108 protein-coding genes and 1 pseudogene are annotated in these 113,442 nt (G+C 72.5%); 62 read left to right on the top strand and 47 right to left on the bottom strand.

Annotated elements, in window-relative coordinates; translation table 11 throughout:
* Window positions 1–159: 159 nt before the first annotated feature.
* Window positions 160–2,769, bottom strand: coding sequence for a glycoside hydrolase family 9 protein (locus tag V5O40_RS08165; protein ID WP_332904905.1), 2,610 nt, complete (start codon window positions 2,767–2,769; stop codon window positions 160–162).
* Between the two features lie 220 nt (window positions 2,770–2,989).
* Here V5O40_RS08165 and V5O40_RS08160 point away from each other — a divergent pair, with 220 nt between their 5' ends.
* On the top strand, window positions 2,990–3,718 hold the full coding sequence (locus V5O40_RS08160) for a PP2C family protein-serine/threonine phosphatase (RefSeq protein WP_269738906.1): 729 nt from the start codon (window positions 2,990–2,992) through the stop codon (window positions 3,716–3,718).
* A 4-nt stretch (window positions 3,719–3,722) separates the two neighbouring features.
* On the opposite strand, the gene hrpB is transcribed toward V5O40_RS08160, so the two are convergent.
* From hrpB to V5O40_RS08145, 3 genes are all read right to left on the bottom strand, one after another.
* Window positions 3,723–6,248 (bottom strand): ATP-dependent helicase HrpB, encoded by a 2,526-nt coding sequence (hrpB, locus tag V5O40_RS08155; RefSeq protein ID WP_332904913.1) that lies wholly within the window; start codon window positions 6,246–6,248, stop codon window positions 3,723–3,725.
* 656 nt (window positions 6,249–6,904) lie between these two features.
* Complete coding sequence (locus V5O40_RS08150; protein WP_332904904.1) at window positions 6,905–7,096, bottom strand: DUF397 domain-containing protein; 192 nt, start codon at window positions 7,094–7,096, stop codon at window positions 6,905–6,907.
* A 43-nt stretch (window positions 7,097–7,139) separates the two neighbouring features.
* Window positions 7,140–7,982, bottom strand: a complete 843-nt coding sequence (locus V5O40_RS08145) for a helix-turn-helix domain-containing protein (RefSeq protein ID WP_332904903.1) — start codon at window positions 7,980–7,982, stop codon at window positions 7,140–7,142.
* 141 nt (window positions 7,983–8,123) lie between these two features.
* Here V5O40_RS08145 and V5O40_RS08140 point away from each other — a divergent pair, with 141 nt between their 5' ends.
* From V5O40_RS08140 to V5O40_RS08130, 3 genes are read left to right on the top strand one after another with little or no spacing between them, the layout of a single operon-like run.
* On the top strand, window positions 8,124–8,750 hold the full coding sequence (locus tag V5O40_RS08140) for a GOLPH3/VPS74 family protein (protein ID WP_269738903.1): 627 nt from the start codon (window positions 8,124–8,126) through the stop codon (window positions 8,748–8,750).
* Between the two features lie 37 nt (window positions 8,751–8,787).
* Window positions 8,788–10,311 (top strand): APC family permease, encoded by a 1,524-nt coding sequence (locus V5O40_RS08135; RefSeq protein WP_332904902.1) that lies wholly within the window; start codon window positions 8,788–8,790, stop codon window positions 10,309–10,311.
* Window positions 10,308–10,901, top strand: a complete 594-nt coding sequence (locus V5O40_RS08130; protein WP_332904901.1) for a GNAT family N-acetyltransferase — start codon at window positions 10,308–10,310, stop codon at window positions 10,899–10,901. The genes V5O40_RS08135 and V5O40_RS08130 overlap by 4 nt, the downstream gene beginning before the upstream one ends.
* Window positions 10,902–10,961: 60 nt before the next feature.
* Here V5O40_RS08130 and V5O40_RS08125 read toward each other — a convergent pair whose 3' ends face one another.
* Window positions 10,962–11,786, bottom strand: a complete 825-nt coding sequence (locus V5O40_RS08125; RefSeq protein ID WP_269738900.1) for a SigB/SigF/SigG family RNA polymerase sigma factor — start codon at window positions 11,784–11,786, stop codon at window positions 10,962–10,964.
* A 391-nt stretch (window positions 11,787–12,177) separates the two neighbouring features.
* Here V5O40_RS08125 and V5O40_RS08120 point away from each other — a divergent pair, with 391 nt between their 5' ends.
* Complete coding sequence (locus V5O40_RS08120; protein ID WP_332904900.1) at window positions 12,178–12,912, top strand: acetoacetate decarboxylase family protein; 735 nt, start codon at window positions 12,178–12,180, stop codon at window positions 12,910–12,912.
* Here V5O40_RS08120 and V5O40_RS08115 read toward each other — a convergent pair.
* Window positions 12,861–14,450 carry a phospholipase D family protein gene (locus tag V5O40_RS08115; RefSeq protein ID WP_332904912.1) on the bottom strand — a complete coding sequence of 530 codons (1,590 nt, stop codon included), beginning with the start codon at window positions 14,448–14,450 and terminating at the stop codon, window positions 12,861–12,863. The two genes, V5O40_RS08120 and V5O40_RS08115, sit on opposite strands and share 52 nt — an antisense overlap.
* A gap of 122 nt (window positions 14,451–14,572) precedes the next feature.
* Here V5O40_RS08115 and V5O40_RS08110 point away from each other — a divergent pair, with 122 nt between their 5' ends.
* On the top strand, window positions 14,573–14,701 hold the full coding sequence (locus V5O40_RS08110) for a hypothetical protein (RefSeq protein WP_275409349.1): 129 nt from the start codon (window positions 14,573–14,575) through the stop codon (window positions 14,699–14,701).
* A 49-nt stretch (window positions 14,702–14,750) separates the two neighbouring features.
* Here the strand turns inward: V5O40_RS08110 and V5O40_RS08105 are convergent, their stop codons facing one another.
* A complete protein-coding gene (locus V5O40_RS08105) occupies window positions 14,751–15,737 on the bottom strand; it encodes a pirin family protein (protein ID WP_332904899.1) in 987 nt (328 codons plus the stop codon).
* Between the two features lie 10 nt (window positions 15,738–15,747).
* Window positions 15,748–16,242 carry a MarR family winged helix-turn-helix transcriptional regulator gene (locus V5O40_RS08100; protein WP_332904898.1) on the bottom strand — a complete coding sequence of 165 codons (495 nt, stop codon included), beginning with the start codon at window positions 16,240–16,242 and terminating at the stop codon, window positions 15,748–15,750.
* Between the two features lie 172 nt (window positions 16,243–16,414).
* Between V5O40_RS08100 and V5O40_RS08095 the strand changes: the two genes are divergently transcribed.
* On the top strand, window positions 16,415–16,936 hold the full coding sequence (locus tag V5O40_RS08095) for a GNAT family N-acetyltransferase (protein ID WP_332904897.1): 522 nt from the start codon (window positions 16,415–16,417) through the stop codon (window positions 16,934–16,936).
* 51 nt (window positions 16,937–16,987) lie between these two features.
* Here V5O40_RS08095 and V5O40_RS08090 read toward each other — a convergent pair whose 3' ends face one another.
* Entirely contained in the window at window positions 16,988–17,575 is a 588-nt protein-coding gene (locus tag V5O40_RS08090; protein ID WP_332904896.1) for a general stress protein, read from the bottom strand.
* A gap of 168 nt (window positions 17,576–17,743) precedes the next feature.
* On the bottom strand, window positions 17,744–19,141 hold the full coding sequence (locus V5O40_RS08085; protein ID WP_332904895.1) for a glycoside hydrolase family 6 protein: 1,398 nt from the start codon (window positions 19,139–19,141) through the stop codon (window positions 17,744–17,746).
* A gap of 185 nt (window positions 19,142–19,326) precedes the next feature.
* Between V5O40_RS08085 and V5O40_RS08080 the strand changes: the two genes are divergently transcribed.
* Window positions 19,327–20,268 carry an NAD(P)/FAD-dependent oxidoreductase gene (locus V5O40_RS08080; protein WP_332904911.1) on the top strand — a complete coding sequence of 314 codons (942 nt, stop codon included), beginning with the start codon at window positions 19,327–19,329 and terminating at the stop codon, window positions 20,266–20,268.
* A 33-nt stretch (window positions 20,269–20,301) separates the two neighbouring features.
* Here the strand turns inward: V5O40_RS08080 and V5O40_RS08075 are convergent, their stop codons facing one another.
* A complete protein-coding gene (locus V5O40_RS08075) occupies window positions 20,302–21,582 on the bottom strand; it encodes a cation:proton antiporter (protein WP_332904894.1) in 1,281 nt (426 codons plus the stop codon).
* Between the two features lie 119 nt (window positions 21,583–21,701).
* Window positions 21,702–23,831, bottom strand: coding sequence for an ATP-binding SpoIIE family protein phosphatase (locus tag V5O40_RS08070; protein WP_332904893.1), 2,130 nt, complete (start codon window positions 23,829–23,831; stop codon window positions 21,702–21,704).
* Window positions 23,832–24,020: 189 nt separating this feature from the next.
* Between V5O40_RS08070 and V5O40_RS08065 the strand changes: the two genes are divergently transcribed.
* Window positions 24,021–24,881, top strand: coding sequence for a mechanosensitive ion channel family protein (locus V5O40_RS08065; RefSeq protein WP_281580555.1), 861 nt, complete (start codon window positions 24,021–24,023; stop codon window positions 24,879–24,881).
* Between the two features lie 70 nt (window positions 24,882–24,951).
* Here V5O40_RS08065 and V5O40_RS08060 read toward each other — a convergent pair whose 3' ends face one another.
* The 6 genes from V5O40_RS08060 to V5O40_RS08035 form a co-directional block, all read right to left on the bottom strand.
* Window positions 24,952–25,326: a DUF6401 family natural product biosynthesis protein gene (locus tag V5O40_RS08060; protein ID WP_332904892.1), complete on the bottom strand. Its 375-nt coding sequence runs from the start codon at window positions 25,324–25,326 to the stop codon at window positions 24,952–24,954.
* Window positions 25,327–25,482: 156 nt separating this feature from the next.
* Complete coding sequence (locus tag V5O40_RS08055; RefSeq protein WP_332904891.1) at window positions 25,483–25,770, bottom strand: hypothetical protein; 288 nt, start codon at window positions 25,768–25,770, stop codon at window positions 25,483–25,485.
* Window positions 25,771–25,867: 97 nt separating this feature from the next.
* Window positions 25,868–26,125 carry a hypothetical protein gene (locus tag V5O40_RS08050; RefSeq protein WP_099846597.1) on the bottom strand — a complete coding sequence of 86 codons (258 nt, stop codon included), beginning with the start codon at window positions 26,123–26,125 and terminating at the stop codon, window positions 25,868–25,870.
* Window positions 26,126–26,256: 131 nt separating this feature from the next.
* A complete protein-coding gene (locus V5O40_RS08045) occupies window positions 26,257–26,718 on the bottom strand; it encodes an SRPBCC family protein (RefSeq protein ID WP_332904890.1) in 462 nt (153 codons plus the stop codon).
* A gap of 48 nt (window positions 26,719–26,766) precedes the next feature.
* Complete coding sequence (locus tag V5O40_RS08040; RefSeq protein WP_332904889.1) at window positions 26,767–27,183, bottom strand: DUF2795 domain-containing protein; 417 nt, start codon at window positions 27,181–27,183, stop codon at window positions 26,767–26,769.
* Between the two features lie 45 nt (window positions 27,184–27,228).
* Entirely contained in the window at window positions 27,229–28,206 is a 978-nt protein-coding gene (locus tag V5O40_RS08035; protein WP_332904888.1) for a YihY/virulence factor BrkB family protein, read from the bottom strand.
* A gap of 139 nt (window positions 28,207–28,345) precedes the next feature.
* Here V5O40_RS08035 and V5O40_RS08030 point away from each other — a divergent pair, with 139 nt between their 5' ends.
* Window positions 28,346–28,747 carry a ChaB family protein gene (locus tag V5O40_RS08030; RefSeq protein ID WP_332904887.1) on the top strand — a complete coding sequence of 134 codons (402 nt, stop codon included), beginning with the start codon at window positions 28,346–28,348 and terminating at the stop codon, window positions 28,745–28,747.
* Between the two features lie 75 nt (window positions 28,748–28,822).
* Here V5O40_RS08030 and V5O40_RS08025 read toward each other — a convergent pair whose 3' ends face one another.
* A complete protein-coding gene (locus tag V5O40_RS08025) occupies window positions 28,823–30,256 on the bottom strand; it encodes an aldehyde dehydrogenase family protein (RefSeq protein WP_332904886.1) in 1,434 nt (477 codons plus the stop codon).
* 69 nt (window positions 30,257–30,325) lie between these two features.
* On the opposite strand from V5O40_RS08025, the gene V5O40_RS08020 reads away from it, so the two are divergent.
* Entirely contained in the window at window positions 30,326–31,939 is a 1,614-nt protein-coding gene (locus V5O40_RS08020; RefSeq protein ID WP_332904885.1) for a phytoene desaturase family protein, read from the top strand.
* Between the two features lie 9 nt (window positions 31,940–31,948).
* Here V5O40_RS08020 and V5O40_RS08015 read toward each other — a convergent pair whose 3' ends face one another.
* Both V5O40_RS08015 and V5O40_RS08010 read right to left on the bottom strand, forming a co-directional pair.
* Window positions 31,949–32,716, bottom strand: coding sequence for a polyprenol monophosphomannose synthase (locus tag V5O40_RS08015; protein ID WP_332904884.1), 768 nt, complete (start codon window positions 32,714–32,716; stop codon window positions 31,949–31,951).
* A 92-nt stretch (window positions 32,717–32,808) separates the two neighbouring features.
* Window positions 32,809–33,246, bottom strand: coding sequence for an SRPBCC family protein (locus V5O40_RS08010; RefSeq protein ID WP_332904883.1), 438 nt, complete (start codon window positions 33,244–33,246; stop codon window positions 32,809–32,811).
* A gap of 250 nt (window positions 33,247–33,496) precedes the next feature.
* On the opposite strand from V5O40_RS08010, the gene V5O40_RS08005 reads away from it, so the two are divergent.
* From V5O40_RS08005 to V5O40_RS07970, 8 genes are read left to right on the top strand one after another with little or no spacing between them, the layout of a single operon-like run.
* Window positions 33,497–35,200, top strand: a complete 1,704-nt coding sequence (locus V5O40_RS08005; protein WP_332904882.1) for an HAD-IIIA family hydrolase — start codon at window positions 33,497–33,499, stop codon at window positions 35,198–35,200.
* Window positions 35,197–36,168, top strand: coding sequence for a glycosyltransferase (locus tag V5O40_RS08000; protein WP_332904881.1), 972 nt, complete (start codon window positions 35,197–35,199; stop codon window positions 36,166–36,168). Before V5O40_RS08005 ends, V5O40_RS08000 begins: the two co-directional genes overlap by 4 nt.
* Window positions 36,159–37,376, top strand: a complete 1,218-nt coding sequence (locus V5O40_RS07995) for a glycosyltransferase (protein ID WP_332904880.1) — start codon at window positions 36,159–36,161, stop codon at window positions 37,374–37,376. The genes V5O40_RS08000 and V5O40_RS07995 overlap by 10 nt, the downstream gene beginning before the upstream one ends.
* Window positions 37,376–38,029 carry a D-sedoheptulose-7-phosphate isomerase gene (locus tag V5O40_RS07990; protein ID WP_332904879.1) on the top strand — a complete coding sequence of 218 codons (654 nt, stop codon included), beginning with the start codon at window positions 37,376–37,378 and terminating at the stop codon, window positions 38,027–38,029. Before V5O40_RS07995 ends, V5O40_RS07990 begins: the two co-directional genes overlap by 1 nt.
* Window positions 38,030–38,039: 10 nt before the next feature.
* Complete coding sequence (locus V5O40_RS07985; RefSeq protein WP_332904878.1) at window positions 38,040–39,470, top strand: PfkB family carbohydrate kinase; 1,431 nt, start codon at window positions 38,040–38,042, stop codon at window positions 39,468–39,470.
* A 55-nt stretch (window positions 39,471–39,525) separates the two neighbouring features.
* On the top strand, window positions 39,526–40,221 hold the full coding sequence (locus V5O40_RS07980; RefSeq protein WP_332904877.1) for an SDR family oxidoreductase: 696 nt from the start codon (window positions 39,526–39,528) through the stop codon (window positions 40,219–40,221).
* A complete protein-coding gene (locus V5O40_RS07975) occupies window positions 40,218–41,171 on the top strand; it encodes a glycosyltransferase family 9 protein (protein ID WP_332904876.1) in 954 nt (317 codons plus the stop codon). The genes V5O40_RS07980 and V5O40_RS07975 overlap by 4 nt, the downstream gene beginning before the upstream one ends.
* Complete coding sequence (locus V5O40_RS07970) at window positions 41,155–42,138, top strand: DNA topoisomerase IB (RefSeq protein ID WP_332904875.1); 984 nt, start codon at window positions 41,155–41,157, stop codon at window positions 42,136–42,138. Before V5O40_RS07975 ends, V5O40_RS07970 begins: the two co-directional genes overlap by 17 nt.
* A gap of 9 nt (window positions 42,139–42,147) precedes the next feature.
* Here V5O40_RS07970 and V5O40_RS07965 read toward each other — a convergent pair whose 3' ends face one another.
* Window positions 42,148–42,945 carry a TetR/AcrR family transcriptional regulator gene (locus V5O40_RS07965; RefSeq protein WP_332904874.1) on the bottom strand — a complete coding sequence of 266 codons (798 nt, stop codon included), beginning with the start codon at window positions 42,943–42,945 and terminating at the stop codon, window positions 42,148–42,150.
* Window positions 42,946–43,038: 93 nt separating this feature from the next.
* Between V5O40_RS07965 and V5O40_RS07960 the strand changes: the two genes are divergently transcribed.
* Together V5O40_RS07960 and V5O40_RS07955 are read left to right on the top strand one after the other, a co-directional pair.
* On the top strand, window positions 43,039–44,004 hold the full coding sequence (locus tag V5O40_RS07960) for an ATP-binding cassette domain-containing protein (protein ID WP_332904910.1): 966 nt from the start codon (window positions 43,039–43,041) through the stop codon (window positions 44,002–44,004).
* Window positions 43,997–44,761, top strand: coding sequence for an ABC transporter permease (locus tag V5O40_RS07955; protein ID WP_332904873.1), 765 nt, complete (start codon window positions 43,997–43,999; stop codon window positions 44,759–44,761). The genes V5O40_RS07960 and V5O40_RS07955 overlap by 8 nt, the downstream gene beginning before the upstream one ends.
* Before the next feature lie 128 nt (window positions 44,762–44,889).
* Here V5O40_RS07955 and V5O40_RS07950 read toward each other — a convergent pair whose 3' ends face one another.
* The 4 genes from V5O40_RS07950 to V5O40_RS07935 form a co-directional block, all read right to left on the bottom strand.
* On the bottom strand, window positions 44,890–45,393 hold the full coding sequence (locus tag V5O40_RS07950; protein WP_332904872.1) for a hypothetical protein: 504 nt from the start codon (window positions 45,391–45,393) through the stop codon (window positions 44,890–44,892).
* Between the two features lie 125 nt (window positions 45,394–45,518).
* Window positions 45,519–47,150, bottom strand: coding sequence for a RecQ family ATP-dependent DNA helicase (locus tag V5O40_RS07945; protein ID WP_332904871.1), 1,632 nt, complete (start codon window positions 47,148–47,150; stop codon window positions 45,519–45,521).
* Window positions 47,151–47,197: 47 nt separating this feature from the next.
* The gene (locus V5O40_RS07940) at window positions 47,198–48,148 is read right to left on the bottom strand and encodes a TIGR03557 family F420-dependent LLM class oxidoreductase (RefSeq protein ID WP_332904870.1); all 951 of its coding nucleotides are present in this window, start codon (window positions 48,146–48,148) and stop codon (window positions 47,198–47,200) included.
* Window positions 48,149–48,224: 76 nt separating this feature from the next.
* Complete coding sequence (locus tag V5O40_RS07935) at window positions 48,225–48,347, bottom strand: hypothetical protein (protein ID WP_269738869.1); 123 nt, start codon at window positions 48,345–48,347, stop codon at window positions 48,225–48,227.
* Between the two features lie 294 nt (window positions 48,348–48,641).
* Between V5O40_RS07935 and V5O40_RS07930 the strand changes: the two genes are divergently transcribed.
* A complete protein-coding gene (locus V5O40_RS07930) occupies window positions 48,642–50,156 on the top strand; it encodes a glycoside hydrolase family 3 protein (protein WP_332904869.1) in 1,515 nt (504 codons plus the stop codon).
* Here the strand turns inward: V5O40_RS07930 and V5O40_RS07925 are convergent.
* A complete protein-coding gene (locus V5O40_RS07925) occupies window positions 50,140–50,421 on the bottom strand; it encodes a GNAT family N-acetyltransferase (RefSeq protein ID WP_166457974.1) in 282 nt (93 codons plus the stop codon). The genes V5O40_RS07930 and V5O40_RS07925 overlap by 17 nt on opposite strands.
* A gap of 72 nt (window positions 50,422–50,493) precedes the next feature.
* Between V5O40_RS07925 and V5O40_RS07920 the strand changes: the two genes are divergently transcribed.
* The 7 genes from V5O40_RS07920 to V5O40_RS07890 all read left to right on the top strand — a co-directional run bounded on the left by V5O40_RS07920 (window position 50,494) and on the right by V5O40_RS07890 (window position 54,764).
* Window positions 50,494–50,859 carry a hypothetical protein gene (locus V5O40_RS07920; protein WP_332904868.1) on the top strand — a complete coding sequence of 122 codons (366 nt, stop codon included), beginning with the start codon at window positions 50,494–50,496 and terminating at the stop codon, window positions 50,857–50,859.
* Window positions 50,860–50,918: 59 nt separating this feature from the next.
* Window positions 50,919–51,740 carry a DUF1206 domain-containing protein gene (locus V5O40_RS07915; protein ID WP_332904867.1) on the top strand — a complete coding sequence of 274 codons (822 nt, stop codon included), beginning with the start codon at window positions 50,919–50,921 and terminating at the stop codon, window positions 51,738–51,740.
* Window positions 51,741–51,877: 137 nt separating this feature from the next.
* A complete protein-coding gene (locus V5O40_RS07910) occupies window positions 51,878–53,092 on the top strand; it encodes a mechanosensitive ion channel family protein (protein WP_332904866.1) in 1,215 nt (404 codons plus the stop codon).
* A 147-nt stretch (window positions 53,093–53,239) separates the two neighbouring features.
* Entirely contained in the window at window positions 53,240–53,692 is a 453-nt protein-coding gene (locus tag V5O40_RS07905; protein WP_332904865.1) for a phage holin family protein, read from the top strand.
* Window positions 53,689–54,003, top strand: a complete 315-nt coding sequence (locus V5O40_RS07900) for a DUF3618 domain-containing protein (RefSeq protein ID WP_332904864.1) — start codon at window positions 53,689–53,691, stop codon at window positions 54,001–54,003. The genes V5O40_RS07905 and V5O40_RS07900 overlap by 4 nt, the downstream gene beginning before the upstream one ends.
* Window positions 54,000–54,272 (top strand): DUF4235 domain-containing protein, encoded by a 273-nt coding sequence (locus tag V5O40_RS07895; RefSeq protein ID WP_164445246.1) that lies wholly within the window; start codon window positions 54,000–54,002, stop codon window positions 54,270–54,272. The genes V5O40_RS07900 and V5O40_RS07895 overlap by 4 nt, the downstream gene beginning before the upstream one ends.
* Before the next feature lie 288 nt (window positions 54,273–54,560).
* Window positions 54,561–54,764 carry a cold-shock protein gene (locus V5O40_RS07890; protein ID WP_011905669.1) on the top strand — a complete coding sequence of 68 codons (204 nt, stop codon included), beginning with the start codon at window positions 54,561–54,563 and terminating at the stop codon, window positions 54,762–54,764.
* A 106-nt stretch (window positions 54,765–54,870) separates the two neighbouring features.
* Here the strand turns inward: V5O40_RS07890 and V5O40_RS07885 are convergent, their stop codons facing one another.
* Window positions 54,871–55,065, bottom strand: a complete 195-nt coding sequence (locus V5O40_RS07885) for a hypothetical protein (protein WP_164445933.1) — start codon at window positions 55,063–55,065, stop codon at window positions 54,871–54,873.
* A 110-nt stretch (window positions 55,066–55,175) separates the two neighbouring features.
* Entirely contained in the window at window positions 55,176–56,159 is a 984-nt protein-coding gene (locus V5O40_RS07880) for an aldo/keto reductase (protein ID WP_332904863.1), read from the bottom strand.
* 92 nt (window positions 56,160–56,251) lie between these two features.
* Between V5O40_RS07880 and V5O40_RS07875 the strand changes: the two genes are divergently transcribed.
* On the top strand, window positions 56,252–57,043 hold the full coding sequence (locus tag V5O40_RS07875; RefSeq protein ID WP_332904909.1) for a trans-aconitate 2-methyltransferase: 792 nt from the start codon (window positions 56,252–56,254) through the stop codon (window positions 57,041–57,043).
* Entirely contained in the window at window positions 57,040–58,065 is a 1,026-nt protein-coding gene (locus V5O40_RS07870; RefSeq protein WP_332904862.1) for an adenosine deaminase, read from the top strand. The genes V5O40_RS07875 and V5O40_RS07870 overlap by 4 nt, the downstream gene beginning before the upstream one ends.
* Before the next feature lie 275 nt (window positions 58,066–58,340).
* Here V5O40_RS07870 and V5O40_RS07865 read toward each other — a convergent pair whose 3' ends face one another.
* Both V5O40_RS07865 and V5O40_RS07860 read right to left on the bottom strand, forming a co-directional pair.
* Window positions 58,341–59,756, bottom strand: coding sequence for a HAMP domain-containing sensor histidine kinase (locus V5O40_RS07865; protein ID WP_332904861.1), 1,416 nt, complete (start codon window positions 59,754–59,756; stop codon window positions 58,341–58,343).
* Window positions 59,757–59,773: 17 nt separating this feature from the next.
* The gene (locus tag V5O40_RS07860) at window positions 59,774–60,463 is read right to left on the bottom strand and encodes a response regulator transcription factor (RefSeq protein WP_210824668.1); all 690 of its coding nucleotides are present in this window, start codon (window positions 60,461–60,463) and stop codon (window positions 59,774–59,776) included.
* A 74-nt stretch (window positions 60,464–60,537) separates the two neighbouring features.
* Between V5O40_RS07860 and V5O40_RS07855 the strand changes: the two genes are divergently transcribed.
* Complete coding sequence (locus V5O40_RS07855) at window positions 60,538–61,458, top strand: ADP-ribosylglycohydrolase family protein (RefSeq protein WP_332904860.1); 921 nt, start codon at window positions 60,538–60,540, stop codon at window positions 61,456–61,458.
* A gap of 64 nt (window positions 61,459–61,522) precedes the next feature.
* Here the strand turns inward: V5O40_RS07855 and V5O40_RS07850 are convergent, their stop codons facing one another.
* A complete protein-coding gene (locus V5O40_RS07850; RefSeq protein ID WP_332904859.1) occupies window positions 61,523–62,509 on the bottom strand; it encodes a DUF1775 domain-containing protein in 987 nt (328 codons plus the stop codon).
* 196 nt (window positions 62,510–62,705) lie between these two features.
* Between V5O40_RS07850 and thrS the strand changes: the two genes are divergently transcribed.
* The 3 genes from thrS (at window position 62,706) to V5O40_RS07835 (ending at window position 66,651) form a co-directional block, all read left to right on the top strand.
* Window positions 62,706–64,712 carry a threonine--tRNA ligase gene (gene thrS / locus V5O40_RS07845; protein WP_332904858.1) on the top strand — a complete coding sequence of 669 codons (2,007 nt, stop codon included), beginning with the start codon at window positions 62,706–62,708 and terminating at the stop codon, window positions 64,710–64,712.
* Window positions 64,713–64,774: 62 nt separating this feature from the next.
* A complete protein-coding gene (locus V5O40_RS07840) occupies window positions 64,775–65,287 on the top strand; it encodes an HIT family protein (RefSeq protein WP_332904908.1) in 513 nt (170 codons plus the stop codon).
* Window positions 65,288–65,592: 305 nt separating this feature from the next.
* The gene (locus V5O40_RS07835) at window positions 65,593–66,651 is read left to right on the top strand and encodes an aldo/keto reductase (RefSeq protein ID WP_332904857.1); all 1,059 of its coding nucleotides are present in this window, start codon (window positions 65,593–65,595) and stop codon (window positions 66,649–66,651) included.
* Window positions 66,652–66,655: 4 nt separating this feature from the next.
* Here the strand turns inward: V5O40_RS07835 and V5O40_RS07830 are convergent, their stop codons facing one another.
* Window positions 66,656–68,809, bottom strand: coding sequence for an elongation factor G-like protein EF-G2 (locus tag V5O40_RS07830; RefSeq protein WP_332904856.1), 2,154 nt, complete (start codon window positions 68,807–68,809; stop codon window positions 66,656–66,658).
* Between the two features lie 278 nt (window positions 68,810–69,087).
* Here V5O40_RS07830 and pgsA point away from each other — a divergent pair, with 278 nt between their 5' ends.
* The 6 genes from pgsA to pdxT all read left to right on the top strand — a co-directional run bounded on the left by pgsA (window position 69,088) and on the right by pdxT (window position 73,980).
* Window positions 69,088–69,720: a phosphatidylinositol phosphate synthase gene (gene pgsA / locus V5O40_RS07825; RefSeq protein ID WP_269738853.1), complete on the top strand. Its 633-nt coding sequence runs from the start codon at window positions 69,088–69,090 to the stop codon at window positions 69,718–69,720.
* A gap of 25 nt (window positions 69,721–69,745) precedes the next feature.
* The gene (locus tag V5O40_RS07820; protein WP_332904855.1) at window positions 69,746–70,624 is read left to right on the top strand and encodes a phosphatidylinositol mannoside acyltransferase; all 879 of its coding nucleotides are present in this window, start codon (window positions 69,746–69,748) and stop codon (window positions 70,622–70,624) included.
* Window positions 70,625–70,637: 13 nt separating this feature from the next.
* Window positions 70,638–71,798 (top strand): glycosyltransferase family 4 protein, encoded by a 1,161-nt coding sequence (locus V5O40_RS07815; RefSeq protein WP_332904854.1) that lies wholly within the window; start codon window positions 70,638–70,640, stop codon window positions 71,796–71,798.
* A gap of 35 nt (window positions 71,799–71,833) precedes the next feature.
* Window positions 71,834–72,331, top strand: coding sequence for a hypothetical protein (locus V5O40_RS07810; protein WP_332904853.1), 498 nt, complete (start codon window positions 71,834–71,836; stop codon window positions 72,329–72,331).
* Window positions 72,332–72,458: 127 nt separating this feature from the next.
* On the top strand, window positions 72,459–73,373 hold the full coding sequence (gene pdxS / locus V5O40_RS07805; RefSeq protein WP_332904852.1) for a pyridoxal 5'-phosphate synthase lyase subunit PdxS: 915 nt from the start codon (window positions 72,459–72,461) through the stop codon (window positions 73,371–73,373).
* A 1-nt stretch (window position 73,374) separates the two neighbouring features.
* Entirely contained in the window at window positions 73,375–73,980 is a 606-nt protein-coding gene (gene pdxT / locus V5O40_RS07800) for a pyridoxal 5'-phosphate synthase glutaminase subunit PdxT (protein ID WP_332904851.1), read from the top strand.
* Window positions 73,981–74,193: 213 nt separating this feature from the next.
* On the opposite strand, the gene V5O40_RS07795 is transcribed toward pdxT, so the two are convergent.
* A complete protein-coding gene (locus V5O40_RS07795) occupies window positions 74,194–75,042 on the bottom strand; it encodes a helix-turn-helix transcriptional regulator (RefSeq protein WP_332904907.1) in 849 nt (282 codons plus the stop codon).
* Window positions 75,043–75,145: 103 nt separating this feature from the next.
* Between V5O40_RS07795 and V5O40_RS07790 the strand changes: the two genes are divergently transcribed.
* From V5O40_RS07790 to V5O40_RS07760, 7 genes and pseudogenes are all read left to right on the top strand, one after another.
* Window positions 75,146–75,787, top strand: coding sequence for an NADPH-dependent FMN reductase (locus V5O40_RS07790; protein WP_332904850.1), 642 nt, complete (start codon window positions 75,146–75,148; stop codon window positions 75,785–75,787).
* Between the two features lie 7 nt (window positions 75,788–75,794).
* On the top strand, window positions 75,795–76,091 hold the full coding sequence (locus V5O40_RS07785) for a hypothetical protein (protein WP_332904849.1): 297 nt from the start codon (window positions 75,795–75,797) through the stop codon (window positions 76,089–76,091).
* A gap of 218 nt (window positions 76,092–76,309) precedes the next feature.
* Window positions 76,310–77,059: a YebC/PmpR family DNA-binding transcriptional regulator gene (locus V5O40_RS07780; protein WP_332904848.1), complete on the top strand. Its 750-nt coding sequence runs from the start codon at window positions 76,310–76,312 to the stop codon at window positions 77,057–77,059.
* 574 nt (window positions 77,060–77,633) lie between these two features.
* Window positions 77,634–78,249, top strand: a pseudogene (locus tag V5O40_RS07775) (winged helix-turn-helix domain-containing protein); the annotation flags it as partial.
* On the top strand, window positions 78,245–79,516 hold the full coding sequence (locus V5O40_RS07770) for an MFS transporter (protein ID WP_332904846.1): 1,272 nt from the start codon (window positions 78,245–78,247) through the stop codon (window positions 79,514–79,516). The pseudogene V5O40_RS07775 and the gene V5O40_RS07770, both read left to right, overlap by 5 nt.
* A 142-nt stretch (window positions 79,517–79,658) precedes the next feature.
* A complete protein-coding gene (locus V5O40_RS07765) occupies window positions 79,659–80,228 on the top strand; it encodes a hypothetical protein (RefSeq protein ID WP_332904845.1) in 570 nt (189 codons plus the stop codon).
* Between the two features lie 16 nt (window positions 80,229–80,244).
* On the top strand, window positions 80,245–80,868 hold the full coding sequence (locus V5O40_RS07760; protein ID WP_332904844.1) for a DUF402 domain-containing protein: 624 nt from the start codon (window positions 80,245–80,247) through the stop codon (window positions 80,866–80,868).
* A gap of 150 nt (window positions 80,869–81,018) precedes the next feature.
* On the opposite strand, the gene V5O40_RS07755 is transcribed toward V5O40_RS07760, so the two are convergent.
* The 9 genes from V5O40_RS07755 to V5O40_RS07715 all read right to left on the bottom strand — a co-directional run bounded on the left by V5O40_RS07755 (window position 81,019) and on the right by V5O40_RS07715 (window position 90,147).
* The gene (locus tag V5O40_RS07755; RefSeq protein ID WP_332904843.1) at window positions 81,019–82,080 is read right to left on the bottom strand and encodes an ABC transporter permease; all 1,062 of its coding nucleotides are present in this window, start codon (window positions 82,078–82,080) and stop codon (window positions 81,019–81,021) included.
* Window positions 82,077–82,970, bottom strand: coding sequence for an ABC transporter ATP-binding protein (locus tag V5O40_RS07750; RefSeq protein ID WP_332904842.1), 894 nt, complete (start codon window positions 82,968–82,970; stop codon window positions 82,077–82,079). Before V5O40_RS07750 ends, V5O40_RS07755 begins: the two co-directional genes overlap by 4 nt.
* An 81-nt stretch (window positions 82,971–83,051) precedes the next feature.
* Window positions 83,052–83,729 carry a response regulator transcription factor gene (locus V5O40_RS07745; RefSeq protein ID WP_332904841.1) on the bottom strand — a complete coding sequence of 226 codons (678 nt, stop codon included), beginning with the start codon at window positions 83,727–83,729 and terminating at the stop codon, window positions 83,052–83,054.
* Window positions 83,726–85,036 (bottom strand): sensor histidine kinase, encoded by a 1,311-nt coding sequence (locus tag V5O40_RS07740; RefSeq protein ID WP_332904840.1) that lies wholly within the window; start codon window positions 85,034–85,036, stop codon window positions 83,726–83,728. Before V5O40_RS07740 ends, V5O40_RS07745 begins: the two co-directional genes overlap by 4 nt.
* A gap of 404 nt (window positions 85,037–85,440) precedes the next feature.
* Window positions 85,441–87,483: a M48 family metallopeptidase gene (locus tag V5O40_RS07735; protein WP_332904839.1), complete on the bottom strand. Its 2,043-nt coding sequence runs from the start codon at window positions 87,481–87,483 to the stop codon at window positions 85,441–85,443.
* Between the two features lie 10 nt (window positions 87,484–87,493).
* Window positions 87,494–88,090, bottom strand: a complete 597-nt coding sequence (locus V5O40_RS07730; RefSeq protein WP_216592533.1) for a LemA family protein — start codon at window positions 88,088–88,090, stop codon at window positions 87,494–87,496.
* Window positions 88,091–88,161: 71 nt separating this feature from the next.
* Window positions 88,162–89,106 (bottom strand): permease prefix domain 1-containing protein, encoded by a 945-nt coding sequence (locus V5O40_RS07725; protein ID WP_332904838.1) that lies wholly within the window; start codon window positions 89,104–89,106, stop codon window positions 88,162–88,164.
* Window positions 89,103–89,444: a PadR family transcriptional regulator gene (locus tag V5O40_RS07720; protein WP_332904837.1), complete on the bottom strand. Its 342-nt coding sequence runs from the start codon at window positions 89,442–89,444 to the stop codon at window positions 89,103–89,105. The genes V5O40_RS07725 and V5O40_RS07720 overlap by 4 nt, the downstream gene beginning before the upstream one ends.
* A gap of 130 nt (window positions 89,445–89,574) precedes the next feature.
* Window positions 89,575–90,147, bottom strand: coding sequence for a hypothetical protein (locus tag V5O40_RS07715; protein ID WP_332904836.1), 573 nt, complete (start codon window positions 90,145–90,147; stop codon window positions 89,575–89,577).
* A 116-nt stretch (window positions 90,148–90,263) separates the two neighbouring features.
* Here V5O40_RS07715 and V5O40_RS07710 point away from each other — a divergent pair, with 116 nt between their 5' ends.
* Entirely contained in the window at window positions 90,264–91,769 is a 1,506-nt protein-coding gene (locus V5O40_RS07710; protein WP_332904835.1) for a serine/threonine-protein kinase, read from the top strand.
* Here the strand turns inward: V5O40_RS07710 and V5O40_RS07705 are convergent.
* On the bottom strand, window positions 91,750–92,301 hold the full coding sequence (locus V5O40_RS07705) for a hypothetical protein (protein ID WP_332904834.1): 552 nt from the start codon (window positions 92,299–92,301) through the stop codon (window positions 91,750–91,752). The genes V5O40_RS07710 and V5O40_RS07705 overlap by 20 nt on opposite strands.
* A complete protein-coding gene (locus tag V5O40_RS07700; RefSeq protein ID WP_332904833.1) occupies window positions 92,291–92,833 on the bottom strand; it encodes an RNA polymerase sigma factor in 543 nt (180 codons plus the stop codon). The genes V5O40_RS07705 and V5O40_RS07700 overlap by 11 nt, the downstream gene beginning before the upstream one ends.
* Before the next feature lie 229 nt (window positions 92,834–93,062).
* Between V5O40_RS07700 and dnaE the strand changes: the two genes are divergently transcribed.
* From dnaE to V5O40_RS07675, 5 genes are all read left to right on the top strand, one after another.
* On the top strand, window positions 93,063–96,596 hold the full coding sequence (dnaE, locus tag V5O40_RS07695) for a DNA polymerase III subunit alpha (RefSeq protein WP_332904832.1): 3,534 nt from the start codon (window positions 93,063–93,065) through the stop codon (window positions 96,594–96,596).
* Window positions 96,597–96,674: 78 nt separating this feature from the next.
* Window positions 96,675–97,712 (top strand): aminotransferase class V-fold PLP-dependent enzyme, encoded by a 1,038-nt coding sequence (locus tag V5O40_RS07690; RefSeq protein WP_332904831.1) that lies wholly within the window; start codon window positions 96,675–96,677, stop codon window positions 97,710–97,712.
* A 204-nt stretch (window positions 97,713–97,916) separates the two neighbouring features.
* Window positions 97,917–98,528, top strand: a complete 612-nt coding sequence (locus tag V5O40_RS07685) for a transcriptional regulator (protein WP_332904830.1) — start codon at window positions 97,917–97,919, stop codon at window positions 98,526–98,528.
* Between the two features lie 135 nt (window positions 98,529–98,663).
* Window positions 98,664–100,241 carry an MFS transporter gene (locus V5O40_RS07680; RefSeq protein WP_332904829.1) on the top strand — a complete coding sequence of 526 codons (1,578 nt, stop codon included), beginning with the start codon at window positions 98,664–98,666 and terminating at the stop codon, window positions 100,239–100,241.
* 4 nt (window positions 100,242–100,245) lie between these two features.
* Window positions 100,246–100,845 carry a TetR/AcrR family transcriptional regulator gene (locus V5O40_RS07675; protein ID WP_332904828.1) on the top strand — a complete coding sequence of 200 codons (600 nt, stop codon included), beginning with the start codon at window positions 100,246–100,248 and terminating at the stop codon, window positions 100,843–100,845.
* Between the two features lie 63 nt (window positions 100,846–100,908).
* Here the strand turns inward: V5O40_RS07675 and V5O40_RS07670 are convergent, their stop codons facing one another.
* Window positions 100,909–102,828 carry a helix-turn-helix domain-containing protein gene (locus tag V5O40_RS07670; protein ID WP_332904827.1) on the bottom strand — a complete coding sequence of 640 codons (1,920 nt, stop codon included), beginning with the start codon at window positions 102,826–102,828 and terminating at the stop codon, window positions 100,909–100,911.
* A 17-nt stretch (window positions 102,829–102,845) separates the two neighbouring features.
* Entirely contained in the window at window positions 102,846–103,628 is a 783-nt protein-coding gene (locus tag V5O40_RS07665; protein WP_332904826.1) for a 3-hydroxybutyrate dehydrogenase, read from the bottom strand.
* Window positions 103,629–103,876: 248 nt separating this feature from the next.
* Between V5O40_RS07665 and ruvC the strand changes: the two genes are divergently transcribed.
* The 8 genes from ruvC to V5O40_RS07625 all read left to right on the top strand — a co-directional run bounded on the left by ruvC (window position 103,877) and on the right by V5O40_RS07625 (window position 113,202).
* Window positions 103,877–104,404: a crossover junction endodeoxyribonuclease RuvC gene (gene ruvC, locus V5O40_RS07660; RefSeq protein WP_269738820.1), complete on the top strand. Its 528-nt coding sequence runs from the start codon at window positions 103,877–103,879 to the stop codon at window positions 104,402–104,404.
* Entirely contained in the window at window positions 104,401–105,003 is a 603-nt protein-coding gene (gene ruvA / locus V5O40_RS07655) for a Holliday junction branch migration protein RuvA (protein ID WP_332904825.1), read from the top strand. Before ruvC ends, ruvA begins: the two co-directional genes overlap by 4 nt.
* Complete coding sequence (ruvB, locus tag V5O40_RS07650; RefSeq protein ID WP_332904824.1) at window positions 105,000–106,064, top strand: Holliday junction branch migration DNA helicase RuvB; 1,065 nt, start codon at window positions 105,000–105,002, stop codon at window positions 106,062–106,064. Before ruvA ends, ruvB begins: the two co-directional genes overlap by 4 nt.
* Before the next feature lie 138 nt (window positions 106,065–106,202).
* Window positions 106,203–106,541 carry a preprotein translocase subunit YajC gene (gene yajC / locus V5O40_RS07645; protein ID WP_269738817.1) on the top strand — a complete coding sequence of 113 codons (339 nt, stop codon included), beginning with the start codon at window positions 106,203–106,205 and terminating at the stop codon, window positions 106,539–106,541.
* A gap of 283 nt (window positions 106,542–106,824) precedes the next feature.
* Window positions 106,825–108,720: a protein translocase subunit SecD gene (gene secD / locus V5O40_RS07640; protein ID WP_332904823.1), complete on the top strand. Its 1,896-nt coding sequence runs from the start codon at window positions 106,825–106,827 to the stop codon at window positions 108,718–108,720.
* A gap of 1 nt (window position 108,721) precedes the next feature.
* The gene (gene secF, locus V5O40_RS07635) at window positions 108,722–109,909 is read left to right on the top strand and encodes a protein translocase subunit SecF (protein ID WP_332904822.1); all 1,188 of its coding nucleotides are present in this window, start codon (window positions 108,722–108,724) and stop codon (window positions 109,907–109,909) included.
* Window positions 109,910–110,013: 104 nt separating this feature from the next.
* Window positions 110,014–110,580, top strand: a complete 567-nt coding sequence (locus V5O40_RS07630) for an adenine phosphoribosyltransferase (RefSeq protein ID WP_332904821.1) — start codon at window positions 110,014–110,016, stop codon at window positions 110,578–110,580.
* Between the two features lie 195 nt (window positions 110,581–110,775).
* The gene (locus V5O40_RS07625; RefSeq protein WP_332904906.1) at window positions 110,776–113,202 is read left to right on the top strand and encodes a RelA/SpoT family protein; all 2,427 of its coding nucleotides are present in this window, start codon (window positions 110,776–110,778) and stop codon (window positions 113,200–113,202) included.
* Window positions 113,203–113,442 lie beyond the last annotated feature (240 nt).

Genomic DNA, 113,442 nt, shown 5'->3' with positions numbered 1-113,442 from the left:
CCCGAACCTGCCCCCCCACCCCGACCCCGCCCCCGGTGCCCGACGACCAAGATGTTCGGGGCCGGACTCGTCTGGAGCCCGCACCAGAACTTCTTGATCACTGCGGGCGGGACGGGGGCCGGGTGGGGCGCCGGTCGCCGACGGCACCCCACCCGGGGATCAGGACACGGTGCAGGGCGCGCCGTTGACCGTGACCAGGTTGGGCGACGGGTTCGCGCCGCCGCCGGTGGTGGCGTTGAATCCGAACATCACCGAGGCACCCGGGTTGATCCGCGAGTTGTACGACTCGCTCTTCGCGGTCACCGTGGCCCCGGACTGCGTCACCTTGGCCATCCACGCGTCGCGCACCTTGGCGTCGCCGGTGAAGGCGAACCGGGCGGTCCAGCCGTTCACCGCGGCGGTGCCGGTGTTACGGATGTTCACCTGGGCGGTGAAGCCGGTGCCGCCCTGCCACGAGCCGTAGTTGGTGTACGACACCGTGCAGGTGGGCGCCGGCACGGCGGCGGAATCGCCCTGGTCGGCCAGGAACGAGGAGATCCAGGCCAGCGCCGAGTTCCAGTTGATCGCCACCTCGTTGGTGGAGTACGAGGCGATGTCGTCGACGTAGCAGAACATCGGCGCGCAGCCCTCGAGCAGCTGCTCCACGAACGGGTCCTGGAGCGCGGCGTTCGGACCACCGGCGATGGAACCGGCCGGCGGCTTCGGCATGCTCGGGTCGAGCTGGAAGCCGAAGATCCGGCTGTGCTGGTTCTCCGCCGCGTGCTCGCCCCACCCGGTGACGTACGAGATGTTCAGCGCGTTGCGGCCGAGGATGTAGTCCATCGTCTGCACCGCGCCGTCGCGGTACTTCGCCGCTCCGGTCAGGTCGAACGCCGTGGCCAGCACGACCGCGTTGTTGATGATGGCGCCGTTGCCGCCCCAGAAGTAGCTGTTCGGGTCGCCCGGCATGGGCAGCCCGTACGCCTGCCGACGGATCTCGGCGAGGTAGTTGTCGGCGGCGGCGATGACCGACTCGCGGATCCGGGTCCGCTCGGCGGCCGGCAGCCCGTTCGGCACGGTGGCGAGGTCGAGGCGGCCCAGCGCGGCCACGCTCTGCCAGCCGAAGCCACGGGCGTCGAAGACGTCGCCGGTGTGGTGCGGCGAGGCGGTCAGGTCGGTCAGGTAGGTGCGCTCGCCGGTGGTCAGGTACAGCTCGGCGGCCGCCCAGTAGAACTCGTCGGTGACGTTGGTGTCGTCGTACGGGCCACCGCCGTTGCCGGTCGCCGGAGCGTACCGGGCCGGGTTGGCCTTGGCCGCCGCGTACGCGGTCTTCGCCGCGCTGCCGCAGCGCTGCGCGAACTCCTTGTCGTACGGGGCGAACAGCCGGGCGCACTGAGCGGCGACGGCGGCCAGGTTCAGCGTGGCAGCGGTGGACGGCGGGTGCAGCTCACGCGGCTCCGGGTCGTCCTCGGGCTGCATCGGCAGGCCGGTCCAGTTCCGGTCGTGGATCTTGTGGTGGGCCATCCCGGCCAGCGGCTTACCGGCCGGTACCTGCATCCGCAGCAGGAACTCCAGCTCCCAGCGGGCCTCGTCGAGGATGTCCGGCACCCCGTTGTCCCGCTCGGGCAGCCGCAGCGTCCCGTCGCCGAGGTCGGCGCCGAATCCGGCCGTGGCGGCGTTCTTGGTCCGCTCGAAGGCGCTCAGCAGCTGGTAGGTGGCGATACCGCCGTTGACCACGTACTTGCCGTGGTCGCCCGCGTCGTACCAGCCGCCGCGCACGTCGAGCCGGTAGTCGCAGGAGTTGGCGACGCAGGGCACGTCGGTGTCGCCCTGGTTCGGCGCGACGCCGAGGTGACCGGCGGGCCGGGCGTACTCCTCGCCGACCAGGTCACCGTCGATCTCGATACCGCTGCGCTGGATGTAGAAGAACTGCAGGGCGTCCGACCGCAACTGGTCGTAGAGCGTGCCGGAGATGTCGAACGGGTGGCTGACCTCGCCGTCCACCGCCAGCGTCAGCCCCTGACCCGGGGTGCGGTACGACGAGAAGTCCACCGAGTGCACGTTCTGCGCCGACGCCTCGTCGACCCCGCGCGGCGTGGTGGTGCCGCTGGCCAGCACGGCCCCGGACGCGGAGTGCAGCTCCCAGGGCAGCGCCTCGGTGGCGTCGGTCACCACCGTGGCGTTCTTCGGTCCGCCCGGCAGGTAACCGACCTGGTTCACCCGGACCCGGGGGCCGGTGTCCGGCACGTACGGCTCGGGCGGGTTGCCGCCGCGCAGCGAGACGTTGTCCAGGCAGACGGTCCGCGGCTCGGCACTGCCGCCGATCTGGAAGATCAGCTGCGCGCGGCTGTCGTCGTTCGGGGCGACGAAGGTGCGCTCGACCCGCTGCTGGGTCGGGGTCGCGGCGGCGGTGACCGAGTAGTAGCCGGTGTAGGGCTCGCTGCCGAGTTGCAGCACCGCGGCCACCGGGCCACCGGGGGTGGAGGTGACGTCGAAGCCGAGGGTGTACTCGGCGCCGGCGATCAGCGGCAGCGCGTCGTGGCCGATGCCGGCGTCCCAGGGGTTGGCCAGGCCACCGGCCACGGTGGCGCAGAGCTGGCCGTCGACCACCCCGAGCGTGTTGGTGCCGTAGGAGAACCAGGGCGACGAGCCGTCGCTGAAGTCGCCGTTGCGGATCTGTTCGGGTGCGTCAGCGGGTGGATCGGCGAAAGCGGTGCCGGCGCTAACGCCGACCAGCACCACGGCGGTCGCCGCGGCGAGTACCGCGAGACGACGTCGGGATGGCGTCACGGGGGAAGTCCTTCCGGCGAGCGGGACGGAACAGGCGAGGTGGGGGTGAGAGCTGGGAGCGCTCCCAGGTATCGGGCATGTTTCCAGGACAGGCAGGACATGTCAATCGATCGCATCCGATGAGAATTCACGTTCACCGTCAGTGAGATTCACCGCGCCACGCCGGGCGGTCCTGATCTCCTAGAGACAACCGAGCCCTACTCCTGGCAGGCTGCGTGCCATGACCCTGAAGCTGCGTTCCGCCGGGGCGAGCGACCGTGGGCTGATCCGCAGCGGAAACCAGGACGCGTTGCACTCCGGCACCTGGCTGGTCGCCGTCGCCGACGGCATGGGCGGCATGGCCGCCGGGGACCTGGCCAGCGCCATCGCCGTCGGGGCGATCGCCCCGCTGGACCTGGAGACGCCGGAGGACGTGCTGGTCGCCGCGTTGCAGAACGGCATCAAGCTGGCCACCGAGCGGATCCGTCAGGCGGTCGCCGAGGATCCCCAGCGGCAGGGCATGGGCACCACGCTGACCGCGCTGCTGTTCGCGCGTACCGGCAGCTGCCTGGCACTGGCCCACGTGGGCGACTCCCGGGCGTACCTGTTCCGCGACGGTGTGCTCAAGCAGATCACCCGGGACGACACCTTCGTGCAGATGCTCGTCGACCAGGGCCTGATCACCCCGGACCAGGCCGGCAGCCACCCTCGGCGCGCCGTGGTGACCCAGGCGTTGCAGGGCGACGAGGTCTCCCCGACGTACGCGACGATGGTGCCCCGGGCCGGCGACCGCTGGCTGCTGTGCAGCGACGGGCTGTCGAACGTGGTACGGGCCGACACCCTGGCCGAGGTGCTGGCCGGCCAGCGGGAGCGGGAGGCCTGCGCCCGCGGCCTCATCGACCTGGCGTTGCAGGCTGGTGGACCGGACAACATCACCGTCGTCATCGCCGACGTGGTCGACGAGCCGTGAGCACTCAGGAGCGCCGTCCGGCCCGCCGGGCCGGCGTGGCCGTGGTCGGATCCTCCGGCCAGGGGTGGCGCGGGTAGCGTCCGCGCAGCTCGGCGCGGACCTGGCGGTAGCCGGAGCGCCAGAAGGAGGCCAGGTCGGCGGTGACCGCCACCGGCCGGCCGGCGGGGGAGAGCAGGTGCAGCAGCACCGGCACCCGCCCGCCACCGACCCGGGGTGCCTCGGCCCAACCGAAGGTCTCCTGGAGCCGGACCGCGAGAACCGGCGCGGCCGGGTCGGCGTAGTCGACCCGGATCCGCGAACCGCTGGGCACCGCGATCCGCTCCGGCGCCAGGTCGTCCAGCCGTCCCGCCAACGACCAGGGCAGCAGCCGGCGTAGCGCACCGACCACGTCGACGCGGGCCAGATCGGCCCGCCGCCGGGCACCGGCCAGCTCCGGCCCGAGCCAGCGCGGCGCGCCGGCCAGCAGCGCCTCGTCGGAGACGTCGGGCCAGTCGTCGCCGAACGCGTACCGGCAGAACGCCAGCCGCTCACGTAGCGCCCTGGCCGCCGGGGTCCAGGTCAGCAGGTCGAGCCCGGTGTCGTGCAGGCCGGTCAGCAACGCGGCGGCGATCTCGTCCGGGTCGGGCCGGGCCAGGGGACGGTCGACCAGCCCGATGGCACCCAGCCTGAGCACCTCCCTGGCCACCACGTCCCCGTCCGACCAGGCGACCTCCCGCTCGCGACGCAGCAGCGAGCCGGCCGCCGCGCGGGCGGTCCCCTCGTCGAGGACGGCGGCCAGCCGGACCCGGGCGGACGCCGCGCCGGGAGCGCGGTCGGCCACCGCGACGGCCAACCAGTCGACGCCCGCCAGCCCCGACCCGGGCGCCAGTTCCGCCGCGGTCCCGCCACTCATCAGGTACGCCGAACCGCCCGGCCGCCGCACCCGGGCCAACCGTTCCGGGTACGCCAACCCGACCAGCAACCCGGCGGCCAGTTCGTCGGGCAACCACCCCGGCTGGTCTGGCCGCTGCGATCTGCCGGACGGGTTCGTTGGAAGGGCGGCGCGCAGCCGGCGTACCTCCGCACGCCAGCGGGCAGTGGCGGCCGGGTCGGTGCCGGCGCGCAACCGACGCCAGGCGGCGCCGAGATCGTCGCCGGGACCGGCCACGGTCGGCTCGCTGAGCAGGGCCACCACCTGCGCCGCACGATCGGCGCCGACCCGGTCGGCCCCGTCGAGCAGTGCCCGGGCCAGCCGGGGATGCGCGCCGACCGCGACGACGGCCCGGCCCCGCTCGGTGATCCGGCCGTTCGCGTCGATCGCACCGAGGGCGGTCAGGGTCTCGGACGCCACCGTCATCGCCGCCGACGGAGGCGGGTCGGGCAGCGCGAGCCCGGTCCCGCCGGGGGCGCCCCAGGCGGCGAGTTCGAGGGCGAACCCGGTCAGGTCGGCGGTGGCGATCTCCGGTTCCGGCTGTGCGGGCAACCGCTCGTGCGCCCCGGGCGACCAGCAGCGGTAGACCTGGCCGGGCGCCTCCCGACCGGCCCGGCCGGCGCGTTGGGTCGCCGCCGCGCGGGACACCGGCACGGTGACCAGGGCACCCAGCCTTCGGGCCAGGTCCAGCCGAGCCACCCGGGACAGTCCCGCGTCCACCACCGTCCGCACGCCCGGCACGGTGAGACTGCTCTCCGCGACCGCCGTGGCCAGCACCACCCGCCGCCGCTGTCCCGCCCGCAGGGCGGCGTCCTGCTCGGCGCCGCTCTGCCGACCGTGCAGGCGCAGCACGTCGACTCGGTCGCCGAGTTCGGCGAGCCGGCCGGCGACGGCGGCGATCTCACCCACGCCGGGCAGGAAGACCAGCAGGTCGCCCTCCTGCTCGCGCAGGGCCCGCCGGACGGTGGCGGCGACGTGGTCGAGCAGTGCCCGGTCCACCGGGCCGGCGCCGGACGGGGCCACGGGCCGTGGCGGTGGCGCCCAGACGCGGGCCACCGGATGCAGTGCCGACGAGGCCCGAACCACCGGTGCGGGCACCGGGCCACCGAGCAGGGCGGCGAAGCGGTCCGCCTCCGGGGTCGCCGACATGGCCAGCAGCCACAGCTCCGGCCGCAGGGTGGCCCGGGACTCGACGCTGAAGGCGAGCGCCAGGTCGGCGTCGAGCTGACGTTCGTGGATCTCGTCGAGCAGCACCGCGTCGACACCGGCCAACTCCGGGTCGTGGTGCAACCGGCGGACCAGCAGCCCGGTGGTGACCACCTCGATCCGGGTATGCGGTCCGGCCCGTCGCTCACCCCGGACCGCGTAGCCGACCCGACCACCGACCGGCTCGCCGAGCAGGGCCGCCATCCGCCGGGCGGCGGCACGAGCGGCCACCCGGCGGGGCTGGGCGACGATCACCCGCCCGGCCACCGCGTCGGCCACGGCGAGTGGGGCGAGGGTGGTCTTGCCGGTGCCCGGCGGGGCGACCAGGACCGCGCTGCCGGCCGAGCCCAGCGCCGCCACCAGCGCCGGCAACACCGGCCGGACCGGCAGGTCGATGGACACGTCGGAGAGCACGGCCCAGTCTCGCACCGCCGACGTCCGGGTCCTCGGGGGCTGCCCCGGCGTCTTCCTCGGGGCTGCCTCGGCGTCGTCCGTGTCGATACCTCGACTGCCCGGGGCGCTCGCGTATGCGTCCGTCGAGCCACGCGTGTCCGTCGAGCTACGCATGCCCGTCACATTCCGTGGCCGCGTTTCGGAGCCCGACCCAACCTCCTTCGCCCCTTTGCTCTGCTTCAACCCACGCAACGACTACTTTGCGTGAGTATTGTCTCGCTGTTTTGGTTGGCCAGCTCCCGGCATCGCGGCAGGTCGGTCGGGGGTTGCGTCGGTTGAAGCAGAGCAAAGGGCCCGAGGCGAGACATGGGTGGGTGAGTGGCGCGATTGCGGACGGTGACCCGGGGGATGCAGTGATCCGGTGACCAAGGGTGACGGCGGGTTGCTCCAGCTGTTTCGCCCAGGCACGCAGCCGCCTGCTGGTTCGCCCCGCCTCCCGCACGCGCCACCCCCGGATCTGGCGGTCGGCGCGGTGTGGTGCGGTGCGGCGGGGCTGCGCGCGGCGCGGGTTGGCGGGGCTGCGCGGGTTTGGCCGGGCGCTGGGCGGGTGGGCCGGGCGCCGGGCGGGTGGCGCGGGTTGGGTCGGCAGCTGGGCGGCCCGGCGGCGGTGGGTGGGGTCAGCGTGTGGGGGCGCCGACGACGAAGGCGCGCCAGGCCGACGGCGGAAAGGTCAGCACCGGGCCGTGCCGGTCCTTGCTGTCCCGGACCGCGACCGCACCGTCCACGGTGGCCACCTCGACACAGTTGCCGTTGCCCACACTGCGGGTGCTGGTGCGCCACTCCGCCCGGGACAGGTCGAGCGCGGTCATCGCGATCCCTCCGTCGATACCGACAGTGACCGCGATGCAGCGGTCACATAAAGTAACGAGAAGCTTCCTTCAGGCGGATCAAAGACGCCGCTGGATCGAGTGCCAGACTGCACAGCCTCTCGTGCACAAGGCTATACGAGCGCACCTGCGCGACCTCCTCCAGTGCCAGGCCCGTGGAGAGATTTTCCAGGTAGACAACGGCCGCGTCGGCCGCGTCGGCGAACGTGAGGAGCACGTACGGCGAGTTCATCGCCGGATGTCCGCCGGCGTCGAAGGGAAGTACCTGAAGGGTTACGTTGGGTAGTTGGGCGAGGGTTTCCAGGTGGGTCATCTGGCCGGCCATGACGGTGTGATCGCTGACAGGGCGTAGCAGTACCGCCTCGTTCAACACCACCGACAGCTCCACCGGATCGTCGCCGCGTAGCACGTCCTGCCGGCGTAGCCGGGCGGCCACCTTGCGATCGAGGTCCTCCTCGCCGGCGGTCAGCCGGTACACCTCGCGGGCGTACGCCTCGGTCTGCAACAAGCCGGGCACCGCCTCGGCCTCGTACGTGCGCAGGGTGGCGGCCTCGGCTTCCAGTCCGACGTAGAACTCGAACCATTCCGGGAGCACGTCGCTGTAGTGCTGCCACCAGCCGCGCTGCTGGGCACCCCGGGCGATCTCGATGAGCGCCTCGGCGTCGCTGCCGGTGACCTGGTACAGCGCGAGCGCGGCCCGGACATCGCGCGGCTTGATGCCGATCTGCGCGTTCTCGATGCGCGACAGGTTGCTCTTGGACATGTCCAGTTGCCGGGCGGCGACGTCCAGGGTCATGCCGGCGCGTTCCCGCAACTGGCGCAGTTCCCGGGCGATACGGCGGCGTCGAACGGTGGGGCTCGCGGTCACCCTCCGAGTCTGTCACGGGAAAAGGCGCAGGTCGCTTCACCACGGAGTGCAACTGGCGAAAACGGGAGTTGCGTTGCAGTTGCGCTCGGTGCATCCTTTCCCGGTTAGCGATCACTGTGGACGGCCGGCTCGGGAGGACGTGTGCTCACCGCCGACGAGTTCTTTCTGATCGCGCACAACGACACCCGGGGCAAGGCGAAGCTGCACCCGGCGGCGACCAGTCTCGGGCTGGCCGGGGGGCTTCTCGGCGAACTGACCCTCTATGGACACATCACCGTCTCCGGGGGGCAGGTCGCGGTGATCGACCGCCGGCCACCGGCCGACGCGTTGGCCCACACGGTGCTGGACCAGCTGGTCGGCGAGGCGCAGCACCAGTCGGTGCGCACCTGGCTCAGCTTTCTCGCCCAGACCTCGGTGACCGCGGTGGGGGAGCGGCTGTCCCGGGCCGGCGTGCTGCGCCGGCAGGAGAGTCGCCGACTGCTGCGGACCACCGTCACCTACCAGCCGATCGATCTCAACGTCGTGGCCTGGCCGGCCACCCGGCTGCGGGCGCTGCTGGAGCGGGCCGAGCCGCCCAGCGTTCCCGACGCGACGCTGCTCGGGCTGGTCGCCGCCGCCGGCCTGACCCGGGAGGTGCTGTGGAGCGCGGGTCCGCGCGCACACCACCGACTCAACCTGATCATCCCGGCCCTGCCGGACCCGCTGAAGGAACTCGTGGCGCACACCGAGGCAGCCGTTGGTGCGGCGGTGCTGCGCGGCGCCCCCTGACCCGGTACACCCCCTTCCCCTCAGACCGGAGCGGTACATGTCCTCGACAGCGACAACCGAACGACCGAGCAACGTCTCCGAGGCGCTGGCCCGTGGCCGGCTCGGCGTTCCCTCAGTGATCTTCTTCGTCCTCTCCGCGGCGGCGCCGCTGACCGTGGTCGCCGGCGTGGTCACCACCGGCTACGGGGTCATCGGCGTGCTCGGCATTCCGCTGGCCTTCCTGGCGGTGGCCGTGGTGCTCGCCGTCTTCTCCGTCGGCTACGTGGCGATGGCCCGGCGGATGGCCAACGCCGGCGCCTTCTACGCGTACGTGGCCCGGGGGCTCGGACGTCCGGCCGGTGTGGGCACCGCCTGGGTGGCGCTGATCGCCTACAACGCCCTCCAGGTCGGGCTCTACGGAACCATCGGCGCGGCGGCGGCACCGGTGCTGGACCGGCTGTTCGGGATCACGCCACAGTGGTGGATCGTGGCGCTGGTGGCGTGGGCGCTGGTGGCGATGCTCGGCCTGCTCCGGGTGGACATCAACGGCATGGTGCTGGCGGCGCTGCTCTGCGCCGAGATCGCCATCATCGTGGTGTTCGATCTCGGCCAGCTGGGCAACCCGGCCGGCGGCAGCGTGAGCTTCGCCGCGTTCTCGCCGGAGAACTTCTTCGTGCCCGGGCTCGGCGCGGTGCTGGTGCTGGCGATCCTCGGTTTCGTCGGCTTCGAGGCGGCGGTGGTCTTCAGCGAGGAGAGCAAGGACCCGAAGCGTACGGTGCCGATGGCCACCTACCTGTCCGTGGCGATCATCGCGGTGGTCTACGCGCTCTCCTCGTGGAGCATGACGGTGGCGGTCGGGCCGGACCGGATCGTCGAGGAGGCGGGCACCCAGAGCGTCGAGCTGATCTTCAACCTGGCCGGGGCGCACCTGGGCGACACCGTTCTGACCATCGGGCAGGCACTCTTCCTGACCTCGGTGCTGGCCGCCATGATCTCGTTCCACAACACCACCGCGCGCTACGCCTTCGCGTTGGGTCGGGAGCGGGTGCTGCCGGCGGTGTTCGGGCGGACCTCGCCGACCACCGGCGCACCCCGGGCCGCCTCGCTCGCGCAGAGCGTGCTGGGCCTGCTGGTGATCATCCTGTACGCGGTCAACGGATGGGACCCGGTCCTGCAGCTGTTCTTCTGGCTGGGCACCAGCGGCGGCTTCGGCGTGCTGCTGCTGATCGCGACCACCGCGGTCGCGATCATCGCGTACTTCGCCCGCAGTGGTGAGCAGGAGACGCTGTGGCGGCGGCTGGTCGCGCCCGGCCTCGCCGCGATCGCCCTCGTCGCGATCATCGTGCTGGCGGTGCAGAACTTCGCCAACCTGCTCGGCGTCGAGCCGGATTCCCCGCTGCGCTGGGCGATCCCGCTGGCCTACCCGGTGGCGGCGCTGCTGGGCGGACTGTGGGGCCTGTCGCTGCGGCGGCGGCGTCCCGACACGTACGCCCGGATCGGCCTGGGCGCGGAGAGCGCGGCGGCCGTGGTGGTTCCCCCGTCGGCCACCGAGCCGGTGCCCAGGGCGGAGCTGCGGCGATGAGCGGGCCGGAGATCGGGCGGCTCGGCGCGGACGACACCCGCTGGGTCGCGGCCCGGATAGCCGAGGCGTTCATGGTGCTGGACCAGCCCCGCTGGCTGGTGCCGGACGAGGCCAAGCGGGAGTCGGTGCTGGCCGGGAACTTCGAGATCATCGTCGAGCACGCCACCCGGCACGGACTGGTGTTCGGCACCGGGGACCGCGCCGGGGTGGCCGTCTGGTTGCCGTCGGTCGGCGAACCACTGCCGCCGCCGGAGGACTACGACGCCCGGCTGGCCCTGGCGTGCGGGGAGTGGACCCCGAACTTCGTGCACCTGGACGAGCTGTTCGCGGCGAACCATCCACACGCCGATCATCATCATCTGGCGCTGCTCGCGGTGCGTCCGGACCGCCAGGGCCAGGGCGTCGGCACGGCACTGCTGCGCCACCATCACACCTGGCTGGATGCCAACGGCATGCCGGCGTACCTGGAGGCCAGCAGCGAGACCAGCCGCGACCTGTACGCGCGGCACGGCTACCGGGTCGCCGAGCCGTTCCGGCTACCCGACGGCACGCCGTTCTGGCCGATGTGGCGGGAGCCCGTGGCCGGCTGAGGTGGCGCGAAGACGATGGTGGCCGGGTCCGACGGACCCGGCCACCATCGCCACCCCCTCCTAGTACGTGCCGTCGAGCTGCCCCCGCAGCTTCGTCAGGGCCCGGGCCAGCAGCCGGGACACGTGCATCTGCGACACGCCGATCTGCTCCGCGATCTGCGACTGCGTCAGGTTGCCGTAGAACCGCAGCGTCAGGATCTTCTGCTCGCGCTCGTCGAGCGTGGCCAGCGCCGGGCCCAGCGCCACCCGCAGCTCGGCCAGCTCGAACTCGCTGTCCTCACCGCCGAGCATGTCGCCCAGCTCGGTCGCGCGATCGCCGTCACCGGTCGGGGTGGACAGCGACACCGCGTTGTACGCGCGGGCGCCCTCCAGGCCCTCCAGCACCTCTTCCTCGGTGAGCTTGAGGTGGGCGGCGATGTCGGCCACGGTCGGGGAGCGGCCCAGGGACTGCAGCAGGGAGCTGTTGGCGTCCGAGATGGCCAGCCGCAGCTCCTGCAGCCGGCGGGGCACCCGGATGTCCCACGTCCGGTCGCGGAAGTGCCGCTTCAGCTCGCCGATGATGGTGGGGATCGCGTATCCGGCGAAGTCCACCCCGCGGGAGGGGTCGAACTTGTCGATGGCCTTGATGAGGCCGACGGCGGCGGTCTGCGCGAGATCGTCGGTGGGCTCGCCGCGCCCGCTGTAGCGGTGGGCGAGGTGGTTGGCCAGCGGCAACCAGGCCTCGATCGCCCGGTCGCGAAGCGCGGCTCGGGACGGGTGCCCGGCCGGCAGCGCGGCCATGGCGTTCAGCAGCTCGGCGGCGCTGTCGGTGAGCGCCCGCGGGTCGAGCTTCGGGGCCGGGGTCGCCGGGGTGGTCGCCGATTCGGTGATCGTTGACGCGGTCATGGTGGTCCTCCCTGCACCTCGTCCGCGGATATAGACGTGACGCTTTGGTTGGTTCTGCTAGTACGTTCGGGAGTCACCTTAGCCCGATCGTCTCCTGGAAATCTAGCCGAACGGACGATGTACTTAAGTGATTTCAAGGCATGAAAGCCGCGAAATCCCCCACACCGGTGCGTCGACGAGGGTTTAACGACCGTGATTCGGCGGCCAGATCGACCGATCGGGCCACTCGCGGATGCCCGGGCGACCCTCGTGGCCGGGCCGGACGAGGACGTCGGGGTGTCGAACGGACGATGCCGGCCGAGATCGCAAGCGGAGTGTCATCAATCCGTCGTTGTCCCGTGAACGGGACCGGGCTTAGCGTCGCGGGGTACATCCCTGATCCGGAGGTGCCGTGCTCGATCCTGCCGTTCCCCACCTCGTCGTGAACAGCCGGACGCTGTACTTCAGTTGGCTGCCGGCGGACCCGGACGCGGTGGCGGCGCTGGTCCCCGCGGGGCTGCGGCCCCACCCGGACCGTGAGGTCTTCATGAACCAGTACGTGGTGGACGACGAGAGCCAGACCTCGGGCTTCGGTTCCTACTCGCTCACCTATCTCGGCGTCACGCTCGTCGGGATGGACGCCCCGGACGGGGTGACCCCGGGTGGTTGGTGGACCCACTACGTCACCTCGAGCGAGCGGGTGCGCCACTACGCCCTGGCCCGGGGTGCCCCGGCCGTACCCGGTCGCACCACCATCACCGAGCAGGGCGACACGATCGCCACCGGGACGGACATCGAGGGCGTGCCGGTGATCCGAGCCCAGGTTCGCGTCGGTGACACCGGACACGCCATGCACAACGGCCACCACCGCTACCTGACCGAGTTGCACGGTCAACTGGTCAGCAGCATCTATCCGGTGATCGCCGAACCGTCCACCGCGTTCGAGATCGAATCGGTCGAGTTTCTCGATCCGGACCACCCGGTGTACGCGTTGCGCCCGGAGAACCCGCTCACCATCGCCTGGGGCTACTACTCGCCGCGCTCCTCGTTCGCGTACCCGGGTGGGCTCACGGTCCTCGGCGAGATGACGCCGGGCTACCAGGTGCCCGACCGGCGGGCCCGCAGCGGCCTGCCGTCGGGGTCGTAGACCAGGCGGTACGCGGGCAGCGCCCAGGCCCGGGTCCACCAGGGCAGGCGCCGAGCCCGGTGCGGTCGTAGCCGGCCGGGTGGGCGTGGTCCCACCTGGCCGCCGTCGTACCAGTGCTGCAACGCCTCGGCGGCGGCGGTGATCGCGGCGACCGCGTCGTCCGGGTCGAGCAGGTCGGCGTCGTCGCCGCCGGCCGGATCGCGGTCCAGGTGCTCGCGGAGCAGGCGTAGCCGCAACTCCCGGGCGAACAACCGGGCCCCGTCACCCTGACCCGCCGGATCGTGCGGGGAGCGCTCGTCCGCGGTGTCGTCCAGCACCGCGCAGGACAGTTCGCTGTCGTGCGTCCAGGACCGCCGGTTGAAGTTGTCGCTGCCGGCGCAGGCCCACACGTCGTCCACCACGCACACCTTGGCGTGCACGTAGACCGGGGTGCCGGCGTGGTTCTCCACGTCGAAGACGTGCACCCGTCCCGCCGCGGCCCGCTCGCACAGGGCCAGCGCCTGCTCTCGACCGACCGTGTTCGGTGGCAGGGCCAGCCGCCCGTCCACGTCGGGATGGCGTGGCACCACCGCGACCAGGTGCAGCTCGGGATTGTCGCGCAACGCCGCGGCGAAGAGCTCGGCCACCTCGGCGGACCAGAGGTACTGGTCCTCCAGGTAGATCAGCCGACGGGCGCGGCGTACCGCCTTGGTGTAGCCGCGAGCCACCGTGCGTTCGCCGTCCGGGGCGAACGCGTACCGGGGCCGGACCGCCGGATAGGTGCGCAGCACCTGGACGTGGTGCGGCCCGCAGGGCGGCGGATCGGCGGGTTGGTCCGGCAGCGGCCCCGCGGTGAGGTCCGCACCGCGGAGCCGGTCGCGCAGATAGGCGAGGGGATTCTCCGAGTCCAGCGGCATCGGGTCGGTCCACCGCTCGCGGAACGTGGTGTCCAGCGCGCCCACCACCGGTCCGCGCAGCGCCAGCTGCACGTCGTGCCAGGGCGGGCGGTCACCGTACGCGGCGGCCATCCGTACCGCCTGCGGGTCACCGTGGTGCGCGTCGTCGTCGCGTCGGCTGTGGCACAGGTCGATGCCACCGACGAAGGCGATGTCCTGCTCGGGGGCGGCCGGGCGGCGCAGCACCACCAGCTTCTGGTGGTGCGATCCACCGCGCCGGACCCGCTGGTCGAGCAGCACCTCGCCGCCGGCGGCCGATATCGCCTCGCTGAGATTGCGGTTCTCCTGGTGGCTGTAGGACAGCACGTCGAGGTGCGACCGCCAGATCAGTCCCTTGACCACCACGCCGCGCTGGGCGGCCCGGGCGAACAACTGGGAGATCGTCGGCCCGTCCGGGCGGAGCCGCTCGTCCGGATCACCCCGCCAGTCGGCGAAGAAGAGGTGGTCGCCGGCGCCCAGCCCGTCGACCTCGGTGACCAGCCGGTCGAAGTACGCGGCACCGTGAATCAGCGGCTCGGCGAGGTTTCCACTGGTCCAGACGGGTAACTCAGAGACCGGGTTGGCGCGTTCCGGTGCGGTGAGGAACCAGTCCTGTAGCGGCACGCTCCCGCCCTCAGAGAGGTCGTTCACGTCCTCACCATACGAACCCGTGGTCGGGCTCGCACGCTGGTGGGCTGCTGGCTGTTGGCGACCGACCCGCACCCCGAGCAGGGAGGAGCCGAAGCATGTCCGGCGAGCCGACGAACTCCGCGACCGAGCACCGCGAGCAGGCGGTGGAGGGCGAGCGGGGGGCGCTGTTGACCGTACTGGTGATGGTCCTGCTCGGCCTGGCCGGCATCTTCGCCGTCTCCTGAGCCGGCCGGGCGGCCCCGACACCGGAGCCGCCCTGCGTCCGACGGTCGCTCAGGGGCGCTCGCCCTGCCCCTCGGTGTGTGGCAGCCGCTTGGCCGGGACGACGCCGAGCCGACCGGCCTGGAAGTCCTCGAACGCCTGGATCAGCTCGTCGCGGGTGTTCATCACGAACGGCCCGTAGTGCGCCACCGGCTCCCGGATGGGCTGCCCGCCCATGATGTAGAGGTCGAAGGTCTGGTTGCGGCTGTCCTGGCGGGCGTTCGCCTTGAACCGCAACGCGTCACCCGGCCCGTGCACGGCCAGTTGTCCGGTGCGGACGCCACGTCCGTTGGCGCCGACCGTGCCGCGCCCGCCGAGCACGTAGACCAGGGCATTGAAGTCCGGCCGCCAGGGCAGATCCACCTGTGCCCCCGGCTCCACCGTCACGTGGGTGACGGTGATCGGGGTGTACGTGGAGCCGGGCCCCCGGTGGCCGGCGATCTCACCGGCGATCACCCGGATCAGCGCCCCGCCGTCGGGGGTGGTCAGCAACGCGGCCTGGTTGCCCCGGATGTCCTGGTACTTCGGTGGGCTCATCTTGGCCGCCCGGGGCAGGTTGACCCACAGCTGGGTGCCGTGGAACAGCCCACCGCTGACCACCAGGTGCTCCGGCGGGGCCTCGATGTGCAGCAGGCCGCTGCCGGCGGTCATCCACTGGGTGTCGCCGTTGGTGATCGTGCCGCCGCCACCGTGGCTGTCCTGGTGGTCGAAGATGCCGTCGATGATGTAGGTGACGGTCTCGAAGCCACGGTGCGGGTGCCAGGAGGTGCCCTTCGGCTCGCCGGGCGCGTAGTCCACCTCGCCCATCTGGTCGAGCATGATGAAGGGGTCCAGCTCGCTCATCGGCACCCCGGCGAAGGCCTTGCGCACCGGGAAACCCTCGCCCTCGAAGCCGCTGGGCGCGGTGGTGAGCCGGCGGACCGGCCGGAAGGCGGTGGACTCGTCGAGCCGGGGCAGCCGGGGCAGGACGAGGACGTTGTCGACGGTGATGGCGGGCATCGGGGCTCCTTCAGTTGTCGCCGGGGGTGGTGGCGAGGGTGGCGTCGCTGCCGTCGGCCGGGCGCAGTCGTCGGCCGAGTCGGGTGAAGATCCTGGTCAGGGCGGCGACCTCGGTGTCGTCGAGGTCGTCCATCAGGTGGGTACGCACGGAGCGCAGGTGGTGCGGCGCGGCCTCCCGCAGCGCCAGCAGCCCGGCGGCGGTCAGCACCGCCTCGCTGCCCCGCCCGTCCCGCGGACAGGGCTGGCGGGCCACCAGACCCCGTCGTTGCATGGAGGAGACCTGATAGGTCAGCCGGCTGGGTGAGAAGACCAGACGGTCGGCCAGCTCGCCCATCCGCAGTCGGTGGCCGGGAACCTCGGAGAGCAGCACCAGCACGTGGTAGTCGGCGAAGCTGAGCCCGCTGGCGGCACGCAGGTCGTCCTCAAGTCGGGTGAACAGCCGCTGGCTGGCCTCGATGTAGGTCCGCCAGGCGGTCAGGCGGTCGCGGTCCAGGCTCTCGGTCACGCCGCCAAGGTAGCACTTATTCAAAATTTGAACAAGGAGTCGCCCTCTTGGTAGCTGCGGTGCAGATCGGAGAGCTCAGAGGTGATGGTGAAGCTTTGAAGGAGTGTGCTGGGTGGGCCGCCGGGAGATATCCGGTGCGCGCTCGGCGCGGGTGGTGTGAGACTCTGCCGCCGTGGAACTGACCGCTCCCGGCCTGCTGCTGCGTCCCTGGCGGGATGCGGACGCACCCGCCGTTCTTGATGCCTGGCGAGATCCGGCGATCGCGCAGTGGAACCCGCAGGGCGACCCGCTCGATCTCGACGCCGCGCTGCGCTGGCTGCGGTGGCGGGCCGACTGGTCGGGCGGGGGTCACGTGTCGCTGGCGGCGGCCGATCCGGCAGACCCGGAAATCCTGCTCGGTTCGGTGTCGCTGCACCGCATCCACGCCGGCGACGCCTCGATCGGTTACTGGACGGTCGCGGCCGCCCGTGGTCGCGGGATTGCCACGGCGGCGGTCGTGCGGCTCAGCGGGTGGGCCTTCGCCGACCTCGGGCTGGAGCGGATCGAGCTGTGCCACGCGGTGGCCAACCCCGCGTCCTGCCGGGTCGCCGAGCGGGCCGGCTTCGCGGCGGAGGGCACCCTGCGGCAGTCGCACCGCTACGGCGACGGGCGCCGCTACGACGAGCACCTGCACGCTCGCCTCGCCACCGACTGACCGGGCGGCCCACCCACAGCGGGACCGCCCGGTCGGTGGTTTCGGACGGAGTCAGCCCGCCGTCTGCGGCGCGCGTCCACCCAGGTTCAGCCGGCCGAGCAGGTGTCGGGCCTGGTCGGCCACGTCGGCCTCCACGGTGACCGCGTACCGGTTGGCCCGCAGTGAACTGGCGGAGGTGAAGTCGCGCTGCCCACCCGTCATCGCGTGTGCGACGGCACCGAAGACGGCGCCCCAGATCGCACCGATGACGAGGCCGGCGAGGATCACCGCCACCCAGTTCCCGACCGTGAAGATGCCGAACAGCAGGCCGATGAACAGACCGAACCAGGCTCCCGTACCCGCGCCGACAAGTGCCGCGCGAGCGGTGGTGAGCCGACCCAGCACGGTCTCCACCAGGGTCAGGTCGGTGCCGACGATGGCGGTGCGTTCCACCGGGAACCGGTTGTCGGCGAGATGGTCCACCACCCGCTGGGCGCTCGGATAGTCCTCGAACGCGCCGATCGTCACGGTCGGTGGGCCGGTCGGTGGCCCGTGGCCGTCGCCACTGGGTGCGGCGGGACGGCCGCCGGGGCCCGACGGGAGGGTGCCGCCGCCGGTCACACCCGGCTGCCAGGCCGAGGGGTTCGACTGTGTGGTCATGGTCTCCTCCTTCGTCACCGGTCGCCTACCCCGCGTCGGCACAGCGGTAACACCCCGGTGGCGTCGGGCTCGCGGGCCCGCCGGACCTGCTGCCCGCAGGGCACAGGGTCGGCCCCCGGCCCCGCCGTACGGGCGGCGGGACCGGGGGCCACGGGACGGGTCGGGCTATCAGGCGCAGGCGGTGCCGTTCAGCGTGTAACCGTTCGGCGCGGCCAGGCTGCTGCCGGTGTAGGTGCCCTGGAGACCGACGCTGAGCGTGCCGCCGCTGGGCAGGCTGCCGTTCCACGGGGCGTTGCGGACCGTGATCTGGTTGCCGGACTGGCTCCACTCGCCGTTCCAGCCGTTGCTCAGCCGTACCCCGGAGGCGACGTTGAACGTCAGGTTCCAGCCGTTCAGCGCCGCGCCACGGTTGGTCACCCGGATCTCGGCGGTGAAGCCACCGGTCCACGTGTTCGGGGTGAACGTCACCGAGCAGCCACCGCCGGGCGGGTTGGTGGTCGGCGGGATCGTGGTCGGCGGGGTGAACGTCGGCGGGGTGGAGGTGGGCGGGGTGCTGGTGGGCGGGGTGGTGGTCGGCGGAGCCGTGGTCGGCACCGGACCGGCGGCGATGGCCAGGTCGTACGCCCGCTGCGGCACGAACTGACCCGCCGCCGCGATGCAGCCGTCCGCCTCGCCGGGCAACTTCACCCAGAGGAACGCGTCGATCGCGGAGTCGCCGGTGTTGGTGGTGCTCGGGGTGCCGATCGCCCGCCCCGGCGGGTCGCACCACTCGGAGCCGGCCGGACCGTTGCCGTTGCGGCTGGTGTCGACGACCGCCTTCAGCCGGGAGTTGCCGGTGGCCGCGATGATCTGCTTGGCGTACGACACCTCGTCGGACGTACGGCGGTAGTTCGACACGTTCACCGAGATGCCGTCGGCGCTGTTGGAGACGTCGGCGGCGTTCAGCCGGGCGGCGGCCTCACCGGCGGAGAGCCAGCCACCGTGGCCGATGTCGAAGTAGACCTTGGCCGCGGACGAGCCCCGCTTGAGCGCCTTGCCGGCGTACGCCATCGAGGCCCGCACCTCGGCCTGCTGGCTCTCGTTCATGCAGCTGCTCATGATGGGGAGCACGTCGGGCTCCAGGATGATGCTGGCCGGACGCCCGCCGAGGCCGGCGGCGACCTGGTCCACCCACTGCCGGTAGGCGCTGTGGTTGGGAGCCCCACCCGCGCTGTGGTTGCTGCAGTCGCGGTTGGGGATGTTGTAGACCACCAGGATCGGGATCTTGCCGGCGGCGGCCGCGGCGCCGACGAAGGAGTCCACCTCGGCGCGTACGGTCGAGGTGTTGGTGGTGGTGTACCAGCGGGGTTGCGGCACGCTGGCGATCCGGTCCCGGATCACGGCGGCTTTCGAGTCGTTCGGGTTGGCCGCCACCCAGCGGGCGGCGCTGGTCTGCGGGTCGACGTAGAAGGCGGAGTCGGCGGCCGCGGCGGGCGCGGGGCGCAGCGCGCCCACGCCGACGCTACCGGCCACGGTCAGTGCCGTCGCCACGACGCCGACCAGAGCGAACGTGCTACGGGTTCTCATGGTCTGCTCCTCGTACCCATCGAAGAAAGTGCGTGGAAGCGCTCCCACATGTCCGACAAGGTACGGGCTTATTGCCGGCCTGTGAAGAGTTTCCGGAACAAGTCGACCGACTACCGTCCCGGCGGGCGTCGAGCCACCACGGACGACCGTCCTACGATCACGGGATGCGTGGCGAACCGTCGGGAGTGGTGGTGATCGGTGCCGGCATCGCCGGTGTGGCCTGCGCCCGGGAACTGCGCGACGCCGGGGTACCGGTGCAGATCCGGGAACGGGGACGGGTGGCCGGCGGTCGGATGGCCAGCCGGCGCTTCGACGGCCGCCCCGCCGACCTCGGTGCCGCCTACTTCACCGTGAGCGACCCCGAGTTCGCCGAGGTGGTACGCGGCTGGCAGGCGGCCGGCCTGGCCCGCGAGTGGACCGACACCTTCGTGGCGTACGACGCCGGTGGCCGTCGCGCGGCGCCCGGACCGGTGCGCTGGTCGGCGCCGCGTGGGCTGCGCTCACTCGTGGAACATCTCGCCCGGGACCTGCCCGTGGTGGTGAACCGGCTGGTGCTGAGTGTCGAACCGGGACCGACGGTGGACGGCGAGGACTGCGCGGCGGTGGTGCTGGCGATGCCCGGGCCGCAGGCCGCGCTGCTGCTCGACCCGGCACTCGTCCCGGCCACCGACGCCGTGGGACGACAGCGGTGGTCGCCGACGCTGGCGGCGATGCTGCGTTTTCCGTGCCGGCGGTGGACCGACTTCGGTGGCGCCTTCGTCAACGACCATCCACTGCTCAGCCTGGTCTGCGACGACGGCGACCGGCGCGGTGACGGCGCCGCGGTCCTGGTCGCGCACACCACCGACGGGTTCGCCGCCGGACACCTGGCCCAGCCCACCGCGGCCGCGCCGCAGATCGAGGCGGCCGTACGCGACCTGCTCGCCCTGCCCGACCGGGCGGAGTTCGTGCACGTGCACCGGTGGACGTACGCCAAGCCGGCCGACGGCGGTGGCCCGGACACCGGCTTCCACCTCGACGACGACGGCGTCGGGCTGGCCGGGGACGCGTTCGGCAGACCCCGGGTGCAGACCGCCTGGCGCTCCGGCCGCGACCTCGGCCGCGCCCTGGCCCGCCGACTGGCCTGACGCCCCGGCTGCCCGCGTCGTCCGGCGGGCGGCTCAGGCGGCGACGGCGGGGGAACGCTCCGGCGGGGACGCCGTCGCGGTGCGCTCGCCCGACGCGTCGAGCATCCGCATGACCGGCGTCGCCGCGACCCCGTGCACCACCACCGAGACGATCACCACCAGGGCGACGGTGGCCCAGACCAGCTCCGCCTGAGGAAAGTCCGCCTTGGTGGTGGCGTACGCCAGGTAGTAGAACGAGCCGATGCCCCGGATGCCGAAGGCCGCGATCACCAGGTGCTCCGCGGGCCGACCGGGAGCGCCGCGCAGCGCCAGCCAACCGACGAGCGGTCGGACCACGAACACCAGGGCCAGACCGACAAGGGCGGCGGGCCAGGTCAGACCGGCCAGCAGCCCGCTGATCACCGCGCCGCCCAGCAGCAGCAGCATCAGCACCGTGAGCAGCCGTTCCACCTGCTCGGCGAAGTCGTGCAGCACCGCGTGGTACTTGTGGTTGCGCTCCGCCGCCCGGATCGCGCGGGCGGCCACGAAGACCGCCAGGAAGCCGTAGCCGCCGGCCACCTCCGCCAGCCCGTACGCCAGGAAGGTGGCGGCCAGCGCCAGGAACCCCTCCGCGTGCCGGGCCAGCCGCAGCTCGCTGGGTGCCCGGAAGAAGAGTTTGCCGAGCAGCCACCCGATCAGGAGCCCACCGGCCAGCCCGACCGCGAGCTTGTAGAGCACGTCGAGCGTGATCCAGCGGACCAGCCAGTCACCGGGGGCGAGACCGGCGCCCGCGATCGCGATCGCCGCGTAGACGAACGGGAAGGCCAGACCGTCGTTCAGCCCGGCCTCCGAGGTGAGCGCGAACCGAACCTCGTCCTCGGCATCCTCATCAGCGTTGGGCTCGCCGACCTGGACGTCACTGGCGAGCACCGGATCGGTGGGCGCCAGCGCCGCGGCGAGCAGCAACGCGCTGGCCGGCACCAGACCCGCCCACCACCAGCCGAGCAGGGCGACGGCGGCAATGCACAGCGGCATGGCCACGGCCAGCAGCCGCCACGTCGACGACCAACGCGCCCAGCTCAACGGTCGGTCGATCTTCAGACCGGCACCCATCAGCGCGACGATCACGCAGATCTCGGTGAGATGGGTGGCGATATCCCGATGCGTGAGCGGATCCGGCACGGGCAGACCGGTGGGCAGCAGGTAGATCAGCATCCCGAGGCCGAGGAACGCCAGCGGCATGGACAGCGGACGCCGCTCCAGCAGCCGTGGCAGGATGCCGGCGAGCAGGGCCGCCACACCGAGCACCGCGAACGCAACGTCGATCGTCTCCACCGGACCGCCTCTCGCCACGCCCGCGGCACGCGGACAGGTGGCGCACAACGTGCCCCGGCTGACGTTCCGGTAATCCGGAATTCCGCCCCGGGGCTGACGTCCTCCCTCGGTCCGGCGCCTCAGGCGGGTGGCAGCAGGATCTCGAACCAGACCGTCGAGCCGCGGACGGTCGGGTCGGTGCCCCAGGCGTCGCTCAGCTCCTCGATCAGGCCCAGCCCGCGCCCCCGGCTGCTCAGGGTCTCCGTGCGGGCCCGGGTCACCGTGCCCCGGGAGCCGGAGTCGGCCACCGAGACGAGCAGCCGCTCGGGGCTGAGGTCGACCTCGACCCGGGCTGCCGTGCCGGCGTGCAGCAGCGCGTTTGTGGTCAGCTCGCTGGTGCACAGCACCGCCGCGCCGATCACCGACTCCGCGACCTCCCACTCGGTCAGCTGGGCGGTCATCCAGTGCCGCACCCGGCTCGGTGCGGTCGGCTCGGCGGGCACCTCCATCCGCGCCGACCGGCTCGGCCGCACCGCGTACTCGACGGCGAGCACGGCCACGTCGTCCTCGGTCGTGCCGGGCACGGCCGCGGAGGCCACCGCGCACAACGCCCTCGGGTCGCCACTGGGCGCACCGGCCACCGACTCCGCCAGCCGGGTCAGGCCGTCCGACAGGCCGTGCCGGCGTCGCTCCACCACACCGTCGCTGAACAGCAGCAGCGTGTCACCGGGAACGAACGCGACGGTACGCGTCGCCGCCCGGTAACCGACCCCCAACGGCGCACCCGAGGGCACGTCGACGTACTCGGCCCGCGGCTCACCGGTCGGCGCACAGCGACGCACCAGTGGCGCGGGATGACCGGCGCTGGCCAGGGTCAGCTCCTTCCGGTCGACGTCGATGACGCCGAACGTCACGGTGACGAACAGCTCGTACGTGCCGGCCTCGGCACCCAGGCTGCCCACCAGCCGATCGAGCCCGGCGAGCACGTGGTCCGGGCGCGGATCGTTGAGGGCCAGCGCCCGCAGCGCGGCACGCACCTGCCCCATCCGGGCGGCGGCCTGCACGTCGTGGCCGGCGACGTCGCCGAGGACCACCCCCAGGTCGCCGGTGGGCAGCACGAACGCGTCGTAGAAGTCACCGCCGGCGGCGTTGCCGTCGACCCCCGGGTCGTAGCGCGCGGCGATCCGTAGCTGGGGCAGCACCGGCAGGTGCTCCGGCAGCATGCTCCGTTGCAGCAGTTGGGCGGTGCCGTGCTGGGTCTCGAAGCGGCGGGCCCGCTCGGTGGCCTGCCCGACCAGCTCGGCCGAGGCCGCCAGCAGCGCCCGCTCCGCGGCCGACCACGGATGCGGCGAGCGGTAGCCGACGGTCAGCGCTCCCCGAACCACCGACGCCCGCAGCGGCACGGCCGCCAGGGCGCGGATCTTCTGGTCGTGCCGGTCGGCCGCGATCTCGTGCAGCGGCTGGCCGTCGTCGACGAAGCTGGCCTGGCCGGTGCGGGCACTGACCACCACCGGTGCCGACCAGCCAGCGGGACCGCGTCGCCACAGTGGGGGCAACCGTTCGTCCGCCTCGTCCACCAACTCGCCCCGGACCCGCCGGACCATCCGCCACCCGGTGGCGCCGCCCCCGTCGTCCACCGCGAACGACACCCGGTCGGCGTCGAACGAGGTGATCGCGTAACGCAGCGCCACCCGGGCCACGTCGTCCAGGGTGAGCGTGCCGGACAGCGCCGCGGCGAAATCGCTGAGCCCCTGCAACTGCCGGGTCGCCGGGCTGGTCTCGGCGACCACGGCCAGCACGCCGACGACCCGGCCGTGGCTGTCCCGTACGGGCGAGCACGCGCGGGTGTAGACGGGCTGGTCGAGCGCCACGGAGGCGGACTGCAGCGGGAGCGGGATCTCCCGGTCCAGGACGGGCACCCCGGTGCGGTAGGTCTGCTCGACGACGTCACCGACACCGGGGCGCTGCCAGACCTCGGCGAAGACCTCGGCGGGGGGCCGCCCCACGGCGTCCGGATGTCGGTCGCCGATCAGGCCGGCGTACGCGTCGTTGTACAGCAGCAGCAGGTCCGCGCCGAGGTGCAGCGCCATCGGAGCCGGGGAGGCGAGCACCACCTCGACGGTCGCGCGGACGGCGGGATCCCACGACTCGTACGGACCGAGCGCGGTGTCACCCCAGCGGGGGTGGCGGGCGACGGCCGCCGTGCCCGGCACCGCCGTGCCCGGCAGAGGGCCTGATGGCGTGGGTACTCGCCCGACCGTTCCTGGCATGAGCGCAGCCTAGTCCGCCCGCTCGACCCACGTTCCCGATCATCGGCCGGGCGCGCCGGACCGGGACGTCAGAGCAGGTCAGAGCCGTTCCGGTGGGATCTGTCCAGAAAAAACGGGGTGACCGTGGCGGCGTGCCGACCGGGGGAAGGGGTAAGCGCGCCGGGCAAACCATGCGACAGGAGGGACATCATGCCGGAAACCCTCGCGGCCAGGCAGGTCGACATCGGTGACGCCGCGGCCGACATGTGGAGGTCGGTGCTGCTGTTCGTGCCCCGGGCCATCGCGTTCATCGCGATCCTCGTGGTCGGATGGCTCATCGCCAGAGCCGTGCTCAAAATCGTGGACACGGTACTGGAACGGGTGGGGTTCGACCGGTGGGTCGAACGGGGCGGTATCAAGCGTGCGCTGGAGCGGACGCGGTACGACGCCAGTGACATCCTGGCGCGGCTCGCGTACTACGCGGTGCTGCTGTTCACCCTTCAGTTCGCCTTCGGCGTCTGGGGGCCGAACGCGATCAGCGATCTGATCGCGGGCGTGGTGGCCTGGCTGCCCCGGGCGTTCGTCGCGATCGTCATCGTGGTGGTGGCCGCCGCGATCGCCAACGCGGTGCGGGACCTCGTCACCGGGGCGCTCGGCGGGCTGTCGTACGGCCGGTTCCTGGCCGACGTGACGGCGATCTTCATCCTCGCCCTGGGTGTCATCGCGGCGCTGAACCAGGTGGGTATCGCCACCACCGTGACCCAGCCCGTGCTGATCGCGGTGCTCGCCACGGTGGCCGGCATCCTGATCGTCGGCGTCGGTGGCGGTCTGGTGCGGCCGATGCAGAACCGGTGGGAAGGCTGGCTCACCCGAGCGGCCGAGGAATCACGGGCGATCCGTGAGCAGCGGCAGGGCGCCGAGGCCGGCCGCGGTGACATGCAGCGGCAGATGGCCGACCGGACCGGTGCCGCCCAGCCGGCCTCGCGGGGATCGGAGTCCTCGATGGCCGGCGGCCGGGGTACCTACCAGTCCGGCAACAGCGGCGACGAGACCCAGCAGTTCCGTCCGTGACGGTCGGGTGGTCGCGTCGCCGATCGCGCTGAGACGGGTGCCCGCCGCACGGCGGGCACCCGTCCGCACGTCACAGCGGTGGGGGCTGCGCGGCCGGCGTGTCCAGCGCGGCCGTCAGCGCGCAGACCGCGACCAGGCGCAGCGTGACCCAGTCCACCTCCGCCCAGTCGATCGGGGCGTCGGCCGGCTGCCAACCGTGCTCCTCGGCGGCGGCGCACATGCCGTCGGCGTACCCGGCGAGGGCGGCGGCGGTCAACGGCCGCCGGTCCCCGTGCAGGCTGTCACGCACCGCGGCGGCGTGCTGGTCCACGGCGGCGAGCAACCCCGGTCGGCCGGCGGCTGCGGCGAGTCCGTCGAGACCCACGGCGTTGGCGAGGGCGACCAGACTGGACCGCGCCCAGTCGACGGCGGTGGGGGAGACGACCCGGTTCGACGACACGCGCATGGGGAACGAATGTAGCCAACCGGCGGGGCCGTGACCTCGGCCGCTCGGACGGTCCCGGCGGCACCGGGCGGTGTCCGCAGGATGTCCGAGGGGATCGAGTCGGGCGCGGCGGACGGCGGGAACCGGACGCCACGCCACGACCGGCAGCAAACGGCCCTACTCGCCGGAAGGCGCGTCCGCCGGGCGGCGACGCGCGGCGTCGTCGGCGATGATCACGGTTGCCACCATCAGCGCGACGCAGAGGCTGAACAGCCACGAGCTGTCGTCGACCAGCCTGGCCGAGACGGGTGCCTGCACGGCGGCGAGGAGGAAGCCGAGCCATGCCAGGCGGCGCTGACGGGTGGAGAGGAAGCCGGAGCCCTGATGCATTCCGAAAGTCTTGCGCGCGGCACGGCCGTTGCCGTCAGCCGAACGGCCGATTCTGCCGGAGCTGTCCGAATTCACCGCCCGTTCGGCTGAGGCGGTCGGGCTGCCGGGCCTGGCCCCGCGGGTACGCACCGGAGCACCGCCGGCGCGCCCGGAACGTACCCCGTGGGTGGTGTCAGAGGGTGTCCGGGCCGGTGCGCCCGGTGGTGGACGGGCGGTAGGCGCGGTCCGGGTCGGTGGGCTCACGACCCGTGCCCGGCACCTCGCCGCCCCGGTCGGCCGCCTCGGGACCGTGTCCGAAGGCTGCTTCCTCCCCGGCGTCGTTACCGGTCACGTCGTCGGCCTGCCCGTCGAGGGTGGATCGGGCGACGGCCCGGTCCAGCTCCTCGAGGGGAAGTCGTTCCTCGTTGCGCCACGCCCTGTCGTCGGTCATGCCCATCGCGGTACCCCCGCCCCGTCGTCGCAAACGACACCGGGACCGCGCCTCGGTACGGCAGCGGACCCGGTCGACCAGCGACGGCCGCCGGGCGTACCCGGCGGCCGTCGTGGGTGTCATCGCGGGGATCAGGGCTGCGGACGGTCGACCTGCCCGCGCCACGCACCGGTCTCCTGACCGCGTCGCTCGATGAACGCCTTGAAGCGCTGCAGGTCGCCCTTGGCCCGACGGTCGACCACGCCGAGCTTGTCGCCGGCCTTCTCGATGACCCCGTGCGGGTCGAACTCCAGCTGGAGGGAGACCCGGCTGGTGTTCTCGTCCAGCCGGTGGAAGGTGACCACCCCGGAGTGCTCGGTGCCGCCGGTCGACCGCCACGCCACCCGCTCGTCGGGCAGCTGCTCGGTGATCTCGGCGTCGAACTCCCGCTTGACCCCGGCGATCTCCACGGTCCAGTGGGTCATCGTGTCGGAGAGCTGGCGAATCTCCTGCACACCCTCCATGAACTGCGGGAACTCCTCGAACTGGGTCCACTGGTCGTACGCCGTCCGGACCGGGACGGCCACGTCGACATGCTCCGTTACACCACTCATCAGAATCCTTCCCTGCACTTGGTGAGGCTTGCGGACCGGGCGGTCCACCTACCAGCGCGTCGTCTCGTTGGTGTGGCCGAGCGCCGCCCACACCTCGGACACCGTCTGGTACCGGGTGCTCTCGGGCAGGCGCTCCAACGCGGCCAGTACGTCGTCGGGGGCCTCGTTCTCCCGCGCGTTGGCGAGCAGTGCGGCCCGGTCCCCGGGCAGGGCGTTCATCGTGATGAACCGCCCCAGCCGGCTGCGGGCCTCGACATCCTCGGAGGTCATGCCCTGGGGAGCGCCGCTGCGCAGATCGCCGGCCGGTGCCGTGGTCGGCTCCGGCTGGTCCTCTCCCGCGGGCTCCGGGACGCGGAACTCGTCGACCCGCGAGCCGCCCGTCCCCGGCCCCTGCACGAGGCCGCTGATCTCCTGGCTCATCTGCTCGTCGACCCTCGGTGAGTGCTTGCTGCTGCCGCGATCCATGCCTTCTGCGCTACCCGAGGGGGCGGGGGGTAAACCGATGCGCGGTCACCCACCGGCCGGCGACCGCGGCGGCAAGACCGGCTCGTCGGTGTCCTCGCGGCCGGACTGCAGCCGCCGTCCCCGCTGCAGTTCGGCGTTGATCTGGACACCGAGCATCAGCGCGGAGTTGGACAGGTAGAGCCAGACCAGGAACGCGATCACCGCCCCGAGGCTGCCGTAGGTCGTGCTGTACGAGCCGAAGTTGGCCACGTACAACCCGAAGCCGAAGGAACCGAGCGCCCAGGTGGTCAGGGCCACCACCCCGCCCAGGGTGAGCCAGCGGAACCGGGGTTGCCGCACGTTCGGTGCGACCCAGAACAGCAGGGACATCAACAGCATTCCGATCAACGCCAGCGCCGGCCACTTGGCCACCGCCCAGGCGGTGCGGGCGGCGCCGCCGGCACCCACCAGGTCACCGACCGCGTCGGCGACCGGGCCGCTGACGATCAGGCCGGCGGCCACGGCGGCGAGCAGCACCAGCGACACGGCAGCCAGCCCGATCTGCGTCGGGCGCAGCCGCCACACGGGCCGTCCCTCGACCACGCCGTAGATGGCGTTCGAGGCCCGGGTGAAGGAGGCGATGAAGTTCGAGGCCGACCAGAGCGCACCGAGCAGACCGAAGCTGAGCAACACGCCGGCGGAGCTGTTCTGGTCCACCACCTCGCGGACCACGCCGACGAAGCTCTCGTTCGCCACGACCGAGCCGGCGCCCATCTCGCGGGCCAGATCGAGCACCGTGTCGACGGTGCGTTCACCGTCGGAGACCAGACCGACCAGGGCCACCACCACGACGGTGGAGGGGAACAACGCCAGCACCCCGTAGTAGGTGAGGGCCGCGGCCCAGTCCGTGCAGTTGTCCCGCAGGTAGTTGCGCCCGGCCCGGACCAGCACGCCACGCCAGGTCGACCAGCGGAGCTGGCGGATTCCCGGCAGGCCCGGCGCCGGCGGATCGGTCGACGGGGCCTCGGGGTTCGTCGTCGTCATCACCGCTCCCTGGGCGCTGCGGGCACGTGGATGGCCCCGCCGGTACCCGGCGCGTTCCGGCGGCAAACCCCGCCGGCGTTTGCCGCCGCGTCGCCCGGGTACGCCAATTCGAATCGCTCGCACACGGAGGAGGATCGAGATGCCCGGGCGCGAGGTACTGCCCAGCACGCTGCGGCGCTCTCCGGAGAAGGCCCAGCGCACCTGGGAGAAGACACACGATTCCGCGGTCGAGACCTACGGCGAGGGCGAGCGCGCCCACCGCACCGCGTTCGCCGCCGTCAAGCACGAGTTCGAGAAGGTCGGTGACCACTGGGAGCCGAAGGGCCGCAAGGGCCCCAGCGACCGGCAGGCCGCCGGCGGCGGACCGGCCCGACGGGCACCCACCGCCGGTGGGGTGGACGCGAACGCCAGCAAGGACCACCTGCTGCGGGTGGCCCGCGAACTGGACGTGTCGGGACGGTCGACCATGACCAAGCCGGAACTGGTCAAGGCCATCCAGAAGGCCAACGACCGACAGACCCGCAAGGCCCGCGGCGGTTGAGCCCGCCGTCGTCGACGGGGCCCGAGACCGGGGTACGCCTCCGGCCGGGCCCCGCCCGCCTGCCCGTGCGCCGGCTCACCAGTGGCCGCCGCCGGGCGCCTGGATGTGCACCGCCTTGGTGGCGGTGAACTCGTCGAGCAGCTCCGGCCCGTAGCCGAAGCCCTGACCGCTGGCCCGGCGCGGGTGGGCGGCGCCGGCCGGCGCGCCACCGAACACCGAGTTGACCTTCACGGTGCCCACCGGCAGCTCCCGCCAGGCCCGCTGGGCGTGGCTCATCGACCCGGTCAGCACGGTCGCCGCCAACCCGTACGGTGAGTCGGCCGCGCACCGCAGCGCCTCGGAGAACGAGTCGACCACCACGACGGGCGCCACCGGGCCGAACGTCTCCTCCCGGATCAACGCCAGGTCGTGCCGGCAGTGGTCGATCACCGTCGCCGGATAGAAGGCACCCGGCCCCTCCGGCAGGGTGCCGCCGACGCGCAGCCGGGCACCGTCGGCCACCGCCGCGATCACCTGCCCGTGCACCTGATCGCGATGGCGCCGGTCGACGAGCGGACCGAGCTGGGTCTGCGGATCCCGCCCCGGGCCGACGCGCAGCGCGGCGGCCCGCTCGACGAGCGCGGCGACGAAGTCCTCGGCGACGTCGCGGTGGGCGTAGATCCGCTCCACCGCGACGCAGATCTGACCCGCGTTGGCGAACGCGCCCAGGGCGGCCTCACCGGCGGCCCAGCTCGGGTCGACGTCGGCGTCGACGATCAGCGGGTCGCTGCCGCCGTTCTCCAGCAGCACCTTGGCGCCGGTGCCGGCCGCGGCCGTGGCGATCGCCCGGCCGGTGGCGCTGGACCCCACGTGCGCCACCATGTCCACCTCGGCGGCGGCCAGCGCCGCGCCGGTGGTCGGGCCGCCGCTGAGCAGCGACAGCACCCCCGCCGGCAGGGCGGTGTCGAACGCCCGGGCCAGCAGCCACCCGGTCGCCGGGGTGCGCTCGCTGGGCTTGTGCAGCACCACGTTGCCGGTGACCAGGGCCGCTCCGAGCAGCCCGCACGACACGGCGACCGGGTCGTTCCACGGCGTGATGACCGCCACCACCCCATGCGGCTGCGGTGTCATGAAGTCGATCGCGGCGGGATCGCCGTGCAGGGTGCGCCCGCCCCGGGCCGGTGCGAGTTCGGCGTACTGCCGCAGGGTGGCGATGCCCGCCTCGACGCCGCCCCGGGCGTCCGCGAGCGGCTTGCCCATCTCCGCGGTCGTCGCCTGGGCCAGGTCGTCGGCGGCCGCGGTGACCGCGTCGGCGATCCGGTGCAGCGTCGCGGCCCGTTCCGCCGGGGAGGTCGCCGCCCACTCGGACGCCACCCCCCGCGCCGCCGCCACCGCCTTGTCGACCTCGTCGGCCGTGGCGACCGGGGCACTTGTCACCGGGCGGCCGTCAGCCGGATCGTGCACCGTCAACTCGCCGGCCTCCCCGCCGGCACCCCACACCCCACCGATGAGCTGCGTGACCGTGTACATGGCGCGCTGCATGCCCGGGCCCGGCCGTGGCAAACGTTTCACCCGGCGGGGCCGGGGTAGCGTCCCCGGATGACTTCGCCAGGTTCCCTCGGTGCCGAGCGGGCCGACGCCGTCATCGTCGGTGCCGGACACAACGGCCTGGTCGCCGCCAACCTGCTGGCGGACGCGGGTTGGGACGTGCTGGTGCTGGAGGCGACCGGGGTGCCCGGCGGGGCGGTCCGCTCGGCCGAGGTGACCGCGCCCGGTTACCTCAGCGACCTGTTCAGCTCGTTCTACCCGCTCGGCTACGCCTCGCCGGTGTTGCGCGGGCTCGACCTGACCCGGTACGGGCTCACCTGGCGGCACGCGCCCGATGTGCTGGCCCACCTGTTCCCCGACGACCGGGCCGCCGTGCTCAACCGCGACCCCGCGGTCACGGCGGCCTCCCTGGAGACCTTCGCCCCCGGCGACGGCGAGCGCTGGCTGACCGCGTACGCGCAGTGGCGGCAGGTCGCCGAACCGATGCTGGAGCTGGTCACCACGCCGTTCCCGCCGGTGCGCGGCGGCCTCGGCCTGCTGCGCCGGCTGCGGGTCGGCGGCGCGCTGCGGCTGGCCCGGCGGCTGGTGCTGCCGGTGAACCGGCTCGGCGAGGAACTGTTCGCGGGCGTCGGCGGGCCGGCGTTGCTCGCCGGCTGCGCCCTGCACACCGACCTGTCCACGGAGGAGGCCGGCTCCGGCGTCTACGGCTGGCTGCTCGCCATGCTCGGCCAGCAGGTCGGCTGGCCGGTCCCGGAGGGCGGCGCACAGAAGATCACCGACGCGTTGGTGGCCCGGTTGACCGAGCGGGGCGGCCGGATCCTCTACGGTGCCCGGGTGGACCGGGTCCTGGTCGCGCGGGGCAGGGCGGTGGGGGTCCGCACCGTTGGTGGGGCCAACTGGCGGGCTCGCCGGGCGGTGCTCGCCGACGTGCCCGCGCCCGCCCTGTACCTGGATCTGGTCGGCCCGGCCCTGCTGCCCCCGCGACTGGTGGCCGACCTGGAGCACTTCCGGTGGGACGGCTCCACGCTGAAGGTGGACTGGGCACTGTCCGCTCCGGTGCCCTGGACGAACCGTCGCCTGGCCACCGTCGGCACGGTGCACCTGGGGGCGGACCTCAACGGGTTGACCGGCTACGCCGCCCGGCTGGCCCTGGGTGAGCTGCCACCGGATCCGTTCCTGCTGGTCGGCCAGATGTCGGTGGCGGACCCGAGTCACTCGCCGCCGGGCACCGAGTCGCTCTGGTCGTACACCCACCTGCCGTTCCGCCGGCACTGGCGGGCCGACGACATCATGTCCCACGTCGAGCGGATGGAGACGGTGCTGGAGGCCGCCGCGCCCGGGTTCCGCGGTCTGGTGGTTGGTCGGCACGTGGCCGGGCCGGCCGAGTTGGAGGACGCCGACCCGAGTCTGGTCGGCGGGGCGCTCGGCGGCGGCACCGCCGCCCCGTACCAGCAGCTGTTCCTGCGGCCGGTACCCGGGCTGGGCCGCGCCGACACTCCGGTGGATCGGCTCTTCCTGGCCAGCGCGTCGGCGCATCCCGGCGGGGGAGTGCACGGCGCCCCCGGCGCGAACGCCGCCCGCGCCGCGCTGGCCCGGGACCGTGCCCTCACCGGTGGGGTGTACCACCGGACGATCGCCACCGCGCACCGGGCCGTCTACGAATGACCCGGCGGATCAGGGCTCGATGTTGCGGTGCCGGGTACGAAGCTTGAACGGCATCAGCGCACTCTCGATCTTGGTGGCGGTGGTCATCTTCGAGGTGCCGTCGCGCCGCTCCTCGAACCGGATCGGCACCTCCAGGATGGTGTGCCCCCGCTTGGTGGCCAGGTAGTGCATCTCGACCTGGAAGCTGTAGCCGTTGGACTGCACCCGCTCCAGCCCGATGTCGCGCAGCGCGTCGGCCCGCCAGATCTTGAAACCGGCGGTGAGGTCGCGGATGCGGACCCGCAGCAGGGTGTGCACGTACAGGTTCGCCCAGCCGCTGAGCGCCCGACGGTACAGCGGCCAGTTCTCGTCCAACTCGCCGCCGGGAACGTAGCGTGACCCGATGACCACGCCGGCCTGAGTGGACAGCAGCGCGCCCAGCATGCCCGGCAACGCCTCCGGTGGGTGGGACAGGTCGGCGTCCATCTGGGCCACGTACTCGGCGCCGCCGTCGAGGGCCCGGCCGATCCCGTCCACGTACGCCCGGCCCAGACCCTCCTTGCCCGGCCGGTGCACGACCTGCACCCGCTCCGGATGCTCGATGGCGAGCTTGTCCGCGACCTCACCGGTGCCGTCGGGGGAGTTGTCGTCGGCGACCAGCACCTTCAAACCGGGAAGTGGCAACGCGAGGAGACGCTCGACAAGCACCGGCACGTTGCCCGCCTCGTTGTAGGTCGGGACCACGACGGTCAGGCGCACGTCCCGCCACGGCGAGGGCAACTGGACGGGTTCGATCATGGGGGACATCCTCGGTATGCGGACAGGGTTCCCCGTGAGCGTAGCCACTTGTCCCTTCCGGGGTGAAATGGCTCCCCGCGCCGGGCCCGCGATCAGGCCGGTGTCTTCTGCCGTTCGGCGATGTCGGAGAGCCGGTCCAGGGTCTCCTCGTTGCGCAGATGCAGCACCAGATCGTTGACTTTGGTGCGGATCCAACGCAGCGGCCCGGCGGCGAAGTCCTCGGCGAGCAGCACCCGGGTCCGCTCCGCGCCGAGCGGCTCCAGGGTGAAGGCCACCATCGCCTCCCCGGCCGGCCAGAGTTGGACGCGGAGCACGAGTTTGCGCTCCGGCTCACAGGCCAGCACCGTCGAGCAGTCCTCCAGGGAGAACGGCCAGGGACCGGCGCGGTGGTGCAGCCGGGTGCCCACCCGGGGCCAGTCCTGGTCGACGTCGCGCATGTGGGCGGTGCCCACCACCCAGTCGCTGTAGGTCCATCCGTCCGCGAGTACCGCCCACACCTGCCGGACCGGTGCCTCGATCACTTTCTCCACGACCGCCACCGCCGCTCGGTACCCCGCCGGTGGCCTCGGCTAACCGGGCCGCCGGGTTAGCTTCTCCGGGACCGCGGGTAAGGCCAACCGCGGGCGGCCGTGCGGGTGCCGCCGGTGCGCGGTCGCCTCAGCCGCGTCGCGGGTGACGTTTACTCACCGGGGCGCAGGGAACCCGCCGCCCGTGCGACAGGACCATGGGGAGCCGGATCAGCGCAGGTCAGCAGGGCTGCTGGCCGAGCCCGGTGGGCCCATGTCCCGCCCGGTGCTCTTCGACGCGGTGCTGCTGGACCGCGACGGCACCCTGGTCGAGGACGTGCCGTACAACTCGGATCCGGACAAGGTGCGACCGGTGCCCGGGGCCCGCGTGGCGCTGGACCGGCTGCGCGCGGCCGGACTGAAGCTCGCCGTGGTGACCAACCAGTCCGGGTTGGCCCGGGGTCTGTTCACCGAGCGGCAGTTGGACCGGGTGCACCGCCGGATCGAGGCCCTGCTCGGCCCGTTCGACTGCTGGCAGGTGTGTCCGCACGACGACGGGGACGGCTGCGCCTGCCGCAAGCCACGGCCGGGTCTGGTGCACGCCGCGGCCCGGGCCCTGGGCACGGTGCCGGCCCGCTGCGCCCTGATCGGTGACATCGGTCGCGACGTCACCGCGGCGCTGGCCGCCGGTGCGACCGGCATCCTGGTCCCGACGCCGGTGACCCGGCCGGAAGAGGTGGCGGCGGCGCCGTGGGTGGCAGCCGACCTGCCCTCGGCCGTCGCCGAGATCCTTCGACGCCAGGCGTCACTGAGCCCGGCGACGCCGCTGCCGGGGGTGGGGAGCCGCGAAGTCGCCACGGGTGTGCGGCGGTCGGCACCGGGCCGCCCGGCTGCCGGCCGCACCGTACTGGTGGTGCGCTCGGATTCGGCGGGGGACGTGCTGGTGACCGGACCGGGCATCCGGGCGGTCGCCGCCGGCGCCGAGCGGGTGGTGCTGCTCTGCGGGCCCCGGGGCCGGGCCGCCGCCGACCTGCTGCCCGGCGTCGACGAGGTGATCGAGCATCGGCTGCCCTGGATCGACCCGGACCCCGCGCCGGTGGAGCCGCGGGAGATGGCGGCTCTGGTCACCCGACTGGCGGCGGTGGCCGCCGACGAGGCCGTCATCTTCACCTCGTTCCACCAGTCGCCGCTGCCCCTGGCCCTGCTGCTACGGATGGCCGGGGTCGCCCGGCTCGCGGCGATCAGCGACGACTACCCGGGCAGCCTGCTGGACGTGCGGCACCGGGTGCCGGTCGGTGTGCCCGAGGCGGAGCGGGCCCTCTCGCTGGCCGCTGCCGCCGGCTACCCGCTCGGCGAGGGCGACGAACCGCACCTGCGGCTGCGCCCGGTCCCACCGCCCCCACCCGACGCCGGTGCGCCGGGTTACGTCGTACTGCATCCCGGGTCGGCGGCACCGGCGCGGGGCTGCCCGCCCGAGGTTGCCGAGCGGATCGCCGCCGAGTTGAGCGCCGTCGGATACCGGGTGGTGGTGACCGGCGGCCCGACCGAACGGGACCTGACCGCGCGGGTCGCCGGCCGGCACTGCCGGGACCTCGGTGGCCGGACCGGCCTGGCCGAGCTGGCCGCGATCGTGGCCGGGGCCGGCGCGGTGGTGGTCGGCAACACCGGGCCGGCGCACCTGGCCGCCGGGTACGGCGTGCCGGTGGTCAGCCTCTTCGCTCCCACCGTCCCCTTCGGGCAGTGGGGACCGTGGCGGGTGCCGACGGTACGCCTCGGCGACGCCACCGCCGCCTGCCGCGACACCCGGGCCGCCCGATGCCCGGTAGCCGGGCACCCCTGCCTCAGCGACATCCGTCCGGGCGACGTGCTCGACGCGTTGCGGCTGCTGGGCGTGCCGCCGGACCGGGTGCCGACCGGTGCGGCCGGGCCCCGGGCGGCACCCGAGGCGGTCACCGTCGGCGGTGGGGGCGGCCGATGAACATCCTGCTCTGGCACGTGCACGGTTCCTGGACCACCTCCTTCGTGCACGGCAAGCACCGCTACCTGATCCCGGCCACCCCGGACCGGGGGCCGTACGGGCTGGGCCGCGCCCGGACGTACACCTGGCCGGAGAGCGCCGCGGAGGTGAGCCCGGAGCAGCTGCGCGGCGCGGACGTCGACGTGGTGATCCTGCAACGCCCCGAGGAGATCGACCTGGCCGAGCAGTGGCTCGGCCGCCGGCCCGGCCGGGACGTGCCGGCCGTCTACGTGGAGCACAACACGCCGAAGGACGGCCAGGTCCCCAACAGCCGCCACCCGTTGGCCGACCGGGACGACCTGCTCATCGCCCACGTGACCGCGTTCAACGAGCTGTTCTGGGACACCGGTGCCACCCGGACCACCGTCGTCGACCACGGCATCGTGGCACCGACGGCGGTCTGGACCGGCGAACTGGACCGGCTGGCCGTCGTGATCAACGAACCGGTACGCCGCTGGCGGGTCACCGGCACCGACCTGCTGGTGCGCTTCGCCGAGATCGCCCCACTCGACGTCTTCGGCATGAAGGTGGCCGGTCTGGCCGAGCACCTCGGCCTGCCGGCGGACCGGTTGACCAGCCACGACGACGTGCCGCAGCACCGGATGCACGCCGAGTTGGCGCGCCGCCGGGCCTACCTGCACCTGTGCCGGTGGACGTCGCTCGGGTTGAGCCTGATCGAGGCGATGGCGATGGGCATGCCGGTGGTGGCGCTGGCCACCACCGAAGCGGTGATGGCGGTGCCACCGGGTGCCGGTGCCCTCTCCACCCGGGTCGACACCCTGCTGGCGGCCGCCAGCGGGTTCGTCGCCGAACCGCAGCGGGCGCGCGAGGCCGGCGCCGTGGCGCGCGTCGCCGCCGGCGAACGGTACGGCCTCGACCGTTTCCTCACCGACTGGGACCGGCTGCTGGAGGAGGAAGTATGCGGATAGCGATGATCTCGGAGCACGCCAGCCCGCTCGCCATCCTGGGCGGCGAGGACGCCGGTGGCCAGAACACCCACGTCGCGGAGCTTTCCGCCGCGCTCGCCGCCGCTGGGCACGACGTGCGGGTCTACACCCGCCGCGACGCGGTGGACCTGCCGGTGACGGTACGCAGCCCGGACGGCTACGACGTGGTGCACGTGCCGGCCGGGCCGGCCGAACCGGTGGCGAAGGACGCGTTGCTGCCGCACATGCGCCCGTTCGGCGCCTGGCTGGTCGACCGGTGGCGGGGCGGGGAGTGGGCACCCGAGGTGGTCCACGCGCACTTCTGGATGAGTGGGCTGGCCGCGCTGGAGGCCGGCCGGCAGATCGGGGTGCCGGTGGTGCAGACCTACCACGCGCTCGGCGCGGTGAAGCGTCGTCACCAGGGCGTGCAGGACACCAGCCCGGCGCGGCGGATCGGCTACGAGCGTCAGCTGGGCCGTTCGGTGGACCGGGTCATCGCCCAGTGCCGCGACGAGGTCGGTGAGCTGGTCCGGATGGGGGTGCCCCGGTCGGCGATGACCGTCATCCCGTCCGGTGTCAACCTCGCCACGTTCGCCCCGCTGGGGCCGGCCACCGAGCGCGAGGCCGGGCGGCCCCGGATCCTCACCGTGGGCCGGTTGGTGGAACGCAAGGGCTTCCAGACGGTGGTCCGGGCGATGGCGCACGTACCCGAGGCGGAGTGCGTGGTGGTCGGTGGTCCGCCGGCCGGCCTGCTGGAGACCGACCCGTACGCCCGGCGGCTGCGGGCCCTCGCCGGCAGTTGCGGCGTCGCCGACCGGGTCCGCCTGGTCGGCGCGGTGCCCCGGGAGGAGATGGGCCGCTGGTACCGCTCGGCGGACATCCTGGTCGCCGCGCCCTGGTACGAGCCGTTCGGGCTGACTCCGCTGGAGGCGATGGCCTGCGGGGTGCCGGTGGTGGCCACCGCCGTCGGTGGCCTGCGGGACACGGTGGTCGACGGCGTGACCGGGGACCTGGTGCCGGCGCGGGATCCGCGCGCGCTGGGTGCGGCGCTGCGGGCGCTGCTCGACGACCGGATCCGCCGGTTCGCGTACGCGGGCGCGGCGCGGGCCCGCGCCCGCCGGCACTACTCGTGGGCGGTCACCGCGCAGCGCCTCGCCGAGGTCTACGACGAGGTGGCCGCCGTGCGTCGACCGACCCGGGTGGTGGCCTGATGAGTCTGCTCGACACGCATCTGGCCCAGCTGACCGCGGCCCTGCCGCCGTTTCGCCGCTGCGAGCCGCTGCTCGCCCGGTGGGGCGCGGTCCTGGCCGGCCGGCTCACCGACGGCGGCCGGCTGCTCGTCGCCGGCAACGGTGGCAGCGCCGCCGAGGCGCAACACCTGACCGCCGAACTGGTCGGCAAGCTGCGCGAGGACCGGCGGCCGCTGTCCGCCATCGCGTTGCACGCCGAGACGTCGGCGTTGACCGCCATCGGCAACGACTACGGCTACGAGGAGGTCTTCGCCCGGCAGGTCCGCGCGCACGGCCGACCCGGCGACGTGCTGCTGCTGCTGTCCACGAGCGGCGGCAGCGGCAACCTGCTCACCGCCGCCCGGGCCGGTCGGGAGGCGGGCCTGCGCTGCTGGGCGTTCACCGGGCCGGCGCCGAACCCGCTCGCCGAGGCGTGTCACGAGGTGCTCGCGGTGGACTCGCCGGACACCCAGGTGGTCCAGGAGCTGCACCTGGTCTCCAGTCATCTGCTCTGCGAGTACGTCGAGCAGGCGATGACGGATCAGCCGGCCCCGGCGGTGCCAGCGGCCGGTCCGGTGCGGGCCGGTGTCGAGGTGGTGCTGGACGGCGGTGCCGTCCGGCCGGTGCAGGCGTGAGGAGGCGAGCGTGACGGGACCCGTGGTGGTGGTCGGCGACACCCTGCTCGACCGGGATGTCGAGGGGGTGGTCAACCGGCTCTGTCCGGACTCGCCGGTGCCCGTGCTCGACGAGATCGCGCACGTGGACCGGCCCGGCGGCGCCGGGCTCTCCGCCGTCTTCGCCGCCGCACAGGGTGCCGAGGTGGTGCTGGTGACCGCGCTGGCCGACGATGCCGGCGGGGCCCGGCTGAGCGTGCTGCTCGCCGCCGCCGGGGTGCAGGTCTATCCGTTGCGGCTGGCCGGCGCCACCCCGGAGAAGATCAGGCTGCGGTCCGGAGGCCGGGTGCTGCTGCGCCATGACCGGGGCGGCGGGGCGGGGGAGCTGGAGGAGCCGGGCGAGGCGGTGTCGCGCGTCCTGGACCGGGCCTCGGTGGTGGTGGTCAGCGACTACGGCCGCGCGGTGGCCCGGCAACCGGCGCTGCGGGCGGCCCTGGCCTCGATCCGCGCTCCGCTGGTCTGGGATCCGCACCCTCGCGGACCCGCCGCGGTACCCGGGGCGAACCTGGTCACCCCGAACGAGGCGGAGGTGCGGGAGCTGATGGAGGCACCGGTCGGCGGCACCCGGCTGGCCACCGCCGCCGAGGGGGCGCAGCGGTTGCGGCAGCGGTGGCGCGCGGGGGCGGTCGCGGTGACGCTCGGCGCCGACGGCGCGCTGCTCAGTCACGCCGGGTCGACGCCACTCATGGTGCCCGCCCCGGTGGCCGCCGAGGGGGACACCTGCGGCGCGGGCGACCGGTTCGCCGTCGCCGCCGGCCTCGCCCTGGCCCGTGGCGCGCTGGTCTCCGAGGCGGTGCAGGAGGCGGTGGCGGAGGCCTCGGCGTACGTGGCCGACGGTGGGGTGGCGACGGCTCTGCCCGCGCCGGTGCGGCGCGCCCCGCAGGCGGTGCACGCCGCGGTGGCCGGCGACCGGGTCGGGGTGGCCGCGTCGGCCGCCGTGGTCGCCCGGGTCCGCGCCGCCGGCGGGACGGTCGTCGCCACCGGTGGCTGCTTCGACCTGCTGCACGCCGGCCACGTCGCGACGTTGCAGGCCGCCCGGCAGCTCGGCGACTGCCTGATCGTGTGCCTCAACTCCGACGCCAGCGTCACCGGCCTCAAGGGACCGGACCGGCCGGTGATGCGCCAGGACGACCGAAGCCGGTTGCTGGCCGCGTTGAGCTGCGTCGACGCGGTAATGATCTTCGATGAGCCGACACCGGAGGCGGCTTTGTCCTGGCTGCGCCCGGACGTCTGGGTCAAGGGCGGGGACTACGCCACCGGCGGCGGTGACGGCGCCGGCCTGCCGGAGGCGGAGATCCTGCGCCGGTGGGGCGGTCACACGGTGGTGGTGCCCTATCTGGACGGGCGGTCCACCACCGAGATGATCGCCGCGACGGCCAACCGGACGGAGGTGGTCCGGTGAGCGTGAGGAGTGAGCCGGTGTTGCGAGCCCCGCAGTCGCGAACGGAGGTCACCCCGTGAGTGCGCCGGCGTCCGGGCGGACGGTGCTGGTCACCGGCGGCTCCAGCGGACTCGGCGCGGCGGTGGTGGCGGCGGTGGCCGCCGCCGGTGGTCGGCCGCTGGTGCTGGATCGGCAGGCACCGGCGGACGGGGTGCCCTGGGTGGAGTGCGACCTGGCCGACACTCGTGGTGCCGAGGCCGCCACCCGCGAGCTGGCCGCGCGGGTGGGCGGGCTGGACGCCGTGGTCACCGCCGCCGGCATCGACGTGCCCGGTCGCCTCGCCGACGTGCCCGGTGAGACCTGGGACCGGATCGTCGCCGTCGACCTGCTGGCGACCGCCGCGGTGATCCGCGCCGCGCTACCGTTCCTGACCGCATCCCGGGGCACCGTCGTGACGGTGGCCTCCACCCTCGGCATCAAGGCGGTCAGCGACGCGACGGCGTACTGTGCGGCGAAGTTCGGGGTGGTCGGCTTCACCCGGGCGCTCGCCGCCGAACTGGCCGGCACGGTCGGTGTCACGCTGCTCGTCCCGGGCGGGATGCGGACGGCCTTCTTCGACGAACGCGATCCGCGGTACCGGCCAGGGTCGGACGCGATCCTCAACGATCCGGCCGACACCGCCGCCGCCGTCATGTTCGCCCTGTCCCAGCCGGCCGGCTGCGCGATCCGCGAGATGGTGGTCTGCGCCGATCGGGAGACGTCGTACCCGTGATCCTGGCGCTGCGTGCCCTCGGCGTCGGTGACCTGGCCACGGCGGTCCCGGCGGTGCGGGCGCTGCGGGCGGCGTACCCGGACCAGCAACTGGTGCTCGCCGCGCCGGCCTGGCTGGGGCCGCTCGTCGAGCTGGTCGGCGGGGTGGACCGGCTGTTGCCCACCGACGGCCTGGACCGGCTGGCCCGGCCCGCCGGGCGGGTGGCGGTGGCGGTCAACCTGCACGGCCGGGGTCCGCGCTCGCACCGGCTGCTGGCCGCCGCCCGTCCCGACCGGCTGATCGCCTTCGCCAACGCCGAGGCGCCGCACCCCGACGGGCCGCGGTGGGACGACGACGAGCACGAGGTGTCGCGTTGGTGCCGGCTGTTGCGCGAGTACGACATTCCGGCCGACCCGACCGACCTGGATCTGCGCCGCCCGGGTCCGGGCCTGGCGGCCGGTGGTGTCACGGTGCTGCATCCCGGCTCGAAGGAGCCGGCCAAGCGCTGGCCGGCCGCCCGGTACGCGGTTCTGGCCCGGGAGCTGACCGGGCGGGGGCACCGGGTGGTGCTGACCGGCAGCGCGTCGGAGCGGGACCTGGTCGCTCGGGTCGCGTACCGGGCCGGGTTGCCCGCCGCCGCGGTGCTGGCCGGCCGGACGGACCTGGCCCAGCTCGCCGCGCTGATCGCCGGGGCGCGCCTGGTGGTCAGCGGGGACACGGGGGTGGCGCATCTGGCCACCGGCTACCGCACCCCGTCGGTGGTGCTGTTCGGTCCGGTCCCGCCGGCGCGCTGGGGTCCACCGCCGGAGCGCCGACGGCACCGGGCACTCTGGGCCGGCGCGGGGGCATGGCCGGAGTGGGACGGGGTAGGTGACCATCCCACGATGGTCGCCCTCGGCGTGGACGAGGTGCTGGCCGCGGTCGACGAGGTGGAGCGGGTGGTGCGGGTGGACCGTGCGGTTGCGGCGTAGCGATCCGGGTCGGCCGGGATATCGGCGGCATCGGCGGGGCCGGGGCTGGTCGTTCCTGGACCCGCGCGGCGAGCCGGTACGCGACCCCGACGACCTGGCCCGGCTGCGCGCACTCGTCATCCCGCCGGCCTGGCGGGACGTGTGGATCTCGCCGTACCCGAACGGGCACATCCAGGCCATCGGCGTCGACGCGGCCGGCCGGAAGCAGTACCTCTACCACCCGCTGTGGCGGCAGCGGCAGGACGAGGCGAAGTTCGACCACGTGCTGGAGGTGGCGGGCCGGCTGCCGCTGCTGCGCGAGCGGGTCGACCATGACCTGACGGTACGCGGGCTGCGCCGCGAGCGCGTGTTGGCGACGGTGACCCGGCTGCTCGACATGGGCGCCTTCCGGGTGGGCAGCGACCAGTACGCCGCCGGCGAGGATCCGACGTTCGGCGTGGCGACCCTGCGTCCCGAGCACGCCCGGCTGCGCCAGGGGTGTGTGCTGTTCGAGTTTCCGGCCAAGGGCGGCATCGAGCAGGTCCGGCTGATCTCCGACCCGCAGCTGTGCCGGGTGCTCACCGACCTGCGTCGGCGGCGTCGGGCGGCCGACCGGTTGTTCGGTTACTGGGACGGCCGGCAGTGGCGGGACGTGCGCGCCGACGAGGTCAACGACTATCTCCGCGAGGCCAGCGGTGGCGAGATGACCGCGAAGGACTTCCGCACCTGGCACGCGACGGTACGGGCGGCGACGGAGTTGGCCGCACTGGCCGGCGCCCGTTCGGTGACCGCTCGCCGCCGGGCGGTGGCGGGGGTGATGCGACAGGTGGCGGAGTTGCTCGGCAACACGCCGACGGTGGCTCGCGCCTCGTACGTGGACCCGAGGGTGGTGGATCTCTTCCACGACGGTGTGGTCGCTCCGGTGACCGGGGAGACCTCGCCGGAGCAGGCCGAGCGGGCGGTGCTGACCCTGCTGGCGCGGACCTGACCGGGGACCTCAACCACCGTCGGGCGGACCGGTGCCACCCGGCTGGTGGGCCGCATTGGACGGGTCGGTGGCCCGGCTCTCGATCATGGCCGCCACGCCGTCGAGGATCCGGCCCAGCCCGAACCGCCATTCGAGGTCGACGTCGTCGTCGTACTCCTCGGCCTCGGCCAGCAGTTCGTGGATCGCCGGGTAGGGGCCGGGCGCGGTGAGCACGGCGAGGTGCCGCCAGTAGCGCAGGCCCACCTCCTCCGGGGTCCGCCCGGTCCGGGCGGCGGCCTCGGCGATGTCGGCGGTGAGCGTGGCCCAGCTGCGGGCGTAGCCGCTGACCAGCATGATCGTGGCGATCCGTTCGGAGGCGCGCAGGCCGGTGCCGCGCAGCGCGGCGAGCCCGTACTCCAGCCAGCGCACCTGGTTGGGGTTGATCGGTGGGCCGGTGATCGGCACGTGCCGCATCCAGGGTTGCCGGCGCAGCGCGGCGACGTTCCCCTCACCCCATCGGGCCAGCGCCGGCCGCCAGCCCTCGTCGGCTCCGCGCGGGCGTGGTGGCGGGCCGTACGCGGTGTCCACCATCAGGTCGAGCAGGTCGTGCTTGGTGGGCACGTACCGGTACAGCGACATCGTGGCCACGCCGAGTTCGCCTGCCACCCGGCTCATCGACACCGCCGTCAGCCCTTCGGCCTGCGCGATCTGGATGCCGGCGGCGACCACCTGGTCGAGGCTGAGGCTGCGCTTCGGGCCACGGCTCGGACGGTCACGCAGCCCCCAGGCGAGGGCCACGTTCTCGGGCAGCTCGACGTCTTCGCCCACTCCACCTCCCAGGCCGGCGTTGACCGCCAGCATATCTTCTGCGTATGGTCTACGCATAGAAGCGTATTACGTACGCAGATTGGGAGGGTGTCCATGGTGCACGGACCGCCAGCGGTCGAGCTGGTCGACCTGCGCAAGTCCTTCGGGAACCACGTCGTGCTCGACGGGCTGACCCTGCGGGTGCCCACCGGCGGGGTGCATGCCCTGCTCGGGCAGAACGGGGCCGGCAAGACCACCACGGTGCGCATCCTGGCGACGCTGACCCGACCGGATTCGGGTACCGCCCGGGTGGTCGGCCACGACGTGGTGCGCCAGCGGCGGCGGGTACGCCGGGCGATCAGCCTCGCCGGCCAGCACGCGGCGCTCGACGACGGGCAGACCGGCGTGGAGAACCTGACGATGCTGGCCCGCCTCGCCGGGTCGCGCGCTCCGGCGGCCCGCGCCCGTGCCGCGGCACTGCTGGACCGTTTCGATCTGGCCGACGCCGCCGGGCGGCGGGTGGTGACGTACTCCGGCGGGATGCGGCGTCGACTCGACCTGGCGGCCAGCCTGGTCGGCGCCCCGTCGGTGATCTTCCTGGACGAGCCGACCACCGGTCTCGACCCACGCAGCCGGCAGGGGCTGTGGGAGGTGATCGGCGAGTTGGCCGGGGCCGGGGTGACGGTGCTGCTCACCACGCAGTACCTGGAGGAGGCCGACCGCCTGGCCGACCGGATCATGGTGTTGCACGGCGGCCGACTCGCCGCCGAGGGGACGGCGGCGGAACTCAAGCGCCGTTTCGGTGCCCAGCGGTTGGAGCTGACCTGGCGCGACGCCGCCGGGCTCGCCGAGGCGGACCGGCGGTTGGGTGAGCGGGTCACCCACCGCGAACCGGCCCGGCTGGCGTTGTCGGTGGCCACCGACGGCAGCGCCCCCCAGGTGCGCGGCCTGCTCGACGAGGTCGATCCGGACCGGCACGGGGTGGTCCGGTTCACCGTCCGGGAGGCGACCCTCGACGACGTCTTCTTCACCCTCACCGGTCGGCTGGCGAGCCCCGAGCGGGAGGTGGCCGGTGTCTGAGCTGACCCTCCGACCGATTCACGCCGCCGTGATGATCGGCCGTTGTGTCCGGCTGTCCCGGCGCAACATCGACGCGCTGCTCACCTCGCTGCTGCTGCCGGTGATCCTGATGCTGCTCTTCGTCTACCTCTTCGGCGGTGCGATCGAGACCGGTTCGGCGTACGTGACCTACGTGGTGCCCGGTGTGCTGCTGCTCTGCGCCGGCTTCGGCGCGGCCGGCACGGCGGTGAGCGTCACCATCGACCTGACCACCGGGATGATCGAACGGCTACGCACGATGGACGTCGGTGCCACCTCGATCCTCGCCGGGCACGTGGTGGCGAGCGTGGCCCGCAACACCGTCTCCACGGTGCTGGTGCTGGGGGTGGCGGTCGCCATCGGGTTCCGGCCGGCCGTCGCGCCACTGCGCTGGTTGGCCGCCGCCGGGGTGCTGCTGCTGTTCCTGCTGGCGGTGTCCTGGCTGTCGGCGGCGTTCGGCCTGTTGGCCCGGACCCCGGAGGCGGCCAACGGATACACCTTCATCGTGATGTTCCTGCCCTATCCGAGCAGTGCCTTCGTACCGGTCGAGACCATGCCCAGCTGGCTGCGGGGCTTCGCCGAGCACCAGCCGGTCACCCCGGTCATCGAGTCGCTGCGTGGCCTCCTGCTGGACACCCCGGTCGGCACCGCACCCACCCGCGCGGCCGCCTGGTGCCTAGCCCTGCTGGCCCTCGCCATGCTCCTCTCCGCCCTCCTCTTCCCCCGCCGAATCGCCTAACCCCCACCCCCACCCACATTCACCGAGTCGATCATGAGGTTGGCGGCAGCTTTTAAGATCAACAGTGCCGCCAACCTCATGATCAACGGAGGTCGGGGGTCGGGGGTCGGGTGGGGGGTGGATTGGGGTCAGTCGTTGAGGATCTGGGCCAGGCGGTCGCGGAAGCGGCGCTCGGAGGGGCTGACCTCGGTGCCGCCCAGGCCCAGCACGCCGCCGGTGCTGGCGGCGCCGACCACCTGGTCGGTGATCTCCACCAGCCAGTGCCGGTACGCGCCCGCCTCGCCCTCGTCCACCTTGGCCGCCAGCAGCGCCGATGCCTCCTTGGCGCGGCCCAACACGTCCTCGGCGTAGCCGCGCGGGTCCGCGGGCTCGATGACCGGCAGCTCCTCGCCGGCCTCCGGGTCGCCGACCCGGGTGACGATCTCGCCGGCCACGGCAGCCACCAGCGGGCTGGCCGACTCCCGCCCGCCGGAGATGGTCTCCAGGCCGGCGGCCCCCTCGGCCATCGTCGCCTTGGTGCCGTCGGACTCGGCGGCGCTCGCCGCGGTGAGCACCGACTGCGGCAGGCCGACCAGCAGCCCCCACTCCTCGTCGGAGAAACCGAACCCGGTGTACGCCGGTTCTTCGATCACGACCCGCCCCTCCCGCTCGTCGTTCACGTCCTCGTCAGCCGCACCGCCAGTGGCGGCCGGTCTGGTCCTTCCGCCCGACCCGGCCGGGCCCGGCAGGCCCGGCCACCGGCAGCGGCCGGCTCAGGTTAGTCCAGGGTCAGCAGCCCCTGTTCGGACACCACGCTGACCGACAAGGTCTTGTACCCGACCTCGTCGAACAGCACCGTCATCCGGCCCTCCTCGTAGCTGAGCACCAGGCCGGAGCCCCACTCGGCGTGCCGCACCTGGCTGTGCACCGGGAACGGACCCACCGAACCGTCGTCGGGCACGCTGGTGCCGGCGTGACAGTTGTCGCAGTGCCCGCAGATCTCGCTCATCTGCTCGCCGAAGTAGGCCAGCAACGTCTGTCCCCGGCAGGCGCTGGTCTCGGCGAAGGCCCGCATCATGTCGGTACGCGACCGGATCAGGCTCTGCTGCCGCTCCGCCTCGGCCACCGCGGCCGCCGCCGCGTCGACCGGGGTGGGGGCGTAACGGGGTGCGCCGACCCGCTGTCCCGGCGCCTGCTGGGCGGCGCCGACCTGTTCCAGCAGGGCGAGGTACTGCCCGAGCTTGCGCGGGCCGAGCCCGGTCACCTCGCGCAACTCCTTGCGGGTGGTCGGTTCCTTGCGCAGCAACGCGGCCAGGTCGCGCAGCTCGTTGGCGTCGGGCAGGCCACCGCTGAAGTAGCGTTGCAGCCCGACGTCCTCGGCCTGCCAGAGCAGCAGCACCCGGGCCGGCTGGCCGTCGCGGCCGGCCCGGCCGATCTCCTGGAAGTAGCTGTCCGGCGAGTCGGGTAGCGCCATGTGCACCACCCAGGCGATGTTGGGCTTGTCGATGCCCATGCCGAACGCCGAGGTCGCCACCATGATCGGCACCTGGTCGGCGAGGAACGCCTCGTGCAGCCGGGCGCGGGCGTTGGCCGGCATGCCACCGTGGTAGTACTGGGCGGGATGACCCGCGTCGGTCAGCCGGTCGGCCAGCTCCTCGGCGGCGCGGCGGGTGGGCACGTAGATGATGCCGGGTCGCTTGTCCTCGCGCAGCAGGGCGATCAGCCGCCGCCACCGGTAGTCCTCGGTGGGGCAGTGCGCCACCTCGAAGAAGAGGTTGGGCCGGTCCAGGCCGGAGACCACGATCTCGGGTTTGCGCAGCCGCAGCCGGCTGACGATGTCGTCGCGTACCGGCGGGGAGGCGGTGGCGGTCAGCGCGACCACCGGTGGTCGGCCGATGCCCTCGATCAGTTGCCCGAGGGCCAGGTAGTCCGGGCGGAAGTCGTGGCCCCAGGCGGAGATGCAGTGCGCCTCGTCGATCGCCACCAGCGCCGGCTTGAGATCCCGGACCTCGGCCAGCCGGTCGGGGTTGGCCAGCTGTTCCGGGGTGATGAAGAGGAACTCGGCCCGGCCGTCGCGGATCTCGGCGATCGCCTCGGCCTGCTGTGCCGCGGTCTCGTCCGAGCTGATCCGGACCGCTCGCAGTTCCGCGCGCTGCCGCTCGTTGAGCGCGGCGATCTGGTCCTGCTGAAGCGCCAGCAGCGGAGAGATCACCACGGTCGGGCCGGGGATCAGGCTGGCCGGGATCTGGTAGATCGCCGACTTGCCGGCGCCGGTGGGCAGCACCACCAGGGCGTCGCGGCGGCGCATCACGGCCCGCATCGCGGCCAACTGGTTGGGCCGCAGCGCGGTCCAACCGAACAGGCTGCGCGCGGCGCGGCGCAACGACATCGAGTGCGTGGTCAGTTTCATCGAAGGCCGCAGGTACCCGGGCGGCTCCGCGGCGAAACCCGGGTTGATCAACGCAGCCGGGGCAGCACCTCGCGCTGGTACATCTCGAGCAGCCCCGACCAGTTCGGCCCGGTGTTGGCGACGTAGACCTCGTCGAACCCGGCCTTCGCGTACGCGTCGATCTTCGCCAGGTGGGCGTCGGCGTCACTGCCGCAGACGAACGCCTCGCGCATCGCCGCCGGATCCACGAGCGTGGCCGCCTGCTCGAAGTGGCGCGGCGAGGGCAGGACCTGGAGCAGCTCACCGGGGATCGCCTCGGTCGGCCAGCGCTCGTACGCCAGTCGCATGCCCTCCTCGACCGTCGGCGCGTACGCGGCCTTGAAACCGGCCTGGCAGGGCTTGTCGCCGCCGCCGTTGTCCCGGAACCGGCGTACCAGGTCGGCGTCGGGCATGGTGTTGACGAAACCGTCGCCGATCCGGGCGGCCAGATCCACGGCCTTGGGCCCGAACGCGGAGACGTAGATCGGCGGGGGTGTCTCCGGCAGCGTGTAGATCCGGGCGTGCTCCACCTGGTAGTGCCGGCCGTGGTGGTTGACGAAACCACCACGCCACAGCTCGCGCATCACCTCGACCGCCTCCTCCAGCATCTCCAGCCGGACGCCGGCCCCCGGCCACGCACCGCCGAGGATGTGCTCGTTGAGCGCCTCGCCGGAGCCCACCCCGAGGACGAACCGGCCGGAGTGCAGCACCGAGGTGGTCGCCGCGGCCTGGGCGAGCACCGCCGGGTGGATGCGTACGGTCGGGCAGGTGACGGCGGTGGTCACCGGCAGCCGGCAGACCTGGCTCAGCGCGCCGAGCATCGACCAGACGAAGGGGCTCTGCCCCTGGGCGTCGATCCAGGGGTGGTAGTGATCGGAGATCCACAGCGCCTCGAAGCCGGCCCGCTCGGCGGCCCGGGCCTGGTCGAGCAGTTCGGCCGGCGCGTACTCCTCGGTGGACAGGAAGTATCCGATCTTCATTTCTTCCCCCTCGGCCCGTGCTGCCTGTGGGGCAGGCGGTACCCAGGCGGACGCCGGTCACACCCGCTCCGGTGGCTCAGCGGCGGAACATCGCGCGGATGGCGATCAGCAGCAGCAGACCGCCCACCACCAGGCCGAGCAGGCGTACGCCGGGAATGTCGGCCGGGCTCGTCGCGTCGGCCAGCAGCACGGGGTCCATACCCGCACTGTCGCGGTGCAGCGCTCCCAGGGCAACTGTAAGGTTTATTGACTATTGGGGTGGCGCGGTGTGACCATGTCTGGACCGCCGGCCGGCGGGAGTCCACGGCGGAACACGCGGGGGTACAGCGCCGAATGAGCGAGCGGCAGCGAGTGAATCTTCAACTCAGTGCGGCGGTGCCTCATGGCGGCACGCAGCGAAGCGGAGTGCCGGCATGAGCGAGCGGCAGCGAGTGAATCTTCAACTCAGTGCGGCGGTGCCTCATGGCGGCACGCAGCGAAGCGGAGTGCCGGCATGAGCGAGCGGGTCGAGCGCAACGGAAACCTGGCGACCCTGGCGGCCGCGGTCCTGCAGCCCGGTTTCGTCGGCACCGTCCCACCCGCCTGGATCTGCCGCTGGCTCGGCGACGGGCTCGGCTCGGTGGTGCTGTTCAGCCGCAACGTCGTCGATCCCGGGCAGGTGGCCGCGCTGACCGCCGCGCTGCGGGCGGAGCGGCCGGACGTGATCGTCGCCATCGACGAGGAGGCCGGCGACGTCACCCGCATCGAGTCCGGTCTGGGCAGCTCCCGTCCGGGCAACCTGGCACTCGGCGCGGTCGACGACCCGGCTCTGACCGAGGAGGTGGCCCGCGACCTCGGCGCGGAACTCGCCGCCGCCGGGATCACCCTCAACTACGCGCCCGACGCGGACGTGAACTCCAACCCGGACAACCCGGTGATCGGCGTCCGGTCGTTCGGCGCCGAGCCGTCGCTGGTCGCCCGGCACACCACCGCCTGGGTACGCGGCCTGCAGTCCGGCGGCGTCGCCGCCTGCGCGAAGCACTTTCCCGGGCACGGCGACACCCGCGTCGACTCCCATCACGACCTGCCCCGCATCGACGCCGACCGGGACCGGCTGCACACCGTCGAGCTGGCTCCGTTCCGGGCCGCCGTGGCGGCGGGCGTCCAGGCGGTGATGACCGGGCACCTGCTGGTGCCGGCGCTGGATCCGGACCTGCCGGCCACCCTGAGCGCCCGCATCCTGGGTGGCCTGCTGCGCGAGGAGATGGGCTTCGACGGCGTGGTGGTGACCGACGCGGTGGAGATGGGCGCGGTCGCCGACCGCTACGGTTTCGCCGGTGCGGCCGTGCGTGCCCTGGCCGCCGGCGCGGACGCGATCTGTGTCGGCGGCGAGCACGCCGACGAGGAGACGGCCCGCCACCTGCGCGACGCCATCGTCGACGCGGTCGTCGCCGGGGAGCTGCCCGAGGAGCGGCTCACCGAGGCGGCCAAGCGGGTCGGCCAACTCGCCGCCTGGACGGTGGCGGCCCGTACCGCCCGCCCCGCCGGCCCGACCGGCGGCTCAGCTGTCGGGCTGGTCGCGGCGCGACGTGCCGTGCGGGTCACCACCAGCGACGCCACGAACGTCTCGTTGCCGCTGTGCGGTCCGGCGCACGTGGTGGAGTTCCAGCCGCCGCACAACATCGCGATCGGGTCGGCGACTCCCTGGGGGGTGGCGGCGCCGCTGGCCGCCCTGGTGCCGGGCACCACGAGCGTCCGACACGTCGAGCAGTCGGCGCCGGCCGACCCGGCCGCCGGTGCCACCGGGCGACCGCTGGTGCTCGTCGTGCGCGACCTGCACCGGCACGCCTGGATGCGGGACGCGGTCGGTCGGGCGCTGACCGCCCGCCCGGACGCCGTGGTCGTCGAACTCGGGGTGCCCGCGCTGGTCACCGGGGCGGTGCACATCGCCACCCACGGCGCCACCCGGGCCGCCGGTCGGGCCGCGGCCGAGCTGCTCGCCGGCGGCGTGGTCAGTCCGGGCTGGTGACCAGGTCGGCGTACTCCCGGTGGCGTTCGATGAAGGCGGCCATGAACGGGCACCGTGGCACCACCCGCTGGCCCTGCGCGCGGACCTGATCGAGGGTGCCGCGCATCAGCGCCGAGCCGACGCCCATGTTCTGGAAGGCCGAGTCCACCTCGGTGTGCGTGAAGATCAGCACCTGGTCGCGGGGCAGGTAGGCGGTGAAGCCGGCCAGCGCGTCGTCGACCAGGATCTCGTAGCGGTGTTTGGCGGGGTTGTCCTCGACCAGCATGCTCACTCCTGCATTGTCCACCGCCGGTCGGCCCGCCCGGTCGGTTCGCCGGTGTCTCGTACGCTTGACGGCGTGACGAACCGATCCCTCGCCGGTAAGACTCCGCCCACTTCCACCCGCCTCGCCGGCCTGCTGGCCGGTCTCGCGCTCGGCGCGGCCCTGCTGGCCGGTTGCAGCTCCGAGGGGGCCAGCACCGACTGCGGCCTGGACGCCTGCACGGTGACCTTCGACCGGGGCGTGGACGCCCGGGCGAACATCCTCGGCGTCGAGGCTCGGCTGGTCGAGACGCAGGACGACGTGGCCACCATCGAGGTCGCTGGCGAGCAGCTGTCCCTCACGGTGGGCCAGCAGGCGGCCGACGTCGGTGGCCTCGCGGTCACCCTGGACAGCGTCACCGACAGCGAGGTGAAGGTCCGCATCGCGCGTAACGGCGGCTGACGGTACTCGGGCGGCGGCCAGCACGTTTGGAAATCTTCGCGTTCGGAGATTGAGGCGCCATGTCTCTTACCCGGAACGCCGAAGCCACCGCCGCCCGTACGGCCGACAGCCGGTGGCTGGAACTCCTCGCCCGGGCCGGTTTCATCGGCTACGGGATCGTGCACCTGCTGTTCGGCTGGCTGGCGCTGCAGATCGCGTTCGGCAACTCGTCCAACGACGGCGACCAGTCCGGCGCGCTGCGTACCCTCGCCGCGCAACCCCTGGGTCAGTTCCTGGTCATCGCCATCGCCGTCGGCATGCTCGCCATGGCGATCTGGCAGGCCCTCGAAGCGGCCGTCGGGCACCGCACCGAGCGGGGCAACGACCGGCTCAAGGAACGGATCGTCTCCGCCGCCCGCACCCTGATCTACCTCTGGCTGGCCTGGACCGCCTGGAAGGTCGTCTCCGACGCCAACTCCGACAGCGCCTCCCAGCAGCAGGACCTGTCGGCCCGGCTGATGGAGTCCACCGGGGGTCGCTGGTTGGTCGGTCTCGCCGGTCTGGTGCTCGCGGGCATCGGTGTCGGCATGACGATCTACGGCCTGAAGAAGAAGTTCATGAAGCGGCTGAAGACCGGCGAGATGAGCGCCAAGACCCGGCAGCTCGCCCGGCGGCTCGGCATGGCCGGCTACGCCTCCCGGGGTGTCGCCTTCGCCGTGACCGGCCTGCTGGTCATACTGGCCGCGGTGAACTACGACCCGGAGAAGGCCCGTGGTCTGGACGCCGCGTTGCGGACCCTGCGTGACCAGGCGTTCGGCACCATCCTGCTGACCCTCATCGCGCTGGGCATCGCCGCCTTCGGCGTCTACTGCTTCCTCCAGTCCCGCTACCGCAAGGTATGACCTTCTCCTCCCCGGCCACCCCCACGGTGGCCGGGGCCGGCGATTCAGGGCACCATTGCCCCTTTGCCGGATCTTGATCGCCCGCACGCCGGACACCACCACCGGGATCGCCGTCGGGCCGGAAGGAGAAGCAACACGTGCACAGCTACCTCGTGACGGTCGTCGCCGCGCTCGCCGCGGCGGCGATCGCTCTTGCCGTGGTCGAGGTGGTGCACCGCCTCACCCGCCGCTGGGGCCGCAAATCACTGCTGCTGACCGAGTTGACCCAGCACGCGCACCGCCCGTTCCAGGTCGCCGCCACCGTGCTCGCCGTGCAGTTCGCCGTCCGGTTCAGCACCGGGTACGCGATCGGCACCGGCTGGCGTCAGGCCCTGCTGCACCTGCTGGTGCTCGCCGTCATCGCCACCGCGGCCTGGCTGGTCGCCTGCCTGCTGGTGGTGGTCGAGGACACCGCGCTCGCCCGGTTCCGGGTGGACGTGCCGGACAACCGGCACGCCCGGCGGGTACGCACCCAGGTGGTGATGCTGCGCCGGGTGACGATAGTGGTGATCGTCGTCATCACCCTCGGCGTGATGCTGATGACCTTCCCCGCCGTGCGGGGCATCGGTGCCGGCGTGCTGACCAGCGCCGGTGTGGTCGGTGTGGTCGCCGCCCTGGCCGCGCAGAGCCTGCTGGGCAACGTCTTCGCCGGCCTGCAACTGGCCTTCAGCGACGCGGTGCGCCTCGACGACGTGGTGGTGGTCGAGGGGGAGTGGGGTCGGATCGAGGAGCTGACCCTCAGCTACGTGGTGGTGCAGGTATGGGACGACCGCCGGTTGATCCTGCCCACCTCCTACTTCACCAGCAAGCCGTTCCAGAACTGGACCCGTACCGAGGCGAAGGTCCTGGGCACCGCCGAGTTCGAGGTCGACTGGTCGATTCCGGTGCAGGCCATGCGGGAGGAGCTGCGCCGGCTGGTCGAGAGCACCGAGCTGTGGGACGGCCGGGTCTGTGTCCTCCAGGTCACCGACGCGACCGGCGGCACGATCAAGGTTCGCGCGCTGGTGAGCGCCAGCAACGCGGGGGCCCTGTGGGACCTGCGCTGCCTCGTGCGGGAACACCTGGTCGCCTGGGTACGCGATCACCGGCCCACCGCGATGCCCCGCCTGCGTACCGAGGTCGGCGACGGCGGTAGCGACCTGGCGTGGCAGTGGATCCAGCCGCGGCACTCGACGCGCCGCCGGGCCGAGGCCGAGGTGCCCGACGACGCCCGGCTCTTCGGTGGCAGCGACGACGGCCACGCCCGCAACGAGGCCTTCGTCGGCCCCGACGAGACGGTCGAGGCCCGGCAGCCCGCCGAACCTCGCCGCTGACCATCTCGTTATCCACTCGGATGGGCAGGTTTGGCGCGGCGTTTGGCGGGGACGTGCTGCCCGACGCTTCTGCCCCCTTTTTCGGGAACAGGATTGACGAGCGGCGACTCCGGGCATACAGCGCGGTGATGACGAGAGGGGGACAGCATGGCTGACGTGGCGAACGCCCGTACGTCCCACAACGGGCGGATGTCCCACAACGGGACGGAGCCGTCCACCGCCGAACTGGTTCAGCGGGCGACCGAGCAGGTCTCGCGCCTGGTTCGGGACGAACTCACGCTGGCCCGCGCCGAGCTGACCGAGAAGGGCAAGCAGGCCGGCATCGGTGTCGGCCTGTTCGCCGGGGGCGGTGCCCTCGCCTTCTTCGGCCTGGGGGCACTGGTGACCGCCGCGATCCTCCTGCTGGCCCTGGTGCTGCCGGCGTGGGCTGCCGCGCTGATCGTGGCGGTCGCCCTGTTCCTGGTCGCCGGGGTGCTGGCGCTGATCGGCAAGCGCCGGGTCAGCCGCGCGGTCCCGCCGGTGCCCGAGGCGACCGTGCGCAGCCTGCGGGCCGACGTCGACGTGGTCAGCGCCGCGGTGAAGGACAGGGGACGGGCATGACAGGTAACGGTACGGGTGACACGGAGGCGCTGCGGGAGGAGATCCGGCGCACCCGCGTCGAGTTGGGCGAGACGATGGAGGCGCTGGCCGCCAAGGCCGACGTCAAGAAGCGACTGAAGTCCTCGGCGGACCAGGCGCGGGAGCGGGTACGCGAGCAGGCTGCGATGACGGTCGCCCGGGTACGCGCGCAGGCCGGCCTGAACCACCAGCAGGGTCCGAGCCGCCAGGGACCCGCGCCGTTCATCGCGCTCGCGGCCGGTGCGCTCGCCGCCGCCGTGGTGTTGATGATCATCAGAGGGAGGCGTGCGTGAGCAAGGGAATCGGCAGGGCCGCCTACAAGCCGGTCGGCGTGCTGATGGGCTTCGCCGCCGGCGCGATCGCGGGCGCGGTCTTCCGGCAGGTGTGGAAGATGACCGCCGGTGACGGTGAGGCGCCGAACCCGACGGACGAGGACCGTCGCTGGGGTGAGATCCTCGCGGCGGCCGCCCTGCAGGGCGCCATCTTCTCGGTCGTCCGGGCCGCGGTGGACCGGGGCGGTGCGGTCGGCGTCCGTCGGCTGACCGGTAGTTGGCCGGACTGAAGATCCGTCTCGAGGCCCTCTCGTCGGTTGCCGGTGAGAGGGCCTTTCGCCTCGCCCCACCGCCTCCGCTCGACGGATTCGACGCATCCGTCAGGTCACATGTCGGAGAATTTCGTCGGCTAGGCTCTGCACAGTTTTTGCGTACGTGGTTAAGCTGTTCCACGCTGTTGAGAGACGGCGTGGGTTGAGAGAAGTCTCCTTCACCGGAGGCCGCCTCAGGCACCGCTGCTCGACACGGCCAACCGGCCGCACGGTGTGCTCGGCCGCCAGTTTTAGAAGGAGATACACATGGCGCAGGGAACCGTGAAGTGGTTCAACGCTGACAAGGGCTTCGGCTTCATCACCGTCGACGGCGGGGGTGCTGACGTGTTCGTCCACTTCTCGGCCATCCAGACCAGCGGCTACCGCACGCTGGAGGAGAACCAGCGGGTGGAGTTCGAGATCGCCCAGGGCCAGAAGGGTCCGCAGGCCGAGCAGGTCCGCCCCCTCTGAGGCACCGGTCGGCGACCGTCGGCCACTGGCGAGGCAGTCCCCGAATCAGTGCGAAGCCCCGCGTCCCGTCGGACGCGGGGCTTTCCGCATCGTCGCCACGGTCGCCTCAGCGGCGGTCCCGGGCGCGGACGCCGAGCCAGAGCAGGGCCAACCCGACAAGTACCAGCAGCGGTCCGAGCACCGCCCAGATCCGCTGGCCGGTCATCACGCTGCCCTCGACGTAACCGAGGCCCTGCACCGTCCACACCGCACCCACCACCACGGCCAGCAGACCGAGCGTCAGCCGGAGCCATCCGGTCATCACGGTCTGCCGTCGCGGTGGCTCGCCACCCGGCCGTGTGCCGCCGGGCGCCGCGGCCGGCCCACCACCGGCCGGCCCACCGTCGAACGGACCGTCGCCGGGCCCACCGCTCACCATCGGTGGTGCACCTGCGGACGGATCAGGTCGTCGTAGACCGCCGTCACCTCGGCCAGTTCCTCAGGGGACAGTGGGGCCTGGCCGGCCACGGCGGCGTTGCCGCGGGCCTGGGTAGCGTCGCGGGCACCGGGAATGACCACCGTGACGCCGGGTTGGTCGAGCACCCAGCGCAGCGCGAACTGGGCCATGGTGCGGTCCGCGCCCACCAGCGGGGCGATCCGTCGCACCGCGGCCAGGCCGGTGGTGAAGTCCACCCCGGAGAACGTCTCGCCGACGTCGAACGCCTCCCCGTGCCGGTTGTAGTTGCGATGATCGTCGGTGGCGAACGTGGTGTGCTCGTCGTAGCGGCCGGAGAGCAGGCCACTGGCCAGCGGTACGCGGGCGATGATGCCCACCCCGGCGGCCGAGGCGGCGGGCAGCACCCGTTCGAGCGGTTTGTGGCGCAACGCGTTGAGGATGATCTGCACGCTGGCCACCCCGGGGCGGGCGATCGCGGTGAGCGCCTCGTCGCAGGTCTCCACGCTGACGCCGTACGCGGCGATCCGCTTCTCGGCCACCAGGGTGTCGAGGGCGTCGAAGACCTCGTCGGTGCCGAAGACGGCCGTCGGCGGGCAGTGCAGCTGCACCAGGTCCAGTGTGTCCACGCCCAGGTTCGTCCGGGACCGGTCGGTCCACCGGCGGAAGTTGTCCAGGGTGTACGCCTCGGGCGTCTGCGCCACCCGCCGGCCCATCTTGGTCGCCACGGTCAGCCCGGCGTCGGGATGCGCCGCCAGGAAACGTCCGATCAGCTGTTCGCTGCGCCCGTCACCGTAGACGTCGGCGGTGTCCAGAAAAGTGACCCCGGCGTCGACCGCGGCGGCCAGCACCGCCATCGCGTCGTCCTCGGTGACCGTGCCCCAGTCGGCGCCGAGCTGCCAGGCACCGAGCCCGACCACGCCGACCTGGCGATCCATGCGGGGGAACGTGCGTTGCTCCATGCGGTGAGCCTAGTGACCCGGGTTGCCGCACCGACGGTCGGGCCGTAATCTAAACAAGACGGACGTACGGTTTGTGAGAGGTGGGCGCGGACATGTGGGATCCGACGGCGTACCTGCGCTACGGCGACGAGCGTTCCCGGCCCTTCCACGACCTGCTGGCCCGGGTGGCTGCCGACCACCCCCGGCAGGTGGTCGACCTCGGTTGCGGACCCGGCACCCTGACCGCCGCGCTCGCGGCCCGCTGGCCGGACAGCCGGGTGGTCGGCCTGGACTCCTCGCCGGAGATGATCGCGCGGGCCGGCACGCTGGACGTCCCGGCCAGCTTCCAGGTGGCGGACGTGCGCGACTGGCGTCCTGAGCCGGACACCGACGTGGTGGTGAGCAACGCGGTGCTCCAGTGGGTGCCCGGCCACCGGGACCTGCTCGTCCGCTGGGCCACCGAACTGCCGGCCGGTGCCTGGCTGGCGGTGCAGGTGCCGGGAAACGTCGACGCGCCCTCGCACCGGGCGCTGCGCGAGGTCGCCGCTCGCCCACCGTGGCGGGCGGCGTTGACCCCGCTGCTCGACGAGGCGCCGGTCGCCGAACCGGTCGACTACGCCGGGTCGCTGGTCGCCGCGGGCTGCACCGTCGACGCCTGGGAGACTACCTACGTGCACCTGCTGGCGGCCGGTCCCGGACCGGACCACCCCGTGCTGACCTGGCTGGAGGGCACCGCCCTGCGCCCGGTCCGGGCGGCGCTGGACGCCGCCGGCTGGTCCGCCTTCCGGGCCGCGCTGGCGGTACGCCTCGCCGAGGCGTACCCGGTGCGGCACGGCCAGGTGTACTTCCCGTTCCGACGGATCTTCTTCGTCGCCCGTACCGGTTCCGCCCAGGAGAACTCGTGACCGACCTGCGTACCTTCATCGCCGGACTGCCCAAGGTAGAGCTGCACGTGCACCACGTCGGCTCCGCCTCGCCCCGCATCGTGGCCGAGCTGGCCGCCCGGCACGAGGGACGCAGCCCCGTCCCGGCGGACCCGCAGCTGCTCGCCGACTACTTCGTCTTCCGCGACTTCGCCCATTTCATCGAGTTGTACCTCAGCGTGGTGGACCTGGTCCGTGACCCGGACGACGTCTGGATCCTCACCCACGAGGTGGCCCGGGAGCTGGCCCGCCAGCAGGTTCGCTACGCCGAGCTGACCGTCACGCCCTACTCCCACGTGCACCGCGGCATCCCGGCGCCGGCGTTCTGCGAGGCGATCGAGGACGCCCGCAAGCGGGCCGCCGCCGACTTCGGCATCGAGCTGCGCTGGTGCTTCGACATTCCCGGCGAGGCCGGCCTGCCGGCGGCCGAGGAGACGCTGCGCATCGCGCTCGACGAACGCCCCGACGGGTTGGTCAGCTTCGGCCTCGGCGGCCCGGAGATCGGCGTGCCGAGGCCCCAGTTCAAGCCCTACTTCGACCAGGCTCGCGCGGCCGGGCTGCGGTCGGTGCCGCACGCCGGTGAGACCACCGGCCCGCAGACGATCTGGGACGCCCTGCACGAGCTGGGCGCGGAACGTATCGGCCACGGCATCTCCGCCGCGCAGGACCCGGACCTGCTCGCGTACCTGGCCGAGCGGCGGATCGCGTTGGAGGTCTGCCCGACGTCGAACGTGCGTACCCGGGCCGTGGCCCACATCGACGAGCATCCGTTGCGCCGGCTGGTCGACGCCGGGGTCCTGGTGACCATCAACTCCGATGATCCGCCGATGTTCGGCACCACCCTCGACGACGAGTACGCGGTCGCCGCCCGACTGCTCGACATCGGCCCGGACGGAGTGGCCGAGCTGGCCCGCAACGCGGTGACCGCGTCCTTCCTCGACGAGGCCGGCAGGCGGCGGATCCTGGCGGAGATCGACACCTACTCCGCCGACCGGCGCGGCTGACGCCGCCGCCCGGGTGGTGCCGGCCGCCGTCGCCCGGGGGCACCGGCCAGATGGCGCGCGGCGGGAGGAGGTGTGGGGGGACCGTGTCTCCCGCCGCGCGCACGGCTCCACCGGCCGACGGCGCTGGGAGCGACAGGCCGGTGGAACTGCTGGGTTCGCCAGCGATCCTGTCAGCCCGGACCGGTCGGGTGGAACGGGGTTAATTCGGATCTAAGGAAGACTTGCGCCCTCGCACAGCCCGCAGCGGCCGGCCCGCCCTCCGCAGCGCCGGTCCGTCAGCGGTCCGTCGGGCGCTGCCGGGGCCAGCGGCGGCCACCGGCCTTCTGCTCCCGGCCCTCCCGAGCCATCCGGCCCACCAGACCGAACCGGCTGACCTGGCGCGGCGTCGCCTCCGGGTCGGCCAGCAGCATCACCACACTCGCCCCGCCCAGGTGCGCCCGGTCGATGCTGACCGAGCCGTTGGCCTGCAACGCCACCCGCTTGGCGATGTCCAGCCCCAGGCCGGTGGAACCCTGGTCGCTGGCGCCGCGCCGCAGGGCCCGATCCGGGTTGGCGATACCGGGGCCGGCGTCGTCGATCCGGATGGCGACGTAGCCGTCGCGTCGCGACACCGCCACCTCGAACGCGGTGCCCTGCGGGGTGTACCGGAACACGTTGCCGATCACGGCGTCCAGCGCGGCGGCCAGCTCGGCCCGGGGAACCGGCGCGGGAATGCGCAACTGGGCACCGGAGACCCGGTGCGGGCGGTTCTGGTCACCGGCGAGAGCGGCCCAGAACACCATCCGGTCCCGGACCACCTCGCTCACGTCGCACATCGCCGGTGGCGCGGCCTCGGTCGCCACCGCCTTGCGGGTGGTCTTGATCAGGACATCGATCTCACCCTCCAGGGTGACGATCGCCTGTCGGATCCGCCGGATGCCGCGCCGGTAGTCCAGCTCGGCCTGGCTGAACGAGCCGACACTCGTGTCGTCGGACTCCAGTGCCTCGGCGTCGAGCCGCAGCACGGTCAACGGGGTACGCAGCCGGTGGGACAGGTCCGCCACCAGCTCCCGCTCCTCGGTGCGCGCCGCCACCAACCGTTGCGCCATCCGGTTGAAAGCGTGGCCGGCCTCCACCAGCTCGCGCGGGCCGTTCGGCTCGACACGTACGCCCAGGTCGCCGTCGCCGATCGCGAGCGCCGCCTTGACCAGCGCCCGGCTCGCGTCGGCCGCCCGGGCGGCGAGCCGGTCCACCACCAGCATCGCGGCACCCACAAGCGCGACGGCCACCCCGATCAGCAGCCACCACCGGCCACCACCGCCGTCGAGCGCGGCGTCCGGCACGAAGACCTCGACCACGGCGGTCCGCTCGCCCAGCACCACCGGATCGAGCCGCAGCACCCCGCCGTCGACGTCGACGACGAGCGACCGGCCCTGCTCCCGGGCCTGCGCGAGATGCGCCGCGTCGGCCCGCCCGGTGCTGGCGTCCACGTCGAGCCCGTGCACGACCGGCCGGGTGGCCGGGTCGCCACCGCTGGCCTCGATCGCCCGGGTCACCACCTCCGACTCGGTGCTGACGGCGAGCGCCCCGGTCACCAACGCGCTGCGCCGGGCCGCGTCGGCGATCGCCTCCTCCCGGGCCTGCCCGCCGAGGGTCAGCCCGAGCGGCACGAGGAAGGCCAGCGCCAGCAGGGTGCCCACGCCGGCCGTCAACAGGGCCAGCGTCGGTCTCAGTCCGGCGCCACCAGCCGGAAGCCCACCCCCCGCACGGTGCGCAGGTAGCGTGGCTTCGCTGCGGACTCGCCCATTTTGCGCCGTAGCCAGTACAGGTGAACGTCGATGGTCTGATCCTCGCCGACCGATGGCTGCCGCCATACCTCCTCCAAGAGCTCCCGCCGGGACACTACCCGGCCAGGACGGGCGGCGAGATACGCCAGCAGGTCGAATTCCTTGCGGGTCAGCGCCAGCGCCGCACCGTCGAGGTGGGCGCTGCGCTCGCCGACGTCCACCCGCAGCCCACCGACGCTGTGCACGGCCGGCTGGGCGGAGCGGCTGGCCCGGCCCGCGCGGCGCAGCACCGTGGTGATCCGCGCGTCCAGGTGCGCGCCGGTGAACGGCTTGATCATGTAGTCGTCGGCACCGGCCCGCAGCAGCTTGACCACGGACTGCTCGTCGTCGCGGGCGGTCGCGATGATGATCGGCACGTCGGTGATGCCCCGGAGCATCCGCAGCGCGTCCGAGCCGTCCAGATCCGGCAGGCCGAGGTCGAGCACCACCAGGTCCGGCGTCTCGGCGGCGACCCGGCGCAACGCGTCCAGCGCGGTGCCCACCGCGTGTACCGCGTGACCCCGGTCGGTGAGGGAGCGAAGCATCGCGCCGCGTACGACGTGATCGTCTTCGACCAGGAGGACGGTGGCCACCCAAGCACGGTACTCGGGGCGGCAAGTGCGCCGTGATTGCGCCCACCCCTGGTACCGGTCAAGCTGGTGTGACCATGACGTTCACCCTCTATCCGGACACCCGCCTGGCCCTCGCCCGGGACAGTCTCGTCGGCCTGTCGGTCGGCGACGCCCTCGGCTCGCAGTTCTTCGTTCCCGTCCGGCACCCTGCCGACCTGACCGCCGACCGGCTGCCGCCACCGCCCTGGCGGTGGACCGACGACACCGAGATGGCCTGCTCGGTGCTGGCCCAGTTGGCCGAGGTGGGTCGGATCGACCGGGACGCTCTCGCGCTCGACTTCGCCGAGCGCTGCGAGCCGTACCGTGGCTACGGACCGGGAGCGGTGCGCATCCTGCGCCTGATCCGGACCGGCACCCCGTGGCCGGTCGCCGCCGCGTCCGCGTTCGACGGGCAGGGCTCCTGCGGCAACGGCGCGGCGATGCGGGTCGCCCCGTTGGGCGCGTACTTCGCCGACTCGACCAGCCGGGTGGTCGAGTCGGCACAGGCGTCGGCCGAGGTGACCCACGCCCACCCGGAGGGGATCGCCGGTGCGGTGGCGGTCGCGGTGGCCGCCGCCCGAGCCGTCCGGGCCCGACTGGACGGGGACCGGCCGGACCCGGGTCGCCTGCTCGCCGGCATCGCCGCCGCGGTGGACCCGGCGACCGAGGTGCACCGGGGCGTACACCGGGCGGCGGAGTTGCTCGGCCGGCCGCTGCCGGAGGTGGTGGACGCCCTCGGCAACGGCTCCCGCGTCACCGCGCAGGACACCGTCGCCTTCACGTGCTGGGTCGCCGCCACCCACCTGGACGACTATCCGGCCGCGGTACGCGCCTGCGTCGAGGCGGGCGGCGACGTGGACACCACCGCCGCCATCGTCGGTGGGATCGTCGCCGCGTACACCGGGGTGGGCACCGAGCGTGGGGTGCCCGCCGACTGGCTGGCCGCCCGGGAGCCGCTACCCGACTGGGCCGGCTGACCCGGATCCGCCACGCCCGCCCGCCCAGCGGGCCGGCCGACCCGGATCCGCCACGCCCACCCGCTCAGCGCCGCGCGCCCGCCTCGACCACGTCGGCGCCGGCACCCTCGGACGCGCCCGCCGCACCGGAGGCGCCCGCCGCACCGGAGGCGCCCGCCGCACCGGAGGCGCCCGCCGCACCGGAGGCGTCCGCCCCACCGGAGGCGCCCGCCGCATCGGAGGCGTCCGCCCCGCCGCCGGACGTCCCGACATCGACCGTCCCGGCTGCCGGCCGCTCGGCGGGTGGCTCCTCGTCGAGCACCGAGCGGTCGATCTCCTCGGTGGCGGCGCGGCGTCGGCGGCTGATCAGCCAACCCACCAGCGCGCCGCCGCCGAGGCCGGCGACCAGTCCGGCGGCGAGCAGGCTGTTGGCGTTCGGGCCGCCGTCGGAGGTGGCGGTGGTGGGCGGCGCCTCGACGGGCGCCGCGCCGCCGGGGGGCGCGCCGTGCCCGCCGTGGGCGCCGGGGTAGGCCGGGTCACCGGGCACCAGCGTGAGCGCCGGCAGCGGACGCTGGCCGGGACCGGCGCCCCAGCGCACCTGGAGACCGTCGGCGTACGTCTGCACCAGCTCGAAGTTCAGCCGCTCGGTCTGCGGCAGCGGGGCCATCGAGAACACCAGCCGAGCCGGGCCCTCGCCCGCCTGGCCCTCCGCCCGCGACCAGATCAGCGAGGCGGTCACCACGTCGGTGGCCGGGCCGTGCATGCCGGACACCGGCCGGTCCAGCTTCCGGGTGGTGATCGTCGGTGCCCAGCCCTCGACCGACAGCGGGTACACCTCGGCGATCGGCGGATCCTCGGGGATCGCGATCTCGATCTTCTCGGTACGGACACCGGGCCGTTCGTCGGGCACCACGAATTCGAGCTTCACCGCGTTGCCCTGCTGTGCCTCGGTCGGGGTGAAGGTCACCCCGTCGGCCCACGCCGTGGCGGGCCAGAGCAGCACCACGGCCGTGGCCAGGGCGGCCACCAGCGCGCCCCGGCGTCGACGGCTCGCGCCGTGCGTCATCGCCATCTGGGTTCCCATCCGTGTCCACGCGGCCGGAACCGGCTCCGGCCACACCCGGTAGTTCGGATCCGGAGCCGGAAAGGTTCAACGGTGGCGGGAATAGCCTGCCGTCGGTGTCGACGGCGGTGACGTCCCGGGCGCCCGATAGCATCAGTGAGCCGACATCGGCACCATCCGTCACGTCTGCTGCGAGGAGTCATCCGTGTCCGCACCCCGTACCCCCGCCGTGGCCGACCCCGTCGTCGTCGCCGCCGGGACCACGGCGGCCGACGCGGTGGCCGCGGCCGGGCTGCCCACCAACGGCCCCCGGGCGATCGTGGTGGTCCGCGACCCGCACGGCGCGCTGCGCGACCTGGACTGGCGACCCGCCGAGGAGACGACCGTCGAGCCGGTCGCGCTGGACTCCCCGGACGGGCTGAACGTGCTGCGCCACTCCACGGCCCACGTGCTGGCCCAGGCCGTGCAGGACATCTTCCCGGAGGCGAAGCTCGGCATCGGCCCGCCGATCGACAACGGCTTCTACTACGACTTCGCGGTGGACAAGCCGTTCCAGCCCGACGACCTGGGCAAGCTCGAGAAGCGGATGCAGGAGATCGTCAAGTCGGGGCAGCGGTTCCGGCGTCGCCGCTTCGACAGCCTGGACGAGGCGAAGACCGAGCTGGCGGCCGAGCCGTTCAAGCTGGAGCTGATCGACGTCAAGGGCGAGGGACTGGACTCGTCCGAGGTGATGGAGGTCGGCGGCGGTGAGCTGACCATCTACGACAACCTCGCCGCCGACGAGGACAAGGTCTGCTGGTCGGACCTGTGCCGGGGGCCGCACCTGCCCAACACCCGGCTGATCGGCGCGTTCAAGCTGATGCGTTCGGCTGCGGCGTACTGGCGGGGGTCGGAGAAGAACCCGCAGTTGCAGCGGGTCTACGGCACCGCGTGGCCGACCCGCGACGGGTTGAAGGCGTACCTGAAGCTGCTGGAGGAGGCCGCCCGCCGCGACCACCGCAAGCTCGGCGCGGACCTGGACCTGTTCAGCTTCCCCGACGAGATCGGCTCGGGCCTCGCGGTCTTCCACCCCAAGGGCGGCATCATCCGCCGGGAGTTGGAGGACTACTCGCGTCGCCGCCACGAGGAGGCGGGGTACGAGTTCGTCAACAGCCCGCACATCACCAAGGCGCAGCTCTTCGAGACCTCGGGCCACCTGCCGTACTACGCCGACACGATGTTCCCGCCCATGCAACTGGAGGGGGCGGAGTACTACCTCAAGGCGATGAACTGCCCGATGCACAACCTGATCTTCCGGTCGCGCGGACGGTCCTACCGCGAGCTGCCGCTGCGGCTGTTCGAGTTCGGCACCGTCTACCGGTACGAGAAGTCGGGTGTGGTGCACGGCCTGACCCGGGTACGCGGCCTGACCCAGGACGACTCGCACATCTACTGCACCCGGGAGCAGATGCCCGGCGAGCTGACCACCCTGCTGTCGTTCGTGCTGGACCTGCTGCGCGACTACGGCCTGGACGACTTCTACCTGGAGCTGTCCACCCGCGACGACTCGCCGAAGTTCATCGGCTCCGACGACGACTGGGCCGAGGCCACCGAGGCGCTGCGCACCGCCGCCGAGACCTCCGGCCTGCAACTGGTGCCGGACCCGGGCGGTGCCGCCTTCTACGGTCCGAAGATCTCCGTGCAGGCCAAGGACGCCATCGGCCGGACCTGGCAGATGTCCACCATCCAGGTCGACTTCAACCAGCCGGAGCGGTTCGGCCTGGAGTACCAGGCCGCCGACGGCACCCGACAGCGACCCGTCATGATCCACCGGGCCCTCTTCGGCTCGATCGAACGGTTCTTCGGCGTGCTCACCGAGCACTACGCCGGAGCGTTCCCGGCCTGGCTGGCCCCGGTGCAGGTGGTCGGCATCCCGATCCGCGACGACCACACCGACTACCTGCACGGCTTCGTCGCCGCGCTGCGCGCGGAGGGGATCCGGGCCCAGGTGGACGCCGGTGACGAGCGGATGCAGAAGAAGATCCGCACCGCACAGCAGCAGAAGATCCCGTTCATGGTGATCGCCGGCGACGACGACGTGGCCGCCGGCACCGTCTCGTTCCGCTACCGGGACGGCTCCCAGCGCAACGGGGTACCGCTGGCCGAGGCGGTCACCCACGTCCTGGACGTGGTCACCTCCCGGACCAACACCGGCCCCTCCGCCGAGATGTGACGGCCGGTCAGGGCCGTAGGATCGCCGGTGTGACTGGGGCGGAGGAGCACACCGACAGGGACATGGCCGACGGGCTGGACCGGCTCTGGACGCCCCACCGGATGACGTACATCTCCGGGGAGGACCGGCCCGAGGGGGGTTACGAGCGACCTTCGGGGTGCCCGTTCTGCCTGGCCCCGGCCCGCCCGGCGGAGGAGAGCCTGGTCGTGGCACGCGGGGGGCACGTGTTCGTGGTGCTCAACCTGTACCCGTACAACCCGGGGCACCTGCTGGTCTGCCCGTACCGGCACGTGGCCGACTACACCGACCTGGACGGGCCGGAGACGGCCGAGCTGGCCTCGTTCACCCAGACCGCCATGCGGGTGGTCCGCAAGGTCAGCAGTGCCCACGGCTTCAACCTGGGCATGAACCAGGGCGGGGTGGCCGGTGCCGGCATCGCCGCCCACCTGCACCAGCACGTGGTGCCCCGGTGGGGCGGCGACGCCAACTTCATGCCGGTGATCGGGCGCACCAAGGTCCTGCCGCAACTGCTGGGCGACACCCGCGACCTGCTCGCCCGCGCCTGGCCCGCCTGATCCCGCCCGCGCCGCGCCGTCTCCGCCCGCGCGGCGGCGACCCCTTGGTACGCGCCCTTTGCTCTGCTTCAACCCACGCGGCGGTCACGCACTGAAGTCGATGCGTATCGGTAAGCAGAGCAAAGACGACGCGGTGGGGAAGGGATTCGCCGGCCATCCGCAGGTCGTCCGCGACGCGGCGCGGCAGCGACGAAACCGCGCCGGATCGGCCGCCGGTCGGGTGATCCGTACGCCCGTCGGTGCCCGTACGGATGGTCGTGCTGGATCTTCGTCAACGTCTGTCCGAAAGATGGCACGATGCGCCGGTGGTGGAGTCGACGCGGACACTGGGCCGCAGCGGCATCGTGGTCAGCGCCCTGGGCATGGGCTGCTGGGCGATCGCCGGCCCGTGGACCGTGGGGCGCATGCCGCTGGGCTGGGGGGCCGTCGACGACGAGGAGTCGGTCCGGGCGATCCGCCGCGCGCTCGACCTCGGCGTGACCCTCTTCGACACCGCCGACAGCCACGGCGCGGGACACGGTGAACGAGTCCTCGGGCGGGCCCTGGGCGACCGCCGTGACGAGGCGGTGATCGCCACCAAGTGGGGGTACACGTTCGACGAGCGCACCCGGCAGGGCATCGGGCCCGACGCCTCGCCGGCGTACCTGCGCCGGGCGGTCCGGGAATCGCTGCGCCGTCTCGGCACCGACCGGATCGACCTCTACCAGCTGCACCTGGCCGACCTGCCGGTGCCCCGCGCCCACGAGCTGATCGGCGCGTTGGAGGAGCTGGTGGCCGACGGTCTGGTTCGCGCGTACGGCTGGAGCACCGACCGGGCCGACCGGGCGGCGGCCCTCGGGCACGACGCCCCGCACGCCACGGCCGTGCAGCACAGCCTGTCGGTGCTGCGGGACGCACCCGACCTGCTCGCCGTCTGCGAGAAGTACGACCTGGCCAGCGTCAACCGTGGTCCGCTCGGCATGGGGCTGCTCACCGGCAAGTACCGTCCCGAATCGGTGCTGCCCCGCGACGACGTGCGCGGAGCGACCTCGGGTTGGCTGGAGTGGTTCCGGGGCGGGCGACCGGCACCGGAGTGGCTGCGTCGGGTGCAGGCGGTCCGGGCGGCGTTGACCGCCGACGGGCGCACCCTGGCCCAGGGAGCGCTGGGCTGGATCTGGGCCCGCAGCGACCGGACCGTCCCGATCCCGGGCTGCCGCACCGTCGCCCAGGTCGAGGAGAACGCCGCCGCGCTCGCCCTCGGCCCACTCGCCGCCGACCACTTCGCCGAGGTGGAACGGCAGCTGGCAGCGCTGCGGGCCGCCGCGCTGCGGGAGGCCGACCGCCCCTACTGGCCCAGCCCCATGCTGCCCACCGCCCGCCCCTGACCGGTCAGCCGTGCTCCTTGCGGATCTGGTCGGCCAGGTGGGCGGGCATCGGGTCGTAGCGGACGAAGTGGCGCCGGAAGGTGCCGGCACCGGAGGTCATCGCCCGCAGCTCCACGGCGTACCGCAGCAGCTCCGTGGCGGGCACCTCGGCGCGTACCAGGGTGCGCCCCTCGGCGACCGGGTCCGGTTCGGTGCCGAGCACCCGGCCGCGTCGGCCGGACAGGTCGCCCATCACCGCGCCCACGTTGACGTCGGGCACCCGCACCGTCACCTCGTCGACCGGCTCCAGCAACGCCGGCTGCCCCCGGTCGGCGGCGTCGCGCAGGGCCAGCGCCCCGGCGGTCTGGAACGCGGCGTCGGAGGAGTCCACGCTGTGCGCCTTGCCGTCGACGAGCGTCACCCGCAGGTCCACCACCGGATGGCCGGCGACCAGGCCGCGCTCCATCTGGGCGCGTACCCCCTTCTCCACCGACGGGATGTAGTTGTGCGGGACCGCGCCGCCGACCACCCGGTCGACGAACTCGAAGCCGCCGCCGCGCGGCAGCGGCTCCACCTCGATGTCGCAGACGGCGTACTGCCCGTGCCCACCGGACTGCTTGACGTGCCGGCCGTGCCCCCGGGTCGGCACGGTGAGCGTCTCCCGCAGCGCCACCCGCACCGGCTCGGTGTCCAGTTCGACGCCGCCCGCGCGCAGTCGGTCGAGGACCACGTCGGCGTGCGCCTCGCCCATGCACCACAGCACCAGCTGGTGGGTCTCCGGGTTACGCTCCAGCCGCATCGTCGGGTCACCGGCGACCAGCCGGCCGAGGTTACGGGCCAGGGCGTCCTCGTCGGACCGGGACTTCGCCACGATCGCCACCGGCAGCAGCGGCTCCGGCATCTCCCACGGGGCGATCAGCAACGGGTTCTCCTTGGCGGAGATGGTGTCGCCGGTCTCCGCGCTGCCGGACTTGGTGATCGCGCAGATGTCACCGGCCACCGCCACGCCCACCTCCCGCAGGGTGGCACCGAGCGGACTGTAGAGGTGGGCGATCCGCTCGTCGGCGTCATGGTCGGGGTGGCCGCGTTCGGCCAGACCGTGCCCGGACACGTGCACGGTCTGCTCGGGACGCAGCGTGCCGGAGAAGACCCGGACCACGCAGACCCGCCCGACATGCCGGTCGATGGTGGTCCGTACCACCTCGGCGACCAGCGGGCCGTCCGGATCGCAGGTCAGCGGCGGTCGCGGGGAGCCGTCCACCCCGGTCACCGCGGGCAGCGCGTGCTCCGGCGGGGCGGGGAAGCCGGCGGTGAGCACCTCCAGCAGCGCGTCCACGCCGACCCCGGTCGCCGCGCAGACCGGCACCACCGGATAGAAGTGGCCGCGGGCGACCGCCTTCTCCAGGTCCTCCACCAGGACGGCGGCGTCGATCTCCTCGCCTTCGAGGTACCGGTCCATCAGGGTCTCGTCCTCGCTCTCGGCGATGATCCCCTCGATCAACTCGTTGCGGGACTCGACGATGGCCGGCAGGTGCTCCGGGTCGGGCTCACGCACCTGCGGCGGCAGCCCACCCGTGTAGTCGAAGACCCGCCGCGTGATCAGCCCCAGCAGGCCGACGGTGGATTCACCGTCGTCACCGAGCATCGGCAGGTAGAGCGGGAGCACGTTGTCGCCGAAGACCCGCTGGCACAGCGCCACCGCCTCGTCGAAGTCGGCGCGGGGATGGTCCAGCCGGGCCACCGCGACCGCCCGGGGCATGTCCACCGCCGCGCACTCCTCCCACAGCGCCGCGGTGGCCGCGTCCATCCCGTCGACCGCCGAGACCACGAAGAGGGCGGCGTCGGCGGCCCGCAACCCGGCGCGCAGCTCACCGACGAAGTCGGCGTAGCCGGGCGTGTCGAGTAGATTGATCTTGATGCCGTCGTGCAGCAGCGGCGCGCAGGCCAGGGCGACCGAACGCTGCTGGCGGACGGCGGCCGGGTCGTGGTCGCAGACGGTGGTGCCGTCGGTGACCGAGCCGGCCCGGGAGATCGTGCCGGAGGCCGCGAGCAACGCCTCGACAAGTGTCGTCTTGCCCGCTCCGGAGTGCCCGACGAGCACCACGTTGCGGATCCTGGCGGGGTCGGTCACCACCGGTACGCCGCCGGTGGCTCCCTTGTCGTGACTCCTCTGCGCCATCGGGCGCACCTCCCTCAGCCGGTGGTGGTGGGTGGCGACCGCCGCACGCGACGGGGACACGGCCCGGGCGGGGTGCTGCGGCGATATCCTCCGGTGACTCGCTGGGGACCGGGCAGTCAACAGGCGGCGGGGTGAGCCGGGTCACCCTTCTGGCTCGATCTCACACCCGATGCCGGGTCGACACAACCCTCTCCGGCCAGCCGCCACGCCGGGTTGAGCGTGGCTGGTCAGCCGGGCGGTGTCGCCGGTTCAGAGCCGACCGTTATCGTGGGACCGCCATGGCGAAGATCTTCCAAGTGTCGGCCCGCGCGGGGATGACCCGCGTCGTGGAGCCGATCGCCCGCAGCCTGCTGCGCGCGGGCGTGTCCCCCAACGCGGTCACCGTCGCGGGCACCCTCGGGGTGCTCGTCGGCGCGCTCGGCTTCGGCGCCCGCGGCCACCTGGTCGCCGGAGCGCTGATCGTGACGGTCTTCGCGCTCACCGACCTGCTCGACGGGACGATGGCCCGGATGAGCGGCGGGTCGACCCGGTTCGGCGCGTTCCTCGACTCCAGCATGGACCGGGTCGCCGACAGCGCGGTGTTCGGCGCGGTCGCCTTCTACCTGGCCACCGAGGGCGACCGCGCGGGGCTGGCCGCCGCGCTGATCTGCCTGGCCGCCGGCGGGCTCGTGTCGTACGTGAAGGCCCGCGCCGAAGGGCTCGGGATGACCTGCAACGTGGGCATCGCCGAGCGTACGGAGCGACTGCTGATCGTCGGTGTCGGCGGTCTGCTCGCCGAGCTGGTCCACCCGGTGGCGCTGCCGATCGCGCTCTGGCTGCTCGCGGCGGTGTCCCTGTTCACCGTCGGCCAGCGGATGCGGCACGTGTACCGGCAGGCCCAGCAGGTCGACGTGCCGGGCGGCCAGGGGTGAGCGGCACAGCCGGACGGAGCACCGGGTGAACCTCACCGAACTCGGCTTCCTGGCCGGCTGGCGGCTGGTCCGCGCGCTACCTCGACCGGTCGCCGCCGCCGCGTTCAACGCCGGGGCCGACCGGGCTCACCGCCGCCGGGGGGCCGGTGCCACCCGGTTGCGCGCCAACCTGCGCCGGGTGGTCGGAGCGGAGCTGCCCGAGGCCGAACTCGACGACCTGGTCCGCCGGGGCCTGCGCTCGTACGCCCGGTACTGGATGGAGGCGTTCCGGCTGCCGTCGCTGGGCCGCGACCAGATTCTCGCCGGATTCCGACTGGACGGCGCCGAGTTGCTTGCCGCCGACGTGGCCGCCGGCCGCGGCGCGGTGGTAGCCCTGCCACACGCCGGCAACTGGGACATGGCCGGCGCGTGGGTGGTGGCGAACGGGTGGCCGTTGTCCACCGTCATGGAACGACTCAAGCCGGAGGGCGTCTACCAGCGGTTCACCGCGTTCCGGGAGCGGCTGGGGATGGAGATCCTGCCCACCACGGGCGGCGTCCGGCCGCCGCTGGACGTGCTGACCGACCGGTTGGCCGCCGGGGCGGTGGTGCCGCTGCTGGCCGACCGGGACCTCTCCGCCCGGGGCGTGGAGGTGGATTTCTTCGGCGGCCGGACGCGGATGCCGCCCGGTCCGGCGCTGCTCGCGTTGCGTACCGGCGCACCGCTGTACGTGGCGTCGATGTGGTACGAACCGGATGCGGCGTGCGCCTCGCTGGTGGGCCCGCTGCCGGTGCCGGGGCCCGAGACGGGCAACCTCGACGTACGGGTCAGGTCGCTGACCCAGCGGATCGCCGACGGTCTCGCGGCGGGCATCGCCCGGCATCCGGAAGACTGGCACATGCTGCAACGGATGTGGCTGGACTGAGGGGACGGGCGCAATGCGGATCGGCATCGTCTGCCCGTACTCCTTCGACGTCCCGGGCGGGGTGCAGAACCACGTCATGGACCTGGCCGAGGCGTTGATCGGGCTGGGCCACGAGGTGAGTGTGCTCGCCCCGGCGGACGAGGACTCGCCGCTGCCGTCGTACGTGGTGCCGGCCGGGCGGGCGGTCCCGCTGCCGTACAACGGCTCGGTGGCCCGCATCGCGTTCGGCCCCGTCTCCACCGCCCGGGTCCGCCGGTGGATCACCCGGGGCGACTTCGACGTGCTGCACGTGCACGAACCGCTGACGCTGAGCCTGTCCATGCTCGCCGTGCTCTCCGCCCGGGGACCGGTGGTGGCCACCTTCCACACCGCGATGACCCGCTCCCGGGTGCTCGCCGCCGCCCAGGGGGTGCTCCAGATCCTGCTGGAGCGGATCACCGCACGGATCGCGGTGAGCGCCCTGGCCCGCAAGGTGCAGGTCGAGCACCTCGACGGCGGCGCGGTGGAGATCCCGAACGGGGTGGCGGTGGCCAAGTACGCCGGGGTCGAGCCGCTGCCGGGCTGGCCGGGGGAGTGCGGCCCGGGTACCGGCGGCACCCTCGGCTTCCTGGGCCGCTTCACCGAGCCTCGCAAGGGGTTCCCGATCCTGCGCGACGCCTTCGTCGAGCTGGCCCGGCAGCGTCCCGGGCTGCGCCTGCTGGTCGCCGGCCCCGGCGACCCGGACGACCTGTTCAACCGGTTTCCGACCGACCTGCGCGACCGGGTCACCTTCCTCGGGCTGGTGCCCGAGCCGGAGAAGGCGCGCATGCTGCGCAGCGTGCACCTCTACGTGGCGCCCAACACCGGCGGCGAGTCGTTCGGCATGATCCTCACCGAGGCGTTGGCGGCCAGCACCACCGTCGTCGCCAGCGATCTCGACGCCTTCCGCCGGGTGCTCGACGGCGGGCGGGCCGGCAGGTTGTTCCCCACCGGCGACGCGGTGGCGCTGCGGCAGACGATCGCCGAACTGCTTGACGATCCGGACCAACGGGCGGAGCTGACCGCCTGCGGCGACCAGGTGGTGGCGAATTTCGACTGGCCCGTGGTTGCCCGCCGGGTTCTGGAGGTATACGCAGCGGCGATCGAGGCGACCGACGGGCGGGTGATCGACCAGGAGTGGGCGGGGCCGGACTGATCGGGAGGAACGGGAGCAGCACTACGATGCCGGGCATGTGGTGGGTGGTGGGCGCGACGGTGGTCGTCGCCCTGGTGGCGGTGTACCTGATCTGGACCGCCGGCCGGGTCGAGCGGCTCCAGGACCGTGCCCAGCTCGCCGCCCGGGCCCTGGACGCCCACCTGCTGCGGCGGGCCGCCGCCGCGGCGGTGCTGGCCGAACGCCGCTACGGCGTCGAGTTGTACGCGGCGGCACGGATCGCCCTCGACGCCCAGCCGGAGGAGCGGGAGGCGGCCGAGAACGACCTGACCCGGCAGCTGCGGGCGGTGCGGCTCGATCCCACCGACGGCGACTGTGAGGCGGTCATCGCGGCCAGCCGGCGGCTCGCCCTGGCCCGCCAGGTGCACACCGACCTGGTCCGCGACGCCCGGTCGGTGCGCGGCCGGCCACTGGTGCGGCTGTTGCGGATGGGACGCCGGCACACCTGGCCGCGCTACTTCGACATCGACGATCCGACCCTGACCGTCCCGGCTGCCGACGTGCCCATCCGCTGAGCCGCCGGCTCTGGGTGACGGCGGCCACACAGCAGGCCACCACGGGGTTGATTGGCTGTCGGAGCGGCGTCGGTCCGGGCGTAGCATCTGCGCTGCCACCCCCCGCGGACGCCTGAGGAGCGACGACGTGTCCGAGACGACTTCCCCGAACACCGGCACCCCGGTCGTCGGCACCGCGCGTGTGAAGCGCGGCATGGCCGAGATGCTCAAGGGCGGCGTGATCATGGATGTGGTCACCCCCGAGCAGGCCAAGATCGCCGAGGACGCCGGCGCGGTCGCGGTGATGGCTCTCGAACGGGTACCCGCGGACATCCGCGCCCAGGGCGGGGTGTCCCGGATGAGCGACCCCGACATGATCGACGGCATCATCGAGGCGGTCTCCATCCCGGTGATGGCCAAGGCCCGCATCGGCCACTTCGTGGAGGCGCAGATCCTCCAGTCCCTCGGGGTCGACTACGTCGACGAGTCCGAGGTGCTCACCCCGGCCGACTACGCCAACCACATCGACAAGTGGGCGTTCACCGTGCCGTTCGTCTGCGGCGCGACAAACCTGGGCGAGGCGCTGCGCCGGATCACCGAGGGCGCCGCCATGATCCGCTCGAAGGGTGAGGCCGGCACCGGCGACGTCTCCAACGCCACCACCCACATGCGGAGGATCCGCCAGGAGATCCGCCGCCTGTCGTCGCTGCCCGCCGACGAGCTGTTCGTCGCGGCCAAGGAGTTGCAGGCGCCGTACGAGCTGGTCAGGGAGGTCGCCGAGACCGGCAAGCTGCCGGTGGTGCTCTTCACCGCCGGTGGCATCGCCACCCCGGCCGACGCGGCGATGATGATGCAGCTCGGCGCGGAGGGGGTCTTCGTCGGCTCGGGCATCTTCAAGTCCGGCAACCCGGCCCAGCGGGCCGCCGCCATCGTGAAGGCGACCACCTTCCACGACGACCCGGACGTGCTGGCCAAGGTCTCCCGGGGTCTCGGCGAGGCGATGGTCGGCATCAACGTCGACGACATCCCGCAGCCGCACCGCCTCGCCGAACGCGGCTGGTGACGTGACGGCACCCGTGATCGGTGTGCTCGCCCTCCAGGGCGACGTCCGCGAGCACGTCGCGGCCCTGACGGCGGCGGGCGCGCAGGCCCGTCCGGTACGCCGGCCGGCGGAACTGGACGCGGTCGACGGCCTGGTCATCCCGGGCGGGGAGTCCACCACGATCAGCAAGCTGGTCGACATCTTCGAGTTGCGTGGCCCGATCGACAAACGGATCGCCGACGGCATGCCGGTCTACGGCTCCTGCGCCGGAATGATCATGTTGGCGGCCGAGGTGCTCGACGGCCGGCCGGACCAGCGCGGCTTCGACGGCATCGCGATGACCGTCCGGCGCAACGCCTTCGGCCGGCAGGTCGACTCCTTCGAGGCGCCGGTGGAGATCACCGGCATCCCGGGCGGGCCGCTGCACACGGTCTTCATCCGCGCGCCCTGGGTCGAGCGGGTCGGCGAGGACGTGCAGGTCCTCGGCACGGTGTCCGACGGACCCGCGTCCGGCCGGATCGTCGCCGTACGCCAGCACAACCTGCTGGCCACCTCGTTCCACCCGGAACTCACCGGCGATCCCCGCCTGCACGCCTACTTCGTCGACCTGGTCCGCGCCGCCCGCTGACCCCGACACCACCCCTGCGCCGCCGCGTGCTGCTGCCGGTCGACGGGTTGCGCCGCCCGCGCGCCATCCACCCCACCCCGTCTCGCGCTGCCGCGCTGCGCCGACGCGTGCCGGCAGTTTCGGGGAAACTGCCGCCTTCTGCGGCCTCCATGCCGCAGTTTCCCCGAAACTGCGGGGATCTTGTGCCGGCCGGGGCGCTGTTTGGGACTGGCGTCAGCCGGCGACGGAGCGGAGGCTGCCGGGGCGGCGGCCAAGGAGGCGGTCCAGCGCGGTGGCGCTGGCCGGGTCGGTGGGCTGCTGCACCACCAGTCGCTGCTGGTCGTCGGCGAGTTCCAGCGTCTCGTACGACAGTCGCAGCGGCCCCACCTCCGGATGCCGCAACCAGCGCACCCCGCTCGGCCGCACCGCGACCGGCCGGCGCTGCCACCGGGACCGGAACGGTTCCCCGACGGTACGGCTGAGCCGTTCGGCGAACGCGTCGGTGGTGGGGTCGCCCGCGCGCAACCGGTGCAGGTCGGCGACCTGCTGGTCGGCGAGGTCGGCCCAGTCGGGAAAGTGCTGAGGTGCGCGCTCGTCGACGAAGAGGAACCACACGAGGTTGGGTCGCTCGCCGTCGAGCAGCCCCAGCGGGCGGGCCAACCGGTCGAACGGCTCGTTCCAGGCCAGCACGTCGCCGAGCCGGTTGGTCAGGTACGCCGGCCGGTCCCGCAGCGCCTCCAGCAGCGTCCGGACCTGCGGGCGGACGGTACGCGACACGGTCGGCCGCCCACCCGCGCACAGCTGGCGGCGGTGATCGACGGACGCGAGTTGCTGAAGGTGCCGCCGGTCGGCGTCGTCGAGGCGCAATGCCTCGGCCAGCGCGGCGAGGATGCCCGGCGACGGGCGGGTGTCCCGGCCCTGTTCGAGCCGGGTCAGGTACTCCACGCTGACCTGGGCCAACGTGGCCAACTCCGCCCGCCGCAGGCCCGGCGTACGCCGCCGGCCGTTGGTGGGTAGCCCCACCTGCTCGGGTCGCAGCGCCTCCCGGCGGCTACGCAGGAACGCGCCCAACTCGCCGTCCATCACCCGTCCAGTCTGCCGCGCTCGCGCTCCGGGAGCCTGTCCCCGCCAGGGCTACCCTCCCGCCGGTCTCCCCGGATGCTTCCGACGGCGGTGGGATCGGCTCATGAACAGCACACGACAGCACGGACCGATCAAGGTGGGCCTGGTCGTCGGCAGCAGTCGCCCGGGGCGACGTGGCCCGACGGTGGCGGGATGGGTGGCCGACACGGCGGCCGGTCATCCGGCGGCGCGGGCGGGGGAGGTGACCGTCGAGCTTGTCGACCTCGCCGAGCAGCGGCTGCCGCTGCTCGACGAACCGGTGCCGGCGAGGTTCGGCGACTACCGTCACGAGCACACCCGCCGCTGGTCGACGGTCGCGGCGGCCTGCGACGCGTTCGTCTTCGTCACCCCGGAGTACAACAGCTCGATCCCGGCCGTCCTCAAGAACGCCATCGACTACCTGGACGCCGAGTGGCGCGGCAAGCCGGCCGGTGTGCTCACCTACGGCGTACGCGGGGGTGGGCGGGCCGCCGAGCACCTGCGGCCCATTCTCGCCGAGGTGGGCATGGCGGTCCTGCCGGACCACGTCGAGCTGGGGTTGTTCACCGACTTCGACTGGTCCGGTGCGGATCGGTCCGACCCGACCGCCGAGGGGCGGATCGCGCCCGGCGACGGCCGAGCGGAGGTGATCACGGCAATGCTCACCGAACTCCTCGCCGCGGTCCGGACTGCGGGCCGGGACGCGGTCCCGGCCGTTGGGCGGTGAGCCGACCATGGAGACCCTGCTCATCACCTACCGGGTCCGCCCGGATTGTCTCGACGAGCATCTGGCCCTGCTCGACGTGGTGCACCGGGACCTGGCCCGGCTGCGCCCGCCCGGGTTCCGCTACCTGACCCTGCGGCTCGACGACGGGCTCAGCTTCGTCGACGTCGTCATCGGTCCGGACCTGCCCGGACCACTGCCGTCGCTGGAGTCGTTCGGCCGCTTCCGGGCGCGGCTCGAGGAACGCTGCGAGCAACGCAGCACGACCGAGTTCAGCGTGCTGGGGTCGTACGGCATGGGGGAGTGAATTCGTCCGTTTTTGGTGATCGGGGGAGAGCGGGCCGACGGCTGACGTGCGGCGGGTGACGACCACTCGCCGCGCGTCGGTAGGATTGTCGAGATTCGGCAGGGCCATCTGGCCGCCACTGCTTCCACCAGAGCTGACCGGCACCACCGTGTGCGCCGGTGCGGAGCGGGGCGCTCGGTGCGGTCGATGCAGACGGCGGGTAGCAACGGAGGTAACAGATGTCCGGCCACTCAAAGTGGGCGACGACCAAGCACAAGAAGGCGGTCATCGACGCCAAGCGCGGCAAGATGTTCGCCAAGCTGATCAAGAACGTGGAGGTCGCGGCGCGTACCGGTGGTGGGGACCCGGCCGGCAACCCGACTCTCTACGACGCGATCCAGAAGGCCAAGAAGAACTCGGTCCCCAACGACAACATCGACCGGGCCGTCAAGCGCGGCTCCGGCCTGGAGGCCGGCGGCGCCGACTACCAGACGATCATGTACGAGGGGTACGGCCCGAACGGTGTCGCGCTGCTGATCGAGTGCCTGACCGACAACCGCAACCGCGCCGCCACCGAGGTACGCACCGCGCTGACCCGCAACGGCGGCTCGTTCGCCGACGCCGGCTCGGTGTCGTACATGTTCTCCCGCAAGGGCGTGGTGATCGTGCCCAAGGCCGGCACCACCGAGGACGACGTGATGCTGGCCGTCCTCGACGCGGGCGCCGAGGAGGTCAACGACCTCGACGAGGCGTTCGAGGTGATCTCCGAGCCGGGCGACCTGCTCGCGGTGCGGACCGCCCTGCAGGACGCCGGCATCGAGTACGAGTCGGCCGAGTCCTCCCTGATCCCCAGCGTCAACGTGCCGCTTGACGAGGAGGGCGCGCGCAAGGTCTTCAAGCTGATCGACGTCCTGGAGGACTGCGACGACGTGCAGAACGTCTACGCCAACTTCGACGTCAGCGACGAGATCATGGCCGCCGTCGGCTGAGCCGCGGGTTGTGGGCGGCGATCGCTGAAAGCCTGAGCATGTGCGGTGTTCCCGACAGGTCGACCGACGGTGACTAGACTGCCGTGGTGGCTGGAAGGTTCGGGCAGATCGTCAGTGGCATCGGGACGTCGGCTGTCGCGGTGGGAGCAGTCGTGCTTTTGCTGAGCCTTGCCACCAAGGTGTTCGATCGGGAGGTCGTCTTCGCCGCCGCGTTGCTCCTGCTCGGGGGCCTTCTGTTGCGGGCTGTACCCTGGGCGAACCGCGGCCGGGGTCAGGCTCCGAGCCGTGCTGGATGACAGACCTCAGCGACGAGATCATGGTCGCCGCAGTCGCGGGCCGTTCGCCTGGATACACGCACCTCCCGGATCTTGTTATCCGGGAGGTGTATCTCATGGCCTGACCGCGACGGCCGAGTCTTCTTCGTGGCCTAGCGGAGATCTTGGAAGATTCCCGTTAGCGAAGAACGGAATCTGTCCAAGATTTGGCCGTCCCGACGGGATTGACGGTGTGCGAGCGGAGCCGGGCCGTCATCTGGTAGTTGCTAGAGATGTCTTTCTAAAGCATTCTCTACTGTATGGCTGACGAGGTACCTCAGCGCTCGCTCAAGGTCACTGACCCACGCGCCCTGCGGGCGTACGCCCATCCGCTGCGGATGCGGCTGATCGGGCTGCTGCGTGGCGAAGGGCCGATGACCGCGACGCAGGCGGCGGCTCGGCTCGACGACAACGTGCCGAACTGCTCGTTCCACCTGCGGCAACTCGCCAAGTACGGGTTCGCCGAACGGGTGCCCGGGGCGGACGGTCGGGAACGGCCCTGGCGCGCCACCACCCAGTACACCTCCTGGGACGACGACTCCGACGATCCGGCCATGCGGGAGGCCACGGATCAGATCAACAGCGTGATGGTCGCCCTCTACCTGCAACGGGCGCAGGACTACCTGGCGATCCGCGCCGACGAGCCCGCCGAGTGGCGGGCCGCCGCCGGCTTCGGCGACGCGTCGCTGCACGTCACCGCCGCTGAGCTCAGGGAGATCACGGGACAGATCGACGCGCTGCTGGCCCGGTACGACGAACGGATCGCCGACCCGGCGAAGCGCCCGCCCGGCTCCCGCCCGGTGACGTTCGTCCAGATGGCGCTGCCGCGCGGCGCCGTACCTCCGCAGGAGACGGCGAGCGGAGACGGATCGTGACCGGATCGCTCACCCTGGCCGACCCGGCGCCGCCGCGCCGGCCGCGCGTCCCACGGCTGCTGCGGCAGGCGGCCTTCCGCCGCTACTGGTCCGCGCAGACCGTCTCGCTCTTCGGCGACCAGATCACCGTCCTCGCCGTGCCGCTGCTGGCCGTGCTCGCCTTCGGCGCCGGACCCGCCGAGATGGGCTACCTGACCGCCGCCTCGCTGCTGCCGAACCTGTTCTTCTCCCTGCCGGCCGGCGCCTGGGTGGACCGGTACCCGCGCCGACGCCACGTGATGATCGTCGCCGATGTCGGTCGGGCGGTCCTGCTGCTGGCCGTGCCGCTGCTCTGGTGGGCGGACACGCTGAACCTGCCGCTGCTCTGCGGGGTGGCCTTCCTGATCGGCACCCTCTCGATGTTCTTCGAGGTGGCGCACGTCAGCCTGTTCGCGGCCCTGGTCCGGCGGCAGGAATACGTGGACGCCAGCAGTCTGATCAACGGCAGCAGGGCCATGTCCGACGTGGCCGGCCCGAGCATCGGTGGCGTGCTCGTGCAGGTGCTCACCGCCCCGGTCGCACTCCTCTCCGGCGTGCTCACCTACCTGACCTCGGCGGTCTTTCTGGCCCGGATAACGGTCACCGAGCATCCCGTGGAGAGCGGACCCGGCCGAGGCATGGCCGCCGGCGTGCGGTACGTGGTCCGCTCGGCGGTCCTGCGGGCTACGCTGCTCGGCACCACCACGCTCAACCTGTTCAACTACATGTTCGCCGCGTTGTTCGTGCTGTACGTGACCACCAGTCTGGGAGTGTCCCCGGGGGTGCTGGGCCTGATCATCGGAGCCGGCTCGTTCGGCGGACTGCTCGGCGCGGCCGTCACCGGCCCGGTCAGCCGCCGGATCGGCATCGGCCCCGCGGTGCTCCTGGGTTTCGTCGCCTTCCCGGCCCCACTGGTCCTGGTGCCGCTGGCCACCGGGCCACAACCGCAGGTGCTCGCGCTGCTGTTCGCCGCGGAGTTCGTATCCGCCTTGGGCGTCATGATCCTCGATATCGCCGTCGGATCGGTGCAGATCGCCGCCACCCCGGTGGCGATGCTCGCCGTGGTCTCCGGTTTCCGCCGCACCGTCAACTACGGCATCCGGCCGATCGGCGCCGTGCTCGGCGGGACCCTCGGCGCGGCGATCGGGGTACGGCCCGCCCTCTGGGTCGCCAGTCTCGGCGCCCTGCTCGGCGTGCTCTGGGTCGTCTTCTCCCCGCTGCGTACCATGCGTACCCTGCCCGAGAACTGACGTCCGGCGGCGCTCACCGGTAGCCGGACGTCACACCCGGCCACTCGTCGGCTCCCGCAGGCCGCGCAACGCGGGGCAGCAGCAACTGTCCACCATGGATATGCTCGCCGCTGATTCTCGAGTCGACCGAAACGGGGCGGGCATGAGCAGTGTCGACGCGCGGCAGGAAGTGCCGGAAAAGGTGGCCAGCCTGGCTGCGGAACGCGGGCTCGGTACGTTGATCGACAAGCGCAGCAGCGGCAATCCCATCAGGTCCGCGCTCACGATCGTCGCCGTCGGCACGGTGGCGGTCGTGGTGTCGGTCGCCCTCTTCGCGCTCGCGTCCTCCTGGCGGCCGCTGATCTGGTTGGCGATCCCGTCGTTGGCGCTCGGCATCTGCGCTGTCGGCTGGTTCGTCGTCGTGTTGGTGAGGGGCTTCGAGGCAGGCTACCTCTACCCTGGCGGGATGGTGTACGTCCGTAACGGCAACGCCCGGGCCGCCACCTGGGCCGAGATGGCCGAGGTGGAGGTCCAGGTCTTCGGTGGTGGCACGCTGTTCGCCGGCAAGACCGCGGCGTACGTGATGAAGCCGACCGGCCAGTCGCCGATGCGGGTCAACTCGACGGAGGTCGGGCTCAAGGACGGGGAGCAGGATCCGGTCGGCGCGGTGATCCTGCGGCTCGCCAGCGAGGCCGGGCGGCCGATCACCCAGAAGCTTGTCGGCAAGAAGTAGCGCGGCATCTGCGAGCGTGACGACGGCTGGCCGGTTCGCGCCGGGTGACGTGCTGGTGCGGCGGGAGATCCTGCGCGGTGAGGTGTGGTTCGGCTGCCCGACGATCTGCGTCGAGGACTCACCCGACCTGCTCGCGCTCTTCCTGCCGACCGGCGCCGAGTTCGGTTTCCCCGAGTCGGGCGAGTTTCCGTGCGGGCGGCACCCGTGGCAGCTCGCCGGGCACACCGCCTGGACGGGTCACGGCAAGCTGATGCTGCAACGGCCCGGCGAGGCGCACTCGGTCGACGTGTTCTGGTCCGGCCCGCAGCGCACCTTCGCCGGTTGGTACTTCAACCTCCAGGACCCGTTCCGGCGTACGCCGATCGGGGTGGACACCCTCGACCACGAGTTGGACCTCTGGTGGGCGGTGGACGCCGACCGGTACGTCTTCAAGGACGTGGAGATGTTCGCCCAGCGGCTGGTGGAGGGGCGCTACCCGGGCCAGGGTGCGGCGATCCGCGCCGAGGGCGACCGGATCGCCGCCCTGCTCGACGCCGGTGAGCGCTGGTGGGACGAGTCCTGGTCGACCTGGCAACCCGACCCCACCTGGCCCGTCCCGCACCTCCCCACCAACTGGGCAGCGATCCCGCCCCACCGCTGACCGTCCCCGCCCCGTCAGCAACTTCGGCGAAACTGCTGCATCGCGCCGCGCTCAGGCGGCAACTTCGGGGAAACTGCTGCATCGCGCGGCGCTCAGGCGGCAAGTTCGGGGGAACTGCTGCCTGAGCGCCGCGCTGGGGCAGCGGTGGCCTCAGCCCAGGGTTTCGCGTTCGCGCCAGGCGGTGCGGATGGAGGTGCGGCCGTTGGTGCGCAGCAGCGAGCCCTCGTACACGCGGGCACCGGCGAGCAGGAATCCGGCCGCCGCGACCAGCAGCAGGGCCAGCGAGACGACAAGTTCCCAGCCGGCCGCGTCACCGGTGAACAGCCGCAGCGGCATCGCCGTCGGCGAGGAGAACGGCAGGTAGGACAGCACCCGCATGGCGGTGACGTTGTCGTTGAGGAAGATCACCGCGAAGAACGGCAGCATCACCGCGAGCTGTACCGGCGTCGACACGCCACCGATGTCCTCCAACCGGTTCACCAGCGCGCCGGCCGCCGCCCACATCGACGCGATGAGCACGAAGCCGAGCAGGAAGAACGGCACGAACCAGCCGATCGCCGGGCCGAGCAGCGACAGCAGGGTGGTGTTGTCGCCGAACGCCATGCCGGCCACCGCGACCACGGCCACCAGGGCGATCTGTCCGAGCGCCAGGATCGTACCGGCGAGCATCTTCCCGGCCAGCAGGGCGCGGACCGACACCGCGGCGACGAGGATCTCCACGATCCGGGTCTGCTTCTCCTCGATGATGCTCTGCGCGATCTGCACCCCGAAGGTCTGCGAGGTGATGAAGAAGATGAAGGCGAACGCGAACGGCACCAGGAAGGCCACCACCGGGTCCACCGCGTCCGGGTTCAGCAGCCGGACCGGGGGTTCGGTGCTCAACGCGGAGATCACGTCGTCGGGGGCGTCGTCCATGGCGAGCACGGCCGGGCCGGCGACCACGGCGGCGTCCGCGTCGCCGTCGCGCACCGCCTGCTCGGCGGCGGCGTCATCGGGTACGGCGAGCACCTCCAGCCCGGCCGCCCGCAGCGGACCCGCCGCCGCCTCGGTCACCGCCACGGTGGACGGCCCGCCGGACAGCAGCGGTGGCAGGATCGTCGCCGCCGCGGCGATCAGCAGGAAGACCACGGTGCTGATCAGGAAGGTGCGGTCACGCAGCTTGACCCGGATCTCCCGTGCGGCGACCAGGCGGGTGGCCTGCATGGTGTTCATTTGGCGACCTCTCGGAAGATCTCGGCGAGGGAGGGGGTGACCGGGCGGAACGCGCGGACCGGGCCGCGGTCCAGCGCCGCGCGCAGCACCGGCTGCTCGTCGGTGCCGGCGGCCAGGTCGAACACGGCTCGCGCGCCGTCGAGGTCCACCAGGCTCACCCCGGGGTGGTCGCGCAGCCAGCCGGCGTCGGTCTCCACCACCAGCTCGAAGCGGGGCGTGGTGTACGCCGCGCGCAACTGCTCGCGGCTGCCGGCGGCGCGGATCGAGCCGTCCGCGATGATCACCAGGTCGTCGCAGAGCCGCTCGACCACGTCGAGCTGGTGACTGGAGAAGAGGACCGGGCAGCCGGCGGTGGCCCGTTCCCGCAGCACGCCGACGACCGTGTCCACGGCCAGCGGGTCGAGGCCGGAGAAGGGTTCGTCCAGCACCAGCACCTCCGGGTCGTGCACCAGCGCGGCGGCGATCTGCGCGCGCTGCTGGTTGCCCAGGGAGAGCGTCTCCAGCAGGTCGTCGCCCCGTTCGGCGAGTCCCACCCGCTCCAACAGCCCGTCGGTGGCCCGGCGGGCGGCGGCGGCGGTCAGCCCGTGCAGCTGACCCAGGTAGGTCACCTGTTCCCGGACGCTCATCTTCGGGTACAGGCCGCGTTCCTCGGGCATGTAGCCGAAGCGCCGCCGCGCGTCCCGGCTCAGCGGTTCACCCCGCCACGTCACCTGGCCGGCATCGGCGGCTAGCACGCCGAGGATGATGCGCATGGTGGTGGTCTTGCCGGCACCGTTGCCGCCGACGAAGCCGGTCATCCGGCCGGCGACGACGTCGAACGAGACGTCCTTGAGTACCTGACGGTCGCCGAAGCTGCGGTCGACGCCGTCGAGACGGAGCACGCTGGTCATGGGGCAACGCTAGGTCGTCGGTGGCCGGCTGCCGTCCGCCCTCGGATGGAGATCATGACTCCCTCTCCCGGTGGAGGCCGTTCACCCGCCGGGCCGCACCACCCCGTGCTCGTACGCGAAGACCACCGCCTGCACCCGGTCGCGCAGACCCAACTTGGCCAGCACCCGGCTCACGTGTGACTTCACCGTCGCCTCGCCCAGGTGCAGGTCGGCGGCGATCTCGGCGTTGCTGGCGCCCCCGGCGACGAGCACCAGGACCTCCCGTTCCCGGGGAGTCAGGCTGTCCAGCGCCGCCGCCGAACCGACGTCATCACCGGGTCTGTCGCCGGGGCGCGCGAAGGTGGCGATCACCCGCCGGGTGAGTTCCGGCGCGAGCAGCCCGTCGCCGCGGGCCACCACCCGGATCGCGTCGACCAGGGTCTCGGGTGTGCCGTTCTTGAGCAGGAAGCCACTGGCCCCGGCACGCAGCGCGGCGAAGAGGTAGTCGTCGCGGTCGAACGTGGTCAGCATCAACACGGCCGGCCCGCCCGGCTCGCAGTCGGTGCTGATCCGCCGGGTGGCCTCCAGCCCGTCCATCCCGGGCATCTCCACGTCCATCAGCACCACGTCCGGACGCAGCGCCCGGGTCATGCCGACGGCCCGCTCCCCGTCGGCGGCCTCGCCGACCACCTCGATGTCGTCCTCGATCTCCAGGATCACCCGGAAACCGGTCCGCACCAGGTGGTGGTCGTCGGCGAGGAGCACGCGGATCGGGCTCACGTCGAACTCCCTGCCGGCAGTGGGAAACGGACCCGCACCCGCCAGCCACCCCCGGTACGCGGACCCACCTCCAACTCACCGCCGTGGGTCGCGACCCGTTCCCGCATCCCGATCAGTCCCATCCCGTCGGCGTTCGCCGAGCGGCTGCCCCGACCGTCGTCACTCACCTCGACCTCCATCTCCTGTGCCAGATAGCGGACCCGGACGTCGAGCAGACTCGCTCCGGTGGCGTGCTTCAACACGTTCGTCACCGCCTCCTGCACCACCCGGAACGCCGCCTGGGAAACCGATTCGGGCAGCGACTGCGGATCGCCGTACACCCCCAGGGTGGCGCGTAGCCCGGCCTCGCCGGCCCGGTCCACCAGGGCGGCTATCCGGTCGATCCCGGCCGGCTGTCGGGCGTTGTCCGGGTCGCCGTCGCGGGCCCGTAGCACGCCGAGCATCCGGCGCAACTCGTCGACCGCCTGACGGGCGGTCTCCTCGATGGCGGTGAGGGCGGCGCGGGCCTTCGCCGGATCCTTGTCGAAGACCCGGCGGCAGGCCGCCGCCTGCACGCCCATCACCGACACGTGGTGGGCGACCACGTCGTGCAGCTCACGGGCGATGCGTACCCGCTCGCCGACCACCGCGTGCTCGCGTACCTCGGCCTGTGACCGGCGCAGCCGTTCCGCCTGCTCGGCCACCTGGTGCTCACGACGAGCGGCCACCCAGGCAGTCTCGCCGAAGAAGTACGCGAACCCGAAGTACAGCGCGTTGACCAGGATGCCGGTGACGATCGCGGCGAGCACCGGCGGCACCGGGCCGACCGCGTCGTCGAAGGACTCCGCGGTGAGCGTCCGGTAGTTGATCGACAAGGCGATCCCCATCCAGGTGAACATCGCAACGATCACGCCGATCCGCAGTCGGCGGGACAATCGACGGTCCCGGCCCCAGGCGCCCAGCGTGTAGATGGCGATGAACAGCGCCCAGGCGGAGAGCTGCCACTCGGGAACGGCGCGCACCTGCGAACCGATGAACGCGGCCGACACGGCCAGCGTGGCGGCGACGGGGAAGCGACGTCGCCAGATCAACGGCAGCGGCACCGCGACGGTCCAGAAGAGCTGTTCGACACCGGACGGCGGTGGGCCCAGCAAGAATGCCCCGGTGCTGCGGGCCAACGTCAGGCTGAGCAGGGCAAGAGCCGTCGCGGCCAGACCGGCGAACAGGTCCAGCCGTTGCTGCTCCGGCGTCGGCCCCGGCCGTCGCCAGTCGTCACCGGTCTCGGCCCGGCGCCACTCGTCGCTGGTCTCGGCGGTCTCGGTGGTCACCCTGGGCAGCATGCCATCCCCCCGCCGATCGCCATTCGCGTCGGGTGAGATCAGGCCGTCCGTCCGCCCACCGATCCTCACGGACAGCGCCTCCCGATCTTCCCCAACCAGTACCCCTGTCCTCACTTTGCTCTGCTTCAACGGACGCAATGGTCACGGAAAGTATCAGCGGATGCGACATGTGTGGCCGTGGACCTTGCAGCACCCCTGTTCAGGCGCCAGTGCGTGGGTTGAAGCAGAGCAAAGCGTGCGAGGTGGGATAGAGGTCGTCCGCGTTGCCGTGACTCGTAGTGACAATCACTGTCTGTGTCCGTTCTCGTGCGGGCCCACGAGGGCTGAGCACCGGCGGACCGGGCCGTACCGCCGGGCGAGGGGCGGTCGGGCGGGGAAGGGCGGGGCGACGGTCAGCCCGTGACGTCGCCGACCATCGGCGGCAGCGGACAGTGCAGCACGCCGCAGATCGTCCGCAGCAACTCGATCTCGGGCACGGTCATCATCCCGTCCTGGCTGATCACCGCGACGGTGGCCGCCACCAGCCGTTCCTTGTCGCCGGGACGCAACCCGTCGAGCACCGGCCAGGCGGTCTCCAGGGCGAGTACGCCGTTCTCCGGCGGTGCGTACGGCAGGTCGGTGCCCGGCAGCAGCGTGCCGACGCCGGCCTGGTAGGCCCGTTCCGCCTCGCCTTGGTCAGGGTGCCCGACCTGCGCGAGGACGGCCAGCAGGGCGACCGCCGCCGAGCGCGTGTCGGTGAGCTTGCGCCGGTCGGTACGCCACCGGGAGTCCGGCCGCAGTGACTCCTCCAACTCGGCCAGCAGCAGCCGGGACAGGCAGTACTCGGTCACGTTGATCGCGCCGTCCGCCTGGATCAGGGTGAACACGGCCGCCAGCAGTGACTCCAGCTCGGGGTCGGGCCGGTCGCGGAGCGCCGGGAAGGCCAGCTCGGCCAGCGGCAACCGCAGCTCGGCGGGGAACTCGACCAGGTCGTCCGCCGCGCGCAGGGCAGCGTCGGCCAGGTGCTGGCCGTGCCGCTGGGCCACCGCGGCGTACTGGTGCTGCCGGACCTCCGGCTCGGCGCTGAGCAGCAGGCCGAGCAGCAACGGTACGGACGCCTGCCGGTCGCGGGCCCGGCCGAGCAGCGGATCCGGGATCCGGTCGAGGATCGCTGCGGCGTGGGTGTAGGCGGTCGCGGTGGGGGCGGCGACCCGGTCCAGCACCTCGCCCGGTGCGACGCGGATCCGCCCGCCGCCGGCCGGTGACCCGGGCCGAGCCGGCCGCGCCCGGCCCGCCTTCTCCGGGCGGTCCGGCGTGTCCGGGCGCGCCGCTGTGTCCGGGCGCGCCGCTGTGTTCTGGCGGTCCGCCGGATCCGGGCGTTGCGGTGCGCCGGCGGGGGCCAGGCCGAGGGCGACGTCCTCCTGACGGCCGGACGGCGGCGCCGCCGCCCATCGCCGTGACAGTTGTTGCAGCTCGGCCGGGTCGAACGACGGCTCCAGCGCCCTGATCCGGTCGGCGAGCGGGGGATGGGTGGCGAACCACGACGTGCGGGCCGCCTCGCCGAAGAGCATGTGCCCCACCTCGTCGCGCTTCGGCGACCTCAGCTCGGAGCCGTCGCTGAGCCCCCCGATCTTCTTCAGCGCCCCGGCGATGCCCCGGGTCTGGCGGGTGTACTGCACCGCGGAGGCGTCGGCCAGGTACTCCCGCTGCCGGGAGACCGAGGCCTGGATGAGCCGCCCGGCGAGCACCCCGACGTAGCCGGCCACCAGCAGGGCCAGGCCCACCAGCGCCAGCGGGGCGGCGCTGCCGCCGCTGTTGTTGCCGCGCGACCGGCCGCCGCCGATGACCCCGGCGCGGGCCAGCCCGCGACCGATCACGGTCAGGAAGAGGATGCCGAACAGCAGGCCCATCAACCGGATGTTGAGCCGCATGTCGCCGTTGACGACGTGGCTGAACTCGTGGGCGATCACGCCCTGGAGTTCGTCCCGGTTGAGTCGCTGCAACGCGCCCCGGGTGACGGCGACGGCGGCGTCGGACGGGGTCCATCCGGCGGCGAAGGCGTTGATCGCCGTCTCCTCCGGCAGCACGTAGACCTCGGGCACCGGTACGCCGGAGGCCAGCGCCATCTCCTCGACGACGTTGCGCAGCCGGCGCAGCTCGGGGTCGGTGGTGTTCGTCGGCACCGGCACCCCGCCCAGCTCGCGGGCCACCTTCCCGCCGCCGCCGCGCAACGCGAGCGTACGGACCAGGGCGGCCAGCCCGATCGCGGCGAGGGTGGCGACGGTGACCATGGCGATGAACCCGGCGAGCTGGCCGGGATCGGCGGTGGTGGCGTTGAAGGCGACCAACGCCGCGACGTTCACCACCACCACGATCCCGACCACGGCCAACACGAACAGCAGCACCAGCCGGGTCGACAGCCGGCGCACCTGCCGCTGTCGCTCGAAGAAGTTCATCGCGGCCCGATCAGAACGAGACCTGCGGCGCCTGGCGCTGCTGCGGGTCGTCCGGCTGGAACAGCTCCGCCGGGCCGAACGAGAACATGCCCGCCACCACGCTGGAGGGGAACACCTCGCGCTTGTTGTTGTAGGCCATCACCGCGTCGTTGTACGCCTGCCGGGCGAACGCGACCCGGTTCTCCGTGGAGGTCAGCTCCTCCGACAGTTGCATCATGTTCTGGTTGGCCTTCAGGTCCGGGTACGCCTCGGAGAGCGCGAACAGTCGACCCAGGGTGGCGGTGAGCGCGTTCTCCGCGCCGCTGAGCTGCTGCATCGCCGCCGGGTCGCCGGGAGCCGCGGCGGCGGTGGCCTGCGCGTTGACAGCGGCGTTGCGGGCGTTGATCACCGCTTCGAGGGTCTCCCGTTCGTGCTTGAGGTAGCCCTTGGCGGTCTCGACCAGGTTGGGGATCAGGTCGTGTCGCCGGACGAGCTGCACGTCGATCTGGGCGAAGGCGTTACGGTACGCGTTGCGGGCCCGGACCAGCCCGTTGTAGATCGACACGCCGAAGCCGAGCACCGCCACGACGATCAACAACAGGCACACCAGTCCGATGATCAGTTCCACGGCCGCTCCCTCGGTGTGAGTCGGTACTTCCGCTGATCATCGTACGTTCGTCGGTCCAGGCCCGCTCCTGCTCAGCGCGCGGATCGACGCGCCTTGACCACGCTGTCGGCGACGTCCAGCAGGGTGATCGCGACGATCACCACGATGCTGATCCGGGCGACCGTGTCGAGACCGCCGTCGCGCAGCCAGGCGAAGCGGGCGACGAACTCCGGGTTGAGCAGCCGGTCGTCGAGCAGCAGCCAGATCGCCGGCACCGCGAACGCCAGGCTCAGCACGGCGTTTCCGGCGACCAACGGCCAGGTCCACCGGCGGGCACGGTACTTGCCGATCTCCAGGGCGATGCTGGCCAGCAGGACGACGATCAGCAGCGGCAGCCAGAATGTCCACAGCGCCGGATCGAGGATCGGCAGGCGCTCGCCGTCGGGCCCGACCACCGACTGGAAGTGCTGCCACGGCAGGACGGCGATGAACAGGCCGAGGAACACGATCGAGGCGCACACGTCGGTGAGCGTGACATCCCGTTCGCTGGGCAGCTCGGGTAGCTGGTCGACGCTCCACTCGGGCAGGTTCAGCGGGGTGCCGATGCGTTCCAGCACCGCGAAGACCAGGGTCACCCAGAAGGCGATCTGCACCGCGACGTTGAACGCCGTGACGATGCCCTCGCCGATCGCGCCGGCCGGGTTGTCGGCGACGGTGGCCTGGAGGACGCCGATCAGCACCCCGACGATGGCCGGAATGGTGCTGAGCAGCACGATCAGCAGCCGCTGCCAGGCCAGGTAGTACGCCGGCCCGATGAGTTGCAGACGGCGGTCGGCGTATCGGGCGGCCAGCTGGGCGGGGTTGCCCAGCTCGGTGAGGACGGCGCGTTCGGCCGTCGCGGCGTCGAGCCCTTCGGCGGTCCGGCCGTCGATCATGTCTCCGATGGAGGCGCGTAGTTCGGTGGCGATCTCCTCGCGTCGCGCGATGGGTACCGAGCGCAGGGTGGCAGCCAGGTAGCGGTCGGTCAGCGAGGTCATTCGGGGGCTCCTTCGATCAGGGTGCGCAGCGAGGTCTGTACGGCGGTGAGGTCGTCGAGCAGGCGTTGCAGCACCTGCTCGCCGGAGTCGCTGGTGCGGTAGAACTTCCGGGGCCGGCTCTCCTCGGTGTTCCACTCGCTGGTCAGCAGCCCCTGCTCCTCCAGCCGGCGCAGCAGGGGATAGAGGGTGTTCGCGTCGACCGGGAAGCCGTGCCCGGCGAGTCGTTGCAGCAGTGCGTAGCCGTAGTCGGGCCGGCGCAGCGCGACCAGGCTGGCCACCACGACGGTGCCCCGACGTAGTTCCTGTAGGTGGGTCCGTAGCACGTCATCGCTGACCATGTGTCACACCATACTGTGTGCCACACACCATTGTCTAGCACGCAACGATGTAGCTGACCCGACCGTGCCCGGCGAAGCGGGGCGCCCGGATGACCGGACGCCCCGCGTCGTTCCCCGTCCGTAGGCCGCCTCAGCAGGTGCCGCCCTGCCGGAAGCCACGTTCCACGAAGGACGCCGGACCGACCTGGAAGGCGCCCACGCCGGACCGGATCGGATGCCCGGTGAACAGCTCCACCCGCGCGCCCACCCGGACCAGGTACGCCGTTGCGGTGCCCGCGTCGTTGCTGATCAGACCGCCGCGCGGGCCGTAGATCGTCTCCAGGTCGGCGAAGGACATGCCGACTCGCGCACCGGCGGGGGAGTAGGGCGGGACGGTGGCGGTGGTCACCTCGACCAGCCGGCCGTGCCGGAAGGCCAGCAGGATCACCCCCGCCCAGGCGCCGGTGGCACCGGCCCGGACCACACCGTCGCAGGTGGCGACGGACCAGTCGATCAATCCGGCGGCGGTGAGCCGGTCGAGACCGGCGCCGATCCGGTACGGCCCGGCGCCCCGCACGCTCAACACACCGGTGTCGGCGCTGACCGGCGGCTGCGCGCCCACCACCACCGAGGGGGCCGGACGCGGCGGTGGTGCGGCCTCGGCCGGAGCTGCCCCGGCGAGGCCCAGAACGGTCGCGACCGCGACATGGACGAAACGGTGCACAGAGATCGCCTCCTCGGCATCGAGTTCCTACTCTCTTCGTCTCCCCGCCCACCCCCGTGGTTCGCCGTGTCCTCATGCGCCGGTGGTGGTTGCTCAGCGGACGGGGGAGGGGGAGGGTGACGGGAGAGGGTGGGGTGGGGCGGGTGGGGGTGCCGGGGCGGATCGGGGCGTACCGGGTGGAGCGCCTGCTCGGGGTGGGCTCGTTCGCGACCGTCTGGCTGGCCTACGACCCGACGCTGGCAGTCCGGGTGGCGATCAAGGTGCTGGCGGAGAACTGGCACCACGACGTACGCGTCCGGGAACGCTTCCTGGACGAGGCCCGGCTGCTCCGCCGGATGGAGGACGACCGGCTGGTCCGGGTACGCCTGGTGGGGGAGCTGGCGGACGGACGGCCCTACACGGTGCTCGACTGGGCTGACGGGGGCAGCCTCCGGGAGCGGCTCGCCGCCGGGCCCCTTCCCATGGCGACCGCCCTGAATCTGCTCGCCGAGATCGCCGCCGGGGTGGCGGTGCTGCACCGGCACCGAGTGGTGCACCGTGACCTGACACCCGGCAACATCCTGTTCCGCTCGACCGCCGACGGTGAGCGGGTGGTCATCGCCGACCTGGGTCTGGCCAAGGCGCTCGCCGTCGCCTCCGGGCTCACCATGCGCGCCGGCACGCCCGGTTACATGGCACCCGAGCAGGACGACCACCTGGCGGTCGTGGACGAGCGCGCCGACGTGTACGCCCTCGGCAAACTCGGCCGCCGACTCCTCGAAGGGTCCCACCCTGGCGATCTTGGTGCGGAACCGCCCCCTGACGGGCACCTTCGCGCCAAGATTGCGGGCGATCCGGTGCCGCCGGCCGTGATGGCGGTGTTACGGCGGGCCGACGCGAGCCGGCCGGACGACAGGTATCCGGACGCTGGGGCGTTCCGCGCGGCCCTGATCCGGGCGGTGCGGCAGATCCGGGCAGCGGACGCGGTCTCGGCCACCGCGGCCCCGGTGCGGGTGCCCTCGCCCGTCGGGGTGGCGGTCACCGCTGCTCCGGTCAGGGCGGACGCCGCTGCGGCGTCAGCGGGCCTGGCCCGCGTACCGTGGCTACGCGCGGTCGCGCTGACGGTGGTGCTGGCGGCGGCGGCCGGCACTGTGGCGGCGGACTCGGCTACGCCAGACGGTACGGCGACCAGCGGTCCGCTGACCGTCGCGCTGCCGGACGGCTGGCGGGCGACCGGGACCGGCTGGGCGGGGCGGTACGACGCGTCAGGACGGCTCGAACCGGCGTTGGTGATCTCGCCGGAGCCGCGTCGGTGGGCCACCGACCCGAGTGTGCCGGGTGCCTTCCTCGGGCTGTCGGTGACCGCCCGACACACCGATGCGGGTGCGTTCGTCGCCGCGCAACCGCACGCCGACTGCGCTCCCGCGCCACTTCGGCGGGTGCGGCGCGCTGGTCTGGACTGGGTGGTCGCCCGCTTCGACTGCCCGTACGGGCGGCCGGTGCTGGTGGAGGCCGCCGCCGGCAGCGTCGCCGGGCTGCTCTACGCGCAGGTCGTGCCGCCGCCCGGTGCCGGCAACGAGTTCGTGGACACCCTGCTCGACGGGGTACGGACGCGACGACAGGTCATCGCACCACCACGGTGATCACGTGGGTGCCCGCCTCCCGGGGAATGAACACCTCCAGGGTGCCGGTCCGGAGGAACCGGAGGTCGACCACGCCGGCCTCGTAGTTGCTGTCCACCAGGTCCTCTCGGTCCACCGTCACCTCACCCGGTCCGATGTCCCGCAGACGCAGCACCCCGCCGGTGGCGAAGCAGAGCGACGACGGCAACGGCCCGGGGTCGGACAGGGGCAGCTCGTACCGGACCGCGCCGAGGCAGGACTCGGACATGCTCGGGGTGGGTGTCGGGGCGCGGGTGCTCCGCTGCGGGGTGGGCGCCCGGGGCGCCGGTGCCGGCCGCGTGGTCGGCACCGTCCCGACCGTCGGTGGCGTACCGACAGGTGTTCCGCTCGGCCGCGTCGACGGTGGGGAGGGCGGCGGCGCGCTGGTGGGCGCGGGTGGGCGTACCGGCAGCGGCGCGACCGGCTCGTCGGCGCAACCGCCGGCACCCGCGACGAGCACGACGGCCAGGGCCAACACCGTCGGGCGGAGCCGGCCGGGCGAGTCAGTCGGCACCGGTGAGCCGCTGCCGGACCTGCCGGCGGGCCTCGTGGATGCGGGACTTGACCGTGCCCACGGGGATGTCGAGCAACTCGGCGATCTCGCGATAGTCGAGGTCGAGCACGTCCCGCAGGGTCAGCGCCTCGGCCAGGTCCGGTCGGACCGCGTCGAGGGCCTCCAGCAGATCGAGTCGGGTACCGGCGACCACGCTGGTGCGGCGCGGGTCGGGCCGGTCCGGCAGCGGGGCCCCGGCGGTCTCCACCTGCCACCGTCGGCGCAGCGCGCGGTAGGTCGAGCGGGCCCGGTTGGCGGTCAGCCGGTACAGCCAGGTGTGAAACGACGAGCGGCCCTCGAACCGGTCGATGCCCCGCGCCACCGCGAGCAGCGTGTCCTGGCAGGCCTCCTCCGCGTCCTCCCGGTTGGGCAGCAACCGACCGCACAGCCGCAGCACCTCCGGACGCACCGCCGCGAGCAGCGTGTCCAGGGCCGCCGGGTCGCCGCGCGCCGCGGCTGCGGCCAGGTCGTCGATCCCATCCGCGAGGGTCATCGCGCCGTCCCGTGCTCGCCGGTGTTGCGGTGGCGTTCAGGCTACGCCGCCGGGACCGCCGCGTCCGGTCCCGCGTCCACCAGCCGACACGGCACGGGCGTCGGTGCCGCCCGCCGAGGCGGGTCGAGCGGACCGGCGCGCGCCGCGCGCGGCGCGCTGGAGCGACCGGCGACGGCGGGGTTAGGGTTAGCGCCGACCGACTCGATCATCCGAACCGGGGGGCCTCCGCATGGGCGATTCGTTCGCGCATCTGCACGTGCACACGGAGTACTCGATGCTCGACGGGGCGGCCCGGCTCAAGGACCTGTTCGCCGAGGTCAAGCGGCAGGGAATGCCGGCGGTGGCGATGACCGACCACGGCAACATGCACGGCGCGAACGACTTCTACAAGCAGGCGATGGCCGCCGGGGTGACTCCGATCCTGGGCATCGAGGCGTACGTGGCGCCGGAGTCCCGGTTCCACAAGTCGCGGGTCCGGTGGGGCCGGCCGGAGCAGAAGAGCGACGACGTCTCGGGTAGCGGTGGCTACACCCACAAGACCATCTGGGCGCGCAACAAGACCGGCCTGCACAACCTGTTCGCGCTGACCTCGCGGTCGTACACCGAGGGCTACTTCGTCAAGTGGCCCCGGATGGACGCCGAGCTGCTCGCCGAGTACGCCGACGGCCTGATGGCCACCACCGGCTGCCCCTCCGGTGAGGTGCAGACCCGGCTGCGGCTCGGCCACGACGCGCAGGCCCTCGAAGCCGCCGCGAAGTACCAGGAGATCTTCGGCCGGGAGAACTACTTCCTGGAGCTGATGGACCACGGCCTGGACATCGAGAAGCGGGTCCGCGACGGGCTGCTGGAGATCGGCCGCAAGCTCAACATCCCGCCGGTGGTCACCAACGACTCGCACTACACCCACGAGGCGCAGTCCGAGGCGCACGACGTGCTGCTGTGCGTACAGACCGGCAGCAACGTCGCCGACCCGAACCGGTTCAAGTTCGGCGGCAGCGGCTACTACATCAAGTCCGCCGACGAGATGCGCGGCGTGGACCACTCCGACGCCTGGCTGGAGGGCTGCCGCAACACGCTGCTGGTGGCGGAGCGGGTCGACCCGACCGGGATGTTCGAGTTCCACAACCTGATGCCGCGCTTCCCGGTCCCCGAGGGCGAGACCGAGGAGTCCTGGTTCCGCAAGGAGACCTTCGCCGGCCTGGCCCGCCGGTACCCGGACGGCATCCCCGAGGGGCACGTCGTGCAGGCCGAGTACGAGCTGGGTGTCATCATCCAGATGGGCTTCCCGTCGTACTTCCTCGTGGTGGCCGACTTCATCCAGTGGGCCAAGGCGCAGGGCATCGCGGTCGGTCCCGGCCGTGGCTCCGCGGCCGGCTCCCTGGTCGCGTACGCCCTGGGCATCACCGACCTGGACCCGATCCCGCACGGGCTGATCTTCGAGCGGTTCCTCAACCCCGAGCGGGTCTCCATGCCGGATGTCGACATCGACTTCGACGAGCGTCGGCGCGGTGAGGTGATCAAGTACGTCACCGACAAGTGGGGCGAGGACAAGGTCGCCCAGATCGCCACCTTCGGCACGATCAAGGCGAAGGCCGCGATCAAGGACTCGGCCCGGGTGCTCGGCTACCCGTACGCGGTCGGCGACCGGATCACCAAGGCGATGCCACCGGCGGTGATGGGCAAGGACATCCCGCTCACCGGCATCTTCGACCCGAAGCACCCGCGCTACGCCGAGGCCGGCGAGATCCGTGGGCTGTACGAGTCCGACCCCGACGTGCGCAAGGTGATCGACACCGCCAAGGGCATCGAGGGGTTGATCCGGCAGACCGGGGTGCACGCCGCCGGCGTCATCATGTCCGCCGAGCCGATCATCGAGCACATCCCGCTGATGCGCCGGGACGCCGACGGGGCGATCATCACCCAGTTCGACTACCCGACGTGCGAGTCGCTCGGGCTGTTGAAGATGGACTTCCTCGGCCTGCGCAACCTGACCATCATCGACGACGCGCTGAAGAACATCGAGCTCAACCACGGACTCAAGGTCGACCTGCTCAAACTGCCGTTGGACGACAAACCCACGTACGAGCTGCTGGCCCGGGGCGACACCCTCGGCGTGTTCCAGCTCGACGGCGGGCCGATGCGGTCGCTGCTGCGGCTGATGAAGCCGGACAACTTCGAGGACATCTCCGCCGTCCTGGCGCTCTACCGACCCGGCCCGATGGGTGCCAACTCGCACACCAACTACGCGCTGCGCAAGAACGGGCTCCAGGAGATCACCCCGATCCACCCGGAGCTGGCCGAGCCGCTGGAGGAGATCCTCGGCCCGACCTACGGTCTGATCGTCTACCAGGAGCAGGTGCAGCGCGCCGCCCAGGTGCTCGCCGGGTACAGCCTCGGCAAGGCCGACCTGCTGCGCCGGGCGATGGGCAAGAAGAAGAAGGAGGTCCTCGACAAGGAGTTCATCCCGTTCCGGGACGGGATGAGGGGCAACGGCTACTCCGACGAGGCCATCAAGACCCTGTGGGACATCCTGGTCCCGTTCGCCGACTACGCCTTCAACAAGGCGCACACCGCCGGCTACGGGCTGGTGTCGTACTGGACCGGCTATCTGAAGGCCAACTACCCGGCCGAGTACATGGCGGCGCTGCTGACCTCCGTCGGTGACGACAAGGACAAGATGGCCATGTACCTGTCGGAGTGCCGGCGGATGGGCATCCAGGTGCTGCCGCCGGACGTGAACACCTCGGCCGGCCCGTTCACCCCGGTCGGCCGGGAGATCCGCTTCGGCCTCGGCGCGATCCGCAACGTCGGCGCGAACGTGGTCGCCGCGATCATGCGCTGCCGCGAGGAGAAGGGCGACTACGCCGACTTCTACGACTTCCTGTCCAAGGTGGACGCGGTGGTCTGCAACAAGAAGACCATCGAATCTCTGATCAAGGCGGGGGCGTTCGACTCGCTGAAGCATCCCCGCAAGGGCCTGCTCGCCGTGCACGCCGACGCCATCGACGCGTACGCCGACGTCAAGCGCAAGGAGGCCGTCGGGCAGTACGACCTGTTCGGCGCGGGCTTCGGTGACGCCGAGGTGGCGACGAACACCACGGTCATGCCGGTCATCTCCGAGGGGGAGTGGGACAAGCGGGACAAGCTCGCCTTCGAGCGCGAGATGCTCGGCCTGTACGTCTCCGACCACCCCCTGTTCGGGTTGGAGCACATCCTCGGTGCGGCGGCCGACACCACCATCGCGGCGCTGTCGGAGGAGGGCACCGTGCCCGACGGCGCGGTGGTCACCCTCGCCGGCATCCTCTCCGGCGTGCAGCGACGGGTCACCAAGCAGGGGCGGGCGTGGGCCTCGGCCACCCTGGAGGACCTGGCCGGCGGTGTGGAGACGCTGTTCTTCCCGAACACCTACGAGGTGATCGGGCAGTACATCGCCGAGGACGCGATCGTGGTGGTCAAGGGCCGGGTCGACCGGCGCGACGACACCCCGCGCATCATGGCGATGGACATGTCCCTGCCGGACGTCAGCACCAGCACCACGAACAAGCCGGTCACCCTCACCATCCCGGTGACCCGCTGCACCCCGCCGCTCGTGGAACGGCTCAAGGAAACCCTGGTGCTGCACCCCGGCGACGCCGAGGTGCACGTCAAACTCCTCAACGGCACCCGCAGTACCACCCTGCGCCTGAGCCCGGTCCGGGTGGCCGCCACCACCGCCCTCATGGCCGACCTGAAAAGCGTCCTGGGCCCCGCCAACGTCACCTGACCGGGGTGGGGGTGGGTGGGGGCCACGGGGGTCGGATTGGCGCTTAGGGGTGAGGGGCGCGGGGGCTAGCGTCGGGGCGTGGATCTGGAGCAGGCACAGAAGCTGTGGCAACCGCAGCCGGGCTGGCTGAACACCGCCAGCTACGGGTTGCCGCCCGACCCGGCCTGGGACGCGTTGCAGGACGCGCTGGCCGGCTGGCGGGTGGGGCGAGGAGCGTGGGAGGACTGGGGGGCCGCCACCGACCGGTGCCGGACGGCGTTCGCCTCCCTGGTCGCGGTGCCGGTGGGCGACGTCGCGGTCGGTGCCACCGTCTCCCAGCTGCTGGCGCCGGTCGCCGCCGCGCTGCCCACCGGTGCCCGGGTGCTGGTGCCCGAGGTCGAGTTCACCTCCAACCTGTTCCCCTGGCTGGTCCAGGCCGAGCGGGGCGTCGAGGTACGCACCGTCCCGCCGGCCGAGCTGGCCGCCTCGATCGACGCGGGCACCGACCTGGTGGCGTTCAGCCTGGTGCAGTCCGCCGACGGCACCGTCGCCGCGTACGACGAGATCGTCGCGGCGGCCCGGGCGCACGGCGCGCTCGTCGCGGTGGACGCCACCCAGGCCTGCGGATGGCTGCCGTTCGACGCGGCCCGTGCCGACGTCGTGGTGGCCGGCGGGTACAAGTGGCTGATGGCTCCCCGGGGCACCGCCTTCGCCTACCTGGCTCCCGGGCTGCGGGACCGGCTGCGACCCGACGCCGCCGGCTGGTACGCGGGCCGCGATCCGCACGCCTCCTACTACGGGCCGCCGCTGCGGCTGGCCGACGACGCCCGCCGGTTCGACCTCTCGCCGGCCTGGTTCAGCTGGGTCGGTGCCGTACCCGCCCTGGAGTTGCTGCTGGAGATCGGCGTCGAGCAGGTGCGGGCGCACGACGTGGCGCTGGCCAACCGCTTCCTCGCCGGTCTGGGGCAGCCACCCGGGCACAGCGCGATCGTCACCGTCGAGGTGCCCGACGCGCAGGAGAAGCTGGAGCGCGCCGGGGTACGCGCGGCGGTGCGGGCCGGTCGCGTCCGGGCCTCGTTCCACCTCTACTCCACCACCGAGGACGTCGACCTCGCCCTCGACGCACTCACCTCCTGACCGCGCCGCCCGCGCCGCACCGGACGGCTCGCCGGTGTGCGGCCGGCGCTCGCCGCCCGCCCTCATCCTGACCGGGTGCGGGCGGGCGGCGCTCTTCCCGGACGGCTCCGCCAGCTGTCCGGGCCAAGGTCGTCGCGGGCGCATCCGTGGCGCGGCGTCCCGACGAATCCCCCGGTGGAGACCTGTCCACTGGGAGGAAGTCTGGTGTCTGGGGTACCGATGCCGGCCGAGGTCGTGCAGATCGCGCGCAAGCGCCTGACCGCCGCCGCCGAGGAGTTCGACGGCAACCGGACCGCCGCGCTGGTCGTCGAGCTGGCCGAGGAGTGGGGGGTGGTGCGGCTGTGGGACGACGTCTGCGTGCCGGTGCTCACCGCGCGGAGCGGGTGTACCCCCGCCGGGATCGCCGTCGAGCACGCCCTGTCCGAGGGCGTCCGGGTCGGTCTGGACGTGTTCCGCCGCGATCCGGCAGCCGGCCTGCCCGCCGACGGCGTGCTGCTGGCCGGGGTGGAGCAGGAGGAACACTGTCTCGGGCTGCACGCGCTCGCCGCCGGGTTGCGGGAGCGTGGCCGGGGCTGCCTGCTGGTCGGGCCGGCGCTGCCGTGGACGGCGCTGGCCAGCGCCGTTGACCGGGCCCGACCGCACACCGTGGCGGTCTGGTCCCAGTCGCCGGTGACCGGCCGGTCGTACCGCATCGGCCGCTTCGCCCGGGACTTCCCGGCGGTCCGGGTGTACGCCGCCGGGCCGGGCTGGGTCGACCCGCTCACCCCGCCCGTGACGCGGCTCGACTCGCTCTCCGCCGCCCTCCGGGTGCTGTAGGCGGGGCAGGTGCCGCGTCCGGTCGTCGGCCGCCTCGTGACGCGGGTCATACCGATACGGATCCGTACCGTATCGTAAATGCCCTAGGCTGAACGTCGACGCGGACGGGACCGACTCGACAATCGGGGGGCGCAGATGCAGCCGAGCGAGAACACCGGACATCCGAGGAGGTGGGCGATCCTCGGGGTGCTGGTGATCAGCCTGCTCGTGGTCGTCCTCGACAACACCATCCTCAACGTCGCGCTACGCACCCTCGCCGACCCGGTGCACGGGCTCGGGGCGAGCCAGGGCGAGCTGGAGTGGTCGATCAACTCCTACACCCTGGTCTTCGCCGGGCTGCTGTTCACCTTCGGCGTGCTGGGGGACCGGGCCGGCCGCCGCAGGATGCTGCTGATCGGGCTCGCGCTCTTCGGCCTGGCGTCACTGCTGTCGGCGTACGCGCAGACTCCCGGCCAGTTGATCGCGGCCCGGGCCCTGATGGGGGTCGGCGGCGCAGCGATCATGCCGGCGACGTTGTCGATCATCTCCAACGTCTTCGACCCCCGGGAGCGCGGACGCGCCATCGGCATCTGGGCCGGCGCGGTCGGCCTGGCGGTGGCCATCGGGCCGGTCCTCGGCGGATTGTTGCTGGAACACTACTGGTGGGGCTCGGTCTTCCTGATCAACGTGCCGGTGGTGGCGCTCGGCGTCATCCTGGTCGCGTCGCTGGTGCCCGAGTCACGCGACCCCGAACCGGGCCGCGTCGACGCGTTCGGTGTGCTGCTCTCCGTGGTCGGTCTGGTCGCCCTCACCTACGGCATCATCGACGGCGGCGAGCACGGCTTCGGTCGCCCCCTGGTCTGGGCCTCGATCCTCGGCGGCGTCGCGGTGCTGGCCTGGTTCGTCCTTCACGAGCGACGCAGCAGCCATCCGGCGCTTGACGTCCGGCTGTTCCGGGTGCCCCGGTTCGCCGCCCCGGTGGCGATGATCGGGCTGGTCTTCTTCGCCGCGATGGGGGTGATGTTCTTCAGCTCGTTCTACCTGCAACTGGTGCGCGGCTACAGCCCGCTCGAGACCGGCCTGCTCTTCCTGCCCTTCGCGGTCGCCCAACTCGTCTTCGCCCCGCGCAGCGCCACCATGGTCCGCAGGTACGGCGGCCGGGCGGTGGCGGTGGTGGGGCTGGTGCTGACCTCGGTGGCGTTGGGCGCGTTCGCCTTCGTCGACGTCGCCACGCCCATCTGGCTGGTGCTGGTCGCCTTCTTCCTGCAGGGCGTCGGGATGGCCAACATCATGCCGCCGGCGACCGAATCGATCATGTCGGCGCTGCCCCGGGAGAAGGCCGGCGTGGGCTCCGCGATCAGCAACACCATCCGGCAGGTGGCCGCCGCGCTCGGCGTCGCGGTGATCGGCTCGGTGCTGGCCGCCGGCTACCGCAACGGGATCGAACCGGCCCTGGCGGATCTGCCACCGGCAGCCGACGCGGCGGCCGGTGAGTCGATCGCCGGCGCGTACGCCGCAGCCGGTCAGCTCGGTCCCGCGGGCCCGCGACTGGTCGCGGCGGCCAACGACTCCTTCGTCTCGGCCATGCACCTGTCGGCCACGCTGGCCGCGCTGGTCGCCGCGGCCGGCATCCTGGTTGCCCTGCGCTTCCTGCCCGGCCGGGCCAGCACCGGTGCGCCGGCGAGGATCGGCGGACCCGGATTGGCCGCCGCAACGCCCGGCCAGGGACAATGAGGGGATGACCAGCACGGCGGACGCCGCACGACCACCCGGGCGGCCACGCAGCGTCCGGGCGGACGAGGCGATCATCGAGGCCACCCTGGATCTGCTCGCCGAGGGCAGCACCATCGAGACGATCTCGGTCGAGGCGATCGCCGCGCGGGCCGGGGTGGGCAAGGCGACCATCTACCGCCGCTGGCCGGGCAAGGACGCGCTGCTGCTCGACGCGTTGCGTCGCCTCAAGGGCGACCCGCCGCAGCCGTCCGGAGGGTCCGTCCGCGAAGACCTGATCACGCTGGTGACCGCGATCGGTCACAACGTCGACCCGCGCGCGGCGCAGATCATGCCCTGTCTGGTGCCTGAGATGAAACGCAGCCCCGAGCAGTACGCGTTCTACCAGAGCATCGTGGCGCCCCGCCGGGCCGCGATGCGGGAGGTCCTGCGCCGTGGCGTCCGCGAGGGCGAGCTGCGCACCGACATCGACATCGAGGTGACGATGGCGATGCTCACCGGGCCGATGCTCATCCAGCGGGTGCTGAACTGGAACCCGGATCTCGACGAGGCGAACCTGCCGGAGCGGGTCGTGGACGCCGTACTGGCTGGTATTCGCACCCACTGAGCCGCACCGTCGTGGCCGGCCCACGGCGCCCACCGCAGCCGCCGCGAGGTGTTGCGCGGTCGCTCACCCGGCCGGCGTACGCAGCCGGTGCAGGCGCAGCGCCAGCTGCACCTCCAGGGCCCGATCCGGTCGCTGCCAGTCGGCACCGAGCAACTGCCCGACCCGCTCCAGGCGCTGGGTCACCGTGTTGACGTGCACGTGCAGCTGCTCGGCGGCCCGGGCCAGGCTGCCACCCACCCCGAAGTACGCCTCCAGGGTCCGCACCAACGCGGTGCCCCGGCGGGCGTCGTATTCGAGCACCGGCCCGATGGTCGTGCCGAGGAACCGGCTCACGTCGGCGTCGCCGTCGTCGTCGACGGCACCCAGCAGCAGCCCGACGAAACCCAACTCGGCGCTGCTCGCCCCCTGCCCGGCCCGGCCCAGCGCCCCGAGCGCGGTCAGGCACCGGTCCGCCTCCCGGAAGGCGGCGGCCAGCGACGCCGGGCCCGTCGACGGGCCGCTGGCTCCCGCGGTCACCGGGCGCCCGGTGATCCGGGACAGGTCCCGGGCCACCGCCCGGGCGCTGCCACCGGCGTCCTGACCGGGCAGCATCAGCGCCACCCGGCCGTCACGCGCCGCGGCCAGGCCGCCGCGGGTCGAGGCGTACGTGGTGGCCCAGGAGAGCACCCGCTGCCGGGCGGAACCGGTCGCCGCGATGGCGTCGTCGCCGACGACCACCAGCACGTGCGGTGCGTCCAGGTCCACGCCCAGCCGACGGGCCCGGCCGCGCAGCGCGTCGGTGTCCCGCAGCGGCCGGGCGATCAGATCGTCGAGCAGCTCGCCCCGGACCCGTCCCTCCGCCTCGGCGACGGTACGCCGGAACAGCAGCAGCAGCGCGGTCACCAGCGCCGCCCGCTCCAGGATCCGCTGGTCGGCGTCGGCCGGCTCGTCGTCGGGACGCAGCACCAGTACGCCCAGGTTCTCCGCGCCGGCCACCACGGCCGCGTACCACAACGCCCCCCGCCGTACGCTGCGCCCCTCGGTCCGCGACGCCGCGACCGCCGCCAGGATCTCCGCCCGGTCCGGCTCGTCGATCTCACCGACCTGGGCCAGCCGCCGTCCCTCGGCGTCCAGCGCCAGCAGCGCGCCACCGAGCACGTCGGTGACGGCCGAGGCCACGTCCTCCACCCCGCCGCCGCGCAACACCAGCGCGGTCATCCGGTCGTGCGCCGCCGCGGCCCGCTCCACCGAACTGCTGTGCGCCCGGATCGTGGTGTTCGCCGACGACAGCTCCGCCAACGCCGAGCGGGTCTCGGCCAGCAGCCGCGCGGTGTCGATCGCCACCGCGGCGTGGGCCGCCAGGGAGAGCAGCAGCGCCACCTCCTCCCGGGCGAACGGCCGGGCCGAACGGTTGGCCGCGTAGAGCACGCCGATGCTCGTCGAGCCGAGTCGCAGCGGCACCCCGAGGATGGCGACCAGCCCTTCCTCACCCACCCCGGCGTCGATCTCGCGGGTGTGGTGGAAGCGCTCGTCCTGCGGATAGTTCGCGGTCACGTAGGGGGCACCGGACTGGGCCACCAGGCCGCCGAGCCCGGCGCCCATGGGCAGCCGGAGCCGCTGGAACCGGGCGGAGACCGAGCCGTCGGTCACCCGCATGTAGGTGTCGCCGCGCTCGGCGTCGTCGAGCGTCATGTAGGCGACGTCCGCGCCGAGCAGGTGCCGGGCCCGGTGCACGATCGCCCGCAGCACCTCGTCCAGGTCCCGCAGCCCGGCCAGGTCGCTGACCGTGTCGTACAGGCCGGACAGCTCGCTCTCCCGGCGGCGGCGACGTTCCAGCAGCGCCCGCACGCGCAGCGCCACCGTCTTGGCCTGTTCCAACTCGGCGAGGCGTTCGGCGGGCAGCCCGGCCGAGCGGGCGGCGACCAGCGGTCCCTCGAACTCGACCGCGGCGGCCTCCCGGGCGAGCAGTTCCAGGAACTCCACCGGCGAGGACATGACCGACATTCTGCGGGTGGCCGGCGTCAGTTCGCCGTCCAACCCCCGTCGAGCGCGATCGAGGCACCGGTGAGGAACCCCGCCGGCGGCGAGCAGAGGTACGCCAGCAGTTCCGCCACCTCCTCCGGCTCGATCAGCCGCTTGACCGCCGCGCGGGCCAACATGATCTTTTCGATCACCTCGGACTCGGGGATGCCGTGGGCGGTCGACTGGTCGGCGATCTGGCTCTCCACCAGCGCGGTACGCACGTACGCCGGGTTGATGCAGTTGGCCGTCACCCCGTGCGCCGCGCCCTCCAGCGCCACCACCTTCGACAGCCCTTCCAACGCGTGTTTCGCCGAGACGTACGCCGCCTTGTACGGCGAGGCGCGCAGCCCGTGCACCGAGGAGATGTTCACGATCCGGCCCCAGCCACGGGCGTACATGTGCGGCAACGCCCGCCGGATCAGCAGGAACGGCGCCTCCACCATCACCCGCTGGATGTACTCGAAACGCTCGACCGGAAAATCCTGGAGCGGCGCCACGTGTTGCAGCCCGGCGTTGTTGACCACGATGTCGACGTCGGCGTCGAGCGCGTCCACCGCCGCCGGATCGGCGAGGTCCACCCCCTCGGCCCGGCCGCCGGCCTCGGCGGCCACCTGCTTGGCCGCCTCGACGTTGCGGTCGACCACCACGACCGTGGCGCCGGCCGCGGCCAGCCGCAGGGCGCAGGCCCGGCCGATACCGCCGCCCCCGCCCGTCACGAGGGCGGTACGACCGGTCAGGTCGACGTTCACGACGTGGGGGACCGCCACGGGTTCTGCCGTCATGGCGCATGAAGTTACGAGCTGTGTGGTCGGGCGCACATGGGATGGCGGCACATACTCCCGCCGTACTGTGTGGTCGTCCGCTACATCTGGGCCGCGGTCGCCACGGCGGTCGCGTTGCGCGTGGCCGCCCGGGCGTCTCGGCCGTGTCCGGCGGCGTGCCGGGGCGGGCGTGTCCCGCGACGCGCCGTGGTGGCGGCATCGGTAGGGTGTCGAACACACGTACTGTCCGGCGGCTGGAGGGAGGCGGCGTGCGGGTGCTCGGCGTCGATCCGGGGCTGACCCGGTGCGGCGTCGGCGTGGTCGAGGGGGTGCCCGGCCGGCCCTGCACACTCATCGCCTACTACGTGGTCTACACCGACCCGGCCGACGAGCTGCCCACCCGCCTGCTGCACCTGGACCGTTCGCTGACCGAGCTGGTCGCCGAGCACCGGCCGGACAGCGTTGCCGTGGAGCGGGTGTTCAGCCAGCACAACGTGCGTACGGTGATGGGCACCGCCCAGGCCAGCGGGATCGCGGTGCTGGCCGGGGCGCGCGCCGGGCTGCCGGTGCAGACCTACACCCCGAGCGAGGTGAAGGCCGCGGTGACCGGTTCCGGTCAGGCGGACAAGGCCCAGATGACCGCGATGGTCACCCGACTGCTGCGGCTGCCCGAGCCGCCCCGGCCGGCGGACGCCGCGGACGCCCTCGCGCTGGCCATCTGCCACGTGTGGCGCGGCGGCACCCGGTCCAAACTGGCCGCCGCGGCGGACCGGGTCAGACGAGGAGGAGCGAGATGATCGCCAGTGTGCGTGGCGTGGTGACCGGCACCGGCCCGGACCACGCGGTGATCGAGGTCGGCGGGGTCGGCCTGGCCGTGCAGTGCGCCCCCGGCACCCTCGCCGAGCTGCGGGTCGGTCAGCCGGCCCGGCTGGCCACCAGCCTCGTCGTCCGGGAGGACTCGCTCACCCTCTACGGTTTCGCCGACGACGACGCCAAGGCGCTGTTCGAGCTGTTGCAGACCGCCAGTGGCGTCGGTCCGCGGCTGGCCCAGGCGGTGCTCGCGGTGCACACCCCCGACGCGGTACGCAAGGCCATCGCCAACGCCGACACGGCGGCGCTGACCCGGGTGCCGGGCATCGGCAAGAAGGGCGCCGAACGGCTGGTGCTGGAGCTGCGCGACCGGATCGGCCCGGTGCCGGTGGGTGCCGACGGCGCGGCCGGGGTGACCGGTGGCGCCTGGCCGGACCAGGTCCGCCAGGCGTTGATCGGGCTCGGCTGGACGGCCGGCCAGGCCGACCAGGCGGTCGCCGCCGTCGCCGAGACCGTCGACGGTCCCACCCCGCCGGTGCCGGTGCTGTTGAAGCAGGCCATCCGGCTGCTGGGTCGGACCCGATGAGCAGCGAGAACCTGGTCTCGGCGTACGTCAACGACGCGGAGCTGGACGCGGAGGTCAGCGTCCGACCGAAGCGCCTGTCCGAGTTCATCGCCCAGGACCGGGTTCGCGACCAGCTCGACCTGCTGCTTCAGGGCGCCATGCGGCGCGGCTCGCCGCCCGACCACATCCTGCTCTCGGGCCCGCCGGGCCTGGGCAAGACCAGCCTCGCCAACATCGTGGCCGCCGAGTTGGGCACCGGCATCCGGGTGACCAGCGGGCCGGCGATCGAGCGCTCGGGTGACCTGGCGGCGATCCTGACCAGCCTGGCCGAGGGCGACGTGCTCTTCATCGACGAGATCCACCGGATCGCCCGGCCGGCGGAGGAGTTGCTCTACAGCGCGATGGAGGACTTCCGGGTCGACGTGGTGGTCGGCAAGGGGCCCGGGGCCACCGCCATCCCGCTCGACGTGGAGCCGTTCACGCTGGTCGGCGCGACCACCCGGTCGGGTCTGCTCACCGGCCCGATGCGGGACCGGTTCGGCTTCGTGGCGCACCTGGACTTCTACTCGCCGGCCGACCTGGAGACGCTGCTGCACCGCTCGGCCCGCATCCTCGGGGTGCCGATCACCGAGGACGGGGCGGCGGAGATCGCCGGCCGGTCCCGGGGCACGCCCCGGATCGCCAACCGGCTGCTGCGCCGGGTGCGGGACTTCGCCGAGGTACGCGCCGACGGTGTGGTCACCCTCGCGACCGCGCAGGCGGCCCTGACCGTGTACGACGTGGACGCCCTCGGGTTGGACCGGCTCGACCGGGCGGTACTGACCGCGCTGGTGGACTCGTTCCGGGGTGGTCCGGTCGGCCTGTCGACGCTGGCCGTGGCGGTGGGGGAGCAGCCGGACACGGTCGAGGAGGTCTGCGAGCCGTTCCTGGTGCGGGCCGGGCTGCTGGCGCGTACGCCCCGGGGGCGGGTGGCCACCGAGGCCGCCTGGCACCATCTGGGCCGTACACCACCGAATGGTACATTTGCCGCACAAGCTCCTACCGTGCCCGATCTGTTCTCCCTGGACGGCGGCGAGCCGTGATCTGTTCGTGATCTGTGCCGCATTCGGCGTTCCCAGATAGAGCGACTAGACTCGCCGCGGTCTGTACAGGACGTGAAAATCCGCCTCCGTTGCGGCGCCGACGCGCCGGTGCGGCGGCCAATGGGAAGGTCGACAACCGTGCACTACGCAGCAGATGGCGGCGGAGCGGGAGGCTTCACGCCGATCCTCATGATCGCTCTGCTCTTCGGCGTCATGTACTTCATGATGATCCGTCCGCAGCAGAAGCGCCGCCGCGAGGCCGAATCGATGCAGGCCAACCTCTCCGTGGGCGACGAGGTGGTCACCATCGGCGGGCTCTACGGCACGGTCACCGGCGTCGAGGACGACAGCGTCCTGCTGGAGGTCGCTCCCGGAGTGCAGACCCGCTACGCCCGGCCGGCGATCGCCCGGGTGGTCACCCCGGTCGAGCGCCCGGTCGAGTCGCCCGCCGAGGAGTCCGACTCCGTCAAGGACTGACGTCGAGTCCCAACCGGGTTGCCGGTCCACCGGCGGCTCGGACGGGAGGTGCCCGCACGCGTCCCCGGGCGGGTGCCATCCCCGATCCGCGCATTGAGACAATTGGATAGCAGGCCGACGTCGGGCGTCGGCGCGCCGGCTCGTACCCGGTCCACGCGTGCGCGTCGACCACCCGGGGCGGCGTCAGCCCGGGCGCCGTCTGGTAGGCAGACCGCCGGCCTGGGACTCCGGCCGACCCGCCGCCGCGCCCGCGGCGGCGTGACCACAGGGAGACAGGACAGCCGTGGCACCACCTCAGGGACAGATGCGCCCGGGACGGCAGTTGGCCGTGCTCGGGGCCATCTTCGTCGTCCTCTATCTTTTGGTGTTCTTCTCGGGCGGCGCCAGCGGTGGCTGGAAGGACCGGCTCGAACCCCGCCTCGGTCTTGACCTGGTCGGCGGCACGCGGCTCACGCTGGAGGCCACCAACACCCTCGACGGCCGGGCCCCGACGGCGGAGAACCTGGAGCGGGCCCGCCAGATCATCGAGAGCCGGGTCAACGCGTACGGTGTGGCCGAGGCCGAGGTGGTCACCGAGGGCGACCGCAACATCGTCGTCTCCCTGCCCGGCGAGAACCGCGAACTCAACGAGGTCGGCAGCGCCGCCGAGCTGCGCTTCCGGAAGGTGCTGAAGATCGCCGACGGCAGCGGCTCGATCCCGTCGCCGGCACCGAGCGGGAGCCCTTCGGCGACCCCGTCCGGCTCCCCGAGCCCCGAGGCCACCCCGTCGGGTTCCGCGAGCCCCACGCCCGAGGCCGAGGCCACCTCGTCGCCGGACGCCGGTGGCCAGGGCGGTGGCGCACCCACGCCGACGCCGTCGGCGACCGCGTCGCCCACCCCGTCGCCGACCGCGAGCGAGGAGGTGTCGCAGAGCATCGAGGAGCAGCGCCGGGCCGTCGAGCAGAAGGTCGGCCCCGAGGCGTGGGCCGCCGCCAGCGGGTTGCAGGCGCCGGCCGACCTGAGCGCCGACCCGTCACTGGCCGAGAAGCTCAAGCCGTTCGGCGAGCTCAGTGGCCGCGAGGTCGCGGTGCTGCCGGCGCAGATGCAGTTCAACGTGCCGACGATCAGCTGCGCCCAGCTCGACGACCGGCCCCCGGCGTCCATCTCCGACCCGGAGCAGCAGGTCGTCGCCTGCGAGGGTGGGTACGCCAAGAACCTGCTGGACGTGGCGAAGGTGCTCGGCACCGACGTCTCCGACGCCAACGCGGTGCGTGACCAGACCAGCCAGTGGGTGGTCAGCCTGAACTTCACCAGCTCGGGCCAGGACAAGTGGACCGCGCTGACCCGGGAGGCGTTCAACAACGAGGGTCAGGCGTGCGACGCGTCCGCGCTCGGCGACGAGGGCAAGTGCCGGGTCGCCGTGGTGCTCGACAACAAGATCATCTCGTCGCCGCAGATCCAGGGCGTGCTGACCGGCAACTCCCAGATCACCGGCAACTTCAGCAACGCCGAGGCCAGTGAGCTTGCCGGCTACCTCAGCTACGGCGCGCTGCCGGTCACCTTCGAGGCGCAGGAGCAGCAGAACGTCACCGCGACCCTGGGCGCCAGCCACCTGCGGGCCGGTCTGCTGGCGGCCGGCATCGGCATGCTGCTGGTCGTCATCTACTCGTTCTTCTACTACCGGCTGCTCGGCTCGGTGATCTTCCTGAGCCTGGTGCTGTCGGCGTTGCTGCTCTTCGGCGCCCTGGTGGTGCTCGGCCGGCAGATCGGCTTCACGCTCACCCTCGCCGGCATCGCCGGCATCATCGTCTCGCTCGGTGTGGCGGCGGACTCGTTCGTCATCTACTTCGAACGCCTCAAGGACGAGATCCGGGAGGGCCGCAGTCCGCGTAGCGCGGTACCCCGGGCCTGGGTCCGGGCCCGCCGGACGATCATCTCCGCCAACGCGATCACGATCATGTCGGCGCTGGTGCTCTACATCGTCTCGGTCGGCACGGTGAAGGGCTTCGCCTTCGCCCTCGGCCTGGCCACGGTGCTCGACCTGCTCGTGGTCTTCCTCTTCCGGCACCCGATCATGACGATGTTCGCCCGTACCAAGGCGTTCCTGTCCCCACGGGTCAGCGGCCTGGGCCGGGCGTTGCCGGCCCGGTCGTCGGAGCCGGCCCCGTCGTCCCGCAACCAGCGTGTCAAGGAGGCCTGAGATGGCTGAGACTGGTCTGGCAGCCCGCCTCTACCGAGGTGAGGCCGGCCTCAACATCGTCGGCCGGCGCAAGATGTGGTTCACCGTCGCCGCCGTGCTGGTGCTGATCGCGCTCGGCAGTGTCATCTTCCGGGGCTTCAGCCTCGGCATCGAGTTCGCCGGCGGCAACTCCTTCCAGGTGCCGACCAGCGTCGGCACCCTGGAGCAGGTGGAGCAGCGCGCCGGCGAGGTGCTGACCGGTCAGGGCGGCCGGGTTGTCACCACCCAGCAGGTCGGTGGGGGCGGCGGCGAGTTCTACGAGCTGCGCACCACCGAGCTGGACGCCGAGCAGGCCGAGGCGGTCCGGACCGAGTTGGGTCAGGTGTTCAACATCGACCCGGCGGAGATCGCCAGCAACCGGGTCAGCGAGGCGTGGGGCAGCCAGGTGACCAACCGGGCACTGCTCGGTCTGGTGATCTTCCTGGCGCTGGTGACGGTCTACCTGGTCCTGCGGTTCGAGTGGCAGATGGCGGTCGGGGCGATCTTCGCCCTGGTGATGAACCTGGTCCTCACCGCCGGCCTCTACTCGATCGTCGGGTTCGAGGTCACCCCGTCGACGATCATCGGATTCCTCACCATCCTGGGCTTCGCCCTGTACGACGTGGTGGTGGTCTTCGACAAGGTGCAGGAGAACACCAGAGGCATCACCGCGAACAACAACCAGACGTACGGCGAGGCGGCCAACCTGGCCGTGAACCAGAGCCTGATGCGGTCGATCAACACCTCGGTGGTCGCCCTGCTCCCGGTCGGCGGCATCCTGTTCATCGGTGCCGGCCTGCTCGGTGCCGGCACCCTGAAGGACCTCGGCCTGGTGCTGTTCGTCGGTATGGCGATGGCCTTCCTCACCTCGATCACGCTGGCCACCCCCTTGCTGGTGGTGCTGAAGAACCGCGACCCGCGGATCCAGGCGCACAACAAGCGGGTGCTGGCCCGACGGTCCACGGTCGGCCGGAGCGAAACCCCGGCCAAGGCGGCTGGTACGCCGCGCCCGGTCGAGCGGGACGAGGAGCCGGTCACCGCGGAGACCGGTGCCCTCGCCGGTGCCGCCGCGCCGAAGGTGGGCGCCCGGCCGGCGGGCAAGCGTTCCGGCGGTGCCCGGGGCGGGCGTCCCGGTGGTGGCAACCGTCCGGGCGGCGGAAAGCGACGCTGAGGACGCCCGGGGCGACCCGGTAGGAACAGGTACCGGCGGCGTCCTGCATGCTGTGCGAGCAGTGTGCGGGACGCCGCCGTCGTGTGAAGGGAAGCGGAACTGCCGTGACGGAGACCCACAGCACCGGGGTACGCGGGGACAGCGGGCCGGAGACGGCCCGGCTGGTGGCCAGCCGGGTGCTCGACGTGCCCGACTTCCCCAAGCCCGGCGTCATGTTCAAGGACCTGATGCCGTTGTTCGCCGACGGTGCCGCTTTCCGGGACGTGATCGACGGGATCGTCGCGTACCACGGGCGGGAGTCCTTCGACGCCGTGGTCGGCATCGAGGCGCGCGGCTTCGTGGTCGCCGCCGCGATCGCGTACGCGACGGGGGTCGGGGTGGTGCCGGTGCGTAAGGCCGGCAAGTTGCCCCGGCCGGCGTACGCCGCCTCCTACGAGCTGGAGTACGGCGAGGCCACGCTCGAGGTGCACCAGGACGCCTTCACGGCCGGACATCGGGTGCTGGTGGTCGACGACGTGCTCGCCACCGGTGGCACGGCCGCGGCCACGCTGGACCTGGTGGAGCGGGCGGGCGGCACCGTGGCGGGCTTCACCGTGCTGCTGGAGCTGTCGTTCCTCGGCGGGCGCGACCGGCTGGCCCCGCGTCCCGTGCATGCCCTGTTGACCGTTTGAGGCGGCGGCGACCTGGACGGGCCCGGCACCGACCGTCCGGTGGAGCGGCACGGCCCTCCGGGTGGGGGTAGCATTGCCCATTGCTGACCGGGCGGTTACCCGTCTGTGCGGCGCTAGACCAGACCGGCCGGCGCACGGTCGGTGTCGTCTCGGCGAGCGGTGAGGAGGCCGGTGTCCCACGAGGTCGTTCCTCCGGTGGAGGGCACGGTGCACCCGACAGGTGACGCGGAGGGCTCGCTTACCGATCGCAACGGCGCCGCGGCGGCGTCGGACGGCGGGTCGGGGGCGGCGCAGCAGACCGACGAGCCGGTTCGTCCGGCCGCCGACGCCGGCGATTCCTCGGCGGCCGGTGGCTTCGGCCTGTCCCACGCGCCCACCGGGCGGCGGGTCCGGGCACGGCTCGCCCGGTTCAACGCGCCGTGGCAGTCCTCGCAGGTCAGCGAGGTGCTGGAGCCGCTGATCGCGTCACACCGGGAGAATCACCCCAAGGCCGACGCGCGGCTGTTGCAACGGGCCTTCGACACGGCGGCGCGCTGGCACTCCGGCCAGTACCGCAAGTCCGGCGACCCTTACATCACCCACCCGCTCGCGGTGGCGACCATCCTGGCGAACCTGGGCATGGACACCACCACGCTGGTGGCGGCGCTGCTGCACGACACCATCGAGGACACCGAGTACACCCTCGACCAGATGCGGTCCGACTTCGGTGGTGAGGTCGCCCTGCTGGTCGATGGCGTCACCAAGCTTGACAAGGTCAAGTTGGGCGACGCGGCGAAGGCCGAGACGATCCGCAAGATGGTCGTCGCCATGGCCAAGGATCCGCGGGTTCTGGTGATCAAGCTGGCCGACCGGCTGCACAACATGCGGACGCTCACCTTCCTGCCGCGTCCGAAGCAGGAACAGAAGGCCAAGGAGACGCTGGAGATCCTCGCCCCGCTGGCCCACCGGCTCGGTATGAACACCATCAAGTGGGAGCTGGAGGATCTGGCGTTCGGGACGTTGTTCCCGAAGCGGTTCGAGGAGATCAACCGGCTGATCGGGGAGCACCAGCCGCAGCGGGAGGCGTTGCTGCGGCAGGTGACCCAGAAGGTGCAGACCGACCTGAAGGCCGCCAAGATCAAGGCGGAGACGACGGGTCGGCCGAAGCACCTGTACTCGATCTACCAGAAGATGATCGTGCGGGGGCGCGACTTCAACGACATCTACGACCTGGTGGGTGTGCGGATCCTGGTCGACACGGTGCGGGACTGCTACGCGGCGCTGGGGGTGATCCACGCGAACTGGCAGCCGGTGCCGGGCCGGTTCAAGGACTACATCGCCATGCCGAAGTTCAACATGTACCAGTCGCTGCACACCACGGTGATCGGGCCGACCGGCAAGCCGGTGGAGATGCAGATCCGCACGTACGCGATGCACCGCACGGCGGAGTTCGGCATCGCGGCGCACTGGAAGTACAAGGAGCACAAGGGCACCCAGATCGTCGGCCCGCCGGCGCACATCGACGAGATGACCTGGCTGCGGCAGCTGCTGGACTGGCAGCGGGAGGCCGCCGACCCGAGCGAGTTCCTGGACGCGTTGCGCTTCGACCTGTCCAGCCAGGAGGTGTACGTCTTCACCCCGAAGGGCGACGTGATCCCGTTGCCGACGGGGTCGACGCCGGTGGACTTCGCGTACGCGGTGCACACCGAGGTGGGGCACAAGTGCATCGGGGCGCGGGTCAACGGCAAGCTGGTGCCGTTGGAGTCGACGCTGTCCAACGGTGACGTGATCGAGATCTTCACCTCGAAGTCCGACACGGCCGGTCCCACGCAGGACTGGCTCGGCTTCGTCAAGAGCCCGCGGGCCCGGACGAAGATCCGGCAGTACTTCAACAAGGAGCGGCGCGAGGAGGCGATCGAGGAGGGCAAGGACGCGATCGTCAAGGCGATGCGCAAGCAGGGCATGCCGTTGCAGCGGATGCTCACCTCCGACAACCTGATGGCCATCGCCCGGGACCTGCACCTGGCCGACGTGGCGTCGCTGTACGCGGCGGTCGGCGACAGTCAGGTCTCCGCCCAGTCGGTGGTGCAGAAGCTGATGGCCTCCTACGGCGGCGAGGAGGGCGCGGCGGAGGACATCGCCGAGACCGCCGTGGCCACCCGGCCGCCGCGCAGCCGCGCCTCCAGTCACGACCCGGGTGTGGTCGTACGCGGCGTCAGCGACGTGTGGATCAAGCTGGCCCGCTGCTGCACCCCGGTCCCGCCGGACTCGGTCTTCGGTTTCGTGACCCGTTCCGGCGGGGTGAGCGTGCACCGCGACGACTGCGCCAACGCGGAGGACCTGCGCGCCCAGGGCGAGCGGGTGGTCGAGGTCAACTGGAAGCTCACCTCCGCCTCGACGTTCCTGGTGGCGATCCAGGTGGAGGCGCTGGACCGGCACAAGCTGCTCGCCGACGTCACCCGGGTGCTCTCCGAGGAGCGGGTCAACATCCTCTCCGCCACCGTCACCACCACCCGCGACCGGGTGGCGGTGAGCCGGTTCAGCTTCGAGATGGCCGACCCCAAACACCTGGGCCACCTACTGGCGGCGGTACGCAAGGTCGACGGCGTCTTCGACGCCTACCGCGTAACCTCCGGCGCCTAACCCACCCCCACCCACCCAATCCCGCGCCGATCTTGCGCTTTCGGTCGTCGAGACACGGCTTTCATCCCGTTATGCGGGGACAGAAGATGCAAGATCGCGGGTGTGGGAGGGGTCGCGGGGGTGGGGATGGGGAAGCGGCCCCCGGGGGGGGGGGCGGGGGCGTCGGGGGGTGGCGGGGGGCGGCGGCGGGGAAGGTGAGGGGGGTGTTGACGGCCGCCGTCATGGGGGGGGCGGCGCCCG

The sequence above is a fragment of the Micromonospora palythoicola genome (assembly GCF_036689795.1).
Taxonomy (GTDB): Bacteria; Actinomycetota; Actinomycetes; order Mycobacteriales; family Micromonosporaceae; genus Micromonospora; species Micromonospora palythoicola.
This window is presented reverse-complemented; position numbering and strand designations above follow the sequence as displayed.

Excerpts from the sequence above, each read along its gene's own strand:
- V5O40_RS08005 (WP_332904882.1), top strand. The coding sequence starts at position 33,497 with ATGTCCCGCCCGGTGCTCTTCGACGCGGTGCTGCTGGACCGCGACGGC.
- V5O40_RS07925 (WP_166457974.1), bottom strand. The coding sequence starts at position 50,421 with ATGCTGGTCGAGGACAACCCCGCCAAACACCGCTACGAGATCCTGGTC.
- V5O40_RS07700 (WP_332904833.1), bottom strand. The coding sequence starts at position 92,833 with ATGACCCTCGCGGATGGGATCGACGACCTGGCCGCAGCCGCGGCGCGC.
- V5O40_RS07790 (WP_332904850.1), top strand. The coding sequence starts at position 75,146 with ATGAACAGCACACGACAGCACGGACCGATCAAGGTGGGCCTGGTCGTC.
- secF (WP_332904822.1), top strand. The coding sequence starts at position 108,722 with ATGGCTGAGACTGGTCTGGCAGCCCGCCTCTACCGAGGTGAGGCCGGC.
- V5O40_RS07875 (WP_332904909.1), top strand. The coding sequence starts at position 56,252 with ATGTGGGATCCGACGGCGTACCTGCGCTACGGCGACGAGCGTTCCCGG.
- V5O40_RS07850 (WP_332904859.1), bottom strand. The coding sequence starts at position 62,509 with ATGGCGATGACGCACGGCGCGAGCCGTCGACGCCGGGGCGCGCTGGTG.
- V5O40_RS08105 (WP_332904899.1), bottom strand. The coding sequence starts at position 15,737 with ATGCCCGCCATCACCGTCGACAACGTCCTCGTCCTGCCCCGGCTGCCC.
- V5O40_RS07720 (WP_332904837.1), bottom strand. The coding sequence starts at position 89,444 with ATGGTCAGCGATGACGTGCTACGGACCCACCTACAGGAACTACGTCGG.
- V5O40_RS07675 (WP_332904828.1), top strand. The coding sequence starts at position 100,246 with ATGACCAGCACGGCGGACGCCGCACGACCACCCGGGCGGCCACGCAGC.
- V5O40_RS07785 (WP_332904849.1), top strand. The coding sequence starts at position 75,795 with ATGGAGACCCTGCTCATCACCTACCGGGTCCGCCCGGATTGTCTCGAC.
- V5O40_RS07735 (WP_332904839.1), bottom strand. The coding sequence starts at position 87,483 with ATGAACTTCTTCGAGCGACAGCGGCAGGTGCGCCGGCTGTCGACCCGG.
- V5O40_RS08060 (WP_332904892.1), bottom strand. The coding sequence starts at position 25,326 with ATGCGCGTGTCGTCGAACCGGGTCGTCTCCCCCACCGCCGTCGACTGG.
- V5O40_RS07995 (WP_332904880.1), top strand. The coding sequence starts at position 36,159 with ATGCGGATAGCGATGATCTCGGAGCACGCCAGCCCGCTCGCCATCCTG.
- V5O40_RS07960 (WP_332904910.1), top strand. The coding sequence starts at position 43,039 with ATGGTGCACGGACCGCCAGCGGTCGAGCTGGTCGACCTGCGCAAGTCC.
- V5O40_RS08065 (WP_281580555.1), top strand. The coding sequence starts at position 24,021 with ATGCCGGAAACCCTCGCGGCCAGGCAGGTCGACATCGGTGACGCCGCG.
- V5O40_RS08150 (WP_332904904.1), bottom strand. The coding sequence starts at position 7,096 with ATGACCGCGCTCGACCTGTCCCGGGCGGAGTGGCGCACCAGCACCCGC.
- V5O40_RS07905 (WP_332904865.1), top strand. The coding sequence starts at position 53,240 with ATGGCTGACGTGGCGAACGCCCGTACGTCCCACAACGGGCGGATGTCC.
- V5O40_RS07900 (WP_332904864.1), top strand. The coding sequence starts at position 53,689 with ATGACAGGTAACGGTACGGGTGACACGGAGGCGCTGCGGGAGGAGATC.
- V5O40_RS08035 (WP_332904888.1), bottom strand. The coding sequence starts at position 28,206 with ATGACGACGACGAACCCCGAGGCCCCGTCGACCGATCCGCCGGCGCCG.
- V5O40_RS08110 (WP_275409349.1), top strand. The coding sequence starts at position 14,573 with ATGTCCGGCGAGCCGACGAACTCCGCGACCGAGCACCGCGAGCAGGCG.
- V5O40_RS07930 (WP_332904869.1), top strand. The coding sequence starts at position 48,642 with ATGAGCGAGCGGGTCGAGCGCAACGGAAACCTGGCGACCCTGGCGGCC.
- V5O40_RS07750 (WP_332904842.1), bottom strand. The coding sequence starts at position 82,970 with ATGACCAGCGTGCTCCGTCTCGACGGCGTCGACCGCAGCTTCGGCGAC.
- V5O40_RS08070 (WP_332904893.1), bottom strand. The coding sequence starts at position 23,831 with ATGCCAGGAACGGTCGGGCGAGTACCCACGCCATCAGGCCCTCTGCCG.
- V5O40_RS08020 (WP_332904885.1), top strand. The coding sequence starts at position 30,326 with ATGACTTCGCCAGGTTCCCTCGGTGCCGAGCGGGCCGACGCCGTCATC.
- V5O40_RS07880 (WP_332904863.1), bottom strand. The coding sequence starts at position 56,159 with ATGGAGCAACGCACGTTCCCCCGCATGGATCGCCAGGTCGGCGTGGTC.
- V5O40_RS08160 (WP_269738906.1), top strand. The coding sequence starts at position 2,990 with ATGACCCTGAAGCTGCGTTCCGCCGGGGCGAGCGACCGTGGGCTGATC.
- V5O40_RS08000 (WP_332904881.1), top strand. The coding sequence starts at position 35,197 with ATGAACATCCTGCTCTGGCACGTGCACGGTTCCTGGACCACCTCCTTC.
- V5O40_RS07855 (WP_332904860.1), top strand. The coding sequence starts at position 60,538 with ATGACGTTCACCCTCTATCCGGACACCCGCCTGGCCCTCGCCCGGGAC.
- V5O40_RS07765 (WP_332904845.1), top strand. The coding sequence starts at position 79,659 with ATGAGCAGTGTCGACGCGCGGCAGGAAGTGCCGGAAAAGGTGGCCAGC.
- ruvA (WP_332904825.1), top strand. The coding sequence starts at position 104,401 with ATGATCGCCAGTGTGCGTGGCGTGGTGACCGGCACCGGCCCGGACCAC.
- V5O40_RS07810 (WP_332904853.1), top strand. The coding sequence starts at position 71,834 with ATGTGGTGGGTGGTGGGCGCGACGGTGGTCGTCGCCCTGGTGGCGGTG.
- V5O40_RS07890 (WP_011905669.1), top strand. The coding sequence starts at position 54,561 with ATGGCGCAGGGAACCGTGAAGTGGTTCAACGCTGACAAGGGCTTCGGC.
- V5O40_RS08130 (WP_332904901.1), top strand. The coding sequence starts at position 10,308 with ATGAGCGGGCCGGAGATCGGGCGGCTCGGCGCGGACGACACCCGCTGG.
- V5O40_RS08125 (WP_269738900.1), bottom strand. The coding sequence starts at position 11,786 with ATGACCGCGTCAACGATCACCGAATCGGCGACCACCCCGGCGACCCCG.
- V5O40_RS07935 (WP_269738869.1), bottom strand. The coding sequence starts at position 48,347 with ATGGACCCCGTGCTGCTGGCCGACGCGACGAGCCCGGCCGACATTCCC.
- V5O40_RS07680 (WP_332904829.1), top strand. The coding sequence starts at position 98,664 with ATGCAGCCGAGCGAGAACACCGGACATCCGAGGAGGTGGGCGATCCTC.
- V5O40_RS07840 (WP_332904908.1), top strand. The coding sequence starts at position 64,775 with ATGGCCGACGGGCTGGACCGGCTCTGGACGCCCCACCGGATGACGTAC.
- V5O40_RS08040 (WP_332904889.1), bottom strand. The coding sequence starts at position 27,183 with ATGGATCGCGGCAGCAGCAAGCACTCACCGAGGGTCGACGAGCAGATG.
- V5O40_RS07940 (WP_332904870.1), bottom strand. The coding sequence starts at position 48,148 with ATGAAGATCGGATACTTCCTGTCCACCGAGGAGTACGCGCCGGCCGAA.
- V5O40_RS07885 (WP_164445933.1), bottom strand. The coding sequence starts at position 55,065 with ATGACCGGATGGCTCCGGCTGACGCTCGGTCTGCTGGCCGTGGTGGTG.
- V5O40_RS08050 (WP_099846597.1), bottom strand. The coding sequence starts at position 26,125 with ATGACCGACGACAGGGCGTGGCGCAACGAGGAACGACTTCCCCTCGAG.
- V5O40_RS08045 (WP_332904890.1), bottom strand. The coding sequence starts at position 26,718 with ATGAGTGGTGTAACGGAGCATGTCGACGTGGCCGTCCCGGTCCGGACG.
- V5O40_RS07725 (WP_332904838.1), bottom strand. The coding sequence starts at position 89,106 with ATGACCTCGCTGACCGACCGCTACCTGGCTGCCACCCTGCGCTCGGTA.
- V5O40_RS08090 (WP_332904896.1), bottom strand. The coding sequence starts at position 17,575 with ATGACCACACAGTCGAACCCCTCGGCCTGGCAGCCGGGTGTGACCGGC.
- V5O40_RS07795 (WP_332904907.1), bottom strand. The coding sequence starts at position 75,042 with ATGGACGGCGAGTTGGGCGCGTTCCTGCGTAGCCGCCGGGAGGCGCTG.
- V5O40_RS07830 (WP_332904856.1), bottom strand. The coding sequence starts at position 68,809 with ATGGCGCAGAGGAGTCACGACAAGGGAGCCACCGGCGGCGTACCGGTG.
- V5O40_RS08015 (WP_332904884.1), bottom strand. The coding sequence starts at position 32,716 with ATGATCGAACCCGTCCAGTTGCCCTCGCCGTGGCGGGACGTGCGCCTG.
- ruvB (WP_332904824.1), top strand. The coding sequence starts at position 105,000 with ATGAGCAGCGAGAACCTGGTCTCGGCGTACGTCAACGACGCGGAGCTG.
- V5O40_RS07945 (WP_332904871.1), bottom strand. The coding sequence starts at position 47,150 with ATGAAACTGACCACGCACTCGATGTCGTTGCGCCGCGCCGCGCGCAGC.
- V5O40_RS07670 (WP_332904827.1), bottom strand. The coding sequence starts at position 102,828 with ATGTCGGTCATGTCCTCGCCGGTGGAGTTCCTGGAACTGCTCGCCCGG.
- V5O40_RS08085 (WP_332904895.1), bottom strand. The coding sequence starts at position 19,141 with ATGAGAACCCGTAGCACGTTCGCTCTGGTCGGCGTCGTGGCGACGGCA.
- V5O40_RS07665 (WP_332904826.1), bottom strand. The coding sequence starts at position 103,628 with ATGACGGCAGAACCCGTGGCGGTCCCCCACGTCGTGAACGTCGACCTG.
- V5O40_RS07990 (WP_332904879.1), top strand. The coding sequence starts at position 37,376 with ATGAGTCTGCTCGACACGCATCTGGCCCAGCTGACCGCGGCCCTGCCG.
- V5O40_RS08030 (WP_332904887.1), top strand. The coding sequence starts at position 28,346 with ATGCCCGGGCGCGAGGTACTGCCCAGCACGCTGCGGCGCTCTCCGGAG.
- dnaE (WP_332904832.1), top strand. The coding sequence starts at position 93,063 with ATGGGCGATTCGTTCGCGCATCTGCACGTGCACACGGAGTACTCGATG.
- V5O40_RS08135 (WP_332904902.1), top strand. The coding sequence starts at position 8,788 with ATGTCCTCGACAGCGACAACCGAACGACCGAGCAACGTCTCCGAGGCG.
- V5O40_RS08025 (WP_332904886.1), bottom strand. The coding sequence starts at position 30,256 with ATGTACACGGTCACGCAGCTCATCGGTGGGGTGTGGGGTGCCGGCGGG.
- V5O40_RS07915 (WP_332904867.1), top strand. The coding sequence starts at position 50,919 with ATGTCTCTTACCCGGAACGCCGAAGCCACCGCCGCCCGTACGGCCGAC.
- V5O40_RS07815 (WP_332904854.1), top strand. The coding sequence starts at position 70,638 with ATGCGGATCGGCATCGTCTGCCCGTACTCCTTCGACGTCCCGGGCGGG.
- V5O40_RS07755 (WP_332904843.1), bottom strand. The coding sequence starts at position 82,080 with ATGAACACCATGCAGGCCACCCGCCTGGTCGCCGCACGGGAGATCCGG.
- pgsA (WP_269738853.1), top strand. The coding sequence starts at position 69,088 with ATGGCGAAGATCTTCCAAGTGTCGGCCCGCGCGGGGATGACCCGCGTC.
- V5O40_RS07780 (WP_332904848.1), top strand. The coding sequence starts at position 76,310 with ATGTCCGGCCACTCAAAGTGGGCGACGACCAAGCACAAGAAGGCGGTC.